85 protein-coding genes and 4 pseudogenes (1 of these 89 cut by a window edge) are annotated in these 115,343 nt (G+C 64.8%); 40 read left to right on the top strand and 49 right to left on the bottom strand.

Translation table 11 applies throughout. The features are described 5' to 3' along the window. The 9 genes from rph to clpS form a co-directional block, all read right to left on the bottom strand. Window positions 1-411 carry the 5' portion of a ribonuclease PH gene (gene rph / locus AB0H50_RS27905; RefSeq protein ID WP_357458124.1) on the bottom strand. Its footprint begins 363 nt before the window's first position, so the window shows 411 of its 774 coding nt (coding positions 1-411); it begins with the start codon at window positions 409-411; the stop codon falls past the left edge of the window. A gap of 55 nt (window positions 412-466) precedes the next feature. Further along, a complete protein-coding gene (locus AB0H50_RS27900) occupies window positions 467-1,231 on the bottom strand; it encodes a cyclic nucleotide-degrading phosphodiesterase (protein ID WP_357458353.1) in 765 nt (254 codons plus the stop codon). A 204-nt stretch (window positions 1,232-1,435) separates the two neighbouring features. Then, complete coding sequence (locus tag AB0H50_RS27895; RefSeq protein WP_357458122.1) at window positions 1,436-2,155, bottom strand: rhomboid family intramembrane serine protease; 720 nt, start codon at window positions 2,153-2,155, stop codon at window positions 1,436-1,438. A 104-nt stretch (window positions 2,156-2,259) separates the two neighbouring features. Then, window positions 2,260-3,222, bottom strand: a complete 963-nt coding sequence (locus tag AB0H50_RS27890) for a cysteine synthase (RefSeq protein ID WP_357458119.1) — start codon at window positions 3,220-3,222, stop codon at window positions 2,260-2,262. Window positions 3,223-3,226: 4 nt separating this feature from the next. Beyond that, window positions 3,227-3,526 carry a MoaD/ThiS family protein gene (locus tag AB0H50_RS27885; RefSeq protein ID WP_357458116.1) on the bottom strand — a complete coding sequence of 100 codons (300 nt, stop codon included), beginning with the start codon at window positions 3,524-3,526 and terminating at the stop codon, window positions 3,227-3,229. 32 nt (window positions 3,527-3,558) lie between these two features. After that, the gene (locus AB0H50_RS27880; protein WP_357458114.1) at window positions 3,559-3,981 is read right to left on the bottom strand and encodes a M67 family metallopeptidase; all 423 of its coding nucleotides are present in this window, start codon (window positions 3,979-3,981) and stop codon (window positions 3,559-3,561) included. 175 nt (window positions 3,982-4,156) lie between these two features. After that, window positions 4,157-5,215 carry a P1 family peptidase gene (locus tag AB0H50_RS27875; protein ID WP_357458111.1) on the bottom strand — a complete coding sequence of 353 codons (1,059 nt, stop codon included), beginning with the start codon at window positions 5,213-5,215 and terminating at the stop codon, window positions 4,157-4,159. A gap of 72 nt (window positions 5,216-5,287) precedes the next feature. After that, entirely contained in the window at window positions 5,288-5,857 is a 570-nt protein-coding gene (locus tag AB0H50_RS27870) for a DUF2017 domain-containing protein (protein ID WP_357458108.1), read from the bottom strand. Window positions 5,858-5,902: 45 nt separating this feature from the next. Continuing rightward, complete coding sequence (clpS, locus tag AB0H50_RS27865; protein ID WP_357458106.1) at window positions 5,903-6,223, bottom strand: ATP-dependent Clp protease adapter ClpS; 321 nt, start codon at window positions 6,221-6,223, stop codon at window positions 5,903-5,905. A 140-nt stretch (window positions 6,224-6,363) separates the two neighbouring features. Between clpS and AB0H50_RS27860 the strand changes: the two genes are divergently transcribed. The 5 genes from AB0H50_RS27860 to AB0H50_RS27840 all read left to right on the top strand — a co-directional run bounded on the left by AB0H50_RS27860 (window position 6,364) and on the right by AB0H50_RS27840 (window position 12,379). Beyond that, the gene (locus tag AB0H50_RS27860; RefSeq protein WP_357458351.1) at window positions 6,364-7,617 is read left to right on the top strand and encodes a nicotinate phosphoribosyltransferase; all 1,254 of its coding nucleotides are present in this window, start codon (window positions 6,364-6,366) and stop codon (window positions 7,615-7,617) included. A gap of 340 nt (window positions 7,618-7,957) precedes the next feature. Then, window positions 7,958-8,527 (top strand): nicotinamidase, encoded by a 570-nt coding sequence (locus tag AB0H50_RS27855; RefSeq protein WP_357458104.1) that lies wholly within the window; start codon window positions 7,958-7,960, stop codon window positions 8,525-8,527. A 158-nt stretch (window positions 8,528-8,685) separates the two neighbouring features. Continuing rightward, window positions 8,686-9,231 carry a hypothetical protein gene (locus tag AB0H50_RS27850; RefSeq protein ID WP_357458102.1) on the top strand — a complete coding sequence of 182 codons (546 nt, stop codon included), beginning with the start codon at window positions 8,686-8,688 and terminating at the stop codon, window positions 9,229-9,231. 32 nt (window positions 9,232-9,263) lie between these two features. Further along, a complete protein-coding gene (locus tag AB0H50_RS27845; protein ID WP_357458100.1) occupies window positions 9,264-11,312 on the top strand; it encodes an ATP-dependent DNA helicase in 2,049 nt (682 codons plus the stop codon). Between the two features lie 359 nt (window positions 11,313-11,671). Next, window positions 11,672-12,379 (top strand): hypothetical protein, encoded by a 708-nt coding sequence (locus AB0H50_RS27840; RefSeq protein WP_357458097.1) that lies wholly within the window; start codon window positions 11,672-11,674, stop codon window positions 12,377-12,379. A 69-nt stretch (window positions 12,380-12,448) separates the two neighbouring features. Here AB0H50_RS27840 and AB0H50_RS27835 read toward each other — a convergent pair whose 3' ends face one another. From AB0H50_RS27835 to AB0H50_RS27820, 4 genes are all read right to left on the bottom strand, one after another. Then, window positions 12,449-13,216, bottom strand: coding sequence for an ESX secretion-associated protein EspG (locus AB0H50_RS27835; protein ID WP_357458094.1), 768 nt, complete (start codon window positions 13,214-13,216; stop codon window positions 12,449-12,451). Further along, entirely contained in the window at window positions 13,213-14,556 is a 1,344-nt protein-coding gene (locus AB0H50_RS27830) for a hypothetical protein (RefSeq protein WP_357458092.1), read from the bottom strand. The genes AB0H50_RS27835 and AB0H50_RS27830 overlap by 4 nt, the downstream gene beginning before the upstream one ends. Before the next feature lie 9 nt (window positions 14,557-14,565). Further along, entirely contained in the window at window positions 14,566-14,991 is a 426-nt protein-coding gene (locus tag AB0H50_RS27825) for a hypothetical protein (RefSeq protein ID WP_357458089.1), read from the bottom strand. 79 nt (window positions 14,992-15,070) lie between these two features. Next, a complete protein-coding gene (locus AB0H50_RS27820) occupies window positions 15,071-15,646 on the bottom strand; it encodes a DUF3558 domain-containing protein (RefSeq protein ID WP_357458086.1) in 576 nt (191 codons plus the stop codon). Between the two features lie 297 nt (window positions 15,647-15,943). On the opposite strand from AB0H50_RS27820, the gene AB0H50_RS27815 reads away from it, so the two are divergent. From AB0H50_RS27815 to AB0H50_RS27795, 5 genes are all read left to right on the top strand, one after another. Beyond that, a complete protein-coding gene (locus AB0H50_RS27815) occupies window positions 15,944-16,156 on the top strand; it encodes a hypothetical protein (protein WP_357458083.1) in 213 nt (70 codons plus the stop codon). 128 nt (window positions 16,157-16,284) lie between these two features. After that, window positions 16,285-16,878 (top strand): YbaB/EbfC family nucleoid-associated protein, encoded by a 594-nt coding sequence (locus AB0H50_RS27810; protein ID WP_357458080.1) that lies wholly within the window; start codon window positions 16,285-16,287, stop codon window positions 16,876-16,878. A 2-nt stretch (window positions 16,879-16,880) separates the two neighbouring features. Beyond that, window positions 16,881-17,222 carry a type VII secretion target gene (locus AB0H50_RS27805; RefSeq protein ID WP_357458078.1) on the top strand — a complete coding sequence of 114 codons (342 nt, stop codon included), beginning with the start codon at window positions 16,881-16,883 and terminating at the stop codon, window positions 17,220-17,222. Window positions 17,223-17,225: 3 nt separating this feature from the next. Next, window positions 17,226-18,110: a hypothetical protein gene (locus AB0H50_RS27800; protein ID WP_357458075.1), complete on the top strand. Its 885-nt coding sequence runs from the start codon at window positions 17,226-17,228 to the stop codon at window positions 18,108-18,110. A 123-nt stretch (window positions 18,111-18,233) separates the two neighbouring features. Then, complete coding sequence (locus AB0H50_RS27795; protein ID WP_357458073.1) at window positions 18,234-18,722, top strand: hypothetical protein; 489 nt, start codon at window positions 18,234-18,236, stop codon at window positions 18,720-18,722. Window positions 18,723-19,120: 398 nt separating this feature from the next. Here the strand turns inward: AB0H50_RS27795 and AB0H50_RS27790 are convergent, their stop codons facing one another. The 6 genes from AB0H50_RS27790 to AB0H50_RS27765 form a co-directional block, all read right to left on the bottom strand. Beyond that, a complete protein-coding gene (locus AB0H50_RS27790) occupies window positions 19,121-19,759 on the bottom strand; it encodes an SUMF1/EgtB/PvdO family nonheme iron enzyme (RefSeq protein ID WP_357458348.1) in 639 nt (212 codons plus the stop codon). Window positions 19,760-20,016: 257 nt separating this feature from the next. Beyond that, entirely contained in the window at window positions 20,017-20,412 is a 396-nt protein-coding gene (locus AB0H50_RS27785; protein WP_357458071.1) for a Rid family hydrolase, read from the bottom strand. 133 nt (window positions 20,413-20,545) lie between these two features. Then, window positions 20,546-21,085 carry a DoxX family protein gene (locus tag AB0H50_RS27780; protein ID WP_357458069.1) on the bottom strand — a complete coding sequence of 180 codons (540 nt, stop codon included), beginning with the start codon at window positions 21,083-21,085 and terminating at the stop codon, window positions 20,546-20,548. A 121-nt stretch (window positions 21,086-21,206) separates the two neighbouring features. After that, the gene (locus AB0H50_RS27775) at window positions 21,207-22,568 is read right to left on the bottom strand and encodes an NCS2 family permease (RefSeq protein WP_357458067.1); all 1,362 of its coding nucleotides are present in this window, start codon (window positions 22,566-22,568) and stop codon (window positions 21,207-21,209) included. A gap of 210 nt (window positions 22,569-22,778) precedes the next feature. Beyond that, window positions 22,779-25,352: an alpha-glucan family phosphorylase gene (gene glgP, locus AB0H50_RS27770; RefSeq protein ID WP_357458064.1), complete on the bottom strand. Its 2,574-nt coding sequence runs from the start codon at window positions 25,350-25,352 to the stop codon at window positions 22,779-22,781. 51 nt (window positions 25,353-25,403) lie between these two features. Beyond that, window positions 25,404-25,856 (bottom strand): VOC family protein, encoded by a 453-nt coding sequence (locus AB0H50_RS27765; protein ID WP_357458061.1) that lies wholly within the window; start codon window positions 25,854-25,856, stop codon window positions 25,404-25,406. A gap of 78 nt (window positions 25,857-25,934) precedes the next feature. On the opposite strand from AB0H50_RS27765, the gene AB0H50_RS27760 reads away from it, so the two are divergent. The 4 genes from AB0H50_RS27760 to glgB are packed head-to-tail and all read left to right on the top strand — an operon-like array spanning window position 25,935 to window position 31,441. After that, window positions 25,935-26,534 (top strand): TetR/AcrR family transcriptional regulator, encoded by a 600-nt coding sequence (locus AB0H50_RS27760; RefSeq protein ID WP_357458059.1) that lies wholly within the window; start codon window positions 25,935-25,937, stop codon window positions 26,532-26,534. 48 nt (window positions 26,535-26,582) lie between these two features. Next, entirely contained in the window at window positions 26,583-27,224 is a 642-nt protein-coding gene (locus tag AB0H50_RS27755) for a LysE family translocator (RefSeq protein WP_357458056.1), read from the top strand. Between the two features lie 39 nt (window positions 27,225-27,263). After that, the gene (locus AB0H50_RS27750; protein ID WP_357458053.1) at window positions 27,264-29,267 is read left to right on the top strand and encodes an alpha-1,4-glucan--maltose-1-phosphate maltosyltransferase; all 2,004 of its coding nucleotides are present in this window, start codon (window positions 27,264-27,266) and stop codon (window positions 29,265-29,267) included. After that, window positions 29,264-31,441, top strand: coding sequence for a 1,4-alpha-glucan branching protein GlgB (gene glgB / locus AB0H50_RS27745; protein ID WP_357458050.1), 2,178 nt, complete (start codon window positions 29,264-29,266; stop codon window positions 31,439-31,441). Before AB0H50_RS27750 ends, glgB begins: the two co-directional genes overlap by 4 nt. A 258-nt stretch (window positions 31,442-31,699) precedes the next feature. On the opposite strand, the gene AB0H50_RS27740 is transcribed toward glgB, so the two are convergent. The 8 genes and pseudogenes from AB0H50_RS27740 to AB0H50_RS27705 all read right to left on the bottom strand — a co-directional run bounded on the left by AB0H50_RS27740 (window position 31,700) and on the right by AB0H50_RS27705 (window position 38,967). Further along, window positions 31,700-32,539, bottom strand: a complete 840-nt coding sequence (locus AB0H50_RS27740) for a tetratricopeptide repeat protein (RefSeq protein WP_357458347.1) — start codon at window positions 32,537-32,539, stop codon at window positions 31,700-31,702. A 61-nt stretch (window positions 32,540-32,600) separates the two neighbouring features. Further along, window positions 32,601-32,969: a DUF3817 domain-containing protein gene (locus AB0H50_RS27735; RefSeq protein WP_357458046.1), complete on the bottom strand. Its 369-nt coding sequence runs from the start codon at window positions 32,967-32,969 to the stop codon at window positions 32,601-32,603. 134 nt (window positions 32,970-33,103) lie between these two features. Continuing rightward, window positions 33,104-34,270, bottom strand: coding sequence for an acetyl-CoA C-acetyltransferase (locus tag AB0H50_RS27730; protein WP_357458043.1), 1,167 nt, complete (start codon window positions 34,268-34,270; stop codon window positions 33,104-33,106). 412 nt (window positions 34,271-34,682) lie between these two features. Next, the gene (locus AB0H50_RS27725) at window positions 34,683-34,880 is read right to left on the bottom strand and encodes a hypothetical protein (protein WP_357458040.1); all 198 of its coding nucleotides are present in this window, start codon (window positions 34,878-34,880) and stop codon (window positions 34,683-34,685) included. Window positions 34,881-35,422: 542 nt separating this feature from the next. Beyond that, window positions 35,423-36,568: a Glu/Leu/Phe/Val dehydrogenase dimerization domain-containing protein gene (locus tag AB0H50_RS27720; RefSeq protein WP_357458038.1), complete on the bottom strand. Its 1,146-nt coding sequence runs from the start codon at window positions 36,566-36,568 to the stop codon at window positions 35,423-35,425. Between the two features lie 32 nt (window positions 36,569-36,600). Then, window positions 36,601-37,299 (bottom strand): annotated as a pseudogene (locus tag AB0H50_RS27715) (aldehyde dehydrogenase family protein); the annotation flags it as partial. Next, window positions 37,300-37,525, bottom strand: a pseudogene (locus AB0H50_RS27710) (aldehyde dehydrogenase family protein); the annotation flags it as partial. After that, window positions 37,522-38,967 (bottom strand): VOC family protein, encoded by a 1,446-nt coding sequence (locus tag AB0H50_RS27705; protein ID WP_357458035.1) that lies wholly within the window; start codon window positions 38,965-38,967, stop codon window positions 37,522-37,524. The pseudogene AB0H50_RS27710 and the gene AB0H50_RS27705, both read right to left, overlap by 4 nt. A 182-nt stretch (window positions 38,968-39,149) precedes the next feature. Here AB0H50_RS27705 and AB0H50_RS27700 point away from each other — a divergent pair, with 182 nt between their 5' ends. Next, complete coding sequence (locus tag AB0H50_RS27700) at window positions 39,150-40,112, top strand: LysR substrate-binding domain-containing protein (protein ID WP_357458032.1); 963 nt, start codon at window positions 39,150-39,152, stop codon at window positions 40,110-40,112. A gap of 118 nt (window positions 40,113-40,230) precedes the next feature. On the opposite strand, the gene AB0H50_RS27695 is transcribed toward AB0H50_RS27700, so the two are convergent. Further along, entirely contained in the window at window positions 40,231-43,083 is a 2,853-nt protein-coding gene (locus AB0H50_RS27695) for an FAD-linked oxidase C-terminal domain-containing protein (RefSeq protein ID WP_357458029.1), read from the bottom strand. A 33-nt stretch (window positions 43,084-43,116) separates the two neighbouring features. Here AB0H50_RS27695 and AB0H50_RS27690 point away from each other — a divergent pair, with 33 nt between their 5' ends. Next, window positions 43,117-43,839, top strand: a complete 723-nt coding sequence (locus AB0H50_RS27690; RefSeq protein ID WP_357458026.1) for a GntR family transcriptional regulator — start codon at window positions 43,117-43,119, stop codon at window positions 43,837-43,839. Window positions 43,840-44,632: 793 nt separating this feature from the next. Here AB0H50_RS27690 and AB0H50_RS27685 read toward each other — a convergent pair. Together AB0H50_RS27685 and AB0H50_RS27680 are read right to left on the bottom strand one after the other, a co-directional pair. After that, window positions 44,633-45,439, bottom strand: coding sequence for a hypothetical protein (locus AB0H50_RS27685; protein WP_357458023.1), 807 nt, complete (start codon window positions 45,437-45,439; stop codon window positions 44,633-44,635). Window positions 45,440-45,661: 222 nt separating this feature from the next. Continuing rightward, a complete protein-coding gene (locus AB0H50_RS27680; protein WP_357458021.1) occupies window positions 45,662-45,946 on the bottom strand; it encodes a hypothetical protein in 285 nt (94 codons plus the stop codon). A gap of 407 nt (window positions 45,947-46,353) precedes the next feature. On the opposite strand from AB0H50_RS27680, the gene AB0H50_RS27675 reads away from it, so the two are divergent. Next, window positions 46,354-46,530 (top strand): hypothetical protein, encoded by a 177-nt coding sequence (locus tag AB0H50_RS27675; RefSeq protein WP_357458019.1) that lies wholly within the window; start codon window positions 46,354-46,356, stop codon window positions 46,528-46,530. Between the two features lie 878 nt (window positions 46,531-47,408). On the opposite strand, the gene AB0H50_RS27670 is transcribed toward AB0H50_RS27675, so the two are convergent. Next, window positions 47,409-47,750: a hypothetical protein gene (locus AB0H50_RS27670; RefSeq protein ID WP_357458017.1), complete on the bottom strand. Its 342-nt coding sequence runs from the start codon at window positions 47,748-47,750 to the stop codon at window positions 47,409-47,411. Then, a complete protein-coding gene (locus tag AB0H50_RS27665; protein ID WP_357458015.1) occupies window positions 47,743-47,892 on the bottom strand; it encodes a hypothetical protein in 150 nt (49 codons plus the stop codon). The genes AB0H50_RS27670 and AB0H50_RS27665 overlap by 8 nt, the downstream gene beginning before the upstream one ends. 3,690 nt (window positions 47,893-51,582) lie before the next feature. Here AB0H50_RS27665 and AB0H50_RS27660 point away from each other — a divergent pair. Then, a complete protein-coding gene (locus AB0H50_RS27660; protein ID WP_357458013.1) occupies window positions 51,583-52,551 on the top strand; it encodes a replication protein RepA in 969 nt (322 codons plus the stop codon). A gap of 789 nt (window positions 52,552-53,340) precedes the next feature. Here the strand turns inward: AB0H50_RS27660 and AB0H50_RS27655 are convergent. Continuing rightward, on the bottom strand, window positions 53,341-54,105 hold the full coding sequence (locus AB0H50_RS27655; RefSeq protein WP_357458010.1) for a hypothetical protein: 765 nt from the start codon (window positions 54,103-54,105) through the stop codon (window positions 53,341-53,343). After that, the gene (locus AB0H50_RS27650; RefSeq protein WP_357458007.1) at window positions 54,095-55,222 is read right to left on the bottom strand and encodes an AAA family ATPase; all 1,128 of its coding nucleotides are present in this window, start codon (window positions 55,220-55,222) and stop codon (window positions 54,095-54,097) included. Before AB0H50_RS27650 ends, AB0H50_RS27655 begins: the two co-directional genes overlap by 11 nt. Before the next feature lie 4,090 nt (window positions 55,223-59,312). Between AB0H50_RS27650 and AB0H50_RS27645 the strand changes: the two genes are divergently transcribed. The 5 genes from AB0H50_RS27645 to AB0H50_RS27625 all read left to right on the top strand — a co-directional run bounded on the left by AB0H50_RS27645 (window position 59,313) and on the right by AB0H50_RS27625 (window position 63,196). Beyond that, the gene (locus tag AB0H50_RS27645) at window positions 59,313-59,441 is read left to right on the top strand and encodes a hypothetical protein (RefSeq protein ID WP_357458004.1); all 129 of its coding nucleotides are present in this window, start codon (window positions 59,313-59,315) and stop codon (window positions 59,439-59,441) included. Between the two features lie 411 nt (window positions 59,442-59,852). After that, on the top strand, window positions 59,853-61,049 hold the full coding sequence (locus AB0H50_RS27640) for an integrase (RefSeq protein WP_357458001.1): 1,197 nt from the start codon (window positions 59,853-59,855) through the stop codon (window positions 61,047-61,049). 72 nt (window positions 61,050-61,121) lie between these two features. Continuing rightward, window positions 61,122-62,027: a recombinase gene (locus AB0H50_RS27635; RefSeq protein WP_357457998.1), complete on the top strand. Its 906-nt coding sequence runs from the start codon at window positions 61,122-61,124 to the stop codon at window positions 62,025-62,027. A 240-nt stretch (window positions 62,028-62,267) separates the two neighbouring features. Further along, window positions 62,268-62,621 (top strand): hypothetical protein, encoded by a 354-nt coding sequence (locus AB0H50_RS27630; RefSeq protein ID WP_357457995.1) that lies wholly within the window; start codon window positions 62,268-62,270, stop codon window positions 62,619-62,621. After that, window positions 62,618-63,196, top strand: a complete 579-nt coding sequence (locus AB0H50_RS27625) for a site-specific integrase (RefSeq protein WP_357457992.1) — start codon at window positions 62,618-62,620, stop codon at window positions 63,194-63,196. The genes AB0H50_RS27630 and AB0H50_RS27625 overlap by 4 nt, the downstream gene beginning before the upstream one ends. Window positions 63,197-63,304: 108 nt before the next feature. On the opposite strand, the gene AB0H50_RS27620 is transcribed toward AB0H50_RS27625, so the two are convergent. The 3 genes from AB0H50_RS27620 to AB0H50_RS27610 all read right to left on the bottom strand — a co-directional run bounded on the left by AB0H50_RS27620 (window position 63,305) and on the right by AB0H50_RS27610 (window position 65,414). Beyond that, on the bottom strand, window positions 63,305-64,078 hold the full coding sequence (locus AB0H50_RS27620; RefSeq protein WP_357457989.1) for a metalloregulator ArsR/SmtB family transcription factor: 774 nt from the start codon (window positions 64,076-64,078) through the stop codon (window positions 63,305-63,307). An 8-nt stretch (window positions 64,079-64,086) separates the two neighbouring features. Next, window positions 64,087-64,527, bottom strand: a complete 441-nt coding sequence (locus AB0H50_RS27615) for an SRPBCC domain-containing protein (protein ID WP_357457986.1) — start codon at window positions 64,525-64,527, stop codon at window positions 64,087-64,089. Between the two features lie 296 nt (window positions 64,528-64,823). Then, window positions 64,824-65,414, bottom strand: a complete 591-nt coding sequence (locus tag AB0H50_RS27610; RefSeq protein WP_357457983.1) for a hypothetical protein — start codon at window positions 65,412-65,414, stop codon at window positions 64,824-64,826. Between the two features lie 1,394 nt (window positions 65,415-66,808). Here AB0H50_RS27610 and AB0H50_RS27605 point away from each other — a divergent pair. Both AB0H50_RS27605 and AB0H50_RS27600 read left to right on the top strand, forming a co-directional pair. Further along, a complete protein-coding gene (locus AB0H50_RS27605) occupies window positions 66,809-74,125 on the top strand; it encodes an SDR family NAD(P)-dependent oxidoreductase (protein WP_357457980.1) in 7,317 nt (2,438 codons plus the stop codon). Window positions 74,126-74,521: 396 nt separating this feature from the next. Then, the gene (locus tag AB0H50_RS27600; protein WP_357458345.1) at window positions 74,522-75,400 is read left to right on the top strand and encodes a replication protein RepA; all 879 of its coding nucleotides are present in this window, start codon (window positions 74,522-74,524) and stop codon (window positions 75,398-75,400) included. Window positions 75,401-76,192: 792 nt separating this feature from the next. On the opposite strand, the gene AB0H50_RS27595 is transcribed toward AB0H50_RS27600, so the two are convergent. Next, a complete protein-coding gene (locus AB0H50_RS27595; protein WP_357457977.1) occupies window positions 76,193-77,545 on the bottom strand; it encodes a cytochrome P450 in 1,353 nt (450 codons plus the stop codon). A gap of 391 nt (window positions 77,546-77,936) precedes the next feature. Here AB0H50_RS27595 and AB0H50_RS27590 point away from each other — a divergent pair. Beyond that, window positions 77,937-78,606: pseudogene (locus AB0H50_RS27590) on the top strand (transposase); the annotation flags it as partial. Between the two features lie 450 nt (window positions 78,607-79,056). On the opposite strand, the gene AB0H50_RS27585 reads toward AB0H50_RS27590, so the two are convergent. Next, on the bottom strand, window positions 79,057-79,791 hold the full coding sequence (locus AB0H50_RS27585) for a MerR family transcriptional regulator (RefSeq protein ID WP_357457974.1): 735 nt from the start codon (window positions 79,789-79,791) through the stop codon (window positions 79,057-79,059). A 356-nt stretch (window positions 79,792-80,147) separates the two neighbouring features. On the opposite strand from AB0H50_RS27585, the gene AB0H50_RS27580 reads away from it, so the two are divergent. From AB0H50_RS27580 to AB0H50_RS27540, 9 genes and pseudogenes are all read left to right on the top strand, one after another. Next, a complete protein-coding gene (locus AB0H50_RS27580; protein WP_357457971.1) occupies window positions 80,148-80,531 on the top strand; it encodes a hypothetical protein in 384 nt (127 codons plus the stop codon). Between the two features lie 2 nt (window positions 80,532-80,533). Then, window positions 80,534-81,469 (top strand): ROK family protein, encoded by a 936-nt coding sequence (locus AB0H50_RS27575; RefSeq protein ID WP_357457968.1) that lies wholly within the window; start codon window positions 80,534-80,536, stop codon window positions 81,467-81,469. Window positions 81,470-81,608: 139 nt separating this feature from the next. After that, window positions 81,609-81,974 (top strand): annotated as a pseudogene (locus AB0H50_RS27570) (GAF domain-containing protein); the annotation flags it as partial. A 93-nt stretch (window positions 81,975-82,067) separates the two neighbouring features. Further along, window positions 82,068-82,835: a hypothetical protein gene (locus tag AB0H50_RS27565; protein WP_357458366.1), complete on the top strand. Its 768-nt coding sequence runs from the start codon at window positions 82,068-82,070 to the stop codon at window positions 82,833-82,835. Between the two features lie 221 nt (window positions 82,836-83,056). Continuing rightward, window positions 83,057-83,866, top strand: coding sequence for a conjugal transfer protein (locus AB0H50_RS27560; protein WP_357457965.1), 810 nt, complete (start codon window positions 83,057-83,059; stop codon window positions 83,864-83,866). 20 nt (window positions 83,867-83,886) lie between these two features. After that, window positions 83,887-84,150 (top strand): hypothetical protein, encoded by a 264-nt coding sequence (locus AB0H50_RS27555; protein ID WP_357457962.1) that lies wholly within the window; start codon window positions 83,887-83,889, stop codon window positions 84,148-84,150. Next, window positions 84,147-84,623: a hypothetical protein gene (locus AB0H50_RS27550; RefSeq protein WP_357457960.1), complete on the top strand. Its 477-nt coding sequence runs from the start codon at window positions 84,147-84,149 to the stop codon at window positions 84,621-84,623. Before AB0H50_RS27555 ends, AB0H50_RS27550 begins: the two co-directional genes overlap by 4 nt. Beyond that, window positions 84,607-87,153: an ATP-binding protein gene (locus AB0H50_RS27545; protein ID WP_357457957.1), complete on the top strand. Its 2,547-nt coding sequence runs from the start codon at window positions 84,607-84,609 to the stop codon at window positions 87,151-87,153. The genes AB0H50_RS27550 and AB0H50_RS27545 overlap by 17 nt, the downstream gene beginning before the upstream one ends. Before the next feature lie 14 nt (window positions 87,154-87,167). Then, entirely contained in the window at window positions 87,168-88,052 is an 885-nt protein-coding gene (locus tag AB0H50_RS27540; protein ID WP_357457955.1) for a hypothetical protein, read from the top strand. A gap of 14 nt (window positions 88,053-88,066) precedes the next feature. Here AB0H50_RS27540 and AB0H50_RS27535 read toward each other — a convergent pair whose 3' ends face one another. Continuing rightward, on the bottom strand, window positions 88,067-89,128 hold the full coding sequence (locus tag AB0H50_RS27535) for a phage tail tip lysozyme (protein ID WP_357457953.1): 1,062 nt from the start codon (window positions 89,126-89,128) through the stop codon (window positions 88,067-88,069). Between the two features lie 239 nt (window positions 89,129-89,367). On the opposite strand from AB0H50_RS27535, the gene AB0H50_RS27530 reads away from it, so the two are divergent. From AB0H50_RS27530 to AB0H50_RS27510, 5 genes are all read left to right on the top strand, one after another. Then, window positions 89,368-91,305: a gamma-glutamyltransferase family protein gene (locus AB0H50_RS27530; RefSeq protein WP_357457951.1), complete on the top strand. Its 1,938-nt coding sequence runs from the start codon at window positions 89,368-89,370 to the stop codon at window positions 91,303-91,305. Window positions 91,306-91,359: 54 nt separating this feature from the next. After that, a complete protein-coding gene (locus tag AB0H50_RS27525; protein WP_357457948.1) occupies window positions 91,360-93,705 on the top strand; it encodes a hypothetical protein in 2,346 nt (781 codons plus the stop codon). 875 nt (window positions 93,706-94,580) lie between these two features. Continuing rightward, complete coding sequence (locus tag AB0H50_RS27520) at window positions 94,581-96,056, top strand: hypothetical protein (RefSeq protein WP_357457945.1); 1,476 nt, start codon at window positions 94,581-94,583, stop codon at window positions 96,054-96,056. Between the two features lie 18 nt (window positions 96,057-96,074). Continuing rightward, complete coding sequence (locus tag AB0H50_RS27515; protein WP_357457942.1) at window positions 96,075-97,697, top strand: hypothetical protein; 1,623 nt, start codon at window positions 96,075-96,077, stop codon at window positions 97,695-97,697. Beyond that, the gene (locus AB0H50_RS27510) at window positions 97,690-99,501 is read left to right on the top strand and encodes a hypothetical protein (RefSeq protein WP_357457940.1); all 1,812 of its coding nucleotides are present in this window, start codon (window positions 97,690-97,692) and stop codon (window positions 99,499-99,501) included. Before AB0H50_RS27515 ends, AB0H50_RS27510 begins: the two co-directional genes overlap by 8 nt. 96 nt (window positions 99,502-99,597) lie before the next feature. On the opposite strand, the gene AB0H50_RS27505 is transcribed toward AB0H50_RS27510, so the two are convergent. From AB0H50_RS27505 to AB0H50_RS27465, 9 genes are all read right to left on the bottom strand, one after another. Beyond that, window positions 99,598-100,194, bottom strand: a complete 597-nt coding sequence (locus tag AB0H50_RS27505) for a hypothetical protein (RefSeq protein ID WP_357457937.1) — start codon at window positions 100,192-100,194, stop codon at window positions 99,598-99,600. A gap of 26 nt (window positions 100,195-100,220) precedes the next feature. Next, window positions 100,221-101,117, bottom strand: coding sequence for an isochorismatase family protein (locus AB0H50_RS27500; protein WP_357458343.1), 897 nt, complete (start codon window positions 101,115-101,117; stop codon window positions 100,221-100,223). A gap of 442 nt (window positions 101,118-101,559) precedes the next feature. Then, complete coding sequence (locus tag AB0H50_RS27495) at window positions 101,560-103,341, bottom strand: hypothetical protein (protein ID WP_357457934.1); 1,782 nt, start codon at window positions 103,339-103,341, stop codon at window positions 101,560-101,562. A gap of 167 nt (window positions 103,342-103,508) precedes the next feature. Next, window positions 103,509-104,843 carry a D-arabinono-1,4-lactone oxidase gene (locus tag AB0H50_RS27490; protein ID WP_357457931.1) on the bottom strand — a complete coding sequence of 445 codons (1,335 nt, stop codon included), beginning with the start codon at window positions 104,841-104,843 and terminating at the stop codon, window positions 103,509-103,511. Next, on the bottom strand, window positions 104,840-105,658 hold the full coding sequence (locus tag AB0H50_RS27485; RefSeq protein WP_357457928.1) for an SDR family oxidoreductase: 819 nt from the start codon (window positions 105,656-105,658) through the stop codon (window positions 104,840-104,842). The genes AB0H50_RS27490 and AB0H50_RS27485 overlap by 4 nt, the downstream gene beginning before the upstream one ends. Further along, on the bottom strand, window positions 105,655-108,279 hold the full coding sequence (locus AB0H50_RS27480; RefSeq protein ID WP_357457925.1) for a MupA/Atu3671 family FMN-dependent luciferase-like monooxygenase: 2,625 nt from the start codon (window positions 108,277-108,279) through the stop codon (window positions 105,655-105,657). The genes AB0H50_RS27485 and AB0H50_RS27480 overlap by 4 nt, the downstream gene beginning before the upstream one ends. After that, window positions 108,276-109,958 (bottom strand): fatty acyl-AMP ligase, encoded by a 1,683-nt coding sequence (locus AB0H50_RS27475; RefSeq protein ID WP_357457922.1) that lies wholly within the window; start codon window positions 109,956-109,958, stop codon window positions 108,276-108,278. Before AB0H50_RS27475 ends, AB0H50_RS27480 begins: the two co-directional genes overlap by 4 nt. Window positions 109,959-110,275: 317 nt before the next feature. Further along, window positions 110,276-110,485: a hypothetical protein gene (locus tag AB0H50_RS27470; protein WP_357457919.1), complete on the bottom strand. Its 210-nt coding sequence runs from the start codon at window positions 110,483-110,485 to the stop codon at window positions 110,276-110,278. Beyond that, a complete protein-coding gene (locus AB0H50_RS27465; protein ID WP_357457916.1) occupies window positions 110,461-115,200 on the bottom strand; it encodes a hypothetical protein in 4,740 nt (1,579 codons plus the stop codon). Before AB0H50_RS27465 ends, AB0H50_RS27470 begins: the two co-directional genes overlap by 25 nt. Window positions 115,201-115,343 lie beyond the last annotated feature (143 nt).

Here is a 115,343-nt window from a genome sequence, read left to right as displayed (position 1 = left end):
CACGTACGCGCCGGTGATGGCCGCGGTGCGGGTGCCGCCGTCGGCCTGGAGCACGTCGCAGTCGATGGCGATGGTGTTCTCGCCGATGGCCGCGAGATCGATGCAGGCGCGCAGCGAGCGGCCGATCAGCCTGCTGATCTCCTGGGTGCGCCCGCCGACCTTGCCCTTCACCGACTCCCGGCCGGAGCGGGTGTGCGTGGCCGCGGGCAGCATCGCGTATTCGGCGGTGAGCCAGCCGAGTCCGGAATCGCGCCGCCACGGCGGCACCCCTTCGGTCACGCTGGCCGTGCACATCACCCGGGTCTGACCGAACTCCACCAGCACCGAACCGGCTGGATGCGTGGTGAATCCACGGGTGATCCGTACCTCGCGGAGTTCATCGTCCGCCCTGCCATCGGCTCGTCTCGACACGTGGCCAGCCTAGTGGACGCGCCCGACGCGGTCCGACCGCAACCCCGGCGACCCGTCAGATGTCGAAGCTCTCCCCCGGCGCGACGGCGTGCACCGGGCCTGCGAACTCGGCCTTGGCCTCGGCGATGACGTCCTCGCGCGAGGTCCACGGCGGAATGTGGGTCAGCAGCAGTTCCTTCACGCCCGCGCGGGCCGCGATCTGGCCCGCCTCGGTGCCCGAAAGATGGATGCCGGGCGGACGATTCGCCGGATCGTGGGTCCAGGACGCCTCCGACATCAAGATGTCGGCGCCCTGGGCGAGTTCCTGCACGGCGTCGCACATCGCGGTGTCGCCGGTGTAGACGAAGGTGCGGCCCGCTTTGGTGGTGATGCGCAGGCCGTAGGACTCCGGAGGGTGGTACATCCTCCGCGCCACGACCGTGTGCCCGGGGCCGAACTCGATCTGTTCGCCCTCGGCCCACTGCCGCATGTCGATCACGTCGGACCAGTCGTCGCATTCGCCGCCGATCTCGGCCGAGGCGTTGCCGATGCGCAGCGCGGCATCCGAGGGACCGCGCACGATGGCCCGCCCGACCGGCGGGGTCGGATGGTAGCGCCGCCACACCAGCAGACCGGGCAGGTCGAGGCAGTGGTCCGCGTGCAGGTGGGTCAGGAAGACGTCGACCTCGCCGGGGTCGGCGTAGCGCTGCAGCGCACCGAGCACACCGGGACCGAAATCGATGACGGTCGGATTCATATCCGGGCCGCTCAGCAGGTATCCCGACGCTGGGGAGTCCGGGCCGGACACACTGCCCGAGCACCCGAGGACGGTAAGGCGCATGCCCTCATGCTGCCACGGCGAATTCTCGGTCACGAAATGATCCCCCCAAATCTGCGACGGGCTGCGCTCGCACCGTAGTGCGTCGAGGATCCCCGCTCGATCCTTCCTACGGCGTCGACGTCCATTAGCAGAGCGTACCCAGCCGCCGGGCGGCTCATGCGCCACCCGTGAAATCGTCCCCCCGCCAAGAATTTCCGTGCGGCCTCAGGCGAGCGTCGGCTCGGGCGCACGCCGTTGCCTCGGGGCCAGCAGCCAGGCCGCGACGACACCGCCGATCGCGCCGAAAAGGTGGCCCTGCCAAGAGATTCCGTTCTGGCCGGGCAGTACGCCCCACAGCAGCGAGCCGTACAGCACCAGGACGACGAAACCGAGCACGATATGTCCGATCTGCTTGGCGAACCAGCCGCGCAGGATGAGGAAGGTGAGCCACCCGAAGACCAGCGAGGAGGCGCCGACGTGCACGCTGCCGTCGCCCCCGGTGAGCCAGGTGCCGAGCCCGGCGAGCACCCAGATGATCGCGGTGGCCGCCACCCCGCGCCCGATTCCCGCCGCCAAGACGAGGAAGCCGAGGACGAGTACCGGCAGCGTGTTGCCGATCAGATGGTCCCAGCCACTGTGCAGTAGCGGAGCCCAGAGAATTCCCCACAGCCCGTCCGCCTCGCGCGGTTCGATACCGGCGCGATCGAGTTCGCGGCTGTCGATGGCGTCGAAGCCCTCGACGGCGTAGAGCAGCAGCACGAATCCGGTGATCAGCACCCCCGCGCGCAGCCACAACTGCTTCATCGCCGCGAAATCGCCCGAGCGCGGCACTGGCTTCGATCCGGGCGGTGCGGCGCCCGGTGTGACCGAACGCGGAGTCCGCGACTGCGCCCGCAGGGCCGCGATCCGATCCGGGTCGAACGAGGGCCCGAGTCCGCCGGTCATGGCAACCTCCTGATCGATGCCACAGCTCGTCCTTCGAGCGTACCGATCGCGAGGCGTAGCCCACGCCCGCGAGGCGCCGGGCTACCCACCCGGCGCCGCGGAGCTCACGCCCAGAGCTGGCCTTCCAGCCGCTCCTCCGCCTCTTCGAGCGTTCCGTCGTACGCACCGGTCGACAGATACTTCCAGCCGCCGTCGGCCACTACGAACGCGATGTCGGCCCGCGTTCCCGCCTTGACCGCCTTGCGCGCGACGCCGAGCGCCGCGTGCAGGATGGCTCCGGTCGAGATGCCCGCGAAGATGCCCTCCTCCAGCACCAGTTCGCGGGTGCGCTTGACCGCGTCGAACGGACCGACGGAGAAGCGGGAGGTCAGCACCGACTCGTCGTACAGCTCGGGGATGAAGCCCTCGTCGATGTTGCGCAGGCCGTAGACGAGTTCGCCGTATCGCGGTTCGGCAGCGACGATTTCGATGTTCGGGACCTTCTCGCGCAGGAAGCGCCCTGTGCCCATCAACGTGCCGGTGGTGCCGAGTCCCGCGACGAAGTGCGTGATCTCGGGCAGATCGGCGAGCAGTTCGGGACCGGTTCCCTCATAGTGCGCGAGCGCGTTGGCGGGGTTGCCGTATTGATAGAGCATCACCCAGTCGGGGTTGGCCGCGGCGATCTCCTTGGCCTTGGCCACCGCCTGGTTGGAGCCGCCAGCCGCCGGCGAATCGATGATCTCCGCGCCGAACATGGTGAGCAGCTGACGCCGCTCCACCGAGGTGTTCTCGGGCATCACGCAGACCAGCCGGTAGCCCTTGAGCTTGGCGGCCATGGCCAGCGAGATACCGGTATTGCCGCTGGTCGGCTCCAGGATGGTGCAGCCGGGCCGCAGCAGACCGTCGGCCTCGGCCTGTTCGATCATGCGCAGCGCGGGGCGGTCCTTGATCGACCCGGTGGGGTTGCGGTCCTCCAGCTTGGCCCACAGCCGCACGTGGTCCTCGCCGTCCCACTTCGGGGACAGCGTGCGCAGGCCGACCAGCGGGGTGTCGCCGAGGGTCGCGATCAGCGATTCGTAGCGCGCCACGGAATCAGCGAGTCCCGTCGACGTGCGTCCGCGCGCCACCGGCGACCGCGGGCAGGATGGTGACGCTCGCGCCCGCGGGCACCTCGGCGGCCAGACCGCCCGCGAAGCGCACGTCCTCGTCATCGACGTAGATGTTGACGAAGCGGTTCAGCTTGCCGTCCTTGAGCAGCCGCTCGGCCAGCCCGGGGTGGTTGGCGTCGAGGTTGTCGATCAGCGCGGACAGCGTCTCGCCCTCGGCCTGCACCCGCTTCTCGCCTTTGGTGAGGCCGCGCATGATGGTCGGGATGGACACAGTTACCGACATGGGTTCTCCTCGGTTCTCGTCATGGCTCGGGGTCAGGCGGTCTCGTAGGCGGCGACGATCCGCACCGGCTCCTCGGTGACCTCGCCGTCGAGGATCCGGTAGCTGCGCAGCTCGTGCTGTTCGGGGTCGCGGGTCGAGACCAGCACGTAGTGCGCGTTGGGCTCGGACGCGTAGGAGATGTCCGTGCGGCTCGGGTAGGCCTCGGTGGCGGTGTGCGAGTGGTAGATCACCACCGGCTCCTCGTCGGCCGCGTCCATCTCGCGCCACACCTTCAGCTGTTCGCCGGAATCGAAGCGGTAGAAGGTCGGCGAGCGTTCGGCGTTGACCATCGCGATGAACCGCTCCGGCCGATCGGAGCCCTCCGGCCCCGCGATGACCCCGCAGGCCTCGTCCGGGTGGTCGGCGCGAGCATGCGCCACCATCGCCGCCACGAGGTCGGCTCTGATCACCAACACGAGTCAAACCCTTCCGCATACCTTCGCCGACCTGATCCACAGCCGACAACGAGCCAGCCTATTCGCCTATTCCCCTCGCTCCACTTCCCGGTCCCGGTTTCCCGGTTCGTAGGCACACAGCTACTCGTCACCGGCTGGGCTAGCCGGTGTTGGGGGGTGCGAAAGCTGCGCGGGGTCAGTCCAGGAAGAGGTCGGTGTAGGTGGGGATGGCGGCGACGGGGGTCGCGGCGAGGACGGCGTCGACGATGGCGCGTTCGACGCAGAGGGCCGCCGCGGTGCAGAGGGCGTCGAGGAGCAGCAGGTCGTCCGGGAAGGCGGGCGGGAGCGGGACGACCGTGGGATGGGCGGCGCCGGTGGCCAAGGCGAACAAGGTGTCGCCGTCGAGCGGCGAGTGCGCGGGGCGGACCGCGCGGGCCAGGCCGTCGTGCGCGGTAGCCGCCATCCGGCGGCAGCCGGACGGATCGAGCGGCGCGTCGGTGGCGACTACGCCGATCGTGGTGTTGAGGACGGTGCCTTTGACGGGCAGCGCGTTGGCGCGGGCCAAGCGCTCCGGATCGGCCGCTCGCAGCCCGAACCGGCCGGGCCCGTCGGTGCCCGCTCCCCACGGCAGACCGGTGCGCGGATCGAACACCGAACCGACCGGGTTGGCCACCACCAGCGCCGCCACGGTGACCCCGGCGGCCGGGCCTTCGCCGAGCACGAGGCTCGCGCTGCCGACGCCGCCCTTGATCGACCCGGCCCGCGCTCCGACGCCCGCACCGACCGAGCCGCGGTCGAAATCGGCGGCCGCCGCGGCGGCGGCTCGATAGCCGAACTCGGCGGTTGGCCGCACGTCCCAATCGCCGACCGGCAGGTCGAAGATCACCGCGCCCGGCACGATCGGTACCACGCGGTCGGCGTCCTCGGGGTCCATCGGTATGCCTTCGCCGTGCTCCTCCAGCCACCGCATGACACCGTCGGCCGCGGCGAGTCCGTACGCGCTGCCGCCGGTGAGCAGGATCGAATGGACCTGGCGAACGGTGTTGGCCGGGTCGAGCAGATCGGTCTCGCGGGTGCCGGGCCCGCCGCCGCGCACGTCGACCGAGGCGACCGCGCCGCCCGGCGCCCGCACCACGGTGCAGCCGGTGGCGGCGCCCGAACCGAGGGTGGCGTCGGGATCGAGGACGTGATGGTGTCCGACGAGCAGACCGGCGACGTCGGTGAGTGAATCACGTGGACCCGGCACTGCGTTCATGCGCTGACCTCCAGAAGTTACGCGACGACCATTCTCGCCCGGGTTCGGCGCCGGGCGGCAACGCCGCTTCGGTCAGGGCGCGAGCGCTTGCAGCAGCGTGTCCTGCATCCAGGTCAGCCAGTGGTAGACGTCCAGGTGCGGACCGCGCGGATCTTCGGGATCGAGATGGTCGGGCGTGTCGGCGTCGATCTCCAGCACGGTGCCCAGCGCAAGGCGGACATCGGTGAGCGCGGCGAGCCACGCGTCGGCCTGTTCCGGCGTCAGCACGATCTTGCCGCCGTCCGGCGGGACGGTGTCGAGCACCACCGAGCCCGCGGCGAGCTTGCTGTCGATGATCTCCGGCTCGTGCAGCCCGCGCAGGGCGCTGTTCAAGCCCGCGCGCTCAGCGTCGGGGGAACCTGGCTCGGCCCGATGGAAGTCCGGCAGCAGCCGCAGCAGCCGCGGGTCGTCCGGCGGGGTGGTGTTGCCGGTGCGCAGGCCGGTGAGCGCGGCGAGCTCGTCCTCTGGCGCGGACCGCGAGCGCTCGGTGAGCAGCCCGGACACCGCGCCGACAAGAGAGCGCAGGACTCCGGCCTCTCTCGCGTCCATCTCGGACCGCAATTTGAGGCCGCTCAGCGAGTTCTTCCGGCTCCACTTACGCACGGAGCCTGCTCCATTCACGCACGAGCGCCAGGGTAGTCGTACCGATCAGTCGTCCCGTTGCATGGTCGCCCACAGGCCCGCGGCGTGCAGCCTGCGGACGTCGTGCTCCATCTTGTCGCGCGAGCCGGACGACACCACGGCCTTTCCTTCGTTGTGCACCTGCAACATCAATTCGGTCGCCTTGGCTTTGGTGTAGCCGAAAAGCTTCTGAAAGATGTATGTCACGTAGTGCATGAGATTGACCGGGTCATCCCACACCACAGTTACCCACGGACGGTCCTCCGCCTCCAGGATCTCGGTGTACTCGACCGCTTCCGGGGTCGCCTGTGCCGCCGACAGTGTCGTTCTCGTTTCGCACAAGCTCATAACGTCCAGGGTACGACTCGCCTCTCGAGATACAACACCCGTGCACGGCCGCCCCGCGAGTCCCGCTGGCTACAGTGGCCGATGTGGACCACGACGGGGTCGCCAGCACCGCGCTGCTGACCGACCAGTACGAACTGACCATGCTCGCGGCCGCGCTCGCCGACGGCTCCGCGTATCGCTCGTGCACCTTCGAGGTGTTCGCCAGGCGGTTGCCGCATGGTCGTCGCTACGGTGTCGTCGCCGGAACGGGCCGGTTGCCCGACGCCTTGGCGAACTTCCGTTTCGGTGCGCAGGAGCTGGCGATCGTCGCCGAATTCCTGGACGACCGCACGCTGGACTGGCTGCGCGATTACCGCTTCACCGGCGAGATCGACGGCTACGCCGAGGGAGAGCTGTACTTCCCTGGCTCCCCGATCCTTTCGGTCCGTGGCAGCTTCGCCGAGTGTGTCTTGCTGGAGACGCTGATCCTGTCGATCCTCAATCACGACAGCGCGATCGCCTCGGCCGCGGCCCGCATGGTGAGCGCCGCCGCGGGCCGCCGGATGATCGAGATGGGCTCGCGGCGCGCGCACGAACTGTCCGCGCCCTCGGCATCGCGGGCCGCCTACCTCGCGGGTTTCGACGCCACCTCGAACCTGGAGGCGGTGCGCACCTACGGCGTGCCGGGCGCAGGCACCAGCGCGCATGCGTTCACACTGCTGCACAGCGGCGCCGACGGCGCGCACGAGGCCGCGGCCTTCCGCAGCCAGGTCGAGACGCTCGGCGTCGGCACCACACTGCTGGTCGACACCTTCGACATCACCCGTGGCGTGGCCACCGCGATCGAGGTCGCGGGCACGGAACTCGGCGGCGTGCGCATCGATTCCGGCGATCTCGGGGTGCTGGCCCGGCAGGTGCGCGTGCAACTCGACGAACTCGGCGCGACGAAGACCCGCATCGTGGTCTCCGGCGACCTGGACGAATACTCGATCGCCGCGCTGCACGGCGACCCCGTCGACGTGTACGGCGTCGGCACCGCACTGGTCACCGGGTCCGGGGCGCCGACGGCGGGCATGGTCTACAAGCTGGTGGAGGTGGACGGGCTGCCGGTCGCCAAGCGCAGCAGCCACAAGGAATCTCGCGGCGGCGCGAAGAAGGCGGTACGCCTTGCGCGCGACACCGGCACCGTCGTCGAGGAGATCGTCTATCTTTCGGCTGGCCCCGAGCCCGAGAGCGGCGGCTTCCAACCCCGCCTGCTTTCGGTCCCGCTGATGCGCGACGGCAAAGCGGTGGCCGGGCTTCCGACCTTGGCCGAGAGCCGGGCGCTGGTGGCGCGCGGGTTGGTCAGCCTGCCGTGGGAAGGCCTGAAACTCTCCGACGGCGATCCCGCCATCCCGACGACGTTCCTGAGCTGATCGACGTCATTGCTCGGATTTCCGGCACCGGAGCGTCGCCCGATACCTGTGAAAGCGACGAGCGCCAGAACAACGAGCAGCGCGATCACCCCGACCGCTACCCCGCTGATCACCACCGAGAACCACTCGGCGCCCACGGGCCACTCGCCGTCAAATGCGCGCAGCGCCAGCGAGAACCCGGTGAAGCCCGCCGCTGACCCCAGAGCCACCCCGGCTGCCAGCTTGGCCAAAGGACTCATACCAACCTCCATGTCGAACCGATCCGCCAGAGAAGAGGGCGGCATGGAGTAATCACCGGCGGGGGTAGTCTTCGTTTACATCACCCGGAAGGTGTCATGAAATGAAGCGGGCGTTGATCATCGTCGACGTGCAGAACGATTTCTGCGAAGGCGGTTCGCTCGCGGTCGACGGGGGCGCCGCGGTCGCAAGTCGTATCAGCGAGCACGTGACCGCCGGTAGCTATGCCGCGGTCGTCGCCACCCGCGACTACCACATCGATCCCGGCGCGCACTTCTCCACCGAACCGGACTACGTGGACAGCTGGCCACCGCACTGCCGCGTCGGCACCCCCGGCGCCGACTTCCACCCGAACCTGGACACCGCGCCGATCCACGAGATCTTCTCCAAGGGCGAATACAGTGCCGCCTATTCGGGTTTCGAGGGCGCGGCCGCCGACGGCACCGAACTCGCCGAGTGGCTGCGCGAGCGCGACATCGACATGGTCGACGTCGTCGGCATCGCGACCGATCACTGCGTGCGCGCCACCGCGCTGGACGCCAGGGCGGCCGGATTCGAGACACGCGTGCTGCTCGGCCTGACCGCGGGTGTGGCGCAGGCGACCACCGAGAAGGCGCTCGAGCAACTCCGCGCCGCCGGCGTAGAACTCGCCGGGAAGTTGCCCGCGCGCTAGACGCTCGCCCTGGCATCGCACACCGCTCGACCGACCGCCTCCGGCGCCCGGCCACGGCGCGGCTGTCGACGACTTCGATCCGGCACGCGCTCCTCGAGCCGCGTCGGCACCCAGCCTGCCGACGGACTCGGCAGGCTGTCCCCGCTAGGGTCCAGCCCGTGGACTACCGATTCCCGGCGAGCGCTCGCGCCGCCGTCGCCCGCGCACTGGCGGACGCCGCCGACATCGAACGCGCGGCGGACATCGTCTTCTGGTCCAATCCGGCGACCGAGGAGCTGCGCGGCGACCGCTTCCGCCGACGGACCGCGCTGCCGCGCGCGTTCGCCAACCTCATGGTCCTCGCCTCGCTGGACGAGCAACTCCGCGCGGGCGGCTTCGAAAACTTCCTCGCGCGACGGGCCGACGAACTCCCCTGGCTGCCCGGCGCGCTGCGAGCCGCGGGAATGCCAGGCCTGGCCGCCGCGGTGGTGGTCGCCGGATACGAGGCGCTGGCGGAATCGCACGACGACGCCGATTTGGATCGGCTCTGGGACGACGAGTACGCCGTGCTCGACAACCCCGACCGGATCAGGCAGCCGCCGGACGGCACACGGAAGAACCGCGCTGACGCACTCTACGACGCCAACGAGCCCGCGGACTTCCAGCGGCGCGTGCTCGAGTACGCGCGCGCCAACCTCGACGACTTCGTCCGGCCCGACCGGTGAACCGTGTCGGTGGCGCGCAGTAGGCTGCACGCGTGCCCGAACTGCCCCCAGTCTCCGACCTTTTGGCCACCGCCGTGCACGCGTTGGGCGGTAAGGAGCGCTCCGGGCAGGTGACGATGGCGTCGGCCGTCGACCACGCGATCGACACCAAGGAGCACCTGGCCGTCCAGGCCGGCACCGGCACCGGCAAGTCGCTGGCCTACCTGGTGCCGAGCCTGCGGCACGCGGTGCGCACCGGGCGCACGGTGGTGGTGTCGACCGCGACGATCGCGCTCCAGCGTCAGCTGGTCGACCGCGACCTGCCCCGCCTGGCCGATGCGCTGGCCAAGCCACTCGGTCGCCCGGCTCGTTTCGCGATCCTCAAGGGCCGCAACAACTACCTGTGCCTCAACAAGATCAACAGCGCGATACCCGACGAGCCCGCCGAGGCCGAACTGTTCGACGCGTTCGCGATCTCCCGCCTCGGTCGCGAGGTGCAGCGCCTGAACGACTGGGCCTCCAACACCGAGACCGGCGACCGCGACGAGCTCGCGCCCGGCGTCACCGATCGCGCCTGGCGTCAGGTCAGCGTGTCCTCGCGGGAGTGCCTCGGCAAATCGCGCTGCCCGTTCGGGCAGGACTGCTACGCCGAGCGCGCCCGCGCCGAGTCGGCCCAGGCCGACGTGGTGGTGACCAACCACGCCCTGCTCGCCATCGACGCCATCAGCGGCATCCAGGTGCTACCCGAACACGACGTCGTGGTGATCGACGAAGCGCACGAACTGGTCGACCGGGTCACCGGCGTTGCCACCGCCGAACTGGCGCCGTCCGCGATCAGCGCCGCCGCCCGCCGCTGCGCCAAACTCGTCGACGAGCGCGAGGTCGACCGGCTGGAGGGCGCGGCGGAGGCCTGGCATCAGATCCTCGATGAGCTGCCGCCCGCACGCTGGGACGTCATGCCCGACGGTGTCGCCCAGGCGCTGGCCCTGGTGCGCGACGCCGCATGGAACGCGAGGACCGAACTCGCACCACCTGGCAGCGGCAACCCGCAGGGTGATCCGGACACCGCGGCCGCTCGCACGCTGGCGTTGGCCGCGATCGACGAAATACACGACAGCGCCGTCCGCGCGCTCACCGCGTTCGACGAACCCGATCCGGCGTCCCGGCGCGACGTCATCTGGCTGGCGGCCGAGGACGCGCGCGGTGGCGTGCCGCGCAAGACGCTGCGCATGGCGCCGCTCTCGGTCGGCGGACTGCTGCGCTCGCGGCTGTTCGGCACCGCCACCGTGGTGCTCACCTCGGCCACCCTGCAGATCGGCGGATCCTTCGACGGGCTCGCGGTCACCTGGGGTCTGCCCGCGCAGTCCGCGAACCGCCCCGACACCGGAACCGCCAACGGCGCGCAGGCGCCCTCGGACACCGAGACCGTGCGCTGGAGCTCGCTCGACGTCGGCTCCCCCTTCGACCACGCCAAGTCGGGCATCCTCTACGTCGCCAAACATCTGCCGCCGCCGGGCCGCGACGGTCTGCCGCCCGCCTACCTCGACGAGATCGAGCGCCTGATCGATGCCGCGGGCGGACGAACCCTCGGCCTGTTCTCTTCGATGCGCGCCGCCCGCGCCGCCACCGACGCGCTGCGCGACCGGTTGAACACGCCGGTGCTGTGCCAGGGCGAGGACTCGACGGGCGCGCTGGTGCGCAAATTCGCCGACGATCCGGAGACCTCGCTGTTCGGCACCCTGTCGCTGTGGCAGGGCGTCGACGTCCCCGGCCCGTCGCTGAGTCTGGTGATCCTGGACCGTATTCCGTTCCCCCGCCCGGACGACCCGCTGCTCGCGGCGCGGCAACGGGCGGTCGAATCCCGCGGCGGCAACGGCTTTCTCACCGTCGCGGCCAATCACGCGGCGCTGCTGCTCGCCCAGGGCACCGGCAGGCTGCTGCGCAGCGTGGACGATCGCGGCGTCGTCGCCATCCTCGACTCCAGGTTGGCGACCGCACGCTACGGGGGTTACCTGCGTGCCACCCTCCCGCCGTATTGGGAGACCGCCGACCCTGAGGTGGTCGTGAAGGCGCTGAAACGGCTCACCGCGAGTCCCGCCTGATCGCGCACGTCGCGACCAAGCGGGACCTCGACGGTCCGAAACAGATTTCGCTGATCGTTGCTATCCGCCTCTATTCGCCGTGATGCTCGTGTCTTCCGTCGATCGACGGCTGAGGCCGATCGCGAATCCCGGTTCACCGCAAGGCTCCACACCGAACTGTGATACCCCTCACAAATGAGCATCATCGATTCCGGTTGGAAGTAAATTGGGCCGTGGTACTTCGGTGAACCCCAATTCCCGCACCGAATGTATCGGCGATCCCCGCGCCAAGCCCTGCACGCGGCGCGGGGAGATCGCCAAGATTCCTGCACGGCGCAAATTCGGTGTCGCGTTATCGCAGCGTATGAGACGGTTTTCCGATGAAGCCCCCCACCGAAACCGGCGCCCTCGGTGAATTCCTGATCAGCGCAAGATCTTTGGCCGAGTACCGCGTCATTTTCGAACTCGACGACACGGACCTCCGCGGCCGCCGCATACTCGACTGCCCCGGCGGGGCGGCGAGTTTTGCCGCCGAAGCCGCCGAGCTCGGCGCTCAGGTCACCGCCGCCGACCCCATCTACGCCAGGCCCGCCGCCGAACTGCGCGAGCTCGCCCGCACCGAGACCGAACGCGGAAGCGCCTACGCCGGAGCGCATCACGACCGCTACCACTGGGACTTCTACGGCGACCCGGACCGCCTCCATGGCGTCCGACTGGCCGCCGCCACCCGCTTCGGCGCCGACCTCACCGCCCACCCCGACCGCTACGTCGCCGCCCAGCTACCGGCACTCCCCTTCCCGGACAACAACTTCGACCTCGCGCTCAGCTCCCACCTGCTGTTCACCTACGCCGACCGCCTCGACGCCGACTTCCACCTCGCCGCCCTGCTCGAACTCTCCCGCGTCACCCACGGCGAGACCCGCCTCTACCCCCTGATAGACCACACCGGCCGCGCACAGGACGACCTCGTCGCCCACCTCCGAAAGAAGCTCCACGACAAGGGCATTCCCACCGTCCTCCGCCCCACGCGATACGTATTCCAGCACGGGGCGACCAGCATGCTGGTTCTCCACCCGAACCAGAATTGACCACCGCCGATAGAGGCGGCGCGAAACCGCCTCGTGCCATGGAAATTTCGAGAAGACGGTCGGCTGGTGTCACCAGCGACGGGTAACCGGGCGATATGTCGACTCGATCAGGGTGGCGAGCTGACGCTCGATCTCCTCGGACCCACCTGGCGTGATGGTGAAATCCTCACTCCCCTGGTGGTAGAGCAGATACCTGCCGTCGGCGGGAAGATAATCCAGCCAATGGAATCCCCGCCCATCGTTCGTCGGCCTGCTGTCGTAAGCCGCGCCCCGGTAGGCGGTGATCTCGCCGAGACCGGACCGGGGACGCCGCAGAATGCGGTTCAACTCCTCGGTGTGCGACAACCGCGTCGGGTGCTGCGCGTAGCCGGTCCGGCCCAAATCGGAGCGACGTCCCCGGATCGGCGCGTGTCGTCCCTCAGCGCATCTCGGCAGGTGGGCCGCGATAAGCCGAGCGGCGGCTCGCGCGGGACAGCGCCAGAGCAGCACGTCGCGGCCGTACTGCTGCGCCGGCCCCGGCAGCTGGACCGCGACTGTCGCGGTCTCGCCGTCCATCCCCGCGTGGATACGAACGACCTGGGCGAAATCGCGCCCGAAGAATCCGTGCACCTCAACGCGGACTTGCGGCTCGAGCAGCACCTGTAATGCGCCGTGCAGGCGGTGGTCGGCGATCCGGCCGAGTCGCTGTCCCGCTTCGGCGCGCGCACGCAGGTAATCGTCGTGCGCGTCGACGCCCTCCACCGTGTAGCGCAACGGATAGGGCAACCGGTCACGACCGAACGCCTCCAGCGCCAGCTGGAACATGAAACCGTCCAGGCGCCAATGGGGTTCGTTCATCCGCCGATCACTCCGCCCGGCGGCAGCGCGGGCGGCTGCGTCCCGAGCAATTCGTCGCCATGGTCATAGATCAAATAGTCAGGCGTCTTGTGCTCATCGTCGTCGTCACCCTTACCGCGAGCAGCCGGCGCACCCATGCCGGGCATGCCCGCCCTGCCGGTGCCCGCCGGACGACTGTTGGCCAACCCGCCCGACGGCCCCGACTGCCCCGGCACATTCCCGCCAGGCACCGACCGACCGGGCGATGGAATCGTCGGCACGCCCGGCCCGGGCGCCCCTGGGCCCGGCCCCGAGGGCGTCGGCAGACCCGTATTCGGCAGCTTGGTGTCGGGAACCGTCGCGGCGGGAGTGGTGGACTGCGGCGTCGTCGGAGTTTGCGTGCTCGCCGGATTCGTCTGGTCGGTGTCCTCGGGGTCGGAGCCGGGCGTATCCGGAGCCTCACCGCCGGGATCGGTGCCGGGGATCTCCGATATGGGTGATCCGGGGATCGGAATGTCGCTGCCCGGGTTCGGTCCGCCGCCCGGGCCCGGCCCGGGACCGGGACCGGGCGTATCACCCGGCTTCTTGCTGTCGTCGATCGTGCTCTTCGGCTCAGGCAGGATCGGCGTGTATGGATCCACTTCGTCCACGACACCGGGTTGATACACCCGATCCATGAAGTCGCGGACCCGGTTCTCGGCTTCGTCGGCGCGGTACTGGGCGCTCTTGAAAACCCCGTTGCCGGGAATGTGACCGATGACTTGATCGATCAACGACAGGCTGTGCGGCTCGTCGACGGTCTGCTGCGCCTGGGTCAGATATCCCTCGGTGAGATCCAGTCCGCGAGCGACCATGTTGAACGTGACGATCAGCTTCTTCATCTCGTCCGCGTAGGACTTGGTGGATTCGACCACCGCGTTGGCGGTTTTGCCCTCCATGAAGTCGTCGATGTCGCGTTGCACGCCGGTAGAGAAGTCGCTGACAAGGCGTTCGGCTTCGCGGACCATGTCGCGCCAACCATTGGCGGCCTCGTTGATCTCAACCTGCTTGACATCCTTCAAGTGGTTGTAGATCCACTCGTGAGACTGCGACAGGAATGATTCTTTCTTGTCTCCCACGACGACTCGGTCCGCGTATCGGCCGTCGTACTGCGACTGCAGGTCCGACCACGTCTTGTTGACGATCTGCCGGTCGGTATCCCACTGATTCTGCGCTTTCGACTGCTGATCGTTGAAGTTCTCTTCTTGAGTCTGGGCTTCGGAACGCGCGTGGAAGAAGTTGTACACGTGACGCGGAACCGCGATCACTGGTACGCCGTAGCTGGCGACGTTGGCCAGCCACTCGTGCGGAGGAGTCCCCATTACGCCTGCTCACACATCCGTGTTGTTGAACTGATTGGCATAGGCCTGGTCGGCGTCCGCGAGCGTTCGAATCGACAACGCGTAGGTGTCGCGCATCAGTGTCAGAAGATCGAGGTGCTTCTTCAACTGGTTAACGGCGGAGTCGGCGTCGGTGATCGCCTTGTTCTCGAACTTCGTTTTCAGCGCCTGAGCCGAGGGTAGTGTGCCGAAGCCACCCAAACGGCCAAGGTCCTGAGCTCTCCGCAGCACCTCTTTTTGAAGCCCATCGAGCATCGTTTGCGCGCGACCTCGCAGCGCCTCACCGATCTGCGGATCCATCCTGAACTCTCCGGACTCCGCCTTCTGCTTGTAGCTGCGCCACTGTGCCAGCGCCGCGTCAACCGAACTCGAATTCTGCTGAACCGGCGGCACATCTGCCTGGCTGTCATCCGACATTAGCCAGACCCCCCTCTCTTCCGAATTGCTGTCGTGCACGAGTCGCGCTGGGCAACCCCGTACCGCGCCCTCCGCACCGTCACTTGGGTAGATGCTGCTCGAAGTAGTTCATGTGCCTTACCGCAAGTCCGCATGGCGGTGATTCGGGCATTGAACCGCGCTCACTGTAGAGCCAACTCACGCCGACCTCGAACATCCCTTGTTCTGCGGGAATGCTTACATAACAGGTCAGCTGATCAGGATCGCCTTTGGATGTGGACACCAGACCAGCTCGCGCTCCCACAGTGACATCTCGGATCACACGGCTACGATCGTTGGCGCGGCGCTCCGCAACCGTCCGACGGGTCGAGAAAACGCTCACGCCATAGGGTCCTTCGGTGGAGTCCCAGTTGCAGATCTTCCACCACGCCTCATCGTTGGACTCGCTGTCCACGCTCACCCGCTTGGTCGCCGGATCCAACTTATCCCCCCGCAACACATCATCCGACAGATCCGTACACGGATTGAACAGCGGAATCGACTCGTTGTGGGAGACAGGACTACTCCCCTCCTCCGTCGCATTCCCACCGACCGTCGACGAGCACCCCGTCAGCACAGCCGCTATCGCGACCCCACCGACCGCCAAGCGCACCGCGAACCGCTCCGACATCCTCATGGCTCGCATACCCCTCCTGACATCCAGCGCCGACAAGCCCGCACACGATAGGACGCAGACGAATCCCCCTCGGTTCCCACTCGGGCAGGCCCAGCTTATCCGAACGCGACCAAGCGCCCAACAGCTCAGGCGAGCAGCGCTTCTCGGCATCACTGCCACTGATCATGGTGTGCCGGGCTCTTTGTCGAGCGGAGGACGATAGCGCGGGCCTTGTTCGATCGCCGCACGGAAGCGGGGTGAGCTTGGACGAAGGCGAACCTTTCGTCATAGATGGGGCGGCTGTGCGCGAGAATCGCGATGGGCAGCAACGGATCCGGCATCGGCCACGGATCGATGGGCGGTGACGCCTCCTACTCGTTCGTCGGCGTCGTGGTCCGGGCGGCCACGTTCGGCCAGGCTGTGACCGCACACGTGCACGGTGTCGCCGACGCGCAGCGTGGCGGGGAAACGAGAGTGGGCGGTGTGACCGGAATTCGATGGAACCGATCGGATCGTCGTTACGTCGAATGAAGTAGTAACCCGCACTCCGAAACCTTCGGAGCGGGATTTGCGCGGGACGGCCCCAGACGACATGGTGTGCGGCGGTGATCGCCATGTGTAGGACGACAGTCGTCGAGGCTGAGATGAGGGGAGTGCTCATGGTCGGATTCACCGTGGAAGATATGGAGCGCTACGCGGCGGATATGGAACGCCGAGCCAAACGGTTCGAGGAGTTGCAGGGGCGGATGGCGGCGGTCACCGCTACGGGGTCGAGCCCGAGCGGCCGGGTCACGGTCACGGTCGACAACAATGGCGTTCCCTCCGCGATCACGCTGTCGGCCGGCGCGCGCGGCGCGGATCCGTCGACGCTGGCCGCCGAGATCATGTCCACCATGCGCAGTGCGCAGGCGCGTTTGCGCACGGTGGTGTCCGATACCGTGCGCAATTCCGTCGGCGACGACCCGGTCGGCGCCGCGATCATCCAGAATTTCACGGAACGCTTCCCCGAGAGGGAAGCGGCCGACCAGGTCACCCCGCCGCCACCTGTCCAGCCGCCGACGCCGCCCGCGCCGCCGGCTCCCAATCCGGTGCCGCCGCCGGTGCCGCCCGCGTCCGGTCATGCTCCGGGTTGGCCGGGCGAACCGCCCGCGCCACAACCGCGTTCGCGCAAGCCCAACCGCGAGCAAATCGTCACCCCGGATGAACCGGACGACGATGACGACTACTTCAACAAGAAGTCCTGGCTGGTGTAGGCATGGGCGGCGAAGCACTGTCGGTAGATCCCGACGAGGTCCGCAACCACGCGGAGAATCTGAAGTCCGTGATCCAGGACTTGGACCTGGCCTTGGAGGCTGCCTCCTATCTGAGTAACGCCGACGACGGGTACGGGAAGATACCGCGCCCGGTCGTGAGCTGGCTGCTCGACGACAACTTCGACGGCACCGTCTCCGCTATTCGAAAAGTCGCCGAGAGCGTCGCGGAGCTGCCGGACAAACTCAAAACGGTGGCCACCACATTCGAAGACAAAGACGCTGGTTTCGGTAAGGCTTTGAGTGACTTGCGCGAGACCATCGGCGAATCCGGGGGAACGAAGTAGACCATGGCGCACAACGACGCGGAAGCGCCCGACAACGAACTACTGAAGAACGACGAGGGCGATCTCGCGGTCGACCATCGAAACAATTACTACCAGGAGGATGTTTCCTGGCTGCACGAAGTTGGTTTCGCGAGCAACGACGACGGCGTACCGGGGGTCATCGATGGCACCGTTGCCGGTGATGCCTGGAAAGTCTTCGCCGACCTCGGCAAGGGTGATTTGCTGTCGGCGATCACCGGCGGCATCGCCACGGGCGCCACCGTCGCCGACGCCCCCGGAGATCCCTTCGCCTTCGTGGCCGAGCAGATCGTCGATTGGATGCTCACGCACGTCGAGCCGCTCCGGATGTGGCTCGACGAGCTGGCCGGATCCCCCGAAATGGTCCAGGCCTACGCGGATTCGTGGACGAAGATCGCCGAGAAGATGGTCGAAACGGCGAAGAGCTGGGAGACGGGCCTGACTAAGGACATCTCCACCTGGACCGGCGACGCCGGCGAGGCGTACAAAGCCACCGCGAACGCCCTGATCGGCAAAATCTCGGCCGCCGGCGGTGTCTCCGCCTCCATGGGCAAGATCATGGAGATCGTGCAGAAGGTCATCGATGCTTTCCGCACGCTGGTCCAGGACGTGCTGGCAAGTCTGGCCGGCGCCCTGATCGGCTGGACGCTCGAGCTGATTGTCACCGCTGGTGCCGCCATCGTGCATGTGGCCCCTGCCGCTGCCATGCGGATCGCCCGCGACACGGTGAAGGTTTCCATGCTGCTCGTCAAAATGCTTGAGGCACTGAAGGATCTGGGCCCATACAAAGAAGCCCTCGCGGCGGTCATCACCGGGATCGCGGAAGACCAAGCGAAGGAACAGCAGCAGCCGCAACCGCAACCCGCCTAGCCGGAGTCGAACCGCTGGTCGGTGCATAGGAGGAAGATCGCTGTGCGTAAACAGTATTCGGATGAGTCGCGGCCGGATCACACGGCAGATGGCCTACCGGGTGGTACGTGGAACAGGTGGCGGATGTTGCCTACCGCACCGCCGGACCCGCTCGAGGCCTATCGTCCGGAGCCGGGCCCGACGGGCATCCGCGTCGATGCCCAGTACTATCGGCCGTGGCTGCTGGGGTTCGCCTACGGCACGACCGGTCCGCGAATCCTGGTGAACGGCAACGAAATACCGGATACCAGCTGGGGTGAGACGCACATCCCCGCCCAGCCAGGTCGCTATACGGTGGAGGTCCGCACTCGCCGGCCCGCGGCATGGGTGCGGTGGACCTTCAACAAGGTCTGGTGGGAGGACATGGGACAGGCGGTGGCCGAGGTGCCGGTGCATCCCGGCGCGCAGACGCCGGTCTACTACCGGTCGCCTGGTCTCCAGTACTACCAGGGTGTGATCGGCGCGGAGCCGAAACGCTGGCCCGCGCTCAACTGGATGCGTTTCAGCTGGGTGATCGTGGCGTTGTTCGCGGCAATGATCGTCGCGGGTGTCGTGGTGTACCTCGGAAGGTGATGCCGGGCGGCCAGGAGGTATGGACCAGCCACCGGTTCTCACGAGAGCGGCGCTTCGCGCCACCATTTCCGCACACCGTCCAGGTCGAGGTGGAGGGAACCTTCCATGCTGTGGGTGTACATCAGCATGGTTTCGCGGTCGGGGTGGCCGTTGAAGGAAGTGACGATACGGGTGTAGGTGAAGCCGCGGCCGGTGCGATCGAGGGTGTAGTTGGTGTAGGTCGAGGCGCCGTTGAAGTCGTCGGATCGCTTGTGGGCGGGAAGTTTTGCGATGACCGCGCGGGCTTCGTCGGCGTTGCGATAACGGGAGGCGTAGGTGAGGGTGGCGGTGAAGGTGCCGGTCCGGGTCAGGTGGACCGCGTTGTCGCGGAGGCGGGCGATGCCGAAGCCGGTTTCGATTCACCCCGAACGCGCGACCCGGAATCCGACATCGTCGATCCGAAATGTCGGGTGACTCCGCCGCCGCACCGACGCACGGCAACTCCAGTGCTGATCGGACCATCCCCCGCCACGCAGCACGCGGTATTCCCCGTACACCTCGGCGTCGTAGACGTCCCAGCACCAATCCCAGGTGTTGCCGAGCATGTCGTACAGCCCCCAGGCATTGGGCGCCTTCCCGCCGACCTCGTGCGCGTGCCCGTCGGAATTGTCGCGATACCAGGCGATCTCGTCGAGCTCACCGTAGCGCGGACCTGAAGTGCCCGCGCGGCAGGCGAATTCCCACTCCGCTTCGGTGGGCAAGCGATAACCCTGCGCGGACACATTCCATTCCACGGCGGCCCCGTCCACGCGATAGGCGAGCGCGAGCCCCTCGCGTTCCGAGAGCGCGTTGCAGAAGCCGACCGCATCGGTCCACGAAACGCCTTCCACCGGAAGCCGATCCCCCCGAACGGAGCTCGGCCGCAGGCCGGTCACCGCCGCGTACTGCGCCTGCGTGACGGCGACCGCGCCGATCCGGTACGGCGCGAGCTCGACCGACCAGCTCCGCTCGGTGCGCCGGTCCGACAACGTCACCCGGCCCGCCGCGACGGCCACCAACTCGATACCCACGCTCACGAACGCACGATCCTAGTGGGTGCGAGTCCGTGGACGACCGCGGCCGCAGGCGGAGCTACGCCCGGCGCGGCCGGACGCAGTTCCGTCGACAGCCTCGCGCGCATGCCCCAGCGAAGGCAGCGATACGCACGCCAACACAGCCGGACGCAGTTCTATTGGCCGCCCGCGCACAGCCGCAGCACAGGCGGAGGTACGCCCATGCGGGCCGGGTACCGACGGCACCCGCCCCGCACCCCGGCTCAGCCCCGCACCGCGACCGCGTCCACCTCGAAGAGCATGCCGGGCAGTGCCAGCGCCGCCACACCGAGCAGCGTCTGCGTCGGTGGCCGCTCACCCCAGATCTCGGCGATCTTCTTGCCGAGCACCGTGAGCTTGTCCAGATCGTGGTCGACGATGAACGTGCGCAGCTGCGCCACGTCGGCGTAGTCCAGTCCCGCCGAACGCAGGGCGATACCGAGGTTGGCGAAAGCACGGTCCACTTGCCCGGCGAAGTCCTCGGTAGTGGTGTGGCCTTCGGCGTCGGAGTCGTACTGTCCGGCGATGAGCACCAGCTCGCCGGACACCCGCGCGACATGGCTGTAGCCGAACCCGGTCGGGTCGTGCAGTTCGGCGGGATTGCTGATCTCGATGGTCATCTGACTGTCTCCTCATTCTCTGATCGGGGCCGCACCGAGACGACGACGCAGCGACGCCAGGTGTGACAACGCTGTGACGAAACAAAAAGCGGCGCGGCGATCGAATCGCCGCGCCGCCTACCTCATGCCTTGCTCAGAGCACCCACTTGAGGATCAGCGTGAAGATGCCGGTGGCGACGGCCAGCGCCACCGCGCCCGCGCCCCACACGAAACCCTTGCGCTCCCACGGACGCCCGGCGTCCAGCGAGAACTTGCCCGACCCGGTGAAGGCCAGCGTGGCTGCGACAGTGCCGAACAGCAGCGCCATCTCCCAGCCGCCCTGGCCGAACAAGCCGGGCCCCCAGGTGGCGTTGATCGCGTTGAGCATGGTGCCGAGCACGATGGCCGCGGCCAGCGGGGTGAGCACACCGAGGACCAGCATCAGCCCGCCGACGATCTCGGTCAGACCGGCGAGGGTGCCGAACAGTTCGCCCGGGTTGTAGCCCATCTGGTCGAAGCTCATCTGGGTAGCCTCGAGCCCGTAGCCGGAGAACCATCCGAACAGCTTCTGCGCGCCGTGCGCGGTGAGCAAGCCGCCGAAGACGACTCGCAGGATGAGCAGCCCGATGTCGCTCGCGATGGCGTCGAGCGGGCTGGTGGTCTCGATTTTCGGCACTGCCGACTTGGTGGTCATGCTGGTTCCTCATCCCTGCAACGTGGTCGTGGACACGGTCGTCAGTTTCGGCAACTAATCGGACCGCGGTCCGATTATCACACAGTTTGTGCCAACTCCTCGTTTCGAGGATCTATTCCGGTTACTCGGCCAGGAAGAAGAAATATCCGGCGAAGATCACCAGCAGCGCCCACATGGCGGGATGAACTTCCTTGATGCGGCCGCGCGCGACCATCACCACCGGGTAGAAGATCATGCCCATGGCCAGCCCGTTCGCGATCGAATAGGTCAGCGGCATCACGATGACGGTGATGAACGCGGGCACCGAGTACTCGAGCCGATTCCAGTCGATCTCGCCGAGCGAGCGCGCCATCAGGACGCCGACCACGATCAGCGCGGGCGCGGTCACCTCGGGAGATCCCGCGACGACCGCGAAGATCGGATAGCAGAACATCGCCAGGAGGAACCAGCCAGCGGTCGTCACCGCGGTCAACCCGGTCCGGCCGCCCGCCGAGACGCCTGCCGTGGATTCCACGTACGCGGTGGTGGTCGAGGTCCCGATGACGGCGCCAGCCATGGTGCCGACCGAGTCGGCGGCGAACGCGCTCGCGGCGCGCGGCAGTTTGCCGTCCATGTCCAGCAGCCTGGCCTGGTTGGCCACGCCGATGAGCGTGCCGGAAGCGTCGAAGAAGTCGACGAACAACATGGTCAGCACGACCACGGCCATCTGCGCGGTGAACGCGTCGGGCAGGTGGACGATGGCCTGCCCGAAGGTCTCGTCGAGCCCGCGCGGCAGCGCCGCGACGCCGTCGGGTAGCTCCACCAGCCCGGTGACGATACCGAGACCCGCGGTGAGCACGATGCCGTAGAGCACCGCGCCGTGCCAGCCACGCACCAGGAAAACCACCGTAACCAGCAGGCCGAACAGCGCGAGCAGGGTGGTGCCTTCGGTGAAATCGCCCAGCTTGACGAAGGTCGCCTCGCTGGAGGTGACGATGCCCGCGTTCTTCAGCCCGAGAAACGCGACGAACATGCCGATTCCGGCGCCGACGGCCAGCTTCAGTTGCAGCGGGATCGCGTTGAGGATCTTCTCGCGCACCTTGGTCACGGCCAGCACGAAGAAGATGACACCGGACAGGAAGGTGCCCGACAGCGCGACCTGCCACGGGATGCCCATGCCGAGCACCACCGAGAACGCGAAGAACGCGTTGAGCCCCATGCCCGGCGCGAGCGCGATCGGGTACCGCGCCCACAGTCCCATCACCAGGGTGCCGACCAGCGCGGCGACGGCGGTGGCGGTGAACACCGCCTGCATCGGGATGCCCTTGTCGCCCAGCGCGCCTTCGTCACCCAGGATCGCGGGATTGACCGCGAGGATGTAGGACATGGCCAGGAACGTCACGGTGCCCGCCATCACCTCGCGGCGCATCGTCGATCCGGTCCGACTGACGCCGAAGTACGCGTCGAGGCGACCTCGGGTCTTGGTCAGCAGGTCGGTGGCCATGGGTTCTCCAGTCCTGGCGGTCGAACAAGGGGATGCCCAGGCACGGTAGGCGTACCGCAGCCTTCGCTGCGGCCGTGCGCGGGTCTGGTGACGGACTTCGTCCGGCAGCGCACATTAGCGGACGATTCACTGAATCGCCGCGCCGGAACGAGCTCCTCCGCTCGAGGACACACGTGACGATGCTCACCCGCGCGGAATCGCCACCGCGGATCAGGCGCTCGGCGCGACCACCAGACCGAGCTCGGCGTCCGAGGCGAGCAGCTCGTTGTGCGGGAGTACGCGCACGGTGTAGCCGACGGCGCCGGACACCGGGAGCGGCGTCTCGACCCCGAAGAACTCGACGCCGGAATCGGATCCGACGTGCGTCATCGGGATGGTGGTGACATCGGACAGCTCGTCGGTCGGCGAGACGCGGCCGAACACCGCCTGCACCACCACGTCCGACAGGTTCAACCCGCCGAGCTCGATGCGCGCGGTGAGCGAGAGCGGCGCACCGATGATCGGGGTGTCCGGCAGTCCCGCGCTGTCCACCTGGATCACCTTCACCGACGGCCACGCCGCCGCGACCCGCCCGCGGTATTCCGCGACCTCCCGCGCACCCGCGAAGTCGTCGGTCGTCGCGCGCCGCGAGGCGCCCGCGGCGGGCCCGTAGTACTGCACGGCATAGTCGCGCACCATGCGGGAGGCCAGCACCTTCGGGCCGAGGGTCTGCAAGGTGTGCCGGACCATCTCGACCCAGCGCACCGGCATGCCCGCGCCGTCGCGGTCGTAGAACCGCGGCGCGACGGTGCGCTCGAACAGGTCGTAGAGCGCGGCGGCCTCCAGATCGTCGCGGCGGTGTTCGTCGGCGACTCCGTCGGCGGTGGGAATCGCCCAGCCGTTCTCGCCGTCGTACATCTCGTCCCACCAGCCGTCCCGGATGGAGAGGTTGAGCCCGCCGTTGAGCGCGGACTTCATGCCCGAGGTGCCGCATGCCTCCAGGGGGCGCAGCGGATTGTTCAGCCACACATCGCAACCCCAGTACAGGTACTTGGCCATTGATATGTCGTAGTCGGGCAGGAAGACGATGCGGTGGCGCACCTCTGGGTCGTCGGCGAACCGCACGACCTGCTGGATGAGCGACTTGCCGCCGTCGTCGGCCGGGTGGCTCTTGCCTGCGACGACCAGCTGCATCGGCCGCTCGGGATGCAGCAGCATGGCGCGCAGCCGCTCCGGATCGCGCAGCATCAGCGTGAGGCGCTTGTAGGTCGGAACGCGGCGCGCGAAACCGACGGTCAGCACGTCGGGATCGAAGACCTTGTCGATCCAGCCCAGTTCGGCCGAGGCTGCGCCGCGCTCCAGCCAGGACGCGCGCATCCGGCGGCGCACCTCGGCGACCAGCGTGGCCCGCAGGGTATTGCGGGTCGACCACAGCTCGCCCAGATCCACCTCGCGCAGCCGTTCCCAGCCGCGCGCCTCCTCGACCAGCTCCGCACCGATGAGTTCGCGCGCCTTGTCGAGCCATTCGCGCGCGGCCCAGGTCGGCGCGTGCACACCGTTGGTGACCGAGCCGATCGGCACCTCCGCCGGATCGAAGCCCGGCCACAGCGGCGCGAACATCCCCCGGCTCACCTCGCCGTGCAACTGCGACACACCATTGGCGCGCTGGGCCAGCCGCAGACCCATGTGCGCCATGTTGAACACCGACGGATCGGACTCGCGACCGAGCGCGACGATGCGGTCCACGGAAAGGCCTGGCAGCATGGCGGACTCGGTCTCACCGTGCCCGCCACCGAAGTAGCGGCGCACCAGCGGCATCGGGAACCGGTCGATGCCTGCGGGCACCGGGGTGTGCGTGGTGAAAACCGTCCCGGCTCGCACCGCCGCCAGCGCGGTGTCGAAATCCAGTCCGCCTGCGACGTATTCGCGGATTCGCTCGACCCCCAGGAAGCCGGCGTGACCTTCGTTCATGTGGAACACGTCGGGGTCGGGCAAGCCTGCGGCCCTGGTGTAGGCGCGCACTGCGCGCACGCCGCCGATGCCCGCCAGGATCTCCTGCTTGATCCGGTGATCCTGATCGCCGCCGTAGAGCCGGTCGGTGACGGAGCGCAGTTCCGGATCGTTCTCGGCGATATCGGAATCCAGCAGCAGCAGCGGCACCCGCCCGACCTGCGCGATCCAGACCCGTGCCCGCAGCACCCTGCCCTCCGGCATCGCCACGCGCACCAGCACCGGCGACCCGTCGCTGGTGAGCAGGCGCAACGGCAGGCCCTGCGGGTCGAGCGCGGGATAGTGCTCGATCTGCCAGCCGTCCGAGGACAGCGACTGCCGGAAGTAGCCGGAGCGGTACAGCAGGCCGACGCCGATCAGCGGCAGTCCCAGATCCGAGGCGGCCTTGAGGTGATCCCCCGCCAGGATGCCGAGTCCGCCGGAGTAGTTGGGCAGCACCTCGGTGACGCCGAACTCCATCGAGAAGTAGGCGATGCCGCGCACGCCCTCCTCGCCGTTCTGGCGCTGAAACCAGCCGGGGCGAGCGAGGTAGTCGCGCAGATTGGTCACGGCCGCGTCGACCCGGCCCGCGTAGTCCGCGTCGGCGGCCAGCTCGTCGAGCCGGGCGGCGGGCACCTCGCCGAGCATCCGCACGGGATCGTGCCCGACCTCGAGCCAGAGTTCCGGGTCGAGTTCCCGGAACAGATCCTGCGTCGGCCAATGCCATGACCAGCGCAGATTCGTGGAAAGCTCGCCCAGGGCCGCGAGACGCTCGGGCAGATGGGCACGGACGGTGAATCGACGCAATGCCTTCACTCGGGGAACCCTACCGAACGCCGCGCCCCTCGGCCGCCCCGGCGAGACGAGTCACCGATCGGCGAACTTCTCGGCGATGTATTCGGCGCTGAACTGATCGGCGTACTCCGCGCTCGGCGGAACCTCCGTGATCACATCGACGAGCACGCCGCTGGGGTCGGCGACGATGAAGTGCCGCTGGCCGAAGCTCTCGGTCCTGATCTCCAGTTCGGCGGGGAGCCCGCCCCGCACGACCAGGCGCTCCCATTCCGCGTCCACGTCATCGACCTCGAAGTTCAGCAGCAGACCCTGGACCGGCTTGCGGTAGGCCTCCGGCACCGTCGGATGTGTGTAGTCGAGCAGCGCCAGCTCGTATTCGGGCTCACCCGCCGCGCCGCGACGGCGCATCGAGATGTACCAGTCCGCCTCGAAGGTGATCTCGAAGCCGAGCCACTCCGTGTAGAAGTCGCGTGATTCCGCGAGCCGGGTGGCGCCGATGACGGGGTAGAAGCTGCCGAGTTTCATGAGCGACCTTTCACGTACCGATGGTATGTGAAGTAAGGTATTTCGCATACCGATGGAATGTCAATGGGAAGGTTCTCGATGCCGAGCACCCTGCGCACCCAGCAGCGCGAAGCGACCCGCCACGCCTTGCTGCGCGAGAGCAAACGCCTGTTCGCCACGAAAGGCTATGGGGCCGTTGGCCTCTCGGAGATCGTGGCGGCGACCGGGGTGACCAAGGGCGCGCTGTACCACAATTTCGCAGGCAAGGCCGAGCTGTTCCGCGCCGTGCTGGAACAGGTGCAGCAGGAGGTCGGCGAACGGGTCGCCACCGCCGCCGATCCCGCGGCCGACGCTTGGACCCAGCTGGTCTCCGGATGCGAGGCGTTCCTGGCCACCTGCACCGATCCCGAGATCCAGCGCATCATGCTGATCGACGGCCCCGCCGTGCTCGGCTGGCACGAGTGGCGGGCCATGGACGAGGCCAACTCCGCCCGCCACCTCGGCGAGGCCCTGCGCCTGCTGGTCGACACAGGAGTGCTGGCGCCGCAGCCCATTGCCCCGCTGACCCATCTGCTCTCCGGTGCGATGAACGAGGCCGCGCTGTGGCTGACCACGGCGTCCGACCCCGACGCGCTCGATCAGACCACAGCCGCCCTGCGCAGACTGCTCGAGTCGCTGCGCGACGATCCCGCCCGCTGAGCCGCGATTCCACTGGCCGGACCTCGCCGCCCGTGACAGCATCGGCTGATGCCGCACTGGGTCGACGTACTTCCCGAATTCCTGCTGGCCTGCCTCGCACTCGCCGCGCTGCCCGGCCCTGCGACGGCCCTGTTCCTCCAGCGGTCGGTACGCGACGGCCGCCGCGCCGGTCTCGCCGCGGTGGCGGGCAACGAGATCGGCGTGTTCGGCTGGACCCTGGCGGGCGGGGCCGGGCTCTCCGTCCTTCTTGTCGCGAACTCCGTGCTGAACACTGTCGTGCACGTGGTGGGCGCAGTGGTGCTGATCTATCTCGGCGTACAGGCCTGGCGCGGCGCGGGCAGCGACGACGCGTTCGGCTCGACCATGACGGCCATGCTGCCCGCGGGACGCACCCCCGCCTCGGCGTTCCGCGCCGCGTTGCTCTCGATCGCCGCGAACCCCAAGGCCGCGGTGTTCGGCCTGACGATCCTGCCGCAATTCCTACCGAGCAGCGGGCCCGTACTGCCGACGGTGCTGATCCTCGCCGCGATCCAGCTGGTGATCGACACCTCGTGGTGCGTCGGTGTGGTGCTCGCCGCCGACCGGGCGGGCGGCCTGCTGCGCCGCGCACGCATCAGGCAGCGAGTGGAGCGGGCGCTGGGCGCCGCGCTGGTGGCGCTCGGGCTCGGCCTGGCCGCCGATGCCCGCTGATTCCGCGCCGTGGTCACGGCACCGGGTAGGTTGGTCCACGTGACCGGCCGCATCGCCATCGATGACACCGCCCCGTCCATCCCCGGCGGCCGCCCGGCCAAGGCCGTGGTGGGCGAGGTGTTCCCGGTGCGCGCCGTGGTGTGGCGCGAGGGACACGACGCGGTCGCCGCCACGCTCACGGTGCGCGCTCCAGGATCGGCGCGGGCCACCCGAATCCGGATGACACCGGACTTCGAGCCCGACGTCTTCAACGCCACCTTCGTCCCGAACCTGCCCGGCACGTGGACCTTCCGCGTCGAGGGCTGGAGCGATCCCATCGCGACCTGGCGGCACGCGGTGGAGGTCAAGCTCGCGGTCGGGCAGAGCGCCGTCGATCTGGCCAACGACCTCGAGCTCGGCGCGCGGCTGTTCGAGCGGGCCGCGCAGGCGCTGCCGAAGGCCACGTTCGAGAAGCTGCGCGCGGTGGCGACGGCGTTGCGCAGCGACGAGCAGCTGCCCGCCAGGGTCGCGCCCGCGTTCTCCGAGGAAGTCGGCGAGATCCTGCACGCCACGCCGCTGCGCGACCTGGTGACCCGTGGCCCGCAGCACACCGTGCAGGTCGAGCGGAACCGCGCGCTGTACGGCTCGTGGTACGAGTTCTTTCCGCGCTCCACCGGCGGCTGGGACGCCGAAGGCAAGCCCGCGCACGGCACCTTCGCCACCGCGACCAAGGAGCTCTCCCGGATCGCGGGCATGGGCTTCGACGTGGTGTACCTGCCGCCGATCCACCCGATCGGCGAGGTGAACCGCAAGGGCCGCAACAATGCGCTGACCGCCGAGCCCGGCGACGTCGGCTCGCCGTGGGCGATCGGTTCGCGGGACGGCGGACACGACGCCGTGCACCCGACGCTCGGCACCGAGGCCGATTTCGTCGAATTCGTCACCGCCGCCGGTCAACTCGGCATGGAGGTCGCCCTCGATCTGGCGCTGCAATGCGCGCCGGACCACCCCTGGGTCGCCGCCCATCCGGAGTGGTTCACCACACTGCCCGACGGCACCATCGCCTTCGCCGAGAACCCGCCGAAGAAGTACCAGGACATCTACCCGGTCAACTTCGACAACGACGCCGACGGGCTCTACGCGGAGGTGCTGCGCGTCGTCCGGCACTGGATCGGCTTGGGCGTCAAGATCTTCCGCGTCGACAACCCGCACACCAAGCCCGCCGACTTCTGGGAGTGGCTGATAGCCACCGTGCGGCGCACCGATCCGGACGTGATCTTCCTGTCCGAGGCGTTCACCCGCCCGGCCCGCCTCTACGGCCTGGCCCGGCGCGGATTCAGCCAGTCCTACACGTATTTCACGTGGCGGGTGGCGAAGTGGGAGCTCACCGAATTCGGCAGCGAGCTCGCCGCCAAGGCCGACGAGGCCCGCCCCAACCTCTTCGTCAACACCCCCGACATCCTGCACGAGAGCCTCCAGCACGGCGGGCCGGGCATGTTCGCCATCCGTGCCGTGCTCGCCGCCACCTTGGCGCCGACCTGGGGCGTGTACTCCGGTTTCGAACTGTTCGAGCACCAGGCAGTTCGTCCGGGCAGCGAGGAGTACCTGGACTCGGAGAAATACGAGCTGCGCCCGCGCCCGTTCGCCGAGGCGCTGGCCCGCGGCGAATCGCTGGAACCGTGGCTGACCAGGCTCAACGAGATCCGCCGCGCCCACCCTGCGCTGCAACAGCTGCGCTGCCTGCACTTCCACCACGTCGACAACGACGCACTGCTCGCGTACTCCAAGTTCGATCCGGTCAGCGGCGACGCGGTGCTCGTGGTGGTGAACCTGAACCCCTACGGCGCGGAGTGGGGCTTCATCTCGCTCGATCTGCCCGCCATCGGCCGCGAATGGCACGACCACCCGGTGGTCGTCGACGAGGTGAGCGGCGAGGAATACCACTGGGCGCAGACGAATTACGTGCGCCTCGATCCGGCCAAGGCGGTCGCGCACATCATCGCACTGCCGCCGGTGCCCGCCCCAGCGCGACTGGAGCTGGCCTACCGGCGGTCGCTCCGATGACCCGCGGGGCCACCATCAACCGCCGCGATCTGATGTTGCTCGCGGCGGGCACCCATCACGATCCGCACACCGTCCTCGGCGCGCATCCGCATCCGGACGGGACGGTCGTGCGGGTGCTGCGCCCGCACGCGGACACGGTCGCGGTCCGCGTCGGCGGGATGGACCACGCGCTGAAACCGTTGGGGTACGGGATATTCGCGGCGGTGCTGCCGTATCCGGACCTGATGGACTACCGAGTCGTCACGACCTACCAGGGCGGACCGACCATTGTCGCCGCCGACGGCTATCGCTTCCTGCCCACCGTCGGCGAACTCGACCTGCACCTGATCGGCGAGGGCCGCCACGAGCGACTGTGGGACGTGCTCGGCGCTCACCCGCGCCGTTACACCACGCTGGACGGCCCGGTCGATGGCACCTCGTTCGCGGTGTGGGCGCCGAATGCCCGCGGCGTCACCGTGATCGGCGATTTCGACGGCTGGAGCGGCAATACCGCGCCGATGCGCGCGCTCGGCACGTCGGGTGTCTGGGAGGTCTTCGTCCCGGGCATCGCGGTCGGCGAGAAGTACAAATATCGGGTGCACGGCGCCGACGGGCGCACCGTCGACCACGCCGACCCGCTGGCTTTCGCCACCGAACAGCCGCCCGCGACCGCGTCGGTCGTCACCGAGAGCTACTACACCTGGAGCGACGCCGACTGGCTCGAACGCCGCGCCGCGACCGATCCCAACCGGGCGCCGATCAGCGTCTACGAGGTGCACCTCGGGTCGTGGCGGCCCGGCCTCGGCTATCGCGAATTGGCCGTGCAGCTGGCGGATTACGTGCGGGCGACGGGCTTCACCCACGTCGAATTGCTGCCCATCGCCGAGCACCCGTTCGGCGGCTCCTGGGGCTATCAGGTCACCTCCTACTACGCACCGACGGCGCGCTTCGGCTCCCCCGACGACTTCCGCGCCTTCGTCGACCACCTGCACGGCGCGGGCATCGGCGTACTTCTCGATTGGGTGCCCGCCCACTTCCCCCGCGACGAATGGGCGCTGGCCCGCTTCGACGGCACCCCGCTCTACGAGCACGCCGACCCGCGCCGCGGTGAGCAACTCGACTGGGGCACCTACATTTTCGACTTCGGCAGGCACGAGGTGCGCAACTTCCTCGTCGCCAACGCGCGCTACTGGATCGAGGAATTCCACATCGACGGCCTGCGCGTCGACGCGGTCGCCTCCATGCTCTACCTGGATTACTCACGCCGGGAAGGCGATTGGGAGCCGAACGTGCACGGCGGCAGGGAGAACCTGGAAGCCGTCGACTTCCTGCAGGACCTCAACGACACCGTGCACCGCCACCACCCCGGCGTGATCACCGTCGCCGAGGAATCCACCACCTGGCCCGGCGTCACGCGCAACACCGACGTGGGCGGCCTCGGTTTCACCATGAAGTGGAACATGGGCTGGATGCACGACACCCTCGGCTTCCTGCGCCGGGATCCGATCCACCGCTCCTGGCACCACAACGAGATCACCTTCTCGCTGATGTACGCCTGGAGCGAGAACTATGTGCTGCCGATCAGCCACGACGAGGTCGTGCACGGCAAGGGCACGCTGTGGACGCGGATGCCGGGTGACGATTTCGCCAAGGCTGCGGGCGTACGTGCGCTGCTGGCCTACATGTGGGCCCATCCCGGCAAGCAGCTGCTGTTCATGGGCCAGGATTTCGGCCAGTTCCGCGAGTGGTCGCACGATCGCGGCCTGGACTGGGCGGAGCTGGACAATCCGCTGCATTCCGGCATCGCCGCGGCCGTGCGCGACCTCAACTCGGTCTACCGCGCCCACCCGGCGTTCTGGAGCCAGGACACCACACCCGGCGGCTACTCCTGGCTGGAGGCCGACGACCGCGAACACAACGTGCTGGCGTTCCTGCGCTACGGCGCGGACGGATCGGTGGTCGCGTGCGTACACAACTTCTCCGGCTCGGTGCACGGCGAATACCGGGTCGGCCTGCCCATCGCGGGCGAGTGGACCGAGATCCTCAATACCGACGCGGCGGAGTACGGCGGTTCCGGAATCGGCAATTACGGCGCGGTGAAGACCGAGGAGATCCCCTGGCACGGCCGCCCGTTCTCGGCGAGCGTCGCACTCGCGCCGAACAGTGCGGTGTGGTTGGCGGGGCCGCCCGCCTGATCGGTCGCCCGCCTGATGGCCACAGTCCGATCAGCCACCGGCAACGCGTCCGATCAGCCCGGCCTGATCGGCTGGTTTGATCGGCAAAGCCCGACGCAAAGACGCCCGGCGCGCAATCGCTCCGGGCGTCTGGGGGGAATCGGCGGCCTGGACGACCGGTCGGTGGATTCCACCGGGCGCGGGTATTCGTCGCCCAGCGGAATCGCCCGCCCGTGCATCGGTCGCGAATCAGTCGCCGAGCACGGGATCGGTCGCCGATCAGTACAGCGCGGCGGCGAGCTTCCTGCGAGCCGCCACCACGAAGGGCTCGGCCTGATCGAACAGCTCGAACAGCTCCAGCAGGCGGGTGCGCGCTTTGGTGCGGTCGTCGCCCGCGGTGCGCTTGACGACGGCGATCAGCCGGTCGAACGCCGCTTCCGGCTGCTGGTTGAGCAGTTCCAGGTCGGCGGCGTCGATGGCGGCGTCGACATTCGCCGGGTCCTGGTCGGCGGTCGCGAGCGCCGAATCGGGCACCTGCTGGGCCCTGGCCAGAAAACGCAGCTGCCGCAACGCGCCCTTGGCCTCCTCGTTGTTCGGCTCCGCGGCCAGGATCGCCTCGTAGGCGGCCTCAGCGCCGGCCAGGTCACCGCGCTCGAGCGCGTCCTCGGCGGCGGTGAAGCGCGGGTCCTCAGCGGGCTGCGGCTCGGCCGCGCCGCCCTCGAGCTTGCCCGCGACGGCGTCGACCACCGCGTCGAGCCACTGCCGGACCTGCGGCTCGGGCTGCGCGCCCTCGAAATCGGCCAGCGGCTGCCCGGCGGCGATGGCGATCACCGTCGGGATGCCCTGCACCCGCAGCGCCTGCGCGATGCGCATGTTGGCCTCGGCCTCGACGGTGGCCAGCTCCCAAGTGCCGCCGTCGGACGCGACCAGCCGCTCCAGAGTCCTGACCAGCTCGACGCTGCCCGGGCTGCGCTGCGAGTACAGCGCGACGACCACCGGAACCTGCATCGACCTGCGCAGTACCTTGGTCTCGAAGTCCGCCTCGCCGACCGCGTAGTCGCCGCCGGCCGCACCGGCGGGCGGCTGCTTCAGACTGGACAGATCGACCGCCCCGGACATGGCGGCGGCGACGGCGGGCGAGGGACGGCGTGCGGCAGGTCGAGTCACGGTTTCCAGTTTGTCACGACGGGACGCGAACGGCTTCCGCGGCGGGTGTCGCGTCGGCGGTGCTCAGCTCGCCCAGCTTGCCGGTGCGCACCGCCCAGACCTCGAAGATCACCGTGCAGAACGGCGGAATGCTGGACAGCAGCGCGAGGACGAGGGTCTTCCAATTCCAGTTCAGCTCTCGCGCGGCGAGCAGCGAGGTCAGCACGAACAGGATGAAGATGGCACCGTGCACCGGGCCGAAGATCTTCACGCCGATCTCGTTGCCCTGGTCGGGGATGTACTTGAAGGCCATGCCCACCAGCAGCCCCAGCCAGGACAGTGCCTCGAGCACCGCAAAGAATCGGAATCTACCGGCGACGCTGCGCAGATCGAAGAAACCCATGCGCCCCATTGTGCCGCATGCACTACGACGGGTCGTAGTTGAACACGTCACATCGCTTCCCCTGGCGGAACGCGCCGATAGGACGAACGTCGCGTCCGGCGCGGAGAATGCACCGGACGCGACGCTCGGGAAAACTAGACCTTGATGATGAGGGCGTCGCCCTGACCGCCGCCACCACACAGCGCGGCGGCGCCGACACCGCCGCCGCGGCGCTTGAGCTCCAGCGCCAAGTGCAGCACGATCCGCGCGCCCGACATGCCGAGCGGGTGGCCGATGGCGATGGCGCCACCGTTGACGTTCACCTTCTCGGTGTCGATGCCCAGCTTGCGAGCCGACGCGATGCCGACCGCGGCGAACGCCTCGTTGATCTCGACCACGTCCAGGTCGGCGGGCGAGATGCCCTCGCGCGCACAGGCCTTCGCGATGGCGTTGGCGGGCTGGTCCTGCAGGGTGGAGTCAGGACCGGCCACGACGCCTGCGGCGCCGATCTCGGCGATCCAGCTCAGGCCCAGCTGCTGCGCCTTCTCTTTGCTCATCACGACCACCGCGGCCGCGCCGTCGGAGATCTGCGAGGCGGTGCCCGCGGTGATGGTGCCGTCCTTGCGGAAGGCCGGGCGCAGCTTGCCCAGCGACTCCGCGGTGGTGTCGGCGCGGATGCCCTCGTCGGTGCTCACCAGCACCGGGTCGCCCTTGCGCTGCGGCACCGCGACCGGGACGACCTCCTCGTCGAACAGACCGTTCTTCCACGCCGCCGCCGCGCGCTGGTGCGAGGCCGCCGCGAACGCGTCCTGCTCCTCGCGGCTGATGCTGTCGGTGTCGTTGCGCTGCTCGGTGAGCGCGCCCATGGCCTGGTCGGTGAAGATGTCGTGCAGGCCGTCGTAGGCCATGTGGTCGCGCAGCGTCACATCGCCGTACTTGAAGCCCTCCCTGCTCTTTTCGAGCAGGTGCGGTGCCTGGCTCATGGACTCCTGACCGCCTGCGACGACGATCTCGTACTCGCCGGCGCGGATCAGCTGGTCGGCGAGCGCGATCGCGTTGATGCCGGACAGGCACACCTTGTTCAGGGTCAGGGCGGGCACATCCATCGGGATGCCCGCGGCCACCGCCGCCTGCCGGGCCGGGATCTGGCCCGCGCCCGCGGTGAGCACCTGACCCATGATCACGTAGTCGACCTGCTCGGGCGCGACGCCGCCCTTCTCCAGCGCGGCCTTGATCGCGAAACCGCCGAGATCGGACCCGGTGAAGTCCTTCAGACCGCCGAGCAGCCTGCCGACCGGGGTGCGTGCACCGGAGACGATCACCGAGGCTGTGGTTCATTACAGGGTCCTTTCGGGGTGCTTCGAGCGTGCGAGGTTGTCCGCGCACAGACGTGCACTGTCCTTAGTTCGGTGTAGGGGAGTGGACTGGGCTGAAGGGTCACCGGTGCGCCAGCAGTGCCTAGCGGGAAGGTGATCTATTCGGACCGGTAGTTCTGTCGGCTGTCGCCGTTGCGTCCGCGGTTGATGCCGAGAATCGCCTCCATCGGCCGCAGTTCCGAGTGATCCGCTCCGTTGCCGATGTTGAGTGTGCGCCGCTGACGAACCAGGCGGTACCGAGGTAGATAGCCAATTCGACCGCGGCGACGGGGGCCAGAACTGTCATGTGTCGGGTAACGCCTGTTCTCGATGCCAGTGGCGGGAGTTGGTTCGTGCTGGGGTCGGTCGGTGGAGGTCATCAGGGAATTGACCAGTTTCGTTCACAAGGCAGGCGGGGCAGCAAGCGCGGTCCGACTCGGCTGTAGACGATGGCGATGTCCTCGGCGTGGGTCTCGTTGAACGCGGCCACGAATCGTCGAGCGGCGGTGACGCACGCCCGGTAGAACAGATCCAGGCATTCGCCGTGGATGTCGGACCAATGGACCTGGACGGTCACATCGGGCTCCAGGGGGCGCGGTGATTCGTACGAAAACATCGTGTCGCCAATCGATTTCGTTGCTGTGACGGGAACGTACTCTGGCCGCGATCTGGCGCCTCCGTCCTCGGGATGCGTGGCTCATCAGGTGTCGTGTCCGACAGTGGTGGGGCCGCGTCGGTGCTTCCCTCTGGATACAAGCGGCGTCCCCGCCGCGGCGGGTGTTGGTCGAGGTGGATAGTCTCGCCCGGTCGGAGGGGAGTAACCGGGCGAGACCACCTGTCCCCCAACGCGCTTCACGTTGGGGCTTCCCACCAGCTACTTGGCCGCTCCCGGGGTGAACGGCTGGTTGATGGTAGTTGAAGTACTGTGCGGCGGTCAGGATCGCCACCGGCGCGTTCACCAAAAACTGCGCTGCCACCGTGCCCACCGCGCCGACCGCAATCGATGCGCAAACGACGGCTCAGGTGTTGCGGGGCCAGTCCTCGCGCTCAACTTCGGTCGGGGACTTGTCGGGGCGGAGCCCCTGCCAGGTTGAGTGCCACAGGATGCCCTCGCGGGTATCACGGAGAATTGACAGGTCGGCCTCCGCGAAGCGCCATGGCCTCATGGACGCGTGCTCGCGCGCTGGCGCGCGCGACCTCGTGCGTTGGTCGCTTCGCGGCTCCCGACGCGGCCAGCGTGGCTGTGGTGCTAACACGCAGTTTGTTGGAGATGGTGTCGAACACCGCCGCCGGTTCGGGTCGGATTCCGGAATAGCGGGCATCCATCGCGACCGCTGCGGCCACGACTCCGCCAGCATTGGCGATGAAGTCCGGAACAACGGTGATCCCGCGGTCGAACAGCACCTGCTGGGCGGCTGGACTGCTTGGCAGGTTTGCACCTTCGACGACGATCTTGGCTGGCAAAGCTCGTGCGAGGTCTTCGTCGATGACGTCCTGCAGGGCGGCGGGGACAAGGAGGTCTGCGGTGACTGAAAGTTCCTCGCCAAGGGCGAGCGGTTTTGCGTCGGTGTAGTGGCCGACGAGGTTGTCTCCGTACTGCTCACGCATTTCGAGCAGGGTTGCGACGTCGAGTCCGTTGGGGTTGTGGATGCCGCCGTGAGAAGTCGAGATGGCAACGATTGTGGCGCCGAGTTCGGAGAGTCTTTTCGCGGTGGCGGCGCCGACTGCGCCGAAACCCTGGATAGACACGCTCAGCAAGGCGGTATCCAGGCCGAGTGTTCGTGCTGCGGCGTCCGCGGATTCGGCGACACCGTACCCGGTGACGCCGAGCTGGTCGTAGGGCAGGCCGCCGAGTGCGTGCGGGGTTCCAACAGCCCCGCCGCGCCCGCCGATCTCATCGAGCATGATGGCGGCATCGTTTTCGGTGAGCCCGACATCAAGCCCGAAGACGTATTCCTCGGGGACTTCATTGCGCAGTGCTCGAACGAAGGCCCGCAGCACGGCTTCTTTCGAGGTAGCGGTGGGGTCGGCCTGGATTCCAGCCTTCGCGCCGCCGTAGAACAGGTCCACCGCGGCCCATTTCCAGGTCATGTTGCGGGCCAGGCGCGCGACCTCACCGACGCTGACGGTGGGCGTCATGCGGGTGCCGCCTTTGCCCATACCGCGGGCCGTGTTGTCGATGACCAGCACGCCGCGCATGCCGGTGCGGGCGTCGGAGACACAGACGATCTTCTCCGGGCCCCATTCGTCGATCAGTTCGAACATGTGTGGTTCCTTGTGCGAGGCGGGTGCCAGAGTCAGGCAAAGGTGACGCCTTGGGCCAGTGGCAGTTCGTGGGAGTAGTTGATGGTGTTGGTGGCGCGGCGCATGTAAGCGCGCCACGCATCGGAGCCGGATTCGCGGCCGCCGCCGGTGGTCTTCTCTCCGCCGAATGCGCCGCCGATTTCGGCGCCGGAGGTTCCGATGTTGACGTTGACGATGCCGCAGTCCGAGCCGTCGGCGGCAACGAACTGTTCGGCTTCACGCTGGTCGGTGGTGAAGATCGACGACGACAAGCCTTGTGGCACGGCGTTGTTCAGGGCGATCGCTTCATCGAGGGTCCGGTAGGTGAGGACGTAGAGGATCGGAGCGAACGTTTCGCGTTCGACGATGGCGGTCTGTGCGGGCATGCGGACGATCGCGGGCTCGACGTAATACGAGTCTGTTGTGCTGGGCCGACGGTTGCCACCGATCACGATGTCGCCGCCTTGTGCGAGGGCCTCGGCGAGAGCGTCGGTCATGGTCGTGAACGACCTACCGTCGATCAGCGGCCCGACCAGCGTGGTGTCAGCGAATGGGTCGCCGATCGGCAGGCAGCGGTACACCTCCACGATGCGAGTCAGCAGTTCCTCGGCAATGGATTCGTGCACGATGAGCCGCCGCATGGTGGTGCAGCGCTATCCGGCGGTGCCGGCGGCGGCGAACACGATGCCGCGAGCGGCCAGGTCCACCGGGGCGCCACTGCAGGAACGCTTCGTGGGCGGCCTGGATCGCGGCGTCCACATCGGTGGCGTCGGCGGCGGGGAAGTCGAACAACTCCTCTCCAGTGACAGGAGAACTGGCCGTGATAGTCGCCTTCGTGCCCGTCTCCGCGGCGTCGACGCCGCAGCGCTGCAGGCTCTCGCGAGCGATGCGGCGTAGCTGCTCGGTGGTCGGCACGGAGATGGTGTCGGTGGTGCTCATCGGATGACTCCTTGCGGGGTGGAGGGAATGGCGATCGGGCCGCTGACGCCGAGATCGCGGCCCACCTGGATCAGCGAGTCGCGGCGGATGTCGTCGTAAAGTGCGTAGGGGTCGTGCAGGGTGCGTTCGACGACGGCTTCCATCCACGCTACGTCGATGGCCGCGCTGGTCTGGGTGGTGTCCTTGTGGCCGTCGCCGGTCAGATTGGACTGGAAGATCCCGGCTGCCGATTTGGGGAGGAAGTCCTCGTAAACGATCGGTTCCGGAACGATCCAGCTGTGGTCGATCAGCTCGCTCAGCGAGCGGTCCGGAACCCGGCCGTCGGGCCGTTTGTGCGGATTGACACGAAAGGTGAAATAGGCCAGATCGTGCAACGCCAGACCGTATTCGCTGGTCGGCACCTGCTGGCTCCACACTGCCGCCGCGATCTCGTTGCGTTGCGCGGCGCCGGTCGGAGCTCCAGCCCCGGCGGTCGCGACACGGTGCTCGATTTCGGCGGCGAGCCGTTCGTAGACCTGTCGTCCACGAGCGGTGACCGCGATACCGCGCGCTTCGACTTCTCCGAATCGCACGCGCAGCGTACCGGTGCTGACGCTGCCGTCCGGCTCACGGAACCTGCGCGGTTCGGCCAAGGCGCGAAAGGAGGTCTGGCGCAACAACAGGTCCGGGCCGTGCCAGCAGGGCGGACCTTGTATGGCGGCGATCATCTCGATGCCACGTGCGTCCATGCGCCGGTACAGGTCGTCGATGTCGAGCACCCGCGGGGTGAGATGGTTGATGTGGGTGCTGGTGACTCCGCCGATATCGGCCGCCACCGACGACACCTGCTCGAGTTCTGCGTACCAGGTCCGGTCGACGGGCTCGGCCGACAACGTGAACGCCGCGGTGGCCAGCTTTAGGAATCGCTGGGCGTCGGCAACATCGAGTCCGTGGTGGCGCTCGGCCTGGTCGGCCAGAGTCAGCAGCTCGGGCGGGAACAGCGTGCGCCGGGCCAGGAACGTTTCCAGCCGCTGTTGCAGATCAGCGCTGAAGAACCGGCGGTCCGAGGACACCAGAAGTGAGGTGAACACCCGAAACGGGTTGCGCGCCAATTCCTCCGGGGCGATCGGCCGGAACGCGGTCGACACCACAGGCACCGAGCTGGCGGCGGCATCCCGCAGGTCGTAGAACCCGACCGGGTACATTCCCATCGCCGCGAAGATTCGGGCGACCTGCGCCATCTCCCGCGGCGTGCCGACGCGAATGGCTCCGTGTCGTTCGGCGGTGACACGGGCAATGGACCCCAACCGCTCGGCGTGGGCACCCATGCTCGACAGCACGGTTTCGTTCACGGCCTGCGAGACGTCGACCAGGGTGGTGTACGCGGGTACTTCCCGGCCATACAGGTGCGAGAGCCGCCGGGCGAACTCGGCGCGTAGCTCCCACTGCTGGATGCTCGGCATGCAGTCAACTCCAAGGTTGGATACGGAATTCGGGTGCGGACCGCAGTGGAGCGCTCACCTATCGGCACCGGGCACGAGAGGAGGGGCGGCTGCGCTCCACTGGGTCCGCGTATCGAATCCTCCCGACACCAAACCGATAGCACCAGCGATAGTTACTGTCGTAAATCGTTTAGAATTCCTGTATGAATCTGAACCTGGGGCAGCTGGCCGCACTCCGGGAGTTGTCGCTGTCGGGAACAATGGCCTCGGTCGCCCAGAAGCTTGGCTACACCCCGGGGGCGGTCTCCCAGCAGATCGCCGCACTGGAGAAAAGCGTTGGCGCACAATTGATCACGCCCATGGGTAGACGCGTGGTGCTGACCGATGCCGGGACGGTGCTGGCCCAGCACGCCGATCGGATCCTGCATGCCGAACAGCAAGCGCTCGACGCGCTGCGGGCGGTGGGTGCCGAGGTGGCCGGGCCGCTGCGGCTCGGCACCTTCGGCAGTACGGCCGCAGCGCTACTACCACCCGTGGTCGCGGCCACGCGGCAGCGTCATCCTGACCTCGATCTGAGCAGCCGCGAACTCGACGTCGACGAGGTCGTCGCGGCGGTGCGCCGCCGCGAGGTTGACGTCGCCTTCGGCTTGGACTACGCGAACTCCCCCATGCCGCGCGACCCCGACGTCGAAATGATCACCTTGCGCACCGAACGGCTGGGCTTGGCCGTCGCCGCCGGCGCCTACGGCATGCGCACCAACACACGCATCGATCTGAGGGAAACGCGGCGTTGGGTGTGGATCATGCCGCCGCAGACCACCCCGTTCGGGCGCGCTCTGCGTACAGCCTGCCGACACGAGGGCTTCGAGCCCCTGGTCCGTCACGAGGTCGCCGATACAGCGGTCGCCCTCGCGCTGGCCGGGCGTGGGCTGGGAGCAACCTTCGTCACCGACATGATGGTCGAACTCAATCCCTCGGTGCCGATCGTGCGAGTCGAGCTCGAACAGCAGCTCACCCGCCGCATCGTGCTGATCCGCCTCGTCGGTGCCGACCTGCGCCCGACGGTCGACGCCATCACCGCCATCACCCGCACCGTCGTCGACTCCTCGACCGCTCATCCGATCACGGCAGGTCCCACCGGCTCGGCACCGGCAGCCATGCAATAGGTACGCCGCGCCGCGGCAGGCGGGTCGAGACCACGATCGCGGTCCCTCCACTCCGGGCGATGGCTCGCAATAGATTTATTGCCCTGGCGGCAGTCCCTGTCACCGATCGGTAGCGCCGTCAGGGACGGTCGGCGCCTGCCGCGTCATCGAGTGCGGCGGCCAGCAGCTGCGCCAGGTGCATCCCTCGGCGTTCGGTCAGCTCCGCCAGCTGGGTGCGGCAGGAGTAACCGTCGGCGAGGATGGCCGTCTGCGGGTCGGCTGCGGCCACCGCTGGCAGCAACTGCTGTTCGGCGACGGCGACCGACACCTCGTAGTGGCCCTTTTCGACGCCAAAGTTCCCAGCCAGGCCGCAACATCCACCCAGCCGCTGGACCTGGGCCCCCGCGCGGGTGAGCAGTGCCGCGTCGCTGTCCCACCCCATCACGGCGTGATGGTGGCAATGCGGTTGCGCTACAACGGATGTTCCGGTCAGTGCGGGAAGCTCCCAGCCGCGCGCGGTTAGCAGTTCCGCCAGCGTCCGGGTGGCTTGCGCGACTCGACCCGCCGCTGCGGTGTGCAGCAGTTCGGCGGCATCCGAACGCAGCACACCGGTACAGGAGGGCTCGACTCCGACGATGGGTATACCCGCCTCGGCGCTGACCGCCAGACTATCGATGGTGCGTCCGAGGATCCGCTTGGCAGCGGTCAATTGCCCGGTGGAGATCCATGTCAGAGCACAGCATTGCTGCTGAGCGGTCAGCTGCGGGCGGTATCCGGCGGCCTCGAGCACCCGCACGGTCGCCTCACCGACCTCGGGGGTGAAGTAGTTGGTGAACGAGTCGACGAACACCAGTACCGGATCACCGGAAGCGGCACGATCATCCACCGTGCGGGCGAACCATGACCGGAACGTCTGCCGCGCGAAGGGCGGAATCGTGCGACGCGGATCGACACCGGCGAGCGAGAGGGCGGCGTGGCCGACACCAGGAATACGCATCATCTGATTGGCCAGACCGGGTGCCTTGCTGGCCAGGTGTGCCCATCGTGGTAGCCATCCCAGCGCATAGTGCGAGGGCGGGCGGATCCGGCCCCGGTAACTCTGATACAGCACTTCGGATTTGAACGCGGCCATGTCGACCCCGGTTGGGCAGTCCGAGACGCACCCCTTGCAGGACAGGCACAGATCGAGCGCCTCACGCACCTCCGGCGAACGCCAGCCCCCTGCTGTGGCCGATCCGTTGATCATTTCCTGCAGTACTCGCGCCCGGCCGCGCGTCGAATCCTTTTCCTCGCGCGTGGCCTGATACGACGGGCACATCACGCCCCCGGTCGCGGTATTGTCCGCGCGGCACTTGCCGACTCCAGTGCACCGGTGCACCGCTTGCGCGAAGTCACCACCATCGTGGCCATAGGCGAACGCCAGGCCGTCACTCAGTGTTCGCGCGGCCGGTATGCGCAGGTCCGCGTCGATCGGCCGCGGGTCGACGACGATCCCGGGATTGAGAACGTTGTCCGGATCGAACGCATGCTTGACGGCAGCGAACAGCTGCAGCGCCTCTGGCGAATACATCAGCGGCAGCAGCTCGCTGCGGGCTCGGCCGTCGCCGTGCTCACCCGACAACGATCCGCCGTATCCTGCGACGAGTTTGGCGGCCGCCGTCAGAAACTCGCGGAAGACAGCACCGCCTGCGGGCTTGCCCAGTGGCAGATCGAGGCGGATGTGCAAGCACCCATCGCCGAAATGCCCGTAGGGCAATCCGGTCACTCCGAACTCTGCCATGAGCGCGTCGAAGTCACGTAGGTAGGCGCCCAGCCGCTGCGGCGGCACGGCCGCGTCCTCCCAGCCAGCATGCGCGGGCAGCCCGGCCGGGCTACGCCCCGCCAGTCCCGCCCCGTCGGCTCGGATCCGCCACAACTGCGCCGCCCGCGCCGCATCGGTGACCACCAGACTGTCCACCGCCTCGCACACGCTGCCCAGTTGGCGAGCGATCGCGAGCGCAGCCTCGAAATCATCGCCGGCCACCTCGACGAACAACCATGCCGCCCCCTCCGGCAGCGGGGGCACCGCACCCGGCCCTCGGCGCTCGCGGACCACGTCCACGATGCGCGAATCGATGCCCTCGCAGGCGGTCGGCCCGAACGCCAACACCGCCGGTGTCGCGTCACCGGCCGCCGCGATATCGGGATAGCCGAGCACCACCAGCACCCGGTGCGCGGGCTCGGACACCAGCCGCACAGTGGCCTGGGTCGTCACTGCCAGCGTGCCCTCGCTGCCCACCAGCATCCGCGCGACGTCGAAGCCGTTCTCCGGCAACAGATGTTCGAGCGCATATCCCGAAACCTGACGACCGAACAGGCCCAGCTCGGTGCGGATGGTCGCGAGCCCGCCGCGCGTGAGCTTCCGCAAATCCGACAACGTCGGCGACACCTCCAGACCCTCCGCCGGGGACGTCAAGCGCAGCAGTTCGCCGCCGCCGGTCATGACTTCGAGGCCGGTCACGTTGTCGGAGGTGCGACCGTAACCGAGGGTGCGGGAACCGCAGGCGTTGTTCCCGATCATCCCGCCGATGGTGCAGCGCGTGAACGTCGACGGATCCGGGCCGAACCGCAACCCGTATTCGGCCGCAGCCTGTTGCAGCACGATCTGCACTGTGCCGGGCTCCACCGTCGCCGTCCGCGCCTCCGCGTCGATCGAGACCACCCGATTCATGTGCCGACTGAAATCGAGCACCACCCCGGTGCCGATGGCGTTGCCCGCCACCGACGTCCCCGCGCCCCGCGACGTCAGCGGAACACCTTCGCGGCGGCACACCTCGACCACCGCCGCGACCTCGTCGCTGGCACGCGGCCGGACCACCACCGCTGGCCGGACCCGATACAGCGAGGCATCCGAGGAGTACGCGGCCCGCGTGGTGTCGTCGGCCAGCACATCCATGACGCCCGAACGACGCAACTTCACGGCCAGTGACTCAACAGCAATCATTCGTAGCATGCTACGACCACCGCCGATTGCTACAGTGAGGTCGTGGCAGACGGAGTACTCGAACTCGACCCGCTGCCGTCCTCGACCGGGCGGCGCATGGAACAGGTCATCACCGCCGTCCGCGCAGCCATCGACCACGGACGTATGCAGCCCGGCGTGAAATACTCCGTGTACCAACTCGCCGACGTCCTCGGCGTCTCGCGCACCCCCGTGCGCGAGGCACTGCTGCGGCTCGAAGAAGCGGGTCTCGTCAAATTCGAAGCCCGCCAAGGCTTCCGCATCGTCCTGCCCCAGCCCCAGGAGATCGCTGAGATCTTCGCCGTCCGGCTGGCCCTGGAACTTCCTGCCGTGCGCAAAGCCGCGACTCTGGCCGACCCCGCTCTCGCGCAGGCCCTCGCCGAACAACAACGACTGATGCACTCCGCTGCGGCCGCTGATGACGAAAGCTCTTTCGCTCACCACGATCTGGGACTGCACGACCTGATCCTCGCGGCCGCTGGCAACAACTGTTCCCGCGCAATCGTCAAATCACTGCGCGAGACGACACGGCTGCTCGGAGCCTCCACCGCCGAGGCGACCCGCACCCTCCACGACATCGACCGTGAACACGACCCGATCATCACCGCGATCCTCGGCCGTGATCCCGACGGCGCCGAGGCCGCCATGCGAGCTCACCTGGTCAACACCGGCAAACTGCTCGTCCAGCAAGCTGTTCGCGGCGACCACGATCGCGCCGATGTAGTCTGGAAAACCATCGTGAACTGAGAAGGTCGCGGCAACGTGCGCCTGGCATGTATCGAATTCCACTATCCACGGGAATAGGGCCACCAATAGTTGGTGTGTACCCCAGGAGCCAGCACTCTGACATCGAGTTTGCAACTCCAGCACTGACATCCAGCTGACAAGTCGCTTCAGTGCAAAGTATCGTCACGCTGTGCAATCTGCAGCGCAAAGTTTGATGACCACGTGTAAGGGTCGATGACGCTCCCCAGCACACCGCCGGACCAGGCGCACTTGAAAAAGGCACGGTAGCATACCGGATTGCGCCGAGAATGTGCGACCGACGCTAATTACGATCAGCGCAGCCGGGGATAGGGTACCGAGGAGGTCAGCACAACCGCAAGCTGCGTAGGAGGCCCCGGTAGATGAGCACCCCGCTGTCTGTCACGAAATCGCCCAGCTGATCGATCCCCAATATGGGAAGCCCGGCCGGAGGACCAGCGGACACTGCGGTGCGCAGTTCGAGTTCGCAACTCGCCGAAGAGAATCCCACAACGCGGCGACGAGGGTCCGCGACGCCTTTCGTCACAGTGACAGAACAGGGGATGGGCAAAGTCGACCCTAGTCCGACCATTTGAATCCGCTCCTCATTCGGCATCGGGCCCCTCGCCGAGCTACCAGCGGCCTGGCGGTGGTGGCGCACGATCCGCCCACCTCCGTCCGAAACAACCATATTCGAAAAGTCTTGTTGCACAACAGCTTTCACCAGCAAAGCCGTGCCGATAATTGTCGTTATGACATTTCAACGTCTGCGTATGGCCGCACTAGCGAACCACCGCTAGGCCGCATCTCCAGCGCGCTGTTGATAGATCCGAAGGACGTCCTCCAGGAGATGCATCGAGACGGTCGTCATCCAGCATATTATCGGCATACTCGCGGTCAGCTGCGCACCAAATACGGCCGGATCCGCAGTGGGCGATACCTTCCTGTCGGACGTACCCATGATCGCCCATGGTCGTCCATGCGCGAACCCTGAACATACTTGCCAAATAAGCATCACCTCACGCGCCTTCATCGCATTCTGATCGGCGTAGCTGACCACATCGGTGCTAAACACCTTGGCCCGTATGAGCTTTGGATCGATCTCACAGCTACGCGCAACATCGTCCAGCTTGGCAAGCTTGTCCTCAAATCCGATGTCATCGGGTGATCGCCGCGCTTCGAGCGCCTTCTTCTGGTCGCTGTAGTTCTTGCCGTGCCATCGGAGAACTCGCGTGATTCGCTCGTCCGAGTCATCTGGATGCAGGACCCAGAACGCCGCAGACAGGTTCTCCAGCGCTCCACGCAGCAGCGAAAACGGCGCCGTCGTATGGAGAACTCCGTGGTCGATAATCAACGACTTCACAGCATGTAGGTGGTCAACGGCTGCGACAATGCTCGTTCTCGCTCCGTGCGTTACCTGGAAGGGGCTACTCCGAAGGTCATCAGTTGCGAGCGTCGAGCCCGCACCGACCTGAAAGTCGTTCGGATCAGCGATGCGGGCGGTCACCCTGTCGATCAGCGGTGCGAGCTCTGCCCACTTGGCGGCAATTTCTTCGTCTGACATCAACTCTTCGCTGGCAGGCATCGCTTCCTCGCTGGTCATCCCTGGATCAAACCACAGGTAGCTGAGGTCAACCCCCGCCCGTCCAGGAGGACGCGTGGGTGGCGTGTGCCGGGGCGATTAGTTCGGTATCGAATACGCAGAGCTACCGGTACGCCGGTAGTGCGGCATGCCGCAGGGAGATGCTTCTACCCCACGTCGTTCCACGCCCAGGGGGCGACAGCGTTCTCGTCGGGTTCTCGTCCGAATCGGAATTTCCCCGGATCATCGATGATGCTCAGGAACTGTTCGAACAGCGCTGCTGCGGGCGAGTGCACCGACCTGCTCGGTGGCACCCGCTTCCCTCAGTGCGACCATCAGCATGGCGACGTCGAACCCGTCATCGAGGGCGGCTTCGCTGGCGGCCCGGTCGGCGAGTTCACCGACCAGCTGGGTGGCACCCGCTTTCCTCAGCGCATCCACCAGATTGGCGGCGAGGGTGGCGTGGCGAACAATCCATTCTGTCTCCTGATCATCGAGGATGCCCAGGCGACTGAGCAGGCGGATCACTGCTGCAGCAGCGTTGGTGTCACCGTGGCGGGTGGCCTGCTTCTAGAGTTGAGCGGTGTCGCGGTAGACGCCGCGATTGTAGGCAGCCTCGCCGAGGGTCGTCAGGTCGTCGCAGCGGACGTGGAGTGCGGCGGCTTCCCAGAACAGGATTGGCGGAACCGTTTTGGCGCGGTCGGTGCGGCCGTGCTGGTCGAGGTAGTCGGCCAGCCGATAAACCGGCCGTGCGCAGCGGCTTGGTCGCTGCGGGTGGTCAGGAGGACCGGGCGGTGCGTGATCGGATGGGTGCGGGGCGGATTCGGGTCAGCGGCCCGTCTGCTCCTTTGCACTGTTTGCTGGTTTCGGCGAGGGCTTGTTCGAGCCAGTCGGCGTCGGCGGTGACCGAGTCCGCGAAGCACGGTGCTAGCGTCGTGAAGGTCGCGCACCGCGTCGAGTACCGGACCGCAGACTCGCACCAGCTCGGCCAGGGCACCCGGCACGCGAGCGGTGGCCTGGAGGATGAGGACGAAAGCGCCGATGCCGGACAGGATTTCGATAGCCATGCCGCAACAGTCCGTGCGGACGCCGTTCAGGAGCATCACTGTTGATCAAGCCGGTACAGAATGACGGTCCGACCTCGGTGGATTCTTCGATCTGCTTGGCCGTACCCGAACGAAACCGAACGATGTAGACCGCATCCGCGCGGGGGTTGCACAGCAAATCGTGCATTGCTCGGTCGCGCGCACCGGCCCCGGGGGTCTGCGGCATCGCATTTCGGGGAGACAATGAGTGGGGACTAGGACTAGTCCGCATCGCCACGGAAGAGAGGTGGGCGCCGGCGGTCAGGTTGGTGTTGCCGGATGTTCTCGATGTCGCTCGCGGTGTCGTCGAGTCCTACGGCGGTGAGTCGGCGGTGACGTTTCGGCAGCTGTCTATCGCCTGGTCGCCGCTGAGGTGCTGCCAATTCGACCGCGGCCTACAAGCGGCTCAACGCGGTGACTGCCGAGCGGCGGCGCGCCGGGCGGTTTCCTGATCTGGCCGACCGGGGTCGGGAGATCGCCAGACCTCTCGCGTTCGATGCCTGGTGCAGGGCAAGGTCTCGCCGGTCCTATCGACGTGACCGGACTTCTGGGCAGCCGGTTGAGGTGTACCTCGGGGCGGAGAAGGACGCGCTCGTTGCTCAGCACAGCTGTTGGTACTCCGAGCCGACTAAGTGCGACGCGACGTCGCTCGCGATGGGCGCTGCGCATGGCCGCCTCATGCAGATCGAGGTCGAAGCACTCAAAACCCGCCCTGCTGCACCAACTCTTCCATAACGCCATCGCCCGATGGCGGTCGGCCACCGCACACCGAAGTGCTGGCGGCCGAACACACCGAACACGCCGACCTCGAGTAGGCGGCGGTTCATGATCCCATTCCCGATATCGGTGAGATCCAGATACTCGACCCGTCGCCGCGTGCGGCGCTGGGGCACGGGCGTCGGTCGTCAGGCCGAACGCTTCTGCACCGGATGGAGCTTGGACAGCACCCCTTCCAGTGCCCGCTGCACTTCACCGAACCTCACGAGCGTGTCATCGTTTTGGCTTTGGGAGCCCATGCCAATCTCGAGCCACTCACGGAACACGACAGCGTCCGGAACACCACGCCTTTTGGCTTCGGCCTTGAGCCGGGCGTCGATGTCGAGTGGAATCCGGACTGTCCTGGACACGAGGACCGGGGTGCCGCTGCCGGGGAGTTCCGGCTCCGGGGCCGAGTCATCGAAGCGGAGCGTGTCGAGGAACTCGGCGGCTTCCTCGGCGTTGGTCGGGTATCGGTTCTGGTCACTCATGGTGTGCCTCCCATTTCTCAAACTCGGCGAGGAGTTCACCGGCCACCGGCAGCACCCCGATTACCTGGTGATCCCACTGCGCCACCGGTCGAACGACGACGGCGAGCGGGACTCCGGAGGCGGTGCGGCCGATGATCATCAAGGCGGGTAGGTCACCGCGGCCGCGAACGGGTCGCGGCCATCGCCGTCCTGGCCCTGTAAGTACCTGCATAATGTCGTACGGCTCGATGCCGAGACGTGTTGCTGCCTCCAGAGCCCATTCAGGTACATCCCATACCATAGAACCATCCTACCTTTGTCTTACGAATGTAAGCGCCTCGCGTGCCGGAATCAACCGCTGCGCGTGCGCTCCGAGATCTCGCCGCCTGTGGTTGGGATTGGATTGGGTTTCGATCTCGACAGTCGGAAGCTGGCGGCACGGTGCCGGTGATGTGGCTGCTCTTCAGGGTATGAGCCGACTTGCGGATGCGGTCTCGATACAGTCGCCAGGCGGTGTGGAGCGGTCGAGGATTTCGAGCACTTCGACGTTTTCCTCGATGACGGAGATGTCGTCGAGGTCGAGCTCGGTTTGCCCGGATCCACGAGGTGGTGGAAATGCTGTCAGCGAGATCGGGGGCCGGTTGGCAGTGGTATTTCGGCGAGCAGGCCGGAGGCGGCGCTGTAGATGTCGGCCGCTGAGGTCTGCTGAGTGGTCTGCGGCCGCGCGGATCGGTGCGCAGCAGATGCCCTGACAGAGTCGCCTCACGGAGGGTGTCGGCCAGGCGTGGTTCAGGCCGGGGGCTGTGCCAGGGCTCGGCGAGGCTGCGCCGAATCTCTCGCCACACGGTGCCCGCGCCGCCGAGGGCACCCCAGCGGCTGCGCGCGTCCTGGTCCAGTGCGAGCAGCTTCTTCCCGGAGTCGGCCGGGATGAGCAGTGTGCGGGCACCCTTTGTCGGCGAGACACCGAAGTTCGGAACCGGGCTGCCGCCGACGGCCTTGAGCGACAGGTTGTGCACGCTTTTGCGCAGGTCGAACACCACCTTGAGCACCTCCTGTAGTTCGCTCAGCCGTTCGATTCCTGGTTGGCCGTCGAAGACCGGGTGGATCTTGCCGCGGTAGCAGTGGCCGACGTGCGGTTTGGCGGCCTGTCTAGGCTCGCCGTTCAACTGCAGCGCCCGGTGCAGCTAGCGGCCCACGACATCGATTGCGCCGCAGAGCATCACCAGCATGTGCTCCAGCACTTCTGCCGCGTCCTCACAGCCTGCTCTGGGGTGAAGAAGTTTGTTATGTAGATGATGCGTCCGATCGCCCGGGAGCACGAGATGACGATTTCGGCGCCCGCCGTGCCCGCGGTCTGTCCCAGCAGCACCATAAGCCGGATCTCCTCGTCCCTTCATGTTCCATGGCAGCGTCAATCAGCTGCGGACCGCAGATGAAAGGTCCCGTGCGGTACCGGACACGGTCGGCATACAGCGTCCACTTGAACTGCGATTCCGAGGCATAGCTGGACATCCCGTCGTAGTGGTCACCTCCGAGGTCAGCGTGTCCAGGTCGAGCATTACCCGCAACCGGCGCCGCCGCGGGCTGGGCCCGTAAAGATAGCCACCGTCACCATCGCCGCTATCGTCTGCGCTGGCTCGGCGTTTCGGGTCGTCATCCATCAGCTCGCGGTAGTGATACACACGCTCAATACATACCGCAGCCACCGATTCACCTTCCGCGATAGCAAATCTCGCCGCTGCGTGGCTGGCGTAGCTCACGCGGCGCGACGGGCTTCGCGGGCGGGCGCACGTTCAAAGAACGCGTCGACCAGCGCAGTAGCGATGGCGCTCAGGCAAGTTGTAGGCGTGCCGTTGTAGAAGTGCTACTGCTGTACCCGCCTGTCTCCCTCCGACACCACCCGCGCGCTCATGCTGGACGTGATACGAGGTCGACGCCAGTTGCGCAGCTGGATCTGTTTGCGGCTTGGTAGGGACTGGTCGAGGCGGTAACCCTCGGCTGGCTCGAAGTGCCCCTTCATCAGGAATTTGACCGGTCAAGCTCGCAGCAAGTGAGTTGTGCGATCAGGGCAGTGACGGCGGTGGGCGCAACAGCAACGAGGTTGTCCCCGCGGTTTCTGGACACGGAGCCTCAAAGCTAGTCCAACACCGTGGGCTAAGCACGTGGGGATAGCTGCGAAGTGTCGTGTTGAGGTTGTGCCGCACGGAGGAGGGGCCAGCGGCCCTTCCCGTGGTTGAGGTCAGTGCCGGCGATGATGGCACAGACCTGAATCCCTGTTCGACTGCTTGGCGGTGAATCGCACTCCTGTAATTTCCACAGCCGCCGCCAGCCTACTACAGGTGTCTTTGAAACAGGGAAGAACTACAGGCGGGTCGAAAAAATGTGGGTTGAACTGCGGTTTCAGCGTGTCGCGGTGACCTCTGTAATGCGTGGCGGTGACCTGTCTAATGCGCCGCTTCCTGCGGAAACAGGGTGCTGGCGGTGACCTCTCTAATGTGTGGATAGATCGGTTGGCGCGCCGGTTTATCCACAGGGCGCCCACATTGGTTGTGGAGAGGGCGGCGGGCGCTGCACACGCATTACAGGGGCCACCTTACTGATTCAGCGCGCATTACGGGGGTCACCACGCCGACCGTGCACACGCATTACAGGGGTCACCTCCTCATCCGAGGAACGCATTAGAACGGTCATCACCCGGACCGGGCAACGCATTAAGAGTGTCATCAGCCGATCCGACATTCGACGCATTAGAGGAGTCACCGCCCGACAGGCGCATGAGTAGGGTCACCGAGGTGGTTGCGCTCATCGACGGCGGGCGGGGCGCGGTATGACGGAACCCCGCTACTTCGCTGACCAGTTAGGATGATGGCCGGCTGTGTAGGGCCTAGTCCGTTCGTCCAGGTCGAACGACCCGAACTCGGCGCGTTCGCGCAAGCGGACCGACGCGTTCATGATCGGGCACGTGGCGCCGACACCGGCCATCAGGCCCGCTGGATCGGCTTGCTTGCCAAGCGATGCGCGTGCGGACGCTGGCAGGCAGCCGCCACACTGGTTGCGTCCTCGATCGACCAACTAGTCCCGAGCTGGTGTGATGCGGCCGTGACAGGCCCGATGCCCTATAGGTGACTCATCCAATGCACAGTATCGGTGCCCCTTCTAATGCGTTCTTCGGTGGTGCGGGTCGCGGCTCAGTGAACCTGGGCAGATTCCACCGGTTCCGCTGGTGTCTCAGTATTTCTGGCCCATCGCTTAGCGAGGCTGGCATATCCGCTGGTCGTAGCCGTCAGTCCAGGTAACCAGCATTCCCGCGTTGGCCAGCTCGACGGAGACTCTAGTCGGGAAGTTTGCTGTTCACGGTGTCTAAGCGAAGCCAGCGATCGTGTTCTGGACCGCCCGAACCCCGTGCTGTGAGTGGTCATTACGCTCAGTTGTCTCGGGGCGGTGAGCTCTGTAATGCGTGTCGACTGTTGGTGACTCCTGTAATGCGCTCTCAGGCGCGGCTGCATCGGCAGTTCATCAGCCGGTCTTGCGATTGCGGGCTTGAATGCGAGCAAGACCATGGTCGACTTGGAGGAGAGCCGAACTCCGGTTGACAGACCGTACAGAGTGATACTCCTGGAACCCAAGATGGAAGGGGGACACTATCGCCGCATCGCCGAACTGGCTACGCCGATGGTGCTGCGGGGCCAGGGACTGCCGGACGGCTTCTGGGCGCCAGCGATTGCGTTCGGTCTGCGACATCGGCTGGGTCGAGGCGAAGCGGGGGTCGACAGTTGTGCGCGGTGACCTCTGTAATGCGTGGCGGCGTGTTCGCGGTGACGCGGGGCAGCTGCAGCTGGCATAGTGTCTTGACATGGCGCGCCCGAAACGTGATGAGCTAGCGCTGGTGCGCGCCGCGGAGGCGCTCGCGGAGTCCGAAGCTCAGGAGTTGGCGTTCACGACCGGCTTCTTGGCGCAGGTTTGCCTGCCGTACCGCAACCCCGGGGACATACCGGTATGGCAGCGCCGCAACGGCAATCTTCTGCTGACCGTTCAACCCGGTTACACCGACGACCCGGATAGCGGGAAGCCCCGCTCGCTTGGTTACCCTTCCGGCGTTATTCCCCGGCAGCTGATGTTCTGGCTCATCACCGAAGCCAAGCGTACGAAGTCTTCGACTCTTGTCCTCGGCGATGGTGTGGTGGAGTTCTTCCGCCAGCTCAACCCAGACGTCAAGGCGACCGGCGGCTCCACCGGCAGCCTCACCCGGCTGCGTACACAGACCGAACGACTGTTCCACGCCAAGATCAGCGTGCGGTCCCAGCGAACCCTCCCCGATGGCGAACGAGCTGTCTTGACCCAGAACTTGTCGGTCGCGCACCGCGTCCTGCTATGGGGTGCGGACGGATCAGACGATGACCGGGCGGTCGTGCAGTTGTCGACAGACTTCTACGAGGAAATCTTGGATCGCGCTGTGCCTCTGGACCTCGGTGCACTGCGATTGTTCGGCGACAACGCGTGGTGTATCGACATGTACGCGTGGTTGACCTATCGGTTCTCCTATCTACGGCACGAGATCACCGTGTCCTGGGATGAGCTGAACGCTCAGTTCGGCTCAGCCCGCAAATTGGAGACCAAAGAGGCACGGTACAAGTTCAAGAAGGCAGTGGAGCGGCATCTAGCGCGGGTGTTGACGGTGTACCGGGATGCGAACGTCGAATCCACCGCTGCTGGTCTGGTGTTGCGGCCCAGCCTGACGCATGTGCGGTTCAAGGGGCTGCGGGCACTGGAATCCGGGGCTACCGCGAGTGGGCAGTTGACGTTGGACGGCGGCTTTGCCTGACGGTGCGGCGGCCAGTTGTCGTAGACAGTGCTGATCGTTTACAGCTGCAACCGGCTGCCGAGTTGTCTCACCTGCACGCTCAGCACTCAGTGGTTCTTTCGCACGTGGGTGCTGGGATGGGACGTGACCATTTGACGGTCTGGGTGGTAGCCGTCGCCCGCGCCAACACCGCTGAACAGTGGGCGGTCTCCAGATCCAAGACCTCGACACTTGGAAGCCTGGTGGCGCAATCACTTCGAGACCACCACGGCTACACCCCGGCAACAACAGCGTCGGCGCCACACCAGCCGGTGCCTTCCCGTTCGGAGTGCTCGACCTCGTCGGCAACGTCGTACATCGTCCGACCTGCTCTACGACGCGCCTGTCTGGTCCTCGCCCGCCTCGAAAGAGGTGCGGCGTGCCGAGCATGTCGCGACCCGACAGAGGCCGCCACGACCGCTATCGGTCAGCGCCACGGGGGAAGGGTGTTGTCTCGAGCGGTTCTCCGAAATTCGCGGGATGGTGCCGCCAGAAGGCCCACCCGTGCAGATGCGTGCGATCCGTCGACCCCCACCGGCTATTGCGGATTCGCGGCTTACAGCCAAATCTTGCTTCTACTTGTGTTCTGGGCCAGTTGAGCCCGGCCACCAGACGAGCACACGAGCACAGACACTTTCGTCACTGTGACGGGTGTATCACCCGGCGTTTCCCCACGGGCAACGTCCATGCCCCCAGGGGCAACCGAACGACGGCGAGGCGCGGTAATTGATCACCAGTCCCCCGCGCCTCGCGCTTGTCGATCCGCAAGAGTTAGGCCTCGTCTAGGTCTACTACTTGAGATTGATTCTCAGCGTCCCACCGGTCGAGTGAGTCAAGCAGACGTTCCAGCGCAGCGGTTTGCAGGTGCCCGATGAAGCCATATCCAGCCTTCATCCGTACCGCCCGAGTCACCTTCTCGAGATGCTCAATAGTCGATGTCCGGACACGGCCGGTGGTTCCAACCGTTGCCGGCGCTTTCAGGGGGAAGCCGTCAAGGTACCTCTCGACCCAGTCGATCGCGACTGCAGGGTCCTCGGGCACTCTTGCCAAAGCGGCGTCCATGTAATGTGTTTCGGCGAACTTCACACCGTAGGCTTCCTCATCCAGTGCTCGCCGTGCCGCCAATCGGTCTTTGACTGTGGTGGCGATGCGAATCGGTGCGCTCCCCCATTCCTTCGGTTTGCGCTTGGCTGACCGGAAGGATTCCTCGACTGCAGTGCGCGCGAGTTCATCAACACGCGTCTGTGCTCGTCTGTTCTTTGCAACCGTTCGCAGCGGGGTCGGTCGCTCGACCGATGCTGCACGGTCGGCCTTTGCGACACGCTCGGTTCGGTCCGGTGCCGCAGCCGGGACGTCGAGGATTTGTTCGGTGGGAGTGGATTCATCGACTGGCCGCTGGGATTCGTTGGGTAATGCAGGTTCGCGGTCGACCTTTGTCTCTACAGCTGCGGCACTGCGCTGCTCCGTGGTCGGTTTGTCCTCGGCGGCTGGCGCGCCGTAGGTTCCATCCAGGACGGGTTGGCGTTTAAGCGCCATGCTGCGTCTCCTTCTCGCTGATCGCACCGGTGGCCCACGGCGAGAGGTCGGGCCAAGCCGCACGCCATCGCTGTTCCAATTCCTGCACATCCGGGTGACCGATCTTGTGCAGGATTCGCAGAAGCACTGCTTCAGCGACCTGACACATCTCCATGGCTTTGTTCCGATCACGGCTCTCCGCCAGCAGCGCCGAGACGGGTGCGCGATACCCCTGGGCCTTCGGCACGACCGTCCGAGTGGGCACGCGGGGGTCCCAGATCTCGATGTCGACTGCTTCACTGCCTGCCTCCTGCGCCGCGCGAAGGTCTGCGAGCTCGGCGCGGGTGACGATGCCCTGAGGGTTGTAAGAAGTGAAGACAAGACCGAGGGCTTCAAGCCGCGGATTATCCCAGTTTTCTCGGATGTCCCGACCGAAGTCCAAGGTGTCTGCAATCGCGTTGATTCCGAACGGTTCCGCTGTAGTCAGCAGTAGAAACTTACGCATGGCTTTCAGCTGTGCACGAGCGAGGTCGGAACCGCCGGGCAGCATGTCGGACATCACCACGTCCCATCGAAGTCGTGGTGGCACTCCTCCCGGAGCCAGTGGTGCATTGAGAGCCCGGTCAAGCCTTCCGAGGTCGGAAATATTCCAGCCTCGGCTGACGTCTTCGAGTGCCTTATACGCGGGCACAATCCCTACGGTTCCAATCTTCCCAGGGATCAGCGGACCTCCGCGCGTGAAGTCAGCGGTGGGGTCGTACTCCCAGCCTGAAAGCTGGAACCCCTCATCAACAACTCCGTCTTCGTTTGCCAGCAACACCTCAACGAGAGTGAGGCGATCGGGTTCGAGAACCTTTCTGTTGCCAAGCCCTACACGTCCGGTGTCAACCATCCGCACTTTGTTGTCGAGAGCGATCGATAAGTTGCCCTGGGGGTCTCCGTCTATTCCCAACATGTTCAGACCGAAGCGGACGCCCGCATCCAGCAGCAGCTGAGTCAGTGTCGTTTTCCCGGTTCCACCCTTCTTGCCGAGTATCGCTAGAGAATTGCCTGGGTCCTCTATGCCTTCTCTGATCCATGCTGAGTCAGGCAGGCTCGCCAAGAGCGTATTGCCCTCCGTCGGCGCGACATCTGTCATTCCCCAGGTCCTTTCGTTGATTCAACCGCTCGGACAGCATGCTACGAGACCACGCGAGGAAAGTCACCTCAACTCGCCGCTGCACAGGAAAGAAATGCCGCCAGATAGGCGTCGTTACGTGAACATCGGCCCAATGAGGGAAGTTTCGACGCGTGCCTCTCAGTAGGAGGTCGCGATACTGAGTGACTAGCACTGTTAGAAGCACTGTCAGAAGCGCTGTTAGGGTGTTATAACACCAGGTCAAGACGTATTTTCTTGTCCGATTGAGGTCCTCACCATATCTGTGGCGGCAGTTGCTCTAGCCGATCGAATGTCGCTCTGCGATGGACGCTCCGAAGGGCCGGGGCTTCGATGGTTCGACAAGTGAGCCGCTCCACGTGAGGGTGAAACGAGCAGCCTTGCTAGGCAGTTGCATTCACGTAGCGGCATACGAACGCGGGTGGGCGAATGGTAGGAGGTCTCGAAGTCGCAGCCAAGCTGAGGCTTTCGGCGTGGGGCGGCGAGACCATTTGGCAGGCAATAGGGTAAAGCAGCTGACTGAACCGATTGGCCCAGGGCCTGTCGACACGCCCAAGCGCAGGGGCGATGCAGGCCAGGGTTTGTCGGTTTCCGATCGCCCGAACCGCAGCTTCGTCACAGTGACGACTTTCGGCAGGGTTAAGCCATGCAATAGGGGGTTGGATGTCTATGCGTTGCGAGGAGCCTGATTTGTCGGCGTTCCTCAAAAGAGCTCGGGTACAGCAGATTTCGGAGAAAATTTGGATCGAGTCCCGCCTATGCGCCCGCTGTGGCGGCCCAGTTGGCGCTACCAGCGGGGCCGCGGGGTAGCGCGTCATGGCCCCAGTCGGCCGGATCAGTCAGAAGCCACCGGCTGTCGATGGAAGCGCTTGGCATCTCCGGAGTAAGATCGTCGGCAGGATTGGTGTAATTCGTCCCCCCGATGAATCTGCCAAGACAGCTCGCTTCACGGGAGATCCTTCTCATGGTCACTGTTCGATCCGCCGTCGGCGCAGAGCAATCGACCGCGTCTGACCGGGATCTGCGCAGGAAGTGAGTTCATGCGCCACGCCAAACGCGTGCGCCGACCCGGTCGGGCGAGTCGCACCCGTCAGCTGCGGTTGCAGTGGAAGCCCTCGAGTTGTCGAGTGCGCGGAGGGGGCGAATCACCGCGCCCGCGACAGCTCCCCGCTATCGAGGACAGCTTGTGCGGGTTCGATGTCCCCGTGGCGCGCGACCGACCTCGCCGTGCCCTCGCTGCAGCTGCCACCGGTACTGATGGCGGCATCGTTCTGCTCAGGGACTGGCACGACGAAACCCTTGCCTGGCACTAGATCGCACGCTGGGAGGGCGCGTGTATCACGGCGCGCTGGCATGTCGGCGACATCTGCGGTGGCGCGAAAGTGACGCAGCTGCAGACGGGTCGAGAGGGTGACCGCGGCAGGTAGCTGGTTGATCTGATCGTGACAGCACGGACCGGCCTTCTCCTCGCATAGCAGGCGCCACTGCCGCGCCATGACCGCGGCGTTGCGCCAGCGACGCTGAATCTGCTCGCATAATGAATCGGCTACCCTGGACGTCGCAGGGACTTCGTTTCTGGCGCACGCAGCGACTTCGTTTCTGCACGGGAATAATAGAGAGACTCCGCGAGGCAAGGCCGCTAACCCACATGTCTTTCGGAATGTTTCGTTAAGGCTGTCCCCTCGTTGCCACGAGGGGACAGCCGCGAAAGCCGCATCCGCGCAGCGCCCGAAGGTGTCGATTTCCACGCCGCCACGAGATACGGGGGATCAATCCGCTCGAAAGCGCCAGACCCGCTGGTGACAGGTACGGTGTTCGTTAACATCTTCGCATTGACATTTTCGCTGAGAGACGGCATGAAAAATGTCAGTAGCAGGCGGTGCGGGAATCGTGTGTAGTCGGCAGGCCAGCTGATGTCCGGCGAGACCGCAGCTCGGGTAGGGGTCGTCAGCAGTGGCTCGGTCGCCTGCGAGATTAGCGTGGTGTTCGTGCAGCCAGTCGGGTGAATCACCCCGGGTCTGGGCGCTCGAGCCAGCACGCTTCGTCGTCGAGCCCGCCGCCGCGTTCGGCGATGGGTGTCAGCTGGTTCCAATCGGCCCGCAGGTAAGCCACAGTGGCTGCATACAGCGCATACTCGTGGAGCAACAGCCACAACCCGACCTGAATCTTTAGGTGCTGACCAGGAATCCGCCCAGTCCATATCGCTGCGGCTTTGGGGTATCCTTCCAGAACTGGTGCGTCACCGGCTACTGTCGGCACCGCTGTGAAGATGCCGGTCCGCGCGATGGCATCTAGTACCGGGCCACCGCCGCCGATCGAAAAGTACCGTGGTCTTCGTTAGCTAACCCGGCCGGTTCGGCGAGGTCGGTGCCGAGCCGCTCACTGTGTACCCGTCGCTCTCATTCCCGCTTGGCGGCCGGGCTGGCCGGATGAACCACCGCGCATCGATGGCTGATTCTTGATCGAACGCAACTCGATTGTGGTGACTCGGCCTGCTCGGATGGTATGGATCAGCGTATTCGGAGGTTCGTCCGGTGGTCGACGCCCGCGTGCGCTGCCGCGGACCGGTTCCTGTCCGCCTTGCCTATTGGCAGGGCGACGCCTCCACGCTGCATCGGAGGCTCACATACCGCGAGCAGGAAGGCAACCCAGGGGCGCCGAGCATGGCGAGCCTGCACTCGGCAACCGATCTGGAGGCTCCGGTGCACCTCGGCATGGACGACATCCTGGTGAACCCCTGGGTGACGTGGTTGGTCGACGGCATGCATGAGGTGATCCTCGACGCCGCGGTGAGGCCCCGGCATCCGAACCATGCGTACGGTGATGCCGGTGTCGGAAAGACGTCGAGCGTCAACGCATCGCTGGGGTCGCCCCGCAGCATGGCTAGGCCGCGTACGTCCCCCGTTCGACCGTTTGGACACCTTGTGGGCGATCCATCGCAGCAGCGTCGAGTCCTCGCTGAGCCCTGTTCCTCGGCGTACTCGGGCCAGGTCGATGCGCATGGGGCCAGCGCCGGAATTTCGGTAGACCGTCACGACCGAGATCCCGCAGAGTGCGCGCTGTCGCCGCGATCACGGTGTGATGGTCGGCCCCCAGATCGGAGGCGCCATCCAGCAAAGCCGCTCGGTATACCTGCACCAGAAACTTCGACACCGTGTAGGCCCAGAAGTGGATTGAGAACCTGCCCACCGCGATCGAGGATGTGCCCGAACACGGTACGGCGCTTGCCATCCGGGCCTGGGGTGATCGGCAAGTCGATGACGACTCGGTCAATAGGAGTGCCATCACCGTCTATGCATCGACGACCGCGTCACCTGCTCCGACACCGGCGTGGCCCGCCTTCCTACGGCCAAGCCCCGCGCACTACTCGACGCAGCCACCTCCACCCACGGGCCCAGCACCGGATGGGACCCACGAGTTTCGGCACTCCGCCCTGACCCACCTCGGCGAAGCCGGAGCCAGCCTGGTCGAACTCATGGCCAAGTCGCGGCACCTCAAGGCCGAGAAACCTGCGCCGCTACTTCAAACCATCACCCCAAGCCATGCGAGAACTCACGAGCCTGCTCGGCACCACCGCCGACCGACGATGACACTCCTGAACGACATCGTCCGAACGACATCTCCCGACAGATTCCCCGTCCGCCGTTTTCACAGGTCAATGCCGAGATGACGCACTATGCGCTACTGACGACTCATGTCGTCTTCCGCTGACATCCGATGTCCTATCCGCAGGTCAGCGCACTGACATTGTGACGACGGGTTTTACACAGCAGGGGCCACGCACCCCCGGCGCGGCCCGTAGTGGCGTTGTCAGTCGATATTTATGTTCCGCTACCCGTGTTAATGGTACTTATCCGGGGTAGATGTGGAATCGATGCTGGTAGCGCGTCTTTCGGGTGCGCACACGGCCGCTCAGGCTCGGCGTGGCGGTCGGTCCGGGCCGGTCGGGGCGGCTATTCTGATCCGGACGCGTGCGCGCCCCGAGGTCCGTCGCGGCGAATCCGCCGGGTGTTCTCGCGCGTTCTGTCGCACCGCGGCGGCCTGGTCTGCCGCCCGAGGGGAGGGAACCCCGATGACCGAGCCCACTCAGCTCACGGCCTTGGCCCTGCTGGCCGAGCCCACCGGCCGGGCGTGCTGGGAGCTCACCGTCGCCGACCTTCTCGGTCAGGTCGGCGCCGCGCTGGCGGGGCCGAGCGCGTGAGCGCCGACCCGGACCGTCTGTCCTTGGCCGCGGGCACGAGTCGCTGGTGTCCCGGGTGAGCGCGAGCGGTCCCGTCGCGGCCGGCGCCGGACGCGACGCCGGGGTGGCGCGGATGGGTGGGGAGCTGGTGGCAATGTGGCGGCTGGCACACGGGCGGCGGCTTGCGACTGCGCAGCGGAACTGGTGGTGCCAGGGGTGCGGGCTGCCCGCCCCGGCTGCCGCGGCCGCGCACGTTGACCGAACCGGAGCCTGCCTGACCTCCGCACCGCTACACCCCGGCTGCGCCGGGCGGTGCCGCGGCCGGGTGCTGATCCTGAAGCGGGGTACCGAAACCCGATGCGGGCGTACCGAACCCGTGCTCGGGATCACCGAGTGCTGGCTGCTCGATCCGCGGGGATCGGGGGAGCGGCGGTGAACGCGGGCACCGCGCTGGAACTGCTCGGGGCCGAGGACGGCGGGTTCGCGGTCGCCGACTGGGCGCGGGTGGCCGCTCTGGTCGCGCCGGGAAGCCCGGCGGGGGAGGGGGTCGACGCAGCGGACTGGGCGGCGGTGGTGGCCGCGGTGTCGGCCGCGCAGGCTCCGAACACGGTGCGCGCCTACGTCTCGGACTGGCAGCGGTTCGAACGCTTCTGCGGCGCACGGGGTTTCGCGGCGCTGCCGGTGGATCCGGCGCACCTGGCGGTGTATCTGGCCGTTACCGCCGCCACCCGCACCGAGAGCGGGCAGCGGGCCTACGCGCTGGCGACGCTGCGCCGCTGGGTGGCCGCGATCAACCGCCGCCACGCGGAGGCCGGGCACCCGCACCCCGGGTCGGCGCTGCTGATCCGCCGGACGATCACCGGCATCGAGGCCGAGTACGCCGCCGAGGGCGCGCGCCCGCCGCGCCGGGCTGCGCCGCTGGTCCTCGAGGACATGCTCGCCATCATCACCCACCTGCACACCAGCCCCGGCACCTGGCACGCGCGGGTACCCGCGCGACGCGACGCGGCGCTGCTGCTGCTGGGCTACGCGGGCGCGTTCCGCCGAAGCGAGCTGGCCGACCTGCGGGTCTCCGACGTGCGGCGCCGCCGCCACGGCCTGGACGTGCGGCTGCGCCAGTCCAAGACCTCCCGCACCGCGCCGCTAGTGCGGCCGCTGCCGCATGGCAGCTCGCCGTTGACCTGCCCGCCGTGCGCGCACCTGAGATGGCTGCGGGTGCTCGCCGCCCACCAGGACGGCGGGCGCCCGGCGATCATCCGGCTGCTGCGCGAGCCCGACCCGGCCGTCGAGCACGTGTGCGGCGGACGCTGGCCGGTCTTCGAGGATCGGGAGGTGCCGCTGTTCCGGTGGGTGCGCGGCACCGGGCTGCTCGCCCACACGCACCTGTCCGGCGACGCGATCAACCTGATGGTGCGCCGCCGCGCCGCCGAGGCCGGGCTGGTCGCCGACATCGGTGTCTACGGCGGGCACTCCGCGCGCGCCGGGCACGTCACCGAGGGCTTCCGGCGCGGGCTGGACGCGAACACCATCATGCGCGGCACCGGGCACAAGAACCCGCGCACGCTCGAGGTCTACCGGCGGGAGGCCGACCCGCTGGCCGGGAACTCGGTCACCCGGATCGGGTTGTAGATGAGCGCTGCACCGTCACGCCCGACCCGCAGTGCGCGGGATTGGGCCCTGTTCACCGACTGGTGTGCCGCCGTGAAGCGGTCAGCTCGGCCTGCCGACCCCTCCACTCTCGCCCAATTCCTCGCCGAACACCCCGATGCCGTCCCGACCCAGCGCCGCCGCATCGCCGCGATCAACCGCGCACACCGCGCGGCTGGGCACCCCGAACCCGGGCGAGCTGCTGCGGTGCGCGCCGCGCTCGACGTCAACCGCGCCGCACGCTGGACGCGGCTGCAGGCGGCGGTCGACGAGCTGCTCCCTGCATTGCCGATGTGGGGTTGGACGGCTGGGCTGTTCGGGCGCCGCGACGCGCTGCTGCTTACCCTTGCCGCCGGCGGGCTGCCGTTCGCCGCGATCGGACGCCTCACGCAGGCTGACCTCGACATCACCAACGAGCAGGTGCGCATCGGCGAGGCGCCGCTGCTGGAGCTGGCCGCTACCGGCGATCCCGCGCGGTGTCCGGTCGCAGTGGCTCGGCGCTGGACGAGCGTGCTGGTAGTCGCCGAATCTGCCGCGGGAAAGCCGAAACTCCAACACCATCTCAGCCAGCAGACTCTGCCCGAGGTGGGCCTGCATCCAGATCACGGACACCACCCGCTGCTGCTGCCGTTCGACAGGCACGGCTACACACCGCTCACACTGGCCCCACTGTCGGCGGAATCCGCCCGCGCGCTCGTCCTGGCGCACCTCACCGGCCGCGCGCCGGTCCACCGTCCGCCGCGCGCCCGCCGCCGGGCTCAGTCGAGTCCGGCCGCCCCGCCACCGGTCCGCCATCCTGATGTCGTCCTGTCCGACGACTACTACGACCACGGGATCGCTGCCCGCGCCCGCGGGCAGCAGCTCCTCGCCGACGTCCCCGACCTCCTCGATGACGTCATGACTCGCACCGAAAAGATCCTCGCGAACCTGCTCGACCTGTTCGGCCCCGAAACGGACTGAAACCTAACGCAACTGGGGCACCCTGGGTCCACCAGCCGGACCAGCCCCTACCACTGCCATCCTCCTTCCCAGACCCGGGGACGAGGGTAGAGGCTCATCCGCCAGAAATCCGGCGGAAGCAAGTTATGGCAGATAGTGACCCATTATCTGCCGGAGACTGCGAGTCGTCCTGGCTCGACGGCGGTTCTGCGACGGGGCGACTCGGGAAACTATCTGCCGTAGAGCTGGGAGGCGGTTCGGATGGGATCGGTGCGGACGCTTCCGGCGCGGACGACCGGAGTCCGGTTGGCGGACGCGGTGAAGATCTATCTGGGCACGATCCGCGCGGCGAACACCCGCCGCGGCTACGCCGCCGCGCTGGAACGGCTGGTCCGCGACTTCGGCGCGGACGGCGATGTGGGGCTGCTGGACCCGGACCGGGTGTCGGGCTGGTTCGTGTTCGCGTGGGGCGACGAGGCGCCCAAGACGTTCAACCTCCGGTTGACGGCGATGGTGTCGGCGTGCGCGTACTGGCGCGAGCAGGGATGGCTGACCGGCGACCCGGTGGCACGGCCGCGGGCCCGGCCGACCCCACCGGACAAAGCAAGGCGATGACCACGCCGGAGGTGGCCGAGCTGCTGGGCATGGACGCCCCGGTGCCGGAGAAGGTGTTGTGGTCGATGCTCTACGAATCGGCCGCGCGAGCCGAGGAGGTCCTGACCCTCGACATCGAGGATCTCGACACCGTCAACCGGTGCGCGACGGTCACCCGCAAGGGCGGTGCCCGCGATGTCGTCTACTGGCAGACCGGCACCGCGCGGCTGCTGCCCCGGCTGATCGCGGGACGGCGCGCTGGCCCGTTGTTTCTCACCGACCGCAAGACCAAGCCGTCGGTGGCCCAGAAGGACGTCGACCCGAGCACGAGCCGCGCCCGATTGTCCTACCGCCGCGCCGCGCCCCTGCTCGAGGAGCACACGACCGGGATGCGCCGGGGGCCGTTCACGCTGCACCAGCTGCGCCATTCCCGGCTGACCCATGCCGCCGAGAACGGCGCGTCCACCCCGATGTTGATGGCCTTGGGCGGGCACACCTCGGTGCGCAGCCTCACCAAGTACGCGAAGGTGTCCGCCGAGGCGTTGGGCCGCTGGCATGCCGAGACCGACCCCGTCGCGCGGCGCAACAACCACTGAAATCTGCTGCCGGATCATCGTGTTCGAGCGCGGCCGTGATCAGCGCGCGTTCCTGTTTGCCGACTACTAACGCAGCCGCATCGAGCGCATCCGCATGTTCTAGGCACGTCACCGAACCGGGTCGGCCAGCTCACCTGTTTCCAGCAGAGTCTTGAGGTCGGCCAGGACGCGTGGCCAGCCGCGGCTGATGCTCTCGAGTACCTTGCTGCCCGGCATGAAGCCGTCGTGGACGACGGTGAGTTTCACCAGGCCACCGGTGTCTTCGAGGTGAAAGGCCACCTTGGAGCGCGGCTCCGGCGTCCCCCCATCGCACGTCGATGTCCTGTTGTGCCACGTGTAGGCGAGGCGGTTGAACGGATCGGATTCCAGGACAACCTGTTCGGGGTCATCGGCGATGCGGCCGTCGCCGGTCGTCACGACGATGGTCGAGCCAGGCCGCCAGTCCGACTCGAAGGTGTATCCGGCCCAGTAGCGCCGGGTGAAGGCGGGCTCCGTCAGCGCCTGCCATAACCGTTGCGGTGTAGTGCGGATGTAGGTGGTGTAGACGAATTCGGGGTTGCCGGTCATGTCCAAGGGGGTCGCTTCCAAGGCTTGTTTCAGGTCCGCTAGGGCCTCGACGCGGGCCCGGTCGTACTGGTTGATCCATCGCTGTGCGATCTCGTTGATCGGCGCGGCGTTGAGATAGTGGAACTTCTCCCGGCCCCGCCACACCGCGGTGACCAGGGTGGCCTGCTCCAGGACGGCGAGGTGTTTGCTGACGGACTGCCGTGCCATGTCCAGGCCGGCGCACAGTTCCCGCAGCGTCTGACCGTTGCAGGCGTTGAGACTGTCCAGGAGCCGGCGTCGGGTCGGATCGGCCAGTGCCCGGAAGACCTCGTCCACGGGCGCGGTCAGCTCCAGCTGCTGGCGCGGGGCATCTCTGCGACGGGCTGCCAGCCACCGTTCTCCAGCCCGCTCTTCAGGCTGAACAGGAACTGCCCCCACCGAGTGGAGCAATGGTGCATGAACTCCACCGGCTCACGCCAGTTCGCGTGGGTGAACTTTACGACCGTCTCCTCCGGCGCGGGTCCGGGGTAGATATCGAACGTGATCGTAGTGCCGACCCACTCTGCCGGACCGTCTACACAATCCCACGCCACTCGTTTACCCGGGACGAGCTCGGCGACTTGCACGGTGAGGACGGGCTTTTCCCCGCCGCCGAACTCGAGTTCCTTCTCGGCGTCGCCGCTCGTGGGCATCCACCACTTCGACACCCCCTCGGGCGTGCTCACGGTGTCGTAGACCCTCTGCTGTGGGGCGTAGACGCCCACACGGTGCCGAATATCGGCCATGGTGATTCTCCTCTGCGATAGGCAGCCTTTCGGCTGCTCATTACGATTATGCAGCCAATCGGCTGCATGTCAACCGCGACCGGGATTGTGCCCGCACATCACCAGTCACCGGCTTGCGTTCAGGGACGGGGGACCGGGTGGCGGGCACGATCGAATCGAATGCCAGGCTGCACCCCTCGTCGGGAGCGTCGGGGTCGCGCAGGGGGCGCGGTCGGCCACCGAGGTCCGGGAGCACGAAGCTGTAGTGCCCGTCCAGGCCGAGGTGGGCGCGGATGAACGCCGACAGCCGCGCCACATCATCGTCGAGAACCGGATAGCCCTGTTCGCGCAGGGTCGTTGCACGCCCCGGTGATCACGTCGTGGTCGACCTTGCGGGCGTCCAACAGATTCGCCGGCAGCCTCGTCGTCGGTCGTGCGGTCAGCAGCTCGGCCAGCGTCTTCGTTGCCGCCAGGACGGCCGCGCCGTCGGGTGTCGCGCCGAAGACCACCTTCGCCATCATCAACGGCAGGAACGGTTTGACGGTTCTCAGCTTGCCTGCCAGCTCGGCCAGGCGCTGCCTGGCCAGCTCGGCGTCTCCGGCCGGCACCAGCTCCTCGATCGCCTCAACCGCGTGACGCAGCTCCGATTGCGTGACGGTCTTCTCGATGATGTCGCACACCATGCCGAGGCCGACGTGGGAGTTGATCTCGACCATTTCCAACAGCACCTTCACCGCCGAGGCGAGCTTTCGGGCGTTGCGTGACACGCGGGGATAGCGGCGCAGCTTCTCCTCTTTGGACTGTCGCTCGGCCTTGCCCAGCAGTCCGCCGGTCATCAGCAGGTTGAACACTTCCAGTACGTCGTCGACCGCCCGCGCCAGCATCGCCTTGGCCGTCGCCGCCAGCACCGCGATCTGCTTCTCGCGCGGTTTCAGCCGCTGCTGCCTGGGCCCTAGTGATCACCAGTTCCGCGTCCGCGTCGTCGCCGTACTCCGCGCTTACCTACCCGAGGGACGGAAACAGCGGCCTGCTGCAGGTGTGGGGCTTCCACGAGGCGAGATCATCTGCCGCCGGGTCACGCGGTGAAATCCCAGCAGACATTCATCGAAGAGGCTGCGGCGAGTGCCCTGTCCACAGCCCTGGCTACCCTACTACAGGAATCTCTTCTAGGAAAAGAACTACATGGCGCCGGATTTTATGTGTCTCACCTGCCGAAATATCGGATCTGTGTCCGTGAGGTATGCGTGGGGAGTCCGCAGGTTATGCGTGCGCTCCAGGGAAAACAGTGATCGGCGGGTCCGCAGGATATGCGTGGATAACTCGGGTCGGCGGCACAACCGCACATCTGAGTTGTGGATAACGTCGGGTAAATATGCGTGGATAGCTCCGCGCCTTCACCGTCCGCGTCTTATGCGGACTGATCTGGCGGTTTGTCACGCATACCCCGCGGACGGTCCGACGACCACTCCCATGATGACCTGCGGTTGCCTGTTCGCGTGGAGCCCTTGAGCGGGCGCGCGGGCGCATATCTAACGGACGAAGGTTATCCACCGTCCGCGAGATATGCGCGGGGAGCGTGTAGGTGTCCGCAAGCTATGCGTGCGGTGTCCGCCAGATATGCATGCACCAGCCGGGCAATCGTCTAGTGACGATGAGGCCATGTCCGCGAGATATGCGTGATCGTCTGGGATTGCCGCCTCGACCAGTGGCTGTCCGCAGGCCATGCGCGGTGATTCGTGCAGCGTCCGCGAGCTATGCGTGCAGTCTGGCGTTGCGTACGCGGCTTTGCGCTATTCAGCCCTGCTGCGGCTCTCTGCTGAGAGCTCGGTCCAGAGCGGGTCCCTAAGTTTATGCGTCGCGGCCGCTGCCGTGGAACGGCCGACAGGTCTTGCGATCTTCCCGGCGTCGCGCGCATACCGTGCTGACATGGCGAGCGCGCTGACGTGGCGATGTCCGCATGTTATGCGCGAAAGAGATCGAGTCCGATGATCCTGTGATGTCCTACCGGCGACCCGCCACACTGGTGACAAGAGCCGAACGTCGCAGAGCGCGCATGCGCTTGCCCGCCCGCGCGCCCCGCTCGCCGCCGATCTACCACAAGCTTCGTGATGTAGTTCGCCGAGCGCGCGATGTGGCGTCTGGGTATCGGCCCCGATTCGCCGGGGTCCCACGTCTGGGAACATGTTCGGACTTGGACCCGACCGCACGAATAGCCTGTGTCCCGGAAGCTTGCAGTGACCCTCGATATGCCTGTGGGCTTCCAGCTAAGTGGGTTTCACCTTCATATCCAGGGAGCTCGTCGATGGTCGATCCGGGGGTTGTTCCGATTGCGATCGTTGGCATGGGGTGTCGGTTCCCCGGGGGAATCGCCTCTCCACAAGCGCTGTGGGCGTTTCTCTTGTCGGCTGGGTCAGCGGTCGGCTCGATTCCGCTGGAACGCTGGGACAATAGTCGATTTCATGATCCCGAGATGGCGCGACCCGGCACGATGTACATGCAGCACCTCGCTGCGCTGGACAGCATCGATTTGTTCGATTCATCATTTTTCGGGATCGCCTCGGCCGAGGCAGATCGCATGGATCCGCAGCAGCGGCTGCTGCTCCAGGCGTCCTGGGAGGCGTTCGAGGACGCCGGTATTGCACCGGACAGCTTGCGTGGCTCCCAGACAGGTGTGTTCACAGGGGTAAGCCTCACCGACTACTACGAGATCCAGAAACGGGATCCCGCCGCAATCAACTCGTTCACCAATGCCGGTGGTGCGCTGAGCATTGCCGCCAACCGGCTGTCGTATTTCTACGACTTCCATGGTCCGAGCCTGAGTTTGGATACGGCCTGTTCCTCCTCGCTCATGGCCGTGCATCTGGCCTGCGAGAGCCTACGGCGCGGGGAGAGTTCGTTGGCTGTGGCGGCCGGTGCCAACATCATTCTTCGTCCAGAGAGCAGCATTGGGTTCTGTCAAGCGGGGATGATCTCCCGGCAGGGCCTCAGTCGCGCTTTCGACACCAGCGCGGACGGTTTCGTGCGTGGTGAAGGCATCGGTGTGCTGGTCTTGCAGCCGTTGGACCACGCAGTGGCACAGCGGCGCAGAATCTACGCGGTCCTTCGCGCGAGCGGCACGAACCAGGATGGACGGACATCGAACCTGCACTTTCCGAGTGTGGATGCACAGAAGGCTCTGCTGGCTGAGATCTACGAACATGCCGGGGTGGAACCGGCAGACGTGTCCGCCATAGAAGCACACGGAACCGGCACCCTGGCCGGAGATCGGGTCGAATGCCAGGCACTCGGCGAGGTTCTGGGTATGCGGCGCTGTGCACCGCTGCCGATCGGGTCGGTGAAGGGCAATCTCGGACATACCGAGGCCGTATCCGGTCTCGCAGGTTTGATGAAAGCGGCGCTGTCCCTGCATCATCGTCGCCTGCCCGCGCACCAGCACTTCGTGCGGCCACATCCCGATCTGACGTTGGAGGCATGGGGGCTTCGGGTTCCGCAACAGACCGAGCCGCTACCGGCTCGTACTGAACCGCATGTGATCGGAGTCAACAGTTTCGGCTTCGGCGGCAGCAACGTGCATGTGATCGTGGAGGAGGCTCCACCTCGATCCGTTCGTGCGACCGAGCCGGGGCCGCTCTTGCTGCCGTTGTCTGCGAAAACGCCAGCTGCACTTCAAGCATTGGCCATCGGGTATCACGAGATGCTGGCTACGACGGATGTGAGCGTTCACGATGTGTGCTTCAGCGCTGCTGTCCATCGAGCACACCATCGGTATCGAATCGGTTGTGTGGCGCGCGATCGGACTGGGTTGCTGGAGGCCCTTCGTGCCGTCGGAACCGGGGACCGCGAGTTCGGTCGCGCGCCCGAGCAACCTCTTTCTCTGGTCATGGTTTTCACCGGGAACGGGCCCCAGTGGTGGGGGATGGGCCGGCAACTGCGTGAGTTCCATCCGGTGTTCGCGAGGACGCTTCAACGATGCGACGAGTTGCTATCGGCAATGGCCGACTGGTCGTTGCTTGACGAGCTGGCCGAACCCGAGGAGACCTCGAGATTGCGGCTCCGCACCGATATTGGGCAATGTGCGCTGTTCGCAGTCCAGGCAGCGCTGTTCGAGTGCTACCGCGAGTGGGGTATCGAGCCGACCACCGTAGTAGGGCACAGTGCTGGTGAGATTGCCGCGTTCTATGCGGCGGGTGTCTATTCTCTTGCAGACGCGGTGAGTATCGCGTATCACCGCAGTCGGTTGCAGGAGACCACCAACGGGTCCGGCGCGACGATCGCAGTGGGCATCTCCGATGAACGCGCCCGCCACGACCTCGAGGACGCTGGTCTGAGCGCCCGCCTGGCGGTGGCCGCGATCAACGCCCCGGACGCCGTCACCCTCGCTGGCGAGGCCAGTGTGCTCGATTCGTTCGTCGACCGGTATCGAACGGAAGGGGTGTTCGTCCGGTCTCTCGGTCTGCCCTACGGGTTTCACAGCGCGCTGATGGATCCGCTACGCGAACCGCTGCTGCTCGCATTGGCCCATCTGCGCCCCCATCCGCCGCGGATCCGATGTGTCTCGACTGTGCTCGGCCGCGCCTTGATGGCAGGCGAAGGAGACGCCGCCTATTGGTGGCGCAACACTCGCGAGACCGTGCGTTTCGCTGACGCGATGCGATTGATCATGGCCGAGGGACCCGCAGTGTTCCTCGAGATCGGTCCTCATCCCGCGTTGCGGTCCTACCTGCATTCGTGCGATTGCCGCGGGGACCAGGTCGTGCTCGGTTCGTTGCGTCGTGACCGGCCCGAGCACGAATCACTGCTTGCCTCCCTGGCGGACCTGTATCGGCTCGGCATCCCTGTGGACTGGGGTTCGGTCCAGCATGGCAATTTCGTTTCCGTACCAACCTATCCGTGGCAGCTCACCAGGCACTGGAAGACGCCACGACGTGAGCAAAGGTGGGTGGATCGCGTCCAAGTACATCCAGTGCTCGGTGCTCGGTTGCCCGCGGCCTGCCCGATGTGGGAACAATCGCTGGATGAGCCTGGGTTGTCGTATTTCGCGGATCATCGTGTGGGATCGGCCACCGTGGTGCCGGGAGCGGCCCTGCTGGAGGGCGTTCTCGCGCTTTCGCGCGAGATACACGGTGACAAGCCCTGCACGGTAACGAATCTCGTGTTCCATCAGGCGCTAGTGTTGGATTGCTCTCGCGTACTTCAGACGCGGTACTCGCCCGAAGACGGTGTGGTGCGGTTCAGCAGTCGGCCTGTCACGGGCGAGACGTGGGTCCTGCACGCCTCCGCGCGCCTGGATCTCGGTGCGAGCACGTCGTGTCAGGCAGCACCGGAGCAGCTGCGCGGCCAATGCTCGGCGAGGGTCGACTGCGACGCAATCTACACGCGCTACGCCGAGCTCGGCCTGGCATACGGTCCGGCCTTCGTTCGGCTGGACCATCTTTCGCATGGCGCCGGGGCGGCTGTGGGCGAGGTGTGCGCCGACGGACTCGACATCGCCGGGTACCTCCTGCACCCCGCGCTGCTCGACGGCGCATTCCAAATGATTCTCGTCGGATTTCTCGACGGGGACCCTGTGGCACACCTGCCGGCGTGCATCGAGTCGTTCCGCTACTACCCCCCGCCCGACCCGGTCACCCGAGTATGTGTGGGGTTGCGCTTGTCGCGGATAGGGATTCGAGGGCTCACCGCGGAACTGACACTCGCGACACCCCAGGGCACAATTCTCGCAGAGGCCGAAATCCACACCAACAAGGTCGATCTCGTCGGTGCCGGGCACGCGTCGAGATGGCTGGACTGGATGTACACCGAGGAGTGGGTTCCCGCACCGATCGATGAGTCGGCGCCCGTGCCGGAGATCGCCGCACTCCACGACGGGCTGCTTCGGCAGCGGAGACGACTGGCCGACGAGTGTTCGCTCGAACGCTACTACCGGACCGACCTGCCGCTGAGCGAACGGTTGGCGCTGTTGTTCACCCTCGATGCCCTCCGGAAGTTGGGCGCCTCCGGTGAGGTCGGCGCAGTGTGGCGCCCCGAGCAGATGACCGCCGAACTAGGGATCCTGCCCAGACATCGTGAACTGGTGTCCGTGTGGTGTGAGTACCTGCACGATGCGGGGTACACCGACGCGGACGGTGTGGTGCGCCAACCGCTTCCCGCCGACCCCACCGGCGCTCTGCTTGCACAGGCGCTGCGGGACTGCCCCGGATCCCAGACGGAGCTGTTGCTGATCGCGCGATGCGGTGAACACCTGGCTGGCATGCTGGCCGGAGATATCGACCCCGCCAGCCTCCTGTTCTCCGGCGAGCACGTACGAGACCTGGGAGACCTCTACGAGGCTGGCGTGACCGAGCGCATGAGCAATCGGATGGCACAAACACTGCTCGAGCAAGTGCTGGCATCTCTACCTGAGGGCCATGACCTTTCGGTGCTCGAGCTAGGCGCGGGCACCGGCGGCACCAGCACCTACCTGCTGCCGCTGCTGACCGATCGGCCCGTTCGCTATGTCTTCAGCGACGTCTCACCGTTGTTCCTCGACCGGGCGCGGAGCAAGTACAAAGACATCGCGACGGTCGAATACCGCCTGTGTGACCTGGAACTGCCGTTGACCGACCAGGGTTACCAGCCAGGGGAGTTCGATCTGATCGTCGCGCCGCACGTACTGCACGCCACGGCGGATCTGCGTTCGAGTCTGCAGCGCATACGTGAACTGCTGGCCGACAGAGGAGTTTTGTGCCTGCTGGAGCCATCGCAGACGATGCGCTGGCAGATGCTGTTGATCTTCGGCACGCTGAAAAGTTACTGGGCACGGAAAGATACAGACCTGCGTCCGCGTCAACCGCTACTGTCAGCGGACGAATGGCGCGATCTCCTGCGCTCCTCGGGCTTCGCCACGATCGTCGACCTCAGCGGCGACGAGCTTCCAGAACCCCCGCACACCGTGATGGTCGCCCAGCACCGCAGCGACAACCACAAGCCGCGGCCGACTCCGCCCTCGGCCTTGATCGTGCCGGACTCGACGGGTCTCGCCGAGCGCCTCCACGAGCGATTGCCTGACAGCCAAGTGCAGCGTGGGCTCGATGTATTGCCAACTAGCGCACAGCATCTCATCTGCCTCTGTGCCTATGACGACGTGACTGATGGCGACAGCGCTGCCGCGCTCCTGGAGGCGGCGCGACGAATACACCAACGGCTTGTGACGCTGCTTCAGCAGCCCTGGAAGGAGCCGCCGCGCCTGACCGTGGTCACGGCGGGAGCCTTCCACGGACCCGGCGACACCCGCGGCACGCGACTCACGCACGCGATGGTCGCTGGCTTGGTTCGGACTGCGATTTCCGAATGCCCCGAATTACGTCCCCGGATCATCGACATCGGACCGCCCGTCGATTCTGCCAGTGTGCCGGCCTATGCAGAGGACGACCTCCGCACCCTGGTCGCGACTCTCGTCGACGACAATGCAGACGGCGAGCTCATCGTGCGTGACGGGCACCGATACCGCAATCAGGTGACCAAGCTCCACGCCATCCCACAAGCGTCCACCGAGTCGGCACTGTTCGGCGACACACTGCACTACGAATTGGTGGCAGAGCAGACCGGCGCCTTGGACTCATTGCGCCTGCACGCGCGACCAGACCGTTCCCTTCGACCAGACGAGGTGGAGATCGATGTTGTGGCGGCCGGGCTGAACTACCACGACCTGGCACTTCTTATGGGAACTCTGCCCGAGGCGGAGTCCGCACGCGGACACATGGTGCTTGGCGTGGAGTGTGCTGGTCGAGTGCGAGCGGTTGGCTCGGCCGTGCGCAGATTCCGGCCCGGCGACGAAGTCCTCGCCTGTGGTGAAGTGACCTGCCTGGCATCGCGCGTCGCGCTCTGCGAAGACCTCGTGGTGCCCAAACCGCCGACACTGAGTTTCGAGGAGGCCGCCGGGGCCGGACTCTCTTATCTCACTGGCTGGTACGGTCTGCACCAGCTCGCGCGACTGGAGGCTGGGGAGCGGATCCTCATCCACAATGCCAGCGGCGGTACGGGCCTCGCGGCGGTAAATCTGGCACGCTGGCAAGGCGCCGAAATCTTCGCGACCGCCGGCACCGAAGACAAGCGCGCCTACCTGCGGGCTCTCGGTGTCAGGCACGTCTACGACTCGCGCACACTCGATTTCGCGACGGCGATTCGTGATGAGACGAACGGCGAAGGCATCGATGTCGTCTACAGCGCCCTCGGGGGCGACTGCGCGCGCGAAAGCCTGGGATTGCTACGGCGTTTCGGTCGCTACATCGATCTCGGCAAGAAGGATATGCTCGACAACCAGTCGATGCCGATGGCTTCGTTCCGCTCGGCAGTTAGCTATCACGCGGTGGATATTGCCAAGCTCACCAGCTTTCGACCGCGGGTAGTGCGGGATTTGTACACCGCGTTGATGCCGCTGCTTGCCGCACGTGAACTTCCGGCGCTGCCGATCCGGCTGTACGAGCTGACCCAGATCGGCCAAGCCTTCCGGACCATGCAACGTGCTGGACATATTGGGAAACTCGTTGTCTCACTGCGGAACCCATGGTCCCGGGTGCAGCTGCCACCGAGCACATCGATGTGGAGCTGCCATCCGGGCGGCACCTACCTTGTCGCTGGAGGGGTGCGTGGTTTCGGATTGGCCACTGCGCGCTGGCTGGCCGAGCGCGGGGCAGGCCACCTCGTGCTGTGCAGCCGCAGCGGCATGCCGGACGCCGACACCGTAGACATACTGACCGAGATCCGGGCCATGGGGGCGGTGGTCGAGCTGCACGCTCTCGACATCACCGAGCGAGCTCAGGTCGACAACCTCGTTCACGGCCTGCGTGCAGCGGGTCGGAATCTGCGTGGTGTTGTGCACGCCGCAATGGTGCTCGACGACACACCGTTGCTAGCCATGGATGAGCAGACGTGGCTTCGAGTGCTCGCCCCCAAGATGCTCGGCGCATGGAACCTACACCAGGCCACGCAAGAATACGACTTGGACCTCTTCCTGCTCTACTCCTCCGCCAGCGCGCTGCTCGGCAGCGCCGGCCAAGCGAACTACGTCGCGGCAAACACCTTCCTCGACGCACTCGCGGCCTACCGACGTGCACGTGACCTACCGGCAACCAGCGTGCGCTGGGGCGCGATTGCTGGCAGCGGGCACGTTGCCCGGCACCCCGAGATGCTGCGCTACCTCCACGGGCTGGGCATGGGGGACACCCTACCCGCGCAGAACTGGGCGTGCCTGGAACACGCACTGCAACAGGACCTGCCCACGCTGGCCCTGCTCGACATGTATTGGCCCACCTACGCGTCACAGCTCGTCTCACCTGCTGCGCGAGCGCGGTTCGCGCGTCTGTCGGCAACGGGTGAGCTGCCACAAGTAGGTTGGGACAGCGACGAGGAATACACGGACAGACCTAGCACCACATTCGTTTCCGTACTCCGCGGCTTGTGCGATATCGGCGTCGCGGAGGTGCACGACGACCTGACCCTGACGGAGTTGGGTATCGATTCGCTACTGGCGACCGAACTGTCGGTGCAGGTGAAGAAGCAGCTCGGCGTTGACCTGCCGGTCATGTCGTTGCTCAACTGCGAAACTCTCGCCGACATCCGGCACCTGATCGAGCGTTGAGTGAGGAGTGCCGCTCTTTGGCGCACGACCTCTTCGCGTACCCCTCTTGCTTGACGCTGTTGCGAGCTGGCGGGCGTGCCTCGGACCGATCAGTCCTGTACACCGCATTACCGTGACCTCCTAGATGCTCGCCGATCCTGGGCGGGCCTTGCTGAGCCTGACGGATCCCCGCAGCCAAGTGACTCGACTGGAAACGCAAGCTGGCTGAGCCGGTAACGTTGGAGGTGCCCAGCCTGGTTGGAGCACACGGCGGGTAGATGCTGAGAACCGACTGCATACATCCGCACGACTGTTCCAGCACCTGTGCGCCCTGAAGGTATTCCCATCCATGGGAACTGGCGGGAATCCTGCCAGGCTTGGGCCATGCCACGTCCCAAACGCACTCCGTTGGATATCGTGCGCGCTGCTGCCGAGGTGTGGGATGGTGAGCAGGAGGTCGGGTACCTGGCTCGTGTGTTCACTCAGACGTCGCTGCCGTATCGCGATCCGGGGGATGTCCGGGCGTGGGGTCGCCGCAACGGTGATCTGTCGCTGACGGTTCAGCCCGGGATGACCACCGACGACAACAACAAGCCCGTGTCCATCGGCTACCCCTACGGAACGATGCCGCGGTTGATCCTGACGTTCCTGTCGACCGAGGCGGTGCGCACGGGTTCGCCGGATATCGTGCTGGGCGAGAGCCTCACCGACTTCATGGGTGCGATGGGGTTGACCGCGACCGGGGGCAAGAACGGTTCGCTGACCCGAATGCGCACCCAGTCGCATCGGCTGTTCAACGCCACACTGACCATCGAATACAAAGGCGACGCCAACCGCCGCATCGGCGCGAAACTGCATGTGGCCAGCGCCTACAACATCTGGTGCGGCACCGAGGAGCAGCCGTCGCCGTTCTCTTCCACGGTGCGGCTCAGTGACGAGTTTTACCGTGAGGTCACCGCGCACCCAGTCCCACTGGACATGAACGCCATCAAAGCACTGGGCGGGTCGGCATTGCGTCTGGACATCTACGCCTGGCTGACCTATCGCATGTTCTCGGTCAAACGCACCACGACAGTGCCATGGGAGTCGTTGATGGTGCAGTTCGGTTCGGCCGCAGACACTTCCGACCGTCGCCGACGTCATCAGTTTCGCCGCGACTTCACTGATGCGCTCAAGCAGGTGTTGGTGGTCTATCCACAGGCCAACGTCGACACCACCGATACTGGGGTCGTCCTTCGCCCGGGCCTGACTCATGTCCCGATCTCGCCTGGTCTCCGGGCGCTTGCTCGGGTCTGAGGCGTGCCTGCCCAGATGCTGATCCACTGCCCCGATTGCAGCGGGGAGCAGGCGGTGTCTCAGTTCTGGCCGACGTGGTCGACGATTGGAGTCGGCAACTCACCGACGGCATTGTCCAGGCGTCGCGCAAGGACCTGATCGAGTAGTTCGGCCACCGCGCAGGTCGTGACCAAGTATGGCGGCCGGCGCCGCCGCGCCGCCCGCTGTTCCGGAGTGGTTGTCCGGGTTCGCTCACAGGGACATATGAGAGCTCTTTCCCGCAGCGACGATCCGCCTCGCTCTCGACGGCGTGTGTCTCGCCCTGGCCGAGCAACTGTTCGGAGCGGCGCGCAGTGTACCCGACACGGTGGTGGTGTCGGTGTCCTCAAGCATCAGCGGAGGGGGTCATGATGGGTGGCTTTGCGGCTGGCGGCCGTACCGGCAACACCGAACACACCGCCGCATTGTGCTGATCCGCCTCGTTGGTGCCGACCTGCGAGATCCGCGCGATCCCTGGGCTGTCGGTGGTTGTCACTGGCTGCGCCACGGGCGCGGTGCCAGGCTGCTGGGCACAGGTGAACCCCCTTGACGCCGAAATGGCCCCGCCTCGGCGGGTGCTGGTGCAGGGGGCCAGTTCAAGCAGGTCGTGGTGGTCTATGCGCAGGCCAACGTCGACACCACCGACGCTGGCGTCGTACTGCGCCCGGGCCTACCACACATCCCTATCTCTCCTGGCTTCCGGGCCTTGGCCCGCGTCTGAATCCCTATCGATAGCACCCTTTTCACTGGCATATGGGCGCCGAAGCCATGCGATCACGCCTTGGTCGGGCGTCGGGAACTCAGTTCGAGTTCCACCTTTCTGCGAGGCCTCAGCGCTACGGAGGGAATCGGTGCGTAGGGGCCGGACGAATGCAACGAGATTCGGAATCGGGTGAGCATCGAGGCGATCAGCAACGAGGCTTCGATGAAGAAGAGGTGCTTGCCGAGGCACTGGTGTGGGCCGCCTCCGAAGGGGAAGTAGGCGTAGCGGTGTCGGGCTCCTGCGCGGTCGGGATGGAACCGTTCCGGATCGAACTGTTGGGGTTTCGCCCATACGGTGGGTAGACGGTGGGTGACGTAGGGGCTGAGAACCACGCGGGCACCACGGTCCAGGTGGACACCATTGATGTCGACGGGATGCCCGACACTGCGGGGCAGCACCCAGGCAGCCGGGTACAAGCGCAACACCTCCTCGAGGACCATCCGTGTGTAGCGGAGTTCAGGGAGATGATCGGGCCTGGCAGGGCCTGGGCCGACGACCGAGTCGACTTCGGCTTGAAGCCGTTCAGCTACCTGTGGATGCGCGTGCAGTAGCGGCCACAACCACGTCAGTGTTACCGCAGTTGTCTCCACCGAAGCGCTGTGTGTGCTGACCAGGTCGTTGCGGATTTGGCGTATCTCGGCATTCGTCTCTTGCGAACGGGCACGACAGATGGTGGAGATCACGTCGCTACCCGCGTTGGACTGTTCAACGGCTGCCCGTACCAGGGGCATCACGACATCGTCTACTTCGGAGACTGCTCGTCGGGTCGCACGGTCTCCGGGTAGCGGAACCCACGAAGGCACGGAGGGAAGCAGTATTCGCGAGGTGATCGAGGAGGTGAATCGTGTATAGGCGGGCAGCAGCCGGTCGGTGTCGTGGCGACTCAAGGCACCACCGAAGAGGATCGTGACGACGATGCGATCGATCACCCGCGTGAATTCGGTGTTGGCGTCGAACAGCGTGCCGGTCTTCACGAATCGCGCGTCGATCTGGTCAAGCCAGCTGTCGATAACGTCCGGTATGAGCACTGACAGGGAATCCAGATGGCGAGTCGTGAACAACGGTTGGAGCATCGCTCGGCTGGCCCGCCACGGATCTCCCTCGCTGAGGATTCCGGGACCAACAAGCCGGCGCAGCTGCTGCCACATCGCTCCTTCTCGGGGGAACGCCTGCCATTGTGTACGCAGCACCTGCTGCACATGCTCGGGCTCGGTGATCAGATGAATCTGGCCGGGTCCGAAAGCGATACGCACAATTTGTCCTGGTGCGGCGCTCGCCAGCCTTTTCAGGCCTTCGGCTGGGTTGGGGGTCAGCGTCCATAACGCTCGCGGCGCTCGAACCGTGTGCGCTGCCCGGGTTCCCATGATCTTTCCCCTCTGTGCAAATGAGCTTCAGGGACTTCCGCCCGCAGGTCGTCGGCTCTGCGTCGCGTCGCTACTAGCTTCAGACTTGCGCGACGGCGGAATCGGTCACGCACGGCCGCATCGAGCCTCTGTCCGATGACCAGCATTGTTCACTCTGTCGTCCGATGGTTTTGAGTGCTCATTGCAGCAGATGTAATCAGGTCCGCGAAGCCGATAGTTCCCACCGCTGGTGATCGCGACCAAGCACAACGGGTTGATGCCCAGACCTTGGTTGACCGATGCCTCGAGCGCCGCGCCGTAGGGCTGGTGGGCGAAGATGGTCGACTCGTACAGGGTCTTGTCGTGAACGGCCGCGGGCGATGGGGAACGGTCCGCCGAGCGGGTCAACTCCCGAAACGGCTACCGCCACCGCGATTTCGACACCCGCGTCGACACGATCGACGTGGCGATCCCAAAACTGCGTTAGGACAGCTACTTCTCGGACTGGCTGCTCGGAGCGCCGCAGACGCACCGAACGGGCACTCAACTCGGTCGTTGCGACCTGCTATCTGCTGGACGTTTTTCCATCCGCCGCAGGTGTCGATGATGGCCCGCGACCTGGACGCCCAGGTCGAAGCGTTCCGAAGCTGGCGTTCTTTCGCGATCTGGTCGCAGCCGTCGGCGCGACGCTGCCCGGTGCGGCCGGGCAGCGGTGGCGCACCCACTACACGGTCAACCTGATGTCGGTCTGCCCGAAAAGTTCTTGGTCGTGGGTGCGCACGCTGCTGCACCCGGTGTTTGACCAGGCCGAACCGGAATCTGTTGCCGCGCAATACGACCGGATGCTCGACGCGCTCGAACAGAAACTGTCGAAAGTGCATGATCACCTCGACAACGCCCGCGCGGATCTGCTGGCGTTCACCGCGTTCCCGAAGCAGATCTGGCGCCAGATCGGGTCGAACAACCCCCAGGAACGGCTGAACAAGGAAATCCCGCGTCGCACCGGCGTCGTCGGCATCTTCCCCGACCGCACCGCCATGATCCGACTCGTCGGCGCGGTCCTAGCCGAGCAGCACGACGAATAGATCGAAGGCCACCGCTGCCTCGGCCTGGGCGCCTGGCCCGCTCCCGCTGCCTCACCGACACCACTGAACAACCCAGAATTCGATGAGCTTTGGCCTCGCATCAGCCAGCGTTCTCGCAGAGATCCGTAAGCGAGGATCGATGAGTAACAAGCCATCGGACAACTCCGAGGACGATGATCTCCAGGTTGCTGAGACTGGGCTGGTTCCTGGTAATGCTGGAGAGCCTCGGAGCCGCAGAACCGTGCTGGTCCGAGCCCTCCAGGGCACGGGCCATTCCAATGGAATAGGAGTAGAACGGCGTCTGCATAGCTCAGGTCTTAAACGCGCCGTTAGATGACGGCGCATCAAGTGGGTGCGCGTCAGGCGGTCATCGGCGCGAGCTAGCACTCGCCGATTCTGTCGCGCTCGCCTCGGTCGGCGTAGTAGCGATGACGCTGGACGGGTGTCTCAGTACTGGCTGGCGTGATCGGCGGTGGCGGGGGTCGGTGGCTTGCTGGCGGCCGCATCCAGGCGGCGCGCGAGGACGTGATCGAGCAGTTCGGCGACGGCGCGGGTCGCGATCAACCTGGCGATTGCGAGGTCCGATGTCAGCTTGGCGCGGTCCTGGGCGGTGTGTGCCGAGCGTTCGAATCGACGAATTGCCAAGGGCGTGAACAGGTCGGCGAAATATCGTTCGGCGACGCTGTCGCAGTCCGCTCGCAAGTGCTCGATTAATCGCATGGTGTCGGCCGTCGACTGCCCGGCATCGACCAGCCGCACTGCGAGGTCATAGACCTGGGGGCTGTCGATTCGGTAGACATCCAGCGGATCACTATTCTCCAGCAATGCTCGCTTGATCTCATCTGGCAGGTCAGGCTGTTCGTGGGTTCGATCGGGTGTGGCGGTGGGGTCGAGCGCCGGTGCACCGGTGCGGGCGGGGACTCCGAGGACGTCCGCGAGTCCGGCACCGCGATCCCATGCTTCGAGGAGTTCCTTGATCCCGTTCAGCTTCATGCCGCGGCCAAGCAGTCGGCTGATGGTTTGGAGTCGATCGAGGTGTTCTGTTCCGTAGTAGCCGATTCGTCCGCGCACTTCGGGTGATGGCAGCAGTCCGCGTTCGTGATATACACGCACGCTTCGCACCGTGGTGTCGGCGGCACGTGCCAACTCGTCGATAGTGAACTCGGCTTCTTGCGTTGCCATGGTATAAGCAAACCACACTCGGCGCCTTCCGACATGGTGCGCTCACTGACGCTCCGATGTCTGACGGCTCATGGGTGACGGGAATGATGTGCCAACATTCTAGAGAACGTACCGTTGTGTAACGGGACATTCTGGGTTACGGTTCAGATGTCGGTCGTCAGACTGGCATTTCCGGGGACTGTGGAGCAGCCCTGATGAACTACCCCTGCGCTGCGCGCGAAGCGGGTCGCACGTCGGGTCGGCGTGCGCCGTGTATCACCTCGGAGAATGCTATGAGCACCAGCCCTACTTCTGCACCGCGTTACCCTGTGCCGGCCCACGCCGGGGCGGGGGATCCATCACCTGGCCGATCGGCGGTGTCGCCGGTCGAACAGGCGCAGCGGCCGCCGTGCGCCGCAGTGCCCGACTGCTGGGATCTCGATATTGGAAGCCCCGCTTCCTGGCGGATAGCGGTCCAGACGTGCGGGACGTGCCCGCTGCTCGCGAAGTGTCACCAGCTGGCGGAATCGCTGACCGAGCGCGGTCAAGCGCCGCGAGCGATGATCTGGGCCGGCATCGGATATGACAACTCGGGCAACGTCGTAGAAAACCTGGATCGTTATCGCGTTGCCTCGAACGAGCATCGCCGGCTGTTGCGGATTGTCCGCAACGGTGAACGTCGTCCGCGTGCTGATGTGGCGGCCGATATTCCGCGGCGGCACATTGTGCTGGGGCGGGGATTGAAGCCGACCGGCACCTAGATGTGATCGAATCTCTTGACCAGCAGCAAAATTCGGCGACAGGTGTGGTGATGACCGCTCTGGCTTTGCAGATCGCTCCGGCACGGCTTTCGGCCGCCCGAGTCGGGGCAGATGGAATGTTGGAAGACGCGCGGGATTTGTCGACACCTGACAGTGGCGTGTGGGAAGAATGCCGCAAACTGTTGTCGGACTTGACTTCTGGCGACGAGGTCACCGGTGTGGGCATCGCCTGTGTGGGGCCGATCGACATGGCGGCCGGGGTCGCCGCACCGCCCACTGTTCCGGATTGGCTGTCGGGGTTCGAACTGGGTGAAGCGGTTCGAGAGTTATTTCCTGCGGCTTCGATCCGTATCGCTCTCGACGGAGTTTGCCATGCGCTGGCAGAGCAACTGTTCGGAGCGGCACGGGGCGTGCCCGACACGGTGGTGGTCTCGGTGTCCTCCGGTATCAGTGGCGGCGTCATGATGGGCGGTTTCGTGGCCGTGGGCCGAACCGGCAATACGGGCCATATCGGGCATGTTCTGGTTCCCGGTTTCGACGAGCCGTGCCTGTGTGGCGGGCGGGGCTGTCTCGAAGCGATCGCCAGTGAACCTGCAATAGTCGAGTGGGCCCGGAGGCAGGGCTGGTCAGGAGCATCCGTCGCGGATCTGGCGGTCGCAGCGGGTGCGGGGGACCCCGTCTCAACGGCTGCCCTGGGGCGAGCTGGCACCGCATTGGGCCGGGCACTGGCGTCGGCGGCCGCGCTACTCGACATCGGCCTGGTCGTAGTTGGCGGGGAGGTTGCCGCAACGGGCTCGGCGTTCTGGGACCCGATGGGTGAGGCAGTGGCCATTCATGCTCGATCAAGCTTCCTCACTGGATTGCGGGTTGTGCCTTCGCCGCTCGAACGGCCTGTTCTCGCTGGTGCGGGCATCCTCGCGACACCGGCTCCGGCATAAAGCTTGCGGGTGGGACTCATCGACGGTTCGCCGCGCAGATGATGTTCGCCTTCGGACCTGTGTAGGCAACCGTGGGATGCATTGAACGGACCGTTAGCTGATGGTACATTGCACCCGCAGTCGTATGAGCCCTTAACTGGTGCGTTCCGGGGAGCGGGCGCCCGCACGGGTATCTGATGAGGGAAGTGACCCGGTGATTCCATGGGTGACGGTGGAAACGCTGGCTACCGACACCATGTCGGTGGTCACGGTGGGGGACGCTCCTAGGGATTTCGCCAGTCATCATCGAGTTCTACAGCGGTTGCTGGCGAAAACGCCCGCGGTCTACGACGGGATCACCACTCGCGGTGTGGTCGAAGCGCTCACCTCAGCACGCTCGGACGCCAGAAATCTAGACTTGGTCATACCCACGTCGACCGAGCCGTACAAACTTCTGATCCGCCCCGTGCCTGGGCCGGTGGGCGACGTGCACGGGGTGCGGTTCTGGCTCGGGCCCGCAGCGGACGTGCCGCCCCCGCTGCGACCGGCGGTAGGGGCGATCTGGGATCTAGACACACAGACAATTCATCAGCCACCCCAACTGACGACACTGCGGGGTGTGTCCGCTGCGGAATTCGTGCCACGCGCCTCAATTGCCGAGCTGTTTTATCGGCTGTCATTGTTCGATCGTCACGCCGAAGTGCTGGATCTGCTCTACGACCCGATTCCTGGGGAGAAATTGCAGATCGATGCCACTGTGGGACCTGGGGCCGTGGCAGGCACCGCGGCCCGATGGCGAATAACCATGCGTGCTCGAGATGATGAGCGAACGCGGGGGGCTTGGTGGCTCATCGAGGACATCACGTCAGACGATTCTCCGACCAGATGGCCAACCTTGGAGTATGTCGGTCTGCGCGAAGCCCACCGCCGCGCAGGGACACATCTCGCGATCGTCCAGCTCGCATATACCAGTATTTCGCACTGGCTGACCGACCCGGCCCCCTGGATACGCTGGGACTACCTGTTCCATCCGGTCGATGTGTTCCATCCGGATGACCGCGGTCGTCTGACTGCACTCGGTGATCGGCTCCGAGCAGGTGAAACGGCGGGGATCACGGTACGGGCACTCAACTACGCCGGTGGTCATACACCAACGTTGCTGATGCTGTATCCCTACCCCGGATACTCGACTCGTCAGTTGGTGATCGGGCAACTGGTGCGAGCCGCGTCGGATGTTCCGGTGACCGAAACCCATCGCCATCTGATGGAAATCACTAATCATCGACAACCGGTTGGTTATGACGAGCAATTGCTGCGTCGGTTGGAAGGACAGCGATATCCGGGAATATCGCCTGACCGTACTGTCCCCAGTCGTGGGAGCAACTAGCAAACTGAGGCCGGTCGGTTCTCGATACCATTTCGAGGGTGCGAACAGTACCTGGCGGTCATGTGGATACGGGCGAGGCTCTGCTGCGCCGTATGGCCGCTCAGCGGAGGCGTGGCGACATAATTGTCGGCGTTCTGGCAGTACTCGCTGTCCTCGGTGGTGGGCACACGGTTCTCGGTTGGTTGCTGCCCGGCACAACGGGTGAGTCCTCGAGTGAGCAGATGGTGTCGATCATCGGACACTCACAGCTGGCCGAGTCGTTCGCAGAAGAATTCGTGGTGGCATACCTGACCGCAACCGCAGGTGAGCAGGATCGAGTCAACCGCTATGTTTCCGCCGATCAGCAGGTCGCTCTGCCGCGCACGGCGAAGCAGCTATCCGGCTCGAGCGTAGTTCACGTCCGGCTGACCAGGACGATCGGTGATCTGGAAATCTGGTCGGTCACCGTCGCGGTAGCGAGCAAGGGCGCCATAGGAGATCGACAGTTCTATCGTGTAGCAGTCTCGGTTACCAATGGTGCGCTTCGCGCGCTCGCATTACCTGCGCAGGTGCCGCCGCCCCGTCAAGGTTTCAGCCTTGCTCTCGCCTACTCCGTACCGTGTGCCCCCGACTCTCCGCTCTCCACGGTCGCTGCGGGGTTCCTCCAGGCGTTCCTCGCTGGTTCCGGCGATATCAATCGCTACCTGACCACGGATGCCGGTATCACCGCGCTGACCCCGCCCCCGTATTCGCAGCTGGAAGTGTTGTCCGTCAAGTCGACCGATTCGCAATGTGGCGCAGGCGGTTCGCGCGGGCAGGTACTGGCCACCGTCGCGCCGAAGGCCGGTGGCGAGACCGCGCTGACGTTGGTCTATCCGTTGACGATGGTCCGAGCCGGAGGTCAATGGCAGGTGGAGGCGATGGACACGGTCCCGGTGCTTGCCGAACCGGTCGCGTTGTCCACCGACGATCTCGGAGTGGTTGCGGGCGCCAGCACGACCACGACTCCGACATCGACAGCGGTGGCGATACCGCGTGCGACACAGAAGTAGCCAGCGAAAGTGGACTCATCATGGCAAGTAATCTGGGCAACCTGCTCTATGGAGTGCTGCTCTGGATCCGCTGGGTGGGGCTGATCCTGATCGCCATCGTCGCTGTCGGGTTGCTCATCTCCGATGGCGCCAAGACGAAACTGTCGCCGAACCGGATCTTCGTGGTCGCCGCGTCGGCGCTGCTCGCGGCGGTCATGATCTGGGTGACGCCCACCTTGATCAATTACGCCCGCAAGGACGCCAACATGTATGTACCCAACTATCCGGTCGGTACGTACCAATGACCGAAGTGATCAAGGTGTTCACTCCGATCAAACGGGTTCCGACACTGATCGGAAAGGCGCAGAACGGACAGCGGCTGCCGTTCGGCCCGTACACGCTCCCACAAATTGCGGGCGGGGTCGTGATCATGGTGATCAGCTCCGTGTGCGCCATGAGCTTTCCTATCAATCCGGCCATCACTTTCGTGACTGGACTCATCGTGACCGGGTTCTCGGTGTTCGTCCTCGGCCTAGTGCCGTACACCGGTGTCCGACTGTTGTCCCGAGCACTGTGGATGGGCCGGCTCCTTGTCATCCGCAAACCGGTGTCGGCGTCGGGCATGCCCGCCGATGCCGACGGCCCCACACTGTTCGTCGACGAAACAGTGGTGATCATGCTTTCTGATCGTGAGACTGCCGAACGCCCGCGTGTTGAGCTGCTCTCGGCGACTTCACCGTCCGGACCCGAGGACATCTCTGATGACGTTCGGACGTGACATTCAGCCCACCGCAGCCATACGAGGGAACCTTCAATTCACGCGTGCGGGTCTGGTGACCGCGACGTACTTCGTCAGTCCCCTCGGTTACGGACTGCGGAGGTCGAGTGACAAGTTCGACGTGAAGATGGCTCATCATGCCCTGATCAACAACGTGCCGGACGGTTCGCTGTTGTTGGGGATCCAGGCACGGTTGAACACCGTCGATGTGCTCGAGAAGATGGTCGAAGGGGTCGACCTCGACGAATGCGAAGACTATGCCGCGGAAGTGGTCGCCGCCTATGACCGCGTGCGAGCTATCAAGCCGAGGACGCGGATCTTCCTGCTGTCGATTCCGGTTGGGACTGTCACCTCGGGAATCTCGTCGTTTACGCGGATGTGGCGGCGGACCACGACGGTGGACGTGGCGGCGATCTCACAGGCAGAACTGGATTCCTATCAGGAGAAGGCGAACGAGGTTCTGTCGCGGATCGGCGGTGATTTCGACCTGCGTCCGGTGCCCGCCGCGGTCTTTCAATGGTTGTGGGAGCACTACCTGACACGTGGCGCGGCGGAGGATCCGGTCGCTCCCACCCGGACCGGGGCGCTCGAAGATGCCACGGCGGCGGTGTTCCGGCCGGCCGTGCTCGATGAAGGCGCCCAAGCCGACCGAGACGGTCGTATTCGCCCGTCCTTCACACCCGTGATCAAGGTGGTGCAGCCGGACTCATCGATTCGGCCGTCCTACCAGGCACTGTTGACACCACGTTCGTTTCCCTACGCGGGTATGGCCTTTCCCGGTAGCAGCGAGTTCCTGAGTGTGCTCGACGGATTGGGTGATGTCACCGTCGACTGGGCGGTGCGGGTGTCGACGAAACCGGCCGACGCGGTCATCAAGAGCAATGAGGTGAGCCTGCGGCGGCTCGGTGAACAGATGGACCAACGGGATCAGGAGGTCTCTTTCGCGCAGAACACCTTGATGTCGAAGGCGCGGATGCTTGGTGAGTACAACAGTCACTTCGAGGTGAACAGCGGCGAATCGGAGGTGTCGTTCACGGTCGTGATCGCGGTCGGAGGATCGTCACGTGACGTCACGTTGGATGCGGTCAATACGCTCAAGCGCCGGTACAAGCGGTTTCAGATCGAGGTGACCGCGCCGGTGGGTGCGCAGGTCGATTTGTGGACGATGCTGATCCCCGGCAGCCCGCCGCGCCGGGCGTATGAGGACTTCGCCCACATCGTGCCTTCGGATATGTGGGCGGGTTTCGTGCCCTTCACCACCAGCCAGGTCGGGGACGACAGCGGCCCGGTGATCGGTGTGAACCTGCTGTCTGGGCACTACGAGCCCATCCATTTCGGGATCATGGAAGCCGCGCTGCACGATCTTTCGGCGTCGTTCGCGGTGACCGGTGAACTGGGGTCGGGCAAGTCCTACTTTTTGAAGCTCATGGCGGTGCTCGTCCACGATATGGGAGGGCAGTTCCTGGCCATCGATCGTAGTCAAGTAGGGGAATGGGAACATTTCGCTAGCGCGATCGACGATGCCGTTGTGATCGATCTGTCGAATCCGACTGTGTCACTGGACCCTTTGCGGCTTTTCGACCCGCGGGTAGCGGGGGAGCGGACCCTGGATTCGATTCTGCCACTGCTCGATCTGTCGCCGACTCATGGTGCCGGTGCCGCGGCCAGCAGCCTGTTGACGCCAAGAGGCATTGCCGAGCACGGCATTCGCAGCATGCTCGACCTCTACCGCACCGCGGGACGGTTGCGTGATCAGCCGGGTACCGGGCCGGATCTCGGTGATCTCGCGGTTCGGCTCGCGACGATCATCGACCGGGTTCCGGTGCTGTTCGATTCGGCATTGCCTCCGTTGCAGCTCACCGCCGCGGCGACGGTGATCCGCAGTCACAATCTGGCACTCCCCTCCGCGGAGGAGTTGACCACGCCGCATCTCTACGGTCGTCTGCCGCTGACGAAAAGACTTGGAACGGCGCTGTACGAGCTTGTTGGTGTCACAGCACGGGAGGCATTTCTCAGTGACAACGGCAGATTCGGCATGCTGGTCGGCGATGAGGCGCATCATTTCACGCAAACCCACGTCGGCGCCTCTGTGACTTCGGATTTCAGCCGGGACGGACGAAAGCACCTGGCTGCGATCGGACTGGCGTCCCACGATCCGGCGGCGGACTTCCAAGGGGCGGCGCACCATCTGATCCCCAACCGGTTCGTCTTTCGTCAACGTGACGAAACGCTGGCACGTAACAGCTTGGCCTGGTTGGGGGTAGATCTCGATGAGGCGCCGTTCCTGTTGCAGGTTTTGCGGGAAGAGACCTCTCCACCGGTGGGGCCTGGTCGTCAGGTACCTGTGGAGCGCCGCGGCGAGATGTTCATGCGGGACGCGTTGAACCGAATCGGACGCGGCAAGGTTCTCGGGCCCGCGCGCAACGATCGCGCCGCAGCGATCACCAGCACCCCCAGAACCGCCCGCGGGACGGCGCCTCTGCCGGCACGCGAGGTGACCCACCGTCAATCGCAGCGTAATCGTTTGTAGAGATAGGAGTTTCGATGTTCAGGCTCCTCGGTTGGGTTCCGCTTCGCGTGCAATTGCCCGCCATGGTGGTGGTGCTGCTCGGCAGCGTTGTCGTCGTTGTCGTGGCCGCCATGTGCGGCGTGAATTCGGCCGTGCTGTCGGATCTGCGCTACCAATGCGACAGTGCAATCGGGCCCGAATCCAAGACTGCGGTGTCACCCCGGTCGGTTCTGTCGCAGGGTGACGGAGATGGCGGAGGCGGCCACTTCGAGCGGCCGTCTGGGTTGCCGATGACCAACCCCTATGCGGAACAGACTATTCCGCAGAGCGGTCCATATGTATCGTCGTGGCTGCGTGACTGCCTGACCGCGATGCGATTCGCGCCGTATCAAGCACCGGCGCTGCAAACCCCCGCCGTGGGCATCGGCGTCGCCTGCGCTCGCCGGATCGCTCTCCAATTGGTCGGTCAGGTGCTGACCGCCGATGCAGGCGGTGACCTACCCGGTGATCGCGCCTTGCCGAGATACCTTGCCTACCACGCGTCCGTCGCCGAAGTGTCGGGCCGATGCGACGTGCCCGACGACCCCGATGATGCGTGGGCTATGACGGGCGTACCGGACCCAATCCGGGAACCGTGTGCGAACCCCCTGTCGCAGGGCACCGCGCCGACGGTCGTCGTACTCCCGGACACCATTGCCGCGCAAGGGATGTGCGGTCAGCGAGTCGAATATACCGCGACCTCAGCGGGTGATCTCGTCTTCTGGGACTATCGCGACAACGCTCCGACACAGGTCGGCGTCGCAGTGGAATCCACGTCGATGGTGACCATGGACTCGGCGACGAACCGAGTCGTCCAACTGCCTCTTCCGTGGGGAACCGATGTTCGGGTCAAACGTGTGCTGCCCAGTGACGCGACGTGATCGCACTGTTGGCGTCATACCGAGACTCCGGTCATAAGTGATGCAATATTGTTTGCGTTTGACATCCTTTGGCTTCGAGCATCGCCAGAACTTCTCTCGTAAAACTGATCAAATGCTTCTGCTGCAGCCGCTGGCGAATGGGTGGACTTGATCTTCTGGAACGCGACAGATTCCGAACCTTGCATTTCGTGCATCATGAAATCGACCTGGACACGCCAATCGGTGACAGGCTTCCCTTGAGCAGCTGCGAACGCCTCGAGTCGGTCACGGCGGCCGCCCTCCCACTGGCACAAGCCGATTGCCCCCTCGCCTTCGTTGTAGGCATCGGTTTTGAAATCCGATTCGGCCTGCATGTTTCCGAGGATTCCAGCTGCTTGCGCGGGGGTGAAGCCGTATTTTGTGGTCAGGTAGTCGTAAATCTCCTTGACCTGAACCTGCTGACCAGCGGTGATCTGACGCGGCTTTCCGTAGGACCCGGCGCGTGCATTGGGCGATCCTACTCCCCCTGTACGGCTGCTACTCCATGGTGAGCTGAGGGGGCTGCTGCTGACCGGATATGTCGGGGCTGGCGTGTAGCCTCCGCCCTGCGTGCTCGGGATAGGCACGCCACTGGCTGCTGAGAGCAGTTTTTCCTGCGCATCGGACACCGCCATTGCGGCCTTATCCACGATGTCGCAGACATCGGACATGGTTGCCAGCTGCTCATCGTTTGTCGGATGAGCTGTGACAATTCTCAAACGGCCATCGATTGCATTCGCGGATCTCTCTACTTCATTGCGAGCAAGGTTAGCGATCCTGGCTGACTTAGCAGCAATGTCTGCGATCTGGATATCCAGTGTGTTCAGGTGCTCCTGATACTTCCCCACCTGCTCCTTGTTGGCCTTGTACGCGGTCTCCATTTCGCTGGTTGCCAGCTGCTGCAAGCCCATGCCGCTCAAGCTCTTCAGGGTAACCGTCTCGGCGGAACCATTGCCAACCTTGTCCAAAAGATCTCGGAGAATCGATTCCGTATGTGTGACAAACTCATTGAGCAACGGAGCGTCGAGGACTCGGTGCAGAGAAATCGCGGTCGCCATGATTCACCTCCCGCGATGCGCGCTGCTGCCGCGGCGCCTGTCCGAGAACACGAGCTGCATACCACTCAGATTCCCACTCGCATCCTGCCTGCATGTCCCCACCGGTGAGAAAGCGACCGCTCGGCTAACAATGCTGGCCCGCCCCCAACCGGCTCCAGCGCGACATCAGTGGCCGAGGACTGCCGAGTCCCGACTTGCCACCACCGGGAAGTCGACGATGGGCTGGATACAGTCCGACCATGAGCCGTCGAAAGCGCTCCTGGACATGCCTTGGCATCGCGAGCGCACTCGTGCTCGGCCTTCTCGCCGGCTGCTCGCTGGACTCGGGTGACGAGCCGTGCGTTACCCAGCCCAACGGCACGCCGGTGACCGGGAAGAACTGGGCATCGGTCAGCGGCGGCCCGAAGAACTTGGCGACGAACCCTGAAATCGACTCCAGCTACCGATCCAGTATGGTGCCGGTCCGCGGTCGAACCTTCGCGGTGTCGACCGCGAACCCTCATGCGACAGAAGCGGCCTGCCAGGTGCTGCGGGCTGGCGGCACTGCCGCAGACGCGCTGGTTGCCGCCCAGATGGTACTCGGCTTGACCGAGCCACAGTCGTCCGGAATCGGCGGCGGTGCATTCACCCTCTATTACACCGCCGCTACCGGCACGGTCGATGCCTACGACGGCCGCGAGGTCGCTCCCCAGGGCGCCAGCGAAAACTATCTGCGATGGGTGAGCGAGACCGATCATCGTGAGCCGCAGCCGAATCCGCGCGCCAGCGGCCGCTCGATCGGCGTCCCGGGTGTGCTGCGAATGCTCGAATTGCTGCATTCCGAGCATGGCTGGCGGCCCTGGCGTGAACTGTTCGCTCCGGCGATCACACTGGCCGACCGGGGATTTCCGATCAGTCGGCGGCTGGCCGACCAGATCGCTGCCTCGGCATCGGATCTTGCGCGCGACCAGGCCGCACGCGAGTACTTTCTTCGCGCCGACGGGTCCGGCAAGCCCACGGGATCCAGGCTCACCAACCCCGGGATGTCGAAAACCCTGAGCGCCATCGCCTCCGAGGGCGCCCGCGCGTTCTACAGCGGTGCGATCGCCGAGGACATCGTCGCCTCGGTGACCACGACCAGCGGTGACCGTACCCCCGGGGTGATGACCGTCGCCGATATCGAAAACTATCAGCCCAAGAAGCGCACTGCACTGTGCACGGTGTACCGCCGCCACGAGATCTGCGGTATGCCGAATCCTTCGTCAGGCGGCATCGCCGTCGCGGCTATCCTCGGCATCCTCGAGAGCTTCGACTTACCGGCCCTGCCGCCCACCGGCATCGACCGCAATGGTGGAGTGCCGCGCCCCGAGGCGGTGCATCTGATCACCGAGGCCGAACGCCTCGCCTACGCCGATCGCGACAAATACGTCGCCGACCCGGATTTCGTCCCTCTGCCCGGCGGATCACCGAGCGCGCTGGTGAATCTCGGTTATCTGCGGCAACGGGCGCTGCTGATCAATCGGCTGCACACCATGGGAACCGCCGCACCCGGGGAGTTCGGAGCCGAGCTCGGTGTCGGCCCACAGCCCCGCGAGCACGGCACCAGCCACATCTCTCTGGTCGACAGCTACGGCAACGCCGCGACGATGACGACTACGGTGGAGTCTGCCTTCGGTTCCCTGCACATGGTCGGCGGCTTCCTGCTCAACAATCAACTCACCGACTTCTCGGCCAATCCTGTTGGCACGGAGGGGCTGCCGGTCGCCAACCGATTGCAGCCCGGGAAGCGGCCACGCAGTTCGATGAGCCCCACCCTGGTATTCGACCACAGCACCTCAGGCGAGCGAGGCCAACTGACACACGTCGTGGGGTCACCGGGCGGCGCCAACATCATCCAGTTCGTGGCCGAAGCCCTGATCGGGATGCTCGACTGGCGACTCAACCCCCAGCAGGCTGTGTCTGCCGTTTCGTTCGGCGCCACGAATTCCGCGGTCACGAGTATCGGTGGCGAGCACCCGTCGATCGATATCACCGACAACGGCATGCACGACTCCCTCGTCCGGCGACTACGCCAGCTCGGTCACCAGGTTTCGATCGCACCCCGCATCAGCGGACTCAGCGTAGTCCATCTCGATGGCGCAGGCTGGGCCGGCAGCGCCGACCCGCGCCGCGAGGGCGCTGTACTGGGCGACGGGTAGTACCGTTCCCGACACCGCAACGCGGAGTTCGATCCGGAGGAACCAGGTGCGGCCATGACGTCGAATTGCTCACCATCGCAGCGCAACAGCGCCGCCCCGGTTGCCGACTGGTGGTGCCAGGTGGATATACGCACAGTCCGGAACTGGCTGCGCGGCAATCGGGTCCGTCGTCGGTGGGCATGGTTCATGGCCGTCATGGTTGTGTTGGTGATGGCGAGCATCGGCGCCGATGCGATCGCCGCGGCACAGTCGGGCTCAGGCACAGAAGGCGGAGGCCGCATCGACGGCATCTCGTGGATGGACGTGCGCGATTCCTCAGGCGTGCCGGTGTGGCACTACGACTTCCTCACCAACACCGGGGGAATCACGAACCCGTGGTACACGGCGCTGTCGCTACTGTTGGGCCTGCTGTTCAACCTCTACATGATCATCGTGGTGACCGCGATCTGGCTGATCGGCTTCGTGTTGGAGTTCCGTTGGCTGACCATCTTCCAGCAAATCCTTGGAGGCGTCGCCCGCGGTTTGACGGGGGAGTTGGCCACTCCGATCGTGCTGGCGACGGCCGGCACGATCGGAGCAGTGTTCGTGGGGCACTTCATCGTTCGCGGGTTCTATGCCAAAGCAACGATGCAGGTGGTGACCATGCTCGCCGTCGCGGCCCTCGGAGTGATCTACCTGGCCGATCCGTTGGCCGAGGTGCTGTCTCCGCAGGGGCTGATGCTGCGCGGCAGAGATGTGGGGGTTTCTGTGGCCGCCGGCCTCAACGGCGACGCCCGTCCCAATCCGCAAAATGTGGTGACCTCACTGGAAGGTAGTCTCGCCGACGGGTTCATCCGCCGCCCATTACAGGTATGGAATTTCGGCCATGTCGTCGACGATGTGTCACCGATGTGCCGCTCAGCGTGGTCGACGGCCATGCGCTCCGATTCGGCTACTGCAAAGAATGTGCTGGCCAGCTGCGGTGATCGCGCAGCCTCCAGTCGCGCGGACAATCCCGACATCGACCAGTTGGGCACCGGTCTGCTGTTGCTCATATTCGCGGTCATCCTGCTGCTGTTCGGCCTCTATCTCGCGATGAAGGTCTTGGAGGCCGCTCTCAACGCCGTCTACCACTCCTTCATGGGCATCTTCGGCTTCGCAGCAGGCGGCTTCGTCTACGGCCCAACCCAGACTTTTCTCATCCGGAACATGGTCTTCATCGCCGTGGCCGCCGCGAGGATGGTTGCCTACATCGTTTTCCTCGGGGTCTACCTGATGGTTCTGGCCCGTCTTTTCGGGCAGGCCAGCAGCCAGAACACCATTGCAGTGATGATCATCGCCGGCGTGGTCGAACTGATCGCCATCGTCCAACTGCGCAAGCTCAGCGAAAGCCTGGACCGCGGCAACGACTGGATCACCGAGCGCATTGCCACTGCGTTGGCCGCAGGCAGGCTCGAGGCGGGAGCCGGGGTGCCGCTGGGATTGGGCGGTGGTGCCGATGGCGGGTTCCGGTTCGCCAATATCGACAAGACCCTTTCCAGTGCCAACGGCTCGATCCTGTTGCAGAATCTCATGCGAACGAAGACGCCGATGCAGCCGTTCGCCTCTGCTCTCGAAGGCCCCTACAGCTATCGAATCGCCCAGGCTCGAGAGGCTCGGCGCGCGTTTGCTCGAAACATGGGAACACAGCAGAGGCGGCTTGCTGCGGCTCGGCTCGCCGCCGAGCAACACGGAGGAATCGATACCGCGTACGGCGTCGCGGCGGCGATTCAAGCCGCGATGGATCAGGGGGTGAACCGCTCGGAGGCCGGAGCCCTGGTCCGTGAGCTGGGGGGTAGCAACAACATGGTCAGTGAAGCGATTCGAGTGGGTATTTTGATCGACGACGATCGTCGCGTCTTGCCCTCGACTCCTTATCGCAGAGTCGCTGCCGCGGCGGCTTTGGTGGCGGATCAGGCGATGGTTCCCGGCGGCGGGAGGGTCGGCGAGGCGGAGTATGCAGCGCTTCGCCTATATGCCGAGCGTCTAGCTGGAACCGATCCGGGGTACAACTTGAATGAAGATCCCAATAGAACGGATGCGCAGCGCCAGTTGATTCGTGACCAAGCCGCCTATATCCGCGGATTGGCTCAAAATCCCGCCTACAACTTCGCCGCACGTGATCTTTTTGGAGTAGATGGTGCTGCCAATCCTGGTCCGCCGCTTCCGCCTGGTAGGCTTCCCAACCCTGGCAGCGCTGATTGGGTCGTGGATCCGATTGCGCGCCGACTGGTCATGCATGGCGCCGTAGATGACCTCGTTGGGGCGGTCCAAAATTATGGGATCTCATACCGCACAGCGCCGACCCATAATGACCTTTACGATATTCTCCGGCACGTCCGTGAGATTACGACATACAGCAAGATAGACTCCAGTATCTGAGAGCGGCAGGGCGAATCCAGGGCCCGCTCCCCGCCACGCGCGTCGCACAGTCGTAACGATAGAGCGACATCATCGGATTCGGCAGATCTATGACTCGTCTGAGGTCGGATATCCGATGCAAGGGGAAGAGCATCGAGGCTCTGGATAGGTTTCCCATCAATGGAAACATGCATGGTGAGTGTCATAATACCATTGTGTTGGCTTCTGATCTCAAGTAACTGGGGCCGACAAACCTATCAGTGGCGTCGTCGAATATATATTCCGTGACCAATAGGGCGTTCTCCATAGGAAGGTGAGCCGTGGGCAACACAGTGCAGCTGCCAGCCGTGTCGACAAAGGACGTCGCTGTTGGCATTGCCGGAACCGTCGGAGGCGTCTTCGGTATGGCCGGGAGCCCGCTGATGAGCGGCGTCATCGGTGGTGTTGCCGCGGGCCTTGTCGGTGGTGCCTGGACATACTGGGAAACAGGGGACGTTGGGCGAGCCGCAATGGTTGGTCTTGCCGATGGGTTGTCGACAGGTCTCACGGGCGGAATTCTCGGCAAGCTACTTGGCGGTGCTGTCGCGTCCCGGGGAGTCGCTTGGGCACTGCGAGATTTGTTGCCTCCCGTCCTTGCGGGTGTGACTGGTGGTTTGACGAGCTACTTCGTTGATACAGGCCTTCCACCGGCCCTGCCCACCAAGGTCATTACACCGACCTCCGGGCAGAAATAGAAAACTCATACTGCAGGCAGCGTTAGGAAATTCAGCTTGTCCATCGGCGGTTCGACGAGTGACAATCCCCCCGCCGGCAACGGAAGTAGCAAAAGCGCGGGCGCGACGGGCACAAGTTCGCAATCGAGTTCAGGGAACGCGACATCTATCACCCTGGAGCCGATGCTCATGCCGGATATGAACGCACCCAATTACCCTCACAGGTTTGACTTCTCCTCGTTCACCGAGAATGCGTTTGTCGGGTTGTTTCAATGCATTCGCGAACTCTTCGAGAGTTTCGGTAGTAAGTCGATATCATCCGTTCCGGAACATCCACCAGTTCCGGAAATCGCAATGGATCCGAAGGTGCTCCAGCGTTTTAAGGACTACGGTGGCGCGGCAGCCCGCTTACGCTCGGCTTATCACAACTTGCGCGAGGCTGAAGAACTGATACTAAAATCGACCACAGGACAGCTCGCGGAGCTTTCAAAAGCGGGCAAGATGGCTATAAACACTCTAGTCAAGAGCATAAATGGTAGCGCATCAACTGCTGCTCCTATCGGCGCAACTCAGGATCAACATATGCTGGACTATATAACGAAGGGGCTGACGGAGTCTGAAAAGGCAATGCACGAGGCCTTGGCACAATATTCGAAGGTGGCGAATCAATTGCCATCCAACGGCGACACCAAAGGCAACGGAAACAAACCTCCGCAGACCGATACTGGGAAGCCGACCAGCAACCCTCCAACTCAGACGACAAACTACGATCCTCCAAACATTTCGCCACAGTTTCCGTCCTATGATCACGGAACCGGAGGATTGGGATCCGGATCTACGTACCCACCGTCGATCGCGTCGGGCAGCGAACCGGGAGCGAGCATGCCGGGAATGGACATGCTGTCCTCGATGCTGCCGATGATGATGCAGCAGGCGATGGCCAGGCAGGCGATGGACCAGGAGCAAGCGGATGTCGGGGACCTTGAGCGGAGACTGCGCGATGGTGAGGGCATGGACGAGCCGCCGGCTGTGACGCCCGCGGTGACTGGACCTGCCCAGGCCAAAGGCAGTCAGCCACCAGCGGTGTCAGCGACACCCGGCCAGACTCCTGGCGGAACGCCCGGCTCCAATACGGGTACTTCCAGCGGCTCTCAGAATCGTCCAGTGGCAGCAGACGGAAGTGTGGAGTACGTATTTCCGGATAATAGGACACAGAGAGTTTCACTGATTGTTGCGCAGGCATTGGATGCTGCATTCGGTAATCGCGCAGGAACCGATGCCAGGGCCGCGTACGAGAAGACATCCGCGAAATGGGTCGAGGGCGAGCGCCCCGGCGAAGAAGCGGATCCATACAAGCTCATTACCGGCGATGTCTCGACGTGGGAGGAACGAACCGCGCTAGTAGTGGTGTGGGGTACGGAAGGCGTCGGGAATCTGGAGCTTGTCGCGGATGGTGAGCTGCGTGCCTTCGCCAACGAGATGCATGACGGTGACGGCGATTTCGGTGCATGGGAGGGCTTCGCTCACCCTCCGGGCATCGAGATCAACGCCCCCGCGACCACAACGGCGGTACCGCCGTCATCATTGTCTTCGCCTCAGGACCAGCCAAATGGCGGTCCTGGGCAACTGAGCTCGGATGTGGCTATGCCATGGGTGTGACACAGACTGGCGGGCGCAATGGCTGACATCACCGGTACCAAGCCGCTGTCCAAGTTGCTTCTCAGCCAGCAGCTCGAGCAGGGGACCTCCCTGGTATCCCCGAATGGAAAGTTTACCCTCACCTTGTTGTCGGATGGCAATGCGTTGATAATCGGCCCCGACGATCTTGGGAAGGTCTGGAATGCCGGGGTAGCGGGACAGAACAAGCTCGATTATGGCGATGGAACTCTGGTCAGCCTGAGTCACAGCTTCTTTCGACTCAATAGCGACGGCAGTGTTGACTTAAGGTACGGCGATTCAGAGGGCATGGTCCATACGTTCTCCGAGAAGAATCCCCATGCAGGACAGATTGTGCTCACGGATACGGGCGCGCTGGAATTGCGGTCCAAAGATGGTCTTTTGATCAAGACTCTGATTCCATCTGTGTTGGATAGCGATGGTGATCATGCCTTTCCAGTCCGGCTGTATCACCCCTATGCGTCACCTGAACTTATCGGGATGATCAATGAAGCCCAGGCTTCGCTGCAGGTCTGCTTCGATTGTTTGGGATCAGGTATGTATGGCTCCTATGAAGACCCGATGATCAAGCTCAAACAGTGGAATCTGGATTCGCCGACCACTTTATCGGCGTCTTCCATGCGCAATGCATATGTGAAACACTCACAGGGAATTGAAGCATGGATCGAAATCTTAAAGAGGCGTGAAAACTATACTGCCGCCACCACCGGTTTAGTTGCTGAGGTTGCACGGGACACATGGTCGAGTATGAAAGAGTGTCTCAGCACGCTGAACGCTCACTTGAAGGAGGCTGATGATCATCCTGAGGGTCGGCCGATCAAAGGTGCATACGATGGGGTCGTGAATCGCAGTCTCGGTGATCGCCAAGAGATGGCGCTGATGCAGGATATAGTTTCAACGTTGCGAAGGACGAACGATATCCTCGTGGGGGCACGGAAGGAGTATGAGCGGCTTTCCGGGGAATATCCCCCCGGCGGTGGCCCTGGACCGGAAACAAAACCGCCACCTGACAAAAACAAACCGCAACCTGACGAAGAGGGCGAAGGCACTACTAACGATAGGCTCCCCTTGGGGGACGCCAGTTCACGCTACCTGATGCCGAGCCTGAAACGGGATCCGTCAGGCGTTGGTGGCACCGCGACACCCGGTGCAGCGAATGGTTCCGATACGGGGTTCGGTTCGCTGGCGGCCATGCTTCCGCTACTGGCAATGATGCTGATGCGCAGAAGCGAAGAACAGGAAGACGACAAGGAATGCGATAAGAAGGACTCGGGCCAAGAGGGAACGGAGGGTGACGGGGACGACAGCGCGAGTGCATCGCAGGCCGATAACTCGAAGCAATCTGACCAGCCCGCCTCGTCGGGTTCTTCCGGGTCGGACAGCGCCGATACGCAGGGCGACGTCGAGCCGTCGGCAGTCCCAGCTACCGAAGACGGGGATGGCGCCGAATCGGCTGTCCCGCCGGAACAGTCCGATGGAGGGTCGGCCGCTGCTACAGGTGCACTCGCGGAGTTTCCGTATGGTGCCAGTGGCGAACCACTGGCCAGCGCCAACGCGTCGGGTGGCCTCACCGACAATCAGACATTTGATGCTCCTGACCTGACAGTGACCGCTGATGGCTGACAACACCAAGACCGTAACTCAGTTGTTGCCCGGTCAGCAGCTGACCGAGGGGATGTCCCTTGTCTCTCCTGATGGCAGCTTCCGACTGGCGGTTTTGTCGGACGGCAATGCCGTCATAACCGGGCCGAGCGATCTCGGCACCGTATGGAACCTAGGGACGGGAGGCAGCTATACCGCCCAGCAGAGCGATGGAACATTTACCAGTATCGGTTCCACGAAGCTGAGCCTCGGCTCGGACGGTGTCCAGTTTCTGTACGGGCCACATACCGATTTCCCGTACAACTTGTTCGATGATGACAATTTCTCGATCGATGCCGTGTCTGAAATCAGGCTCTCCAATGATGGGGCATTGGAATTGGTTATGAAGAACGGTGATGTCAAGACTCTGATAAAGTCCGTCGTCGACGATCGCGATGCCCATTACTATCGTGTACACGTGTATCATCCGCGTGCGGAACCATGGCTTACGGACCTCATCAATCGAACACAAGCGTCGATTCAACTCTGCTTCGACTGCCTCGGATCCGGCAAATATTCGTCCTATCCGGACCCTCTTCAAAAGCTCAGGGAACTAGGTCTCAATGTTTCGACCGACTCGAGCTCATCTCTCGACGAGTACCGAAAACATCGCGCAGGTATTCAGGCGTCGTGGGAGGAACTGAAGAACGAAGACCTGTTCGTAGGAGCGGCAACCGGGGTGGCAGAGCAGATCGCTGTCGCTTCTCGATCCCAGTTGCGTGGCAGCCTTGATCAGCTCAATTCAAAATTGAAGGCGGCCGACGAGAATGCCGTAGGTAAGCTTGTTAAAGGATCGTCGGACGGTGTAACGCACGCCCGTTTGAGTGACGAACAACAAGAGTCGGTCCGAAAAGACTTAATGGTCGCACTTCGAGAGACGTCGAACACCCTTTCAACAGCAGAGCAGGAATATAAGAGGCTGTCGGGGTCGATACCTCCGGGGAAGCCAGGGGGTGGCAGTGGAAAACCGGCAAATGATGGTCAGTACGGTTACGATCCTACTTACCGCGGAGGCAGTAATTACGGTTTGGGTAATGGTAGCGGCATCCCGGCGTGGCCCGATTCACACTCTATCGGCAGTACGGCTGGATCGATTGGTGGGGGAACGCCGGCCAATGGTGGTGGGTCAAATTCCATGGGATCGCTGATGCAGATGATGCAATTAATGCAGATGATGCAGATGATGAATTCTGGCGACCATGAACGCGATGGTCGAAAAAATTCAGATAATCGCCCGGAAGAGACATCAACGACGGTCGCGGAGTCAAGTTCGCCCACTGCTGAGCCACAAGATATTTCGTCCACATCAGAGGAACAGAACACCTCGGACTCTATCGTCCCAGTAATGGGAATGGTTGATTTGAAATTACCGAATGCATCTGGCGCTGGCTCACAGCCCGTCCCGGCGGCGGTTGCCGAAGCCTTGAACCGAGAGCTGAGCAACCCGAACGGCAGCGACGCACGAGCGGCATACCTGGGCACGATGGGCGATGATACGTTAGAGCATCCTTGGGATGTGGTGGGAACTGGGCAGGTAGCCACTGGCGATGTGGTTGAGTGGGAGAACCGCACCGCGGTGATGGTCCGGGACGACACCGGGCTGAAATATGTCGTGAACGGAAATATCGTGCCGCTCGATCCAAATAATCCGATGGATGACGGGCATGGGGCATATGGGAAATTCATCGGCTTCAAGCATCCAAAAGGAGTCGATACTTCACAGTCCGGTCCCGGCGATATGGAATCCTCTGAATCTTTGACGGTTCAGGCCGCTGATGCCCTCTAGATTACAGTGATCAACGGGGAGGTCCGCAACTGGGTGTCATCAGCGGTGGACGCTCGGCTCTTGGGATGCTTTCACTCATCGATTGGAAGCTGTACCTCAAGCCCCTGAAGCTAGCCCACTGTTTCCTTCTTTGGGGCCTGCAGTATTGGAATTAATCATGGCGTGCACTTGTTGCTGGCGGTGCAGAAGATCCACGAATTGGTGGTACACGGACCTGAGTGTTTCTCCGATCATCACAAGGTATGGATACTCTCCGCCAAAGTTCTCGCAACCTACATTATTCTCCAGATTCAGGCGAAGTTCCATAGCTAGATCTCTAATATTAGCGCAGCGCAGTTGGCGCTCAACATCGAAGATGTGCATGATGCCCGCAATATTGACGTCGCTCAAGCTGGATAGGTTGTAAGCCTCAAAACTACCGTCGATCACTTCGTTGTAGGCGTCGTACTGCGCACCGCTGCCAACTGGATACTTGAGGACCTCTAAGAGTAGTTTCGAAAAGGTAACTCGTTGCGCAACTGGGGGTTCTACCGCTGACATCCTTCCTGTTTGGTTAACCAGAGATTGGATCGTTCGTTCGGCTGCGATTATGGTGTCCAGGAGTCCGCTTGAAGCCAAGGCAGGTCGGCCGAGATAGATTTCCAGAACGTTCTTGTTTCCATCGAAATACTCCGTCTCATCATGTATCTCCATGGTGACTCCTCAAGTGTTTATCCATGTCATCCAGACACGCTCATAAGGGCGGTATCGTGAACTCGGCGGATACGCGCGATGCGTCCGGATCGGAATGTCAGGTGCTCGGCGACTCGGACTGTGTCGACAGTGTTTACCTCAACGTCGTAGAGGAGCATCGCCTCATTGTCGACACCGTGTTCGGCGATGAGCTCGACCGCCCGGATGTCGAGCGTCCACGCGGCCATCGCGCTCAGATATTCCCGCGCCGACTCATAGGTACCTATCGGCGTTTCGATTCTCGGCAAACCGGTGAACAGCGTCTCCGCCGCCGCGAAGTCACCGCTGGTCCAGGCGAGGTGGTACGCGCGTGCGACCGACAGCGCCGAGCCCGCCAGCCGGCGCGCGACATCATCGCAACTCGTGACCTCCGCGAATGCCTCGGCGAGGGTGGTGAGCGTGACCCGCATGACCTCGCCTGCTGTCAGAGACCCCCATCCGTGGTCGCGGGCAGGGGCGATTGCCATGCCGTCGGAGAGGCACACCACCCGGTAGTCTCGAGCCGCTGCTTCCCTGGCTGTCGTATCGCAGCCGATGTGAGTGGAGATCCCGCCGATGATCAGCAGGTCACGGTCGCGTGAGCGCAGGATCGGATCGAGGTCGGTACCGGTGAACGCGCCGAATCGCGGCATGGACAGACGAATGTCTCCGGGAACAGTCCGCAGGCCGCCGCTGCGCTCTCCGTTCTGGTTGGGCAGCACGGCGGTCACCGACGGGATTTCGGTCAGTTGGCCAGTGCCGGCTCGGTCCGGCCGCGGAGTGCGGTCGGCGAGGATCACCGGGATCCCATGAGCTCGGCAGGCATCGGCCAGGGTGTTCAATCGCTCGACCACGTCGCGATCTCCCTGGGTCATACGCAGGCCTTCGGAGGTGCGGTTCCGCATGTCGACAAGCAGCGCTGAACGGTCCGGATCGATATTCCATATCACCACGACATCCTCCACACATTCGTCGAACCGGTCGGCGACGCCTCCACAGCGCCCTTGTGAACCTCCGGTTCACTGTGCTCGACGGACAAGGGGCCAGGATTTCGACACGGCAGCGAGGAATCGAGATGCACGGTTACCACGCATCGGCTGAAGGTCGGCACGGCCGCTCGATCCGGTACGGCCGCGCTATCGAGACTACGACATCCGAATCACACCCAATTCCCAACTGCGGGAACCGATTCTGACCTTTGCGCCACCGCAGTCTCTGAATTGTCCTCGCCGAGGACATCGATCGGGAGTGGGCAGTTGCCAGGCGTACGCGGGGCGGTCGATCAGATGGCCTCGCAGACCTCTGGCACGCATGGATTCCGCGGTCTGCTGGTCCGGAACGCCGACCTCATCTTTCGGGCAAGCTCCCTTTGACGGAGGTGGAGACCGGTGTCGAGGAATCTACGAGGACGGGTGCGGCATTCGGTATGAATCTGATGAGAGGTTCCCCACCGGGCTTGTGTGCGGAAATGATCCTGTGGTAGATGCCTGGATGGAAGTTCGGTTCCACTATCGGCCAGTACATATGGGCGCCGTGCATGACGCCCATATTCTGTTGAATCATGGTTTCGACGATCTTGTGGTATGCCGTCAAGGAGAGTGAGTCGCCGCTTCCGTACCTTATGTCGAATACGTCGTGATCGCCCGCCAAGGGACGGAGATTCCCTTCTCGGTCGAAGCCGTATACCACTTTGTTCTGTACGACGTATTTGCCTTTTCCGGCATAGGATTCCATGGTCTCGCGGAGCTCGAGCCACTCCGCCAAGCGCTGCTTGTAGCGTTCGTTGACCTGATCCCACAGGTGGTCGGGCACGTTCGCCCGGGTCGCTTTACTGGGTTCGAAGAAGCCGACCAGACCCGTATGCTCCTCGGATGCGCCGAGGTACGGATCCAGGGAATTGATTGTTTTGGACTTGATATCCATTCTCTTCGGCAGTGCTCCCGCGTCGAGCCATCGCGCAGATTCCGGATTGGTGGGGCGAACGTCGATGACGCAGCCGAATCGGTTGGCGACTTCCTGAAATCTCCGCTGATTGATCTCGGGAATCCCGTGAACATCGACGAGCTCGGCGGCCGATACCGGTCGTGGTATCACCGGGGTATCGCTGTGTGGTCCGTGTCCGTCGGTGCCAGTGGCAGGTGTCTCGCCAACGCGATTCGTTGCGTGGCCGAATTGGCCTTCATGTCGGCCAGGTATGGGCCCGGAGAGCGAGTCGGGGGCCTGCACGCGACCAATGGAGTGGGCGGCGGAAAGCCCCGACGCAGCCCCATTGATCAGGGATGGAAGGGTCAGCCGCATTCCGCCGGTGAGGGGTGCGGCGGCAACAGCGCCGCCCATGACGCCGCCGATCGACTGCAGGGATCCGACCACCACCCGGCCGGACAGGCGGGCAGTAGCGCCGCCGAGCATGACTTCTGCGGTCTGGCCGGCGAGCATGCCACCTACGGCGGCGCCCGCACCGCTTGCCGCCATCGTGGCGATGGATGTGGCGTCGATTCCGTTGGGGCCATACCAGTCTCGTGTACCGTTGGCGACCTGGATCAGTTGGATGGCCGCGTCTACTCCCGCCTGCTTGGCCGCGAATTCCAACCCTGTCCACGCCAGCCGCCTGGCCGTCCCGACCAGTCCGCCTTCCAACAGCCGCGAGACGAGTAGCCGCAGCATCTGCAAGAATGTCACCCGGGCCTCGGCGACCAGTGCGCTTTCGACAACGACCCCGGCCCCGGTGAACAGCCCCGCGGCGGCGCCGATCAGTTCGATGGTCAACAGCAGCCCGAAGATCGCCATCTCCCACTGCGTCTTCTCGATCTCCGCGGCACCACTGCGCAACCGCAGCGTCATGGACCCGCAGAACTCGGACTGTTCTTCGACATCGGCACCGAAAGCTGAACCCGCTGCGGCCATGGCGTCGGCGGTGGAGCCGGACGCCAACGCCGGCAGACCAGCCAGCAACTCGCGGATGCGGGTGTCCGCCGTTGCTAGTTCGACGCCCACAGCCTCCCATTCGGCGGCGGCCCGTCGCATCCGTTGGGGGTCGCCGAGGGGGAACTCTTCTCCGAAGACTACCCATTGGATGGGCTCTGGAATGCTTGCAAGGATTGACAGCGGATTCGAGACAGCCACGCTCACCGTGGGTTCCGGGACCGCGCCGGCAACGGTGGGCTCCTCACGTCATCGGCTGCGTCCACGCGGCGCCGATTCCAGTCGGCAGGCCGAGGGTGGGCGGTGCGACGCCTGGCTCTGATTGCGGCCGAGTTCATGGATGATGGCAGCGGTCGGGGAGTGGGCCATAGCGGTCATCCGTGCGCTGTTCGTGCCTCGATCGGGCCGAGCACCTTGTCGAGGTAGGTGGTGCGGAACAGACCGGCCGGGTCGACGTCTGCGCGTACTTGGTTGAAGGCGTCGAGCCGTGGGTAGCGGGTGCGCAGGGCAGTGTGCTCCAACGTGTGCATCTTCCCCAAATGGGGGCGCCCGCCAACTGCATCCGCGATGGACTCGAATCGATCGAAGTACTCGCGATAGGGCATTCCCACGTATTGCTGCACCGATATGTACGCGGTGGGTCGGCGGTATGCCGGAGAGAGCCAGACGTCGTCGGCCGCGGCGAAACGTACCTCGACGGGAATGAGGATCGGGTAAGGCAGCTGGGTTGCCGCTGTGCGCAGTTGCTCGAATACCTCGCCCAGGGCTGCGATCGGGATCCCGTACTCACATTCGACGAAACGCACGGTCCGCCGGGTGGTCAGCACTCGGTAGGAGCGATCGCTGTAGCTGCGGGTGGAAAGCATGTTCGAGCACAGCTGGTTCAGGGCTGGTCCCAGGCGGGGAAACGCACGCCCGGTGCGGCAGATCATATCGAGTGCGGTGTTCTCGAGAACGTCGTATTCGAACCAGTGCCGGACTGGGTGCAGGGGAGTGGGCGATTCGTCGTACGGCAATCGGTTCGCGCATTTGACCAGGGCGTTGCGGCCATGCGGGAACCAGTAGAACTCGAAGTGCGTGTTCTCGGTGTAGTAGCTGTCGAGCTGGGCCAGTACCCGCTCTACCGGCTCGGGGTGTTCGTGGGTGGTGAGGGCGAACGCCGGTCCGCAGCGCAGTGTGATGGTCGAGACGACACCCAGTGCGCCGAGATTGGCTCGTGCGGCGGCGAAGAGTTCCGGGCGTCGCGTCGCGGAGCAGGTGACCACCGACCCGTCCGCCAGTACCATCTCCATCGCCTGGATCTGGGTCGGCATGCCACCCAACCGGAGCCCGGTGCCGTGGGTGGCGGTGGCCATTGCACCGGCCACCGTCTGTACGTCGATGTCACCGAGATTGGGCAGTGCCAGATTCAGTTGGTGCAACTCATCGTTGAGCGCTCGCAGGACCGTTCCGGAACGTACTGTGACGAGCCGCAGATCGGTATCGACTGCCTCGATGCCGGTCCAGTCGGAAAGGTCGAGCGCGAGGTCGGCGGTCGCCGCCAGGGGCACACCGGAATGCCCTGATCCACGGGGTCTGATGGTCCGGCCCTGCTCGGCGGCGCGTTCGACCGCCGCGACGATCGCATCGCGGCTGTGCGGGCGAATCGTCTCCGTAGGCGAACAGTGCACGGTGCCAGACCAGTTCCGCCAGTGGTGCTGATCGGTCACGACCTGATCTCCTTCCGCGCTCGTGCCGCTCGGCGGTCGAACAGCCGGAACAGCCCCGGCGCAAGGATGCTGTGTCCGTACAACAGGCCGGTGATTGTGCCGCCGCACGGGATCACAAACGAGCCTTTGACAACGCCACGAATGAGCCGTTCAGCCACCTGGTCTGCCGACCAGATCTCGGTGGCTCCTACGACGGCGCGCAGCTCGGATGGTTTCGTCCGGTTCTCCGCGGCTAGCTGGGGCGTATCCACGTCGGGCGGGTACACGATCGATACCCGCACGCCACTGTGCGCCAGTTCGGCACGCAACGACTCCGCGAGCCCGCGGACGGCGAATTTGCTTGGACCGTAGGCGGTGTAGCCGAACAATCCCAGCAGCGCCGCACCGGATCCGACGAGCACAAGATGGCCGCTGCCGCGATCACACATGGCGGGCAGCACAGCCTGCACTGCATGCAGGGTGCCGAAATAGTTGGTGTCCATCGCTTCGTGAAAGTCGCCGTCGCGTAGTTCACCGAAGTAGCCGGCCCGTGCTGTACCTGCGCAACACAGGAGGAGATCTGGTGTGCCGTAGTGTCTTTCAGCGGACTCGATCGCCGCTTCGAGCCGCACCCGATCGGTCACATCTGCGGAAACCGCGTGAATCCGTCCCGCAGCCGGGGCCGCGCTCGCCGTCGCCGCCAGGGGGTCCTCCCGGCGCGCGATGATCGTGACCTGTGCGCCCAATTTCGCAAACCGCCATGCGGCCGCCTGGCCGATTCCACTGGAACCGCCAGTCACTACGATATGTTTGCCGCCGAAGGCCGAGCTCGTCACGACAGCAACCCCGTCGCCCGTCCCGCACGTTCGAATGCCTCGAGGGCGCCATCGAGATGGTGTCGCTCGTGTACGGCCGTCACGCTCGTCCGGATCAGTGCTTGATCGGTTGCCACGGCCGGTGCTACCACACAGTTTGCGTAAACTCCCTCTGCCAGAAGCACCTTCGCGAACCGCAGGCAGGCCATCTCGGAACCGATGGGAATCGGGACGATGGCGGTCGGTGCGCGGCCAACGACAAATCCGAGTTTTGAGAGCCCCGCTCGCCAATAGTTCGCGTTTTCACGAAGCCGCTCCAGCCGCCAAGGCTCCGCGACCATGATGTCCAGTGCGGCATCTGCCGCGGCGAGCGCGGTGGGCGGGATCGCCGCTGAGAAGAGGACAGATCGGCCGTGGTAGCGAATCCACTCGACCAGCTGCTTATCTCCGGCGAGCCAACCTCCCACTGATGCAAGACTTTTGGAGAACGTGCCGGTGAGCACGTCCGCGGCCCCGAGTGTTCCGGTCGCCTCTTCGATCCCGCGGCCGTTCGTGCCGAGCATGCCCAGCCCGTGTGCGTCGTCGACCGCTAGCGGTACGTCGTACCGGTTGCAGACCGCCCGGAGCTCGCGCAGCGGCGCGAGCTCCCCGCTCATGGAATACACGCCGTCGACCATGACCATGGCAGGACGGGAACCGAGGTCCTGCAGCCGGGCGCTGAGGTTGTCGGGGTCGTTGTGCCGGAATTGGAGCACTTCGCAGCGGCCGACAGCGGCACCGTCATAGATCGACGCATGGCATTCCTCATCGGCCACCAACACCGTGTCCGGGCCCATGACCGCTGACAGCAGCCCGATATTGGCCTGGTAGCCGGTGGTGAACAACAACGCGTCGGCACGGCCGAGGAAGTCGGCCAGTCGCCGTTCGAATGCGGTCTGGGCGGCCGTGGACCCGTTCAACAAGCGCGACCCGGTAAGGCTTGGACCCTCGGCCATGGCACTTGTGGCCACGGCGCGGCGCACCCGTCGGTCTGCGGTAAGGCCCAAATAGTTGTTGGAGCCCAGCATGATCAGCTCCCGGCCGTTGTATCGGCAGGTGGCGCCCTCGTTCTCCGACAGCTCGGTATAGAACGGCAGTAGCTCCGCTGCGCGCATCCGCCGCGTGAGCTCGAAACTTTGTACCTTCCGCAGTACTCCGCCCGTGTTGCGGTACACCGCTGTGTGCCGGTCGCGCAGCGCCTCCCCGATCATCGACTCTCGATCGGGATCGGGTGGCAGATCGACGACCGCGGCCGTCGGCGGATGCGAGTAGCGGTCAGCGAGCGTGGCCAGGTCCAGCAGACCTTGCCGTACTTGCTGGTCCGGGATTCCGAAATCGACAAGGCATGCGATCTCGTCCACCCCGATGGCCCGAAGCTGGTTCACCAGTTCGGTCACCGTGTCAGGAGTTCCGAACAGGGCGCTCGTGCGGTAATAGCGCTCGAAGGCGAAGGCCAGCGCTTGTTCGTACTTGGTCGGAGTGAGATCGGCCAGCGTGGCCGAACCGCGCTTCCACAGGTCGACGGAGTCGGCGAGATAGCGCTTGAACGGCGTCTCGACCGTGCGCCGCACTTGTTCGGCGTCGGTGCCGAGAAAGGTGTGCAGCATGAGTGTCACGCGGCCGGTCTGCGGGTCGAAGCCGTGCTCGGCGCGGGCTTCACGGTAGGCGCGTAGCTTCGGAGCCAGTTCATCGACTTCTTGAAACAGCAAGGCGGTCAGCAAATTAGCGCCGAGCGCACCGGCCTGCCGGAACCGTTCGGGGTTGCCGGTGCAGGTGAGCCATGTTTGCAGTTGCGGCTGTTGTGGAGCGGGGAAGATCCGCAGAGGGGTCTGTTCGCCGTGCCCGTTCGGCAGGGTGAGAGATTCTCCCCGCCAGAGCCGGCGGACGGTGTCGACCCCCTCCGCGAGGGTGCGCCCTCGGTCGGCATAGGCAGCGGGGGAGAGGGCGAAGTCATCGACATTCCATCCGGTCGCGAAAGCGAGATCCACCCGCCCGCCCGACAGATTGTCGACAACGGCCCACTCCTCGGCCACCCGCACCGGATTATGCAGTGGCAGCACGACGCTGCCTGCGCGGATCCGGATCCGCTGGGTGTGGGCAGCAAGGGCAGCGCCCACCACTGACGGATTCGGGAACAACCCGCCGAACCTATGGAAGTGCCTCTCGGGCAGCCAGATCGCTTCGAAGCGGTGCTTGTCGGCGATCGCTGCGCTGTCGAGCAGCAACTGGTACGGGTTGGCCAAACCGCGCTCGGCGTCGCTGGAAAAGAACAGCAGGCTGAATGTCAGAGAGCGGTGGGTGCCCGAAGGCGTGGCAGGTGTGTCGGGGACGGGGTCGGCAGTTGGCGAGTTTGCCGCGATATCGGTGATAGTCGCCCCGTCGAAGAGGCGTTCGGCGGTGATCTCGATCCCGAACCGATCAGATAAGAGCGTAATCAGTTCGGCTGCCTTGACGGAGTCCAAACCGGAGGCCGTCAGCGGCCGGTCAGGGTCGACCGACGCGGCGTCGGTATCGGTGTGCCGCGCGACCCACTGGACGAGGTCCGCAGTGATGTCGACCGCGCTCACCTGCGGCGAGCGCGCGGTTTTGATGTCGGCGCTCACTGCGCAACTCCGTCCTCTGGGTCTGGTACGAATGCGGTCCGCAACTGTGCGCGCTGAATTTTTCCGCTGGTGGTCTTGGGGATTCGGCCACGTGGAACCAGATCGACGCGGTAGAGCGCCAGTCCGTACTCGCGGGAAATGACCTCACGGATGGAATGCCTCAGTTCGCTCGCATCCGCCTCGCCCAGTGGATCTGGGACTTCCTGGACGATCACCACGCGCTCTTCGGAATCCACCTCGACCGAGAACGCCGCACAGCCACCGGGACGCAGTTCGGGGTGGCTCTCTTCCACGGTGCGTTCAAGATCCTGCGGGAAGAAGTTCCGGCCCCTGACGACGATCAGCTCGCGGTGTCGGCCGGCGAGGTACAGCTCACCGGCCAACACGAATCCGAGATCACCAGTCCGTAGGAACTCACCCGCATGCGGCTCGTCGGGCAGGACGGCTCCAAAGGTGTCGTTCCTAAGCCCTTCCCAGCCCCAATAGGTGTCGGCCACACTCGGTCCGCGCAGCCAGATCTCACCGACGCGGTCCGGAGGGCAGCGGCGGCAGGTCGCCGGGTCCACCACCGCGACTTCCGCACCGTGCACCGGCCCAGCGCTGACGATCGAACGGCCGCCGGGCTCCACACGCACCAGGCCGGACTCCAACGCCGCGACAGAAAAGCACCGGCTGCGGGCACCCTTCCCGCGGGGTCCACCGCTGACGAAGAGCGTAGATTCAGCCAGTCCGTAACAGGGGAAGAAGCTGTCGGCGCGAAACCCGCTGGGCGCGAAGTGGTCCGCGAACCGCTCGAGCACCCGCGGGTTGATCGGCTCGGCTCCGACGAAGGCCACCTCCCACCGACTCAGATCCAGCTGAGCGGCTTCCTCGCGGCGGATGCGACGGGTGCACAGGTCATAGGCGATATTAGGGCCGCCACTGGTAGTCGCACCGTACTGTGCGATCGTCTGGAGCCACGACAGTGGCCGAGTCAGAAAGTCCATGGGGGACATGACCGTTGCCGGGAAGCCGGCGTGCAAGGGTTGCAGCAGGCCACCGATCAGCCCCATGTCGTGATGCGGCGGGAGCCAGATCACCGCACCGCTGTCGGGTGTATGTCCGAAGGCGGTCCGGATCAGTTCGAGGTTGTGCCACAGCGATCGATACCTGACCTGCACTCCTTTGGGCCTTCCCGTGGAACCAGAGGTGTACTGCAGGAAGGCGACGTTGTCTGGGTGAGGTTCAGGCCAGTCGACATCGTCGGCAGGCGGCAGTGCGTCACATCTCAGCACCGACAACGATCCGGGAGTGACGACGCCGGTAGGCGCAATGGCCAGTCGTGCGGCGCAATCCCGGGCGATACGGAGGAACCCTTCGCTGCTGTGTCGCGACGATGGAACATAGACGGGAACCGCGATCCTTCCCGCAAGCAGGCAGCCCAGGAAAGCGGTTATGAATTGTGGTCCGGGTGGACACACCACCAGCACTCGGTCACCGGCTGTACCGACCTCGGCCAAAGCGGTGGCGACACTGCCTGCATGACGCAGTACTTCGCGGTACGTCAGGGTCTCGCAGTTCGTACTATCCAGGAAGCGATATCCGATATCGCCGGGCCTGGACTCGGCCCGAGCGAGCAGAGTACCGATCAAGGTTCCACGCTGAGTCCCTACCGTGCCCAGGGCGGTATAAGTCACCATGCCGTTGCTTCCTCCATGGACGATGACGCCGGGCGGCACAGCGGATTGTCGGCAGACCGGCTTCATTCAGCCGATGTTCAGCATGCCGAGTTCGACGACGGCTCCCTTCCCACCTCTGGGGAGAGTCGAAACGTGATCCAATGCACCGGCATGGCATCGGCGTGAGATGCCTGTCGGCCAGGTGGCGGACTCCTTTTGGAGGCAGCGAATGCCTTGCGGGTACCACCACCCGGTCATTGAAGACGGCGATGAGCATCGGGATGCCGCGGATGCTGTCGGTGAATTCGGCTGGCGGATGTCTCACCTAACCGCTGCGTTCAAGAACGATGGTGCTTGCGGCGCCACTCCTCGATCAAAACATTGCTGCGAACCGCGTATTGGTCCCGGTCCGCCGTTGACCATGTCTCTACGTCCAGATCCAGGCCGCGATCGAGTGCGAACTCCATGAAGAAGTCGCCGAAGGCCTTGCTACGGGCGCGAATGAACTCGATATCCTCTGGAGTCATAGCTTCTTCATCCCATCCCATTGTGATCCCAGCAATATCTCCTTGCCAAGTCTCCGCCCGTTCGTGCCGGTTGTCATGGCTATCTCGTGTGGTGAAGGGTAGTCTGCCGGGCCACCAGCGAAGCGCTGCAGCAAGTCTGCAATCTTTCGTTTGTCTTCAATTGCCAGCGAGGTGTCGCTGGCTATTTGTTCGATGCGAACCTTGACATTCGAGATCGATTTCTCGAACTCTACTGGGTCGCTGACGTCCCAGTCAAATCCGGCGACAGCCCATACATAGCCGCCCTTTTCATCTCCTGCGGTAAGAATAATCCGGTCTACGCCGCTGCGCCGATACCAGTTCTCGAGTGCTTGGGCGAAATATATTGAAAACCTTTGTCCGCGGGCTTCTGGATGTAGTTTCAGGCCGCAGTTGTAAACCACCAGACGATCGAATTTGTCACGGTAGAATTGGCGGGAGAATTCTCCGATTATAGCATCACTTCGATCGGTGATTGTCCCGTTCACTATGAAAGAGGCCACATTGTAGATCCCGTCGTGGATGGTCTGAATATAGTACGTGTCATCTAGTACGATTCGGTATGTTCCGTATGTTGTTTCGAGTGGAGTCAGTTGCCAGAGCAACCATAGATCGCCATTTTCGTGCGGGTAATCGAGCAGATCAGCAATTGGCGGTAACGCTGACAGGTCCGGTACCGGATCGGGGTGTGCCTCGTGCGCGCCAGCGGTCAGTACGGCCAGATCGTCGGAGAGGTGAGAATGCATTCGTTTTGCGTCGATAAGGCCTCTGATCAGGTCGTCAGATGCTCTTGCGTCGTAGTACATGCTCCTCTGCTCAGCTTGGACGCGTATCCGACCAACCTCGCTCACCCGGTCCAGCCAGTCCAGATCTTGACCGATGCGTCGCGTGGCCACGGAACGATCCAATTCCGACCCTTCGATCGCAATGGTTCTATTGTTAAGCACGCGCCAATCGAGCCCGGACTCTTCAAGTGCGGATCGAAGTTCCACGGACGGGTCTCGGGGGATAATAACTTGCGAAATGTCTGCAAGCGATACCGAGCCGTGAATCTGTGCCTCGATATAAACCTGAGCTCGGAAGTCTGCTGAGTCATATTCTCGATTCACACCAGAGAATATCCTGGTACTAGGGTTCGCTGCGGCGGTGGGCAGCACCCCGTACGATTCGGGTCGTGGGTCAAGAACATGTGATGGGACTGTCGAAACCCGGCCGCCCATCGAATCATCGATGCACATCGTAGTGCGGGGTAGAATGTCTTTCCGTAGAATGACCTGGATGTCGCCGTATGCAGACAGCAGGTCAGTGCCGAAGTATCCGACCGACGGTCCGAGCCCAATGGGATGCTCCCCATCAATTCGCATGTAGCCATAGATCGGCCGCATCTCTGGAGCAAGGTCGGCCGGATATCCGAACCACTGTGATTCCAACTCGGCGCGCCACGACGCTTCAAATTTCGCGGTGGATTCCGTTTCGAAGATGCTCTTGAATCTCCCGTCTGCAAGAATGTTGAGGAGGGAGTCGGAAGTCACTCGTACAGCGACATCAGCACCCTCCAAAATTGCCTTTAGCTCATCTTTCAGATGCTCTCGTGTGCGCTCTACGCTCCAGCCGAGTTCATTGGCAAGTAAGTTCATATTGTTGCGGATAGCTACGTGTTGTTCTACGTACTCTCGGACACTTGCATCCGGGTATAGGGACGTGAATTCACTCCTGATTTTCTCCAGTTCGAGACCTGTCGATAAATTCGATGACCCGCTTTGCTCTTCCTCTAGATTACGAATACGCTCTATCATGTCGACCGCGTCTTCGCTCGGTGGTTTCCGCAAGGAAGCTAGGTGCCCGGGGTCATCACCGGAAATCTCGATGTGGCCGAGTTCGGTCGGCTCCGATTGAACTTGTTCGAAGGAATTCGGACCTGGCTGGAAGTCCTCGTATCCGACGACAGTCTCGAACGAAGGTGGTGGATACTGAGGCAGGTGCAGGATGTAATCAGCATCCCAGGCAGGATATGTTCCGCCTGCACTCCGGTAAGCGTCAAGGTTGGCAAGGAACGTCTCGTGCCCTACACCCTCCCTACGCGCTGCAATATCAAGCTTGCTGTGCAGCTTGACGTACGGATCGCTACCCCCAATGAATGCGATGGAGACCGGCTTGTACCCAGCTTCGATCAATCGGTCGCGTAGCGGCGGGCCGGCTAGCCCTGACGCGTAGGACCACGCCTCCTGTCGTGTGAATAGGTGGCGACGGTCGAGAATCGCAACCATCTTTGCGTCGGGATTTGACCGTAGGACGTTGTCGATGGTATTCGCGTGCTGGACTACGCTCTCTTCCGAGAATCCATATGACCGGTACTCGCGCCCAATAGGCACAACAGTTATTCCTGAATCACTGAAGGCCTCCAGCGCACTCTGGCTGTTACTTAATGCCATCCACCAATCCTCGGTGGAGAGATATCTGTGCCATTCACGGTCGCCCGCATTCCATCTCTCGAACACAGGGTGATCAGGAAAAACTACGCCGACATGAGTGAATCCTGTACGGCGGAGATTCGACGCTTGTTCGGCCAAGTAGTCCATTGCTGGTTGGACGGGCTGGTCGATTCCGAACAGTGTGAGGCGTCGGTTCTCGGCGATCAGTTCCCAACTCACCGCCGTGCCGCTACGTACTGCAATAGTTTCCAGCGGGTATCCGGGTGGTTCGTATGGCAATTCTCCATGTATTCCGTAGTCCATCTCCTTCAGTGGAGTTATTGTCGTGTTGTCGGCGTCCAACTCGGGCTCACGCACTTTGCTCGAGCTGGTTGTATCGGTATACAATTCGCCGACGCGCTCGAGTGGCGTCACCTCCTCGTGGAAGCGTTGCGGGAGATGGATTATTTTCTCCGCTCCCCAAATATGATTGTTGCCGACATCAATCTGAGCCCTTGCCAGCTCTCTTCGATACCCTGCGAGATCCAGGACGAACGGATCATGAATAATTTCAGGACGGCGGGTGATAAGACGTCTTGCGGCAACATCGACCATAGTCGATGGCCAGTGGGAAATTCCTCGCCGCGACAGGCCGCCGTAGAATACGGTCGAATTCGTAGGGTGACCGCTGTCGATTACGAGTTGACGCATCGATGAATGGCCGGGGGGACCGTCGATGCGTAGTTGATCCTTACTGACCAAGACGCAAACTCTTGCGGCAGGGTCGCGCTGTAGGATATCAATTATACTCTTGGCCATGTGTTCTTCCCGGCGTCCGGCCAGTGAAGAGCCACCCGGATATCTTTCTGGATATACGTCGAATGGCACGATCTCGATGCCGGATAGTGTCATCGCGCTTCTCATTCTTCGATAACCGGCTTCATCCCAGTGGAACGACTGGCCGATTGAATTGTCCTTTATCGGATGCCGCCACGATTCGACTCCGAGGTACTTCACCCCAGCTTCGTGCAGCGCCGGCGCCTGGTCTCGTAGGAACTCTCGCACCGGGTAGTTCGAGTGATCTTCGCCGAGGAAGAGAATTTGGCTATCGCCAATCAGCTGCGCCCAGTTCACCGGACGCGCTGATTTCATCGCGGCCGATTCGAATATTGCAAGCGCCTGTTTGTCGATTAGCCGATCCCACGGGCCGTAGTCGAGTGGGATTGCGCGTCCGTCAGTGCCTTGATCCGAGTATTGCGGATCCGACTCGTTGCCTTGTGTATCGCGTAGTCCGTCCTTGCTGCCCATTCCGGTTTCACGGGTGTTCTGAATTTCGGGCTCGGGGTGGAAATCGGAGAAACCGAACGTGGTCATGGTGGGTTGTTGGTGTTGGGTATCAGATTCTTTGAGGATGTGGGTGTTGTGATCGGTGGTGTTTCCATCTGTCTGGAATGCGATCTGGTAGGCGGTGTCGGTTTTTGGTGGTGGGGTGGGGGTGGTCGTTGGGTGTGCGGTGGCGGTGATGCTGGAGACAAGGCTGTTCAGTACTGATGCTGGGGTGATGTCGAAACCGCCGGTGATGGGTGCGGCCGCGGCGGCGCCGCCTATCAGTCCGCCGAATGCTTGGGAGACTTCACGGGCAAGTGGGTTGGTGATGCGTCCCGAGAGGAGTCGTCCGGTGAGGTGTCCGCCCCATGCGGCGCCGGCGCCGTTCAGTGTGGTGGCGAGGATTGATGTGTAGTCGATTCCGTTGGGGCCGGTCCAGTCTCGTGTTCCTTTTGCGATCTGGACCAGTTGGACACCGGCGTCGATGCCTGCTTGCAGTGCGCCGGTCATGGTCAGTATCAGGACCAGTCCCTGTAGCCGCCGCAGGATCATCGCCCGTGTTGCGGCGAACAACATTCGTTCCACGGCGGCGCCGACTGGTGTGAAGGCGAGCAGCAGTTCCACTAGGAGCCACAGTGCGAAGATCACCAGCTCCATCTGGGCCTTCTCGGTCTCTGCGGCTGCCTTCCTCAGTTGCAGAGCCTTCTCCTCGCAGTATTCGCATTGCTGGCGCAGTGCTGCGCTGAGCTGTTCGGCGGCGTCGGTGATGTCCTCACCGGTCTGTCCTTCGAGGACCTGGGGCAGCGCGGCACGTGCGGCATCGATTCGCGCTCGGTGCGTTGCCCACTCCTGGCCGGATTGCTGCCATTGATCTTCTGATCGGAGCATCGCCTCCACGTCACCGCGTGGAAACTCCTCGCCGAACAGTGCCCACTGCAAGGGCAAAGGGATTTGCGCGAGAAACTGATATGGAGAACTCACCACCAACACCCCACGTGCCGACAGTCCCTACCGACGCCAGGACCTTGGGGCAGCACAGGAGTTCCGACCTCCTCCACGAGGCCGGCGCGCGATGACATAGTTTCGCTAGCGATGAAGTGTTGCGGAAGATCGAGCAAAGGTGA

This window comes from Nocardia sp. NPDC050793 (assembly GCF_040654065.1).
Lineage (GTDB): Bacteria > Actinomycetota > Actinomycetes > Mycobacteriales > Mycobacteriaceae > Nocardia.
This window is presented reverse-complemented; position numbering and strand designations above follow the sequence as displayed.

Excerpts from the sequence above, each read along its gene's own strand:
- AB0H50_RS27900 (WP_357458353.1), bottom strand. The coding sequence starts at position 1,231 with ATGCGCCTTACCGTCCTCGGGTGCTCGGGCAGTGTGTCCGGCCCGGAC.
- AB0H50_RS27895 (WP_357458122.1), bottom strand. The coding sequence starts at position 2,155 with ATGACCGGCGGACTCGGGCCCTCGTTCGACCCGGATCGGATCGCGGCC.
- AB0H50_RS27885 (WP_357458116.1), bottom strand. The coding sequence starts at position 3,526 with ATGTCGGTAACTGTGTCCATCCCGACCATCATGCGCGGCCTCACCAAA.
- AB0H50_RS27875 (WP_357458111.1), bottom strand. The coding sequence starts at position 5,215 with ATGAACGCAGTGCCGGGTCCACGTGATTCACTCACCGACGTCGCCGGT.
- clpS (WP_357458106.1), bottom strand. The coding sequence starts at position 6,223 with ATGAGCTTGTGCGAAACGAGAACGACACTGTCGGCGGCACAGGCGACC.
- AB0H50_RS27860 (WP_357458351.1), top strand. The coding sequence starts at position 6,364 with ATGCTCGCGGCCGCGCTCGCCGACGGCTCCGCGTATCGCTCGTGCACC.
- AB0H50_RS27855 (WP_357458104.1), top strand. The coding sequence starts at position 7,958 with ATGAAGCGGGCGTTGATCATCGTCGACGTGCAGAACGATTTCTGCGAA.
- AB0H50_RS27840 (WP_357458097.1), top strand. The coding sequence starts at position 11,672 with ATGAAGCCCCCCACCGAAACCGGCGCCCTCGGTGAATTCCTGATCAGC.
- AB0H50_RS27835 (WP_357458094.1), bottom strand. The coding sequence starts at position 13,216 with ATGAACGAACCCCATTGGCGCCTGGACGGTTTCATGTTCCAGCTGGCG.
- AB0H50_RS27830 (WP_357458092.1), bottom strand. The coding sequence starts at position 14,556 with ATGGGGACTCCTCCGCACGAGTGGCTGGCCAACGTCGCCAGCTACGGC.
- AB0H50_RS27825 (WP_357458089.1), bottom strand. The coding sequence starts at position 14,991 with ATGTCGGATGACAGCCAGGCAGATGTGCCGCCGGTTCAGCAGAATTCG.
- AB0H50_RS27820 (WP_357458086.1), bottom strand. The coding sequence starts at position 15,646 with ATGAGGATGTCGGAGCGGTTCGCGGTGCGCTTGGCGGTCGGTGGGGTC.
- AB0H50_RS27815 (WP_357458083.1), top strand. The coding sequence starts at position 15,944 with ATGGGCAGCAACGGATCCGGCATCGGCCACGGATCGATGGGCGGTGAC.
- AB0H50_RS27810 (WP_357458080.1), top strand. The coding sequence starts at position 16,285 with ATGGTCGGATTCACCGTGGAAGATATGGAGCGCTACGCGGCGGATATG.
- AB0H50_RS27805 (WP_357458078.1), top strand. The coding sequence starts at position 16,881 with ATGGGCGGCGAAGCACTGTCGGTAGATCCCGACGAGGTCCGCAACCAC.
- AB0H50_RS27800 (WP_357458075.1), top strand. The coding sequence starts at position 17,226 with ATGGCGCACAACGACGCGGAAGCGCCCGACAACGAACTACTGAAGAAC.
- AB0H50_RS27795 (WP_357458073.1), top strand. The coding sequence starts at position 18,234 with ATGTTGCCTACCGCACCGCCGGACCCGCTCGAGGCCTATCGTCCGGAG.
- AB0H50_RS27785 (WP_357458071.1), bottom strand. The coding sequence starts at position 20,412 with ATGACCATCGAGATCAGCAATCCCGCCGAACTGCACGACCCGACCGGG.
- AB0H50_RS27780 (WP_357458069.1), bottom strand. The coding sequence starts at position 21,085 with ATGACCACCAAGTCGGCAGTGCCGAAAATCGAGACCACCAGCCCGCTC.
- AB0H50_RS27775 (WP_357458067.1), bottom strand. The coding sequence starts at position 22,568 with ATGGCCACCGACCTGCTGACCAAGACCCGAGGTCGCCTCGACGCGTAC.
- AB0H50_RS27765 (WP_357458061.1), bottom strand. The coding sequence starts at position 25,856 with ATGAAACTCGGCAGCTTCTACCCCGTCATCGGCGCCACCCGGCTCGCG.
- AB0H50_RS27760 (WP_357458059.1), top strand. The coding sequence starts at position 25,935 with ATGCCGAGCACCCTGCGCACCCAGCAGCGCGAAGCGACCCGCCACGCC.
- AB0H50_RS27755 (WP_357458056.1), top strand. The coding sequence starts at position 26,583 with ATGCCGCACTGGGTCGACGTACTTCCCGAATTCCTGCTGGCCTGCCTC.
- glgB (WP_357458050.1), top strand. The coding sequence starts at position 29,264 with ATGACCCGCGGGGCCACCATCAACCGCCGCGATCTGATGTTGCTCGCG.
- AB0H50_RS27740 (WP_357458347.1), bottom strand. The coding sequence starts at position 32,539 with ATGTCCGGGGCGGTCGATCTGTCCAGTCTGAAGCAGCCGCCCGCCGGT.
- AB0H50_RS27735 (WP_357458046.1), bottom strand. The coding sequence starts at position 32,969 with ATGGGTTTCTTCGATCTGCGCAGCGTCGCCGGTAGATTCCGATTCTTT.
- AB0H50_RS27720 (WP_357458038.1), bottom strand. The coding sequence starts at position 36,568 with ATGTTCGAACTGATCGACGAATGGGGCCCGGAGAAGATCGTCTGTGTC.
- AB0H50_RS27705 (WP_357458035.1), bottom strand. The coding sequence starts at position 38,967 with ATGCCGAGCATCCAGCAGTGGGAGCTACGCGCCGAGTTCGCCCGGCGG.
- AB0H50_RS27700 (WP_357458032.1), top strand. The coding sequence starts at position 39,150 with ATGAATCTGAACCTGGGGCAGCTGGCCGCACTCCGGGAGTTGTCGCTG.
- AB0H50_RS27695 (WP_357458029.1), bottom strand. The coding sequence starts at position 43,083 with ATGCTACGAATGATTGCTGTTGAGTCACTGGCCGTGAAGTTGCGTCGT.
- AB0H50_RS27685 (WP_357458023.1), bottom strand. The coding sequence starts at position 45,439 with ATGACCAGCGAGGAAGCGATGCCTGCCAGCGAAGAGTTGATGTCAGAC.
- AB0H50_RS27670 (WP_357458017.1), bottom strand. The coding sequence starts at position 47,750 with ATGAGTGACCAGAACCGATACCCGACCAACGCCGAGGAAGCCGCCGAG.
- AB0H50_RS27660 (WP_357458013.1), top strand. The coding sequence starts at position 51,583 with ATGGCGCGCCCGAAACGTGATGAGCTAGCGCTGGTGCGCGCCGCGGAG.
- AB0H50_RS27655 (WP_357458010.1), bottom strand. The coding sequence starts at position 54,105 with ATGGCGCTTAAACGCCAACCCGTCCTGGATGGAACCTACGGCGCGCCA.
- AB0H50_RS27650 (WP_357458007.1), bottom strand. The coding sequence starts at position 55,222 with ATGACAGATGTCGCGCCGACGGAGGGCAATACGCTCTTGGCGAGCCTG.
- AB0H50_RS27645 (WP_357458004.1), top strand. The coding sequence starts at position 59,313 with ATGACCGAGCCCACTCAGCTCACGGCCTTGGCCCTGCTGGCCGAGCCC.
- AB0H50_RS27630 (WP_357457995.1), top strand. The coding sequence starts at position 62,268 with ATGGGATCGGTGCGGACGCTTCCGGCGCGGACGACCGGAGTCCGGTTG.
- AB0H50_RS27625 (WP_357457992.1), top strand. The coding sequence starts at position 62,618 with ATGACCACGCCGGAGGTGGCCGAGCTGCTGGGCATGGACGCCCCGGTG.
- AB0H50_RS27615 (WP_357457986.1), bottom strand. The coding sequence starts at position 64,527 with ATGGCCGATATTCGGCACCGTGTGGGCGTCTACGCCCCACAGCAGAGG.
- AB0H50_RS27605 (WP_357457980.1), top strand. The coding sequence starts at position 66,809 with ATGGTCGATCCGGGGGTTGTTCCGATTGCGATCGTTGGCATGGGGTGT.
- AB0H50_RS27595 (WP_357457977.1), bottom strand. The coding sequence starts at position 77,545 with ATGGGAACCCGGGCAGCGCACACGGTTCGAGCGCCGCGAGCGTTATGG.
- AB0H50_RS27585 (WP_357457974.1), bottom strand. The coding sequence starts at position 79,791 with ATGGCAACGCAAGAAGCCGAGTTCACTATCGACGAGTTGGCACGTGCC.
- AB0H50_RS27560 (WP_357457965.1), top strand. The coding sequence starts at position 83,057 with ATGGTGTCGATCATCGGACACTCACAGCTGGCCGAGTCGTTCGCAGAA.
- AB0H50_RS27555 (WP_357457962.1), top strand. The coding sequence starts at position 83,887 with ATGGCAAGTAATCTGGGCAACCTGCTCTATGGAGTGCTGCTCTGGATC.
- AB0H50_RS27550 (WP_357457960.1), top strand. The coding sequence starts at position 84,147 with ATGACCGAAGTGATCAAGGTGTTCACTCCGATCAAACGGGTTCCGACA.
- AB0H50_RS27545 (WP_357457957.1), top strand. The coding sequence starts at position 84,607 with ATGACGTTCGGACGTGACATTCAGCCCACCGCAGCCATACGAGGGAAC.
- AB0H50_RS27540 (WP_357457955.1), top strand. The coding sequence starts at position 87,168 with ATGTTCAGGCTCCTCGGTTGGGTTCCGCTTCGCGTGCAATTGCCCGCC.
- AB0H50_RS27535 (WP_357457953.1), bottom strand. The coding sequence starts at position 89,128 with ATGGCGACCGCGATTTCTCTGCACCGAGTCCTCGACGCTCCGTTGCTC.
- AB0H50_RS27530 (WP_357457951.1), top strand. The coding sequence starts at position 89,368 with ATGAGCCGTCGAAAGCGCTCCTGGACATGCCTTGGCATCGCGAGCGCA.
- AB0H50_RS27525 (WP_357457948.1), top strand. The coding sequence starts at position 91,360 with ATGACGTCGAATTGCTCACCATCGCAGCGCAACAGCGCCGCCCCGGTT.
- AB0H50_RS27520 (WP_357457945.1), top strand. The coding sequence starts at position 94,581 with ATGCTCATGCCGGATATGAACGCACCCAATTACCCTCACAGGTTTGAC.
- AB0H50_RS27515 (WP_357457942.1), top strand. The coding sequence starts at position 96,075 with ATGGCTGACATCACCGGTACCAAGCCGCTGTCCAAGTTGCTTCTCAGC.
- AB0H50_RS27510 (WP_357457940.1), top strand. The coding sequence starts at position 97,690 with ATGGCTGACAACACCAAGACCGTAACTCAGTTGTTGCCCGGTCAGCAG.
- AB0H50_RS27505 (WP_357457937.1), bottom strand. The coding sequence starts at position 100,194 with ATGGAGATACATGATGAGACGGAGTATTTCGATGGAAACAAGAACGTT.
- AB0H50_RS27500 (WP_357458343.1), bottom strand. The coding sequence starts at position 101,117 with ATGCGGAACCGCACCTCCGAAGGCCTGCGTATGACCCAGGGAGATCGC.
- AB0H50_RS27475 (WP_357457922.1), bottom strand. The coding sequence starts at position 109,958 with ATGGTGACTTATACCGCCCTGGGCACGGTAGGGACTCAGCGTGGAACC.
- AB0H50_RS27470 (WP_357457919.1), bottom strand. The coding sequence starts at position 110,485 with ATGGGATGGGATGAAGAAGCTATGACTCCAGAGGATATCGAGTTCATT.